Raw genomic sequence first — 91,851 nt, forward strand, 5'->3', positions numbered from 1 at the left:
CGGCACGTCTTCTCGCGAACGACCCTCCCCCCGGCGACTACCATCACACCTGGCCCGGCGGTCATCACCATCACCCCTGGCCGGGCGGTCACCAACCCTGGCCGGGCGGTCACCAGCCCTGGCCCGGTGGTCACCCCCACCCCTGGCCCGGAGGTCATCAGCCCTGGCCCGGTGGTCACCAGCCCTGGCCCGGTCATCACCACCATCACCCCTGGCCCGGCGGCCACCACCATTGGCCGTACGGCCACCACTAGGGTCCCCTCCCGGCTGTGCCCTCGCGGTGCCGTCCACGGCGTACGCCGCCGAAGCCCACGCGGACCGGTGACGTGCCGGCGTCCGGGAACGCCACCGGCCCGGCGGGGAGCGGGCGTCCGCCCGGCGGGCGTCAGGGGCTCGTGAGGATGACGAGCCGCTGGGTCGCCCGGGTCATGGCGACGTAGCGGTCGACCGCTCCCTCGACGCCCTCGCCGAACGCCTCCGGGTCGACGAGGACGACCAGGTCGAACTCCAGCCCCTTCGCCAGCTCCGGGGTGAGCGACCGGACGCGGGACGTCCCCCGGAACGTGGGATCGCCGATGACGCAGGCGATCCCGTCGGCGTGCGCGGCGAGCCAGGTGTCGAGGATCGAGTTCAGCTCCGAGACGGTCCCGCGCACGACGGGGGCGTCGCCGCCGCGGATGGACGTCGGCACGTTGGCGTCCGGGAGCACGGCCCGGATGACCGGCTCGGCCTCCGCCATGATCTCTCCCGGCGTCCGGTAGTTGACGCTCAGGGAGGCCAGGTCGATCCGGTCGAGCCCGATCCGCTCCAGCCGTTCCCGCCACGACTCGGTGAACCCGTGCCTGGCCTGGGCGCGGTCCCCGACGATGGTGAAGCTCCTGGACGGGCAGCGCAGCAGCAGCATCTGCCACTCCGCGTCGGTCAGTTCCTGGGCCTCGTCCACGACGATGTGCGCGAACGGGCCGGCGAGCAGGTCCGGTTCGGCGCCGGGCACCACGGTCTCGTCGACCAGGGCGTCCCTCATGTCCTGTCCGCGCAGCATCGTCACCGCGCCCTCACCGTCGTCGTCGGCCTCCAGCAGGGCGTCGACGACCGTGGCCATGCGCTCGCGTTCGGCCGCGACAGCGGCCTCGTGGCGGCGCCTGCGCCGTGAGGCCTCCGGGTCGCCGAGCCGCTGCCGCGCCGCGTCCAGGAGCGGCAGGTCCGACACCGTCCAGGCCTGGGCGTTCTCGCGCCGCAGCCGCCGGACCTCGTCGGGGCCGAGCCAGGGGGCGCACATCCGCAGGTAGGCGGGCACCGACCACAGGTCCCCGACGAGGTCGGCCGCCTCGATCAGCGGCCACGCGCGGTTGAAGACGGTGAGCAGCTCCCTGTTGCGCAGCAGCGACCTGCGGAGCAGGTGAGCCGGGACCTCCTCGTCGCCGTGCCGGTCCGTCAGGATCGTGAGCAACTCCTCCCAGATCCGGTCGCGCGCCTCGTTGTGCGGCGTACCGGGTTCCGCCGCCTCGAAAGCCTCGGCCCAGTCGCCTGCGCTCAGCCGGATGTCGGACCAGTCGGTCGTAACCGTCATCCCCTCGGCGGGCGGGTTCTCGTAGAACCTGACGGCCGGCTCGATCGCCCGTACCAGGTCCGCGGACGACTTCAGGCGGGCCACCTCAGGATCGGCCTCGGTCGTCGCCTCGGCCCCCTCGGCGAGGAGGTCGCGCAGGGTGCAGGTCCGTACGCCCTCCTCCCCGAGGCTGGGCAGGACGTCGGCGACGTAGGCCAGGTAGGGCTGGTGCGGGCCGACGAACAGCACGCCGCCCCGGTGGTGACCGAGGCGGGGGTCGGAGTAGAGGAGGTAGGCCGAGCGGTGCAGGGCGACGACGGTCTTCCCCGTCCCCGGGCCGCCGTCGACGACGAGGGCGCCGCGGGATCCGGCGCGGATGATGGCGTCCTGGTCGGCCTGGATGGTGCCGAGGACGTCCCGCATCCGGGGCGAGCGGTCGGCGCCCAGGCTGGCGATGAAGGCGGACTGGTCGTCGAGCGCGGCGTGCCCCTCGAACCCGTCCGCGCCGAACACCTCGTCCCAGTAGTCGCTGATCCGGCCGCGGGTCCAGCGGTACCTGCGGCGGCTCGCCAGGCCCATCGGGTTGGCGTGGGTGGCTCCGAAGAACGGCTCGGCCGCGGGGGAGCGCCAGTCGAGCAGCAGCCGGCGGCCCGCGCTGTCGGTGAGGCCGAGCCGTCCGATGTACACGGGCTCGGGGTCGTCCGCGCCGACCATGTGCCCGAGGCACAGGTCCAGGCCGAAGCGGCGCAGGGCGCGCAGGCGGGCGGTGAGCCGGTGGACCTCCAGGTCCCGGTCCAGCACCTGCCGGCCCTTGCCGCCGGGCGCCCTGCGCTCGGCGTCGAGGCGGCCGGACAGGTCGGTGATCGACTGTTCGAGGCTTTCGGCGATGGCCGCGAAGTGCCGCTCGTCACCGGCGATCAGCGCCGGGCCGGCCTTGGGGGAGAGGTGGTCGGGAAGGTCAAACGCGCTGGTGGTCAGCGGGTTCACGTCATCGGCTCCGATCTGAGGTCGCGTGCGACCGTCGTGCGTGGCAGGGGGCCGGACCGGCGTGACGAACCCGGCGGCCGTGCCGGGCCGCGCTCCGCCCTCGTGGCCGCCGCCGGTCCGGGTCGCCGGGGCTTGCGGGCTCGCAGGTTCTCGGGTTCTCGCGTTCCGGGTCCTGGCTCGCCGGTCCCGCGGGGTTCACCCGGACGCGGGCGGCCTTTCCCGGCCGATCGCGCCGGGCGTCGTCGGTGACACACGCACTTCGTCTCCCCGTTTCCGCAGGTTCCGGCCCCGGCGGACGATTATGCGGTACGACCGGGGTCTTGCCGCAAGCCCCCCGGTGCGCTATACGTTAAAAGTGGAAAGGAGTGGCTAATCCCCTTTCCACTCTCCGCCCGTTGCAGATCCTCGCCGGTTGCGGACGGGCCACCTCCTCGGGAGGATCACCCGTGATCCTTGAGCCCGTACGTGCCCCGCGGCGTCACTCGTACTGCTCGTCGGGGGCCTCGACCCTGGTGAGGCTCTTGCCGGTGAGCTGGGGGTAGATGACACCGGTGGTCATCTTGCCGAAGGTCTGCGGGATCCAGGTGCCGGTGACCTCGACCCAGGTGTCGGCGGGCGGTGCCTGCAGTCCCCTGACCGCGACCTTCAGCGGGAACGCGTCCGCGGCGCAGCAGGCGATCTGCATGCGGGTGACGTACCACTGGCCCTTCTTCTTGGAGGGGGAGACGAAGCCGGTCAGTTTCACCTCGCGGCCGGTGAGGGATTTCTTGTCGTCGTCCCAGGCGCGGCCGATGAAGTCGCCGACGGTCATCTCCACGGCGCCGGTGCCGGGGAGCGGGGTGAAGGAGCCCAGGGTCCGGTCGCGGGGCGGCGGGGTGTCGTCGCGGGAGGCGGCGAACGAGCCCAGCGCGGGCGGCGCGATCAGGAAGATCGCGAACACCGGCAGGCACAGCAGCCACGCGACCCGGGGGCCGCCGTGCGCGTGGTCGTGCCCGTCACCACCAGTGTCGCCGTCGCTGTTCCCGGGCCCGTGCTCGCTCTCGGCGGGCCGGTCGTGCTCACGCGGGTGCTCGTACGCGGCTTCCTTCGCCGCGGTCGCCCTGGCCCGGGTCGCCTGGAAGAGCCCGATGAGCCCGAGGACCACCAGCACCGCCCCGGCGCCGATCAGGAACGGCCGGAAGCCGGGTTTGACGTAGTTGAGGTAGGTCGTGGAGAACGCCGAGATCCGCAGCACGGCGCAGCCCAGCAGGGTGAGGACGAGGTTCTGGGTCACACGGTTCATCGGGGAGCGCGGGTTCCTTCCGCCATGACGGGGCGCGAGGGGGAGAGGGGCGTCACAGCAGCAGCCGGCCGAACACGACACTCACCAGGACGGCGAGGGCGAAGGTCACCGGGACGAACCTGAGGGCGAAGGCCCTGCCGAACGTGCCGGCCTGCAGCGCGATCAGTTTCAGGTCGACCATCGGCCCGACCACCAGGAAGGCGAGCTTCGCGGTGGGGGAGAACGCGGTCATCGAGGCGGCCACGAACGCGTCGGCCTCCGAGCAGATCGAGAGCAGCACCGCCAGCAGCGCCATGACCAGGACGGCGAGCCACGGCACCTCGGCGATCGCGGTCAGCCACTCGCGGGGGACCGTGACGTTCATCGTGGCCGCGGCCAGCCCGCCGACGATGAGGAACCCGCCCGCGTGCAGCAGGTCGTGCCGCATCGCCTCGCCGAACTGCACCCACTTCGGGCCGTCGCCGTGTGGCCGGGAGGGGATCCGCAGCCAGTCGGCGCGGCCGAACCTCAGCCAGAGCCAGCCGACCAGCACCGCCACGGTCAGTGAGGCGCCGAACCTGGCCAGCACCATCAGCGGCTGCCCCGGGAAGGCGACGGCGGTCGCGACCAGCACGATCGGGTTGATCGCGGGGGAGGCGAGCAGGAACGCCAGCGCGGCGGCCGGGGCCACCCCCCTGGCCATCAGGCCCGACGCGACCGGGACGGACGCGCACTCGCACCCCGGCAGCACCGCCCCGGCCATCCCGGCGACCGGTACGGCGGCGGCCGGGTGCCTCGGCAGCGCCCTGGTCCAGAACGACGCCGGGACGAACGCCGTGATCGCCGCCGACAGCGCCACCCCGAAGACCAGGAACGGCAACGCCTGCACGCAGATCGCCACGAAGATCGTGGCCCACGTCCGCAGCGCGGGTGCCGTCAGGTGCGGCGCGAGAGCGAGGCGGCCCACCACCAGCAGGACGATGACGAGCGCGAACCCCCACGGCAGGGCGGCGCCCACCGGGCCCACCGGGCCCACCGGGCCCGCCGGGCCCGCCGAACTCGTACGTCCCCAGGAGTCAGGGGGGAACGGGCTCTCGTCGGTGGCCCACGCGTCCACGTCGCGCGGGCCGGTTCGAAGTTCGGACACGCGCTCTATCGTGGCAGACCGTCCCGGCGGGTCGAGACGGTCTGCATTGTGAGGGCGGGCATGATTTCAAGATCGACCAGAACCCCGGGAACCGCCGTTCCGGCCTGACCTGCCATGATCGGACCCGGTCGCGCCCGGTGGTCCCGGCGGGGGCACGCCCGCCGCCGACCCCATCGTGGTCGGCGGCGGTGCCGAAGACGGCGGCCGTCATGCCGGAGCGGGTCAGCGGTCGTCGTCCTGGCCGGTGTCGGCGGTGGTCGTCGTGGTGCCGTCGTCCGGGGTGTTCGGGGCGTCCGGGGGCGGGGTGTGGCCGCAGGCGGTCATGAGCGTCTGCCGCGCCGCGAAGGAGCGCTTGTCGTCGACGCGCGCCGCGTAGCCGTCGAGGCTGAACGGGCTGCCGGGACTGAACGGGTGGTGGACGGCCACGTGGGCGACCCGGTCGTAGAGCGGCTGGAGCTCACCTCGGAAGTAGGCGCCGGCCAGTTCGGCCTCGGTCACCCCCGCGTGGTCCATGAGCGCGGTGATCGCCATCTGCTGCTGGCCGTACTGGTCCTTGTCGCGGACGAGTTCCCCGCTGTCCATGAGCAGCCGGGTGAAGTGCTCGGTGAGGCCTTCGTTGAACCAGAAGCCGAAGATCTCCCGTATGGCGGGGTGGGAGAGTTTGTGGACCGTCTCGTGGTATTCGGTGCCGGCGCCGGTGCGGTCCTCCCGGATGTAGATGTGGCCGTCGATCTGGACGCCGTTCGTGGTCTTCGACATGGCGAACCCGTCGTCCGCGCGCGCGGTCTCGATCTCCTCGGGGTTCGCGGGCATCCTGTCGAGGACGAGGAGCGCGCCCAGCTGGTCCTGGGTGACGTAGTGGACGTGTTCGTCGCGGAGCCAGTCGGGTCGCGGGGGCAGGTCCACGTAGCGCCTGAACTCGGCGCGGCCGGTGAAGAAGGCCACGATCTGCTCCGCGCTCAGCCGTGCCGCCCGCGCCCTCGCGGGCTCCGGCACGGTCTGCTGTGCCTCCGTGGCCTGCTGCAGCGCTTCGGCGACCTGCGGTGGTGTCTCGACGTCCTGCAGCGGGTTGTCGTCGGACGCCTCGGACGCCTCGGACGCGTCGGGCTTGTCTGTTTTCTCTTCGGAGGTGTTCGTCTCCTCCGACGGGAGCAGGGCGTTGACGATCGTGTCGGGGACGACCACCAGCTCCTCCCCGTTCACCTCGATGACCAGGCTGAACGGGGAGTACTGCGTGGAGTCCAGCCTCCGGTTCAAGAGCTCGATCTTCGGATAGGTTCCCGGCTGGACGGTGATGAGCCGGGTGCCGCCGAGCCTGCGCTGGTTCATCGCGGACCTGGGGACCGCGAACAACTGGAAGGGAAGCTCCACCATTGTCAGCTTCTGGAGTGGTTCGAATAACTTCGTCCAGAATCCCATGAGCTCCGCGTCGTACTCCTTGTCGTTCGCGTCTATCGCGCGCAGTGTCGTCTGGTACGTCTCCTCGACGAGGGCGTCCCGGCCGATGAGGTACTCGTTGTCGGACGTCGAGTCGAGTATCCAGCCGCAGGCGACCATCGGCACGCCTCTGGCGTCGCGGACGGATGTCGGCCCGCCGATCGTGTACCAGATGGAGTCGGCGAATCTCAGCGGATCCTCCCTGGCGTCGCCGAGGCCGCCGTCCTTGCTCCGGAGGTAGATGGGGGTGCCGTCGTCCGAGGCCTGGAATCTCGGGTGCAGCGTCAGCGGGACCGTCGACGCGGGGACGGCGGAGGGTGCCTGGAAGCCGGTATAGGCGGAGAAGTCGGGTTTCGCGAAGAGTTCCCGCTTGCTTGTGGCGAACTCGTCGGTCTCGTCGGTCTCCTTGATCTCCTTGGTCTCCCGCGGGCTCCCGGGCGCGGACGTCTCCGGCCGGGTTTCCCGCCGGGGCGGCCAGGCATCCCAGGACTCTCCCCGGCCGAACGCGTCCAGCTGGTCCAGGATCGCCTGCATCTCCGGGTCGGTCGTCCCGGTCGTCTCAGTCGTCTCGGCCGCCGCCTCGTCGTCGTCGAATCTCAGCGCGGCCATGTCACTCTCGATCTTGGCCCAGTCGTCCCCGCCCTCGCCCCCGCCCTCGTCCTCGGAGGAGTTCGAGGAGTCCGGGGACGAGTCGCCGGAGGAGCCGGTGCCGGTGGGGCGGGTGGACCTGCGCCGCGACGATTTTCTCTTCGAGCTTGAGCTGCTCATCGTGCCTCCTCCTGGGTGGTCGGCCGCGTCGTGCCCCCGGTGCCCGGGCGGGGACCGGAGGCCCTCCGCCCGGGGCCCCGGCGCGGGAGGGTCATCGGACGGCGGCCTGGTACGTGAGCACCAGGGTGACGTTGCCCAGGGCGCTCCGGTCGCCTTCGGCGGTGAAGGCCCAGGGGGACGGGCCGCCGCCGTTGAGGCTGAGGCCGGGGGTGGTGAGCGGGACGCCGTCGGCGAGCGGGAGCCGCCGCCCGGTCTCCAGCACCAGCCGGGCCGTGCCCTCGCCGGCGTACTCGTACCTGGCGTACAGGCCGGTGATCCGCCGGCTGCTCATCGCGGGGAAGAGGTCGGGGGAGAGCGGCAGCACGAGGGGGTCGCCGCCGTCGAGGAAGGCCGCCCACTCCTTGGGGAAGTCGCGGGCCACGTCGATGAGGTGGGCGGCCGGGTAGGGGCGGAGCATGCCCTTGACGGCCTCGGTGAACACGTCGCCGCCGTGTTCGGCGGTGTAGCGGACGGTGAGCGTCACGTCGGTCAGGGCGCGGGCCGCGGTGGCGCCCCGCGGCCCGCCGCCGAGTTCCAGCCGCCAGGTGGACACCGCGCCGGTGCCCTCGAAGGGCAGGTAGCGCTCGTCGTCGTAGCGCAGTTCGAACAGGCCGTTGTTCTCCTGCGGGTACTCGGCCTGGGACAGCGCGATCCGCTGGCCGGGGCGCCAGTCGCCGCGCAGGGTGGCGGGGGCCTCGCCCTGCGGGTCGAGCAGGTACTTGACCGCCTTGGGGTCGGCCTCCAGCACCGTCTTGCTGGTGAGCTGGGTGAGCGTGGCGTTCAGTCCGAGCGGCTCCCCCGCGGCGTCGGCGAAGGTGACCGACACGGTGCGGATCTGGCGCAGGAAGTGGCCGGGGAAGTCCCGGCCGAACAGGTCCTCGCCCAGGGTGAACTCACACCGGCCGCCGGAACGCAGCCGCAGCAGCGCCACCGGGTCCAGCTCCAGCAGGGACACCTTCTTGGTGATCTCCAGGCCGCGGGTGTTGCCGGTGGCGTGGGCCTGGCCGAGCCGCTCCAGGTCCATGCCGAGGCTCTCGGCCGCCTGCAGGCCGCTGCGCCGGCTCTCCCAGTACGCCGGGCGGATGAGCTCGGGTTCGCCGTCGCGCACACCGCGTTCGAACCGGTACGCCGCCTCGGCCGCCCGTGCCGCGTCGTAGGCCAGCTCGTAGGCCTGGAAGCACAGGCCGGACAATCGTGCCGAGAGCCAGCCGTACAGTTCGGCGCCGGTGAACTTGTCGCGCATGAACGTCGCGGCCGAGGTGTTGTGGACGATCTCCTGCTCCAGGACGCGCAGTTCCTGGCGGGCGGCCTCCAGCCGGTGGTTCGCGGCGGTGATCTGGTGGCCGATCTGGAGCATGTCGCTGCCGGCGATGGCCCGTTGCAGTCTCCAGTCCTCGACGGAGCGCTCGTGCTGGGCGCGTACGCCCAGTGCCTCGCCGATCATGCTGAGGCCCTCGGCGGAGGACTCCGCCACCTCGCCGGCCTTGTCCAGGCCCCGGCCGACCTGCTCGCCGCCCCATTCGGTGCCCAGGATGAACGGCCCGGCCTTGACCTGCGGTGCCGGGTAGGCGAACGCGGCGCCGGTCTTGAGGATGGCGGCGACGACGTGCAGGGCGGCGCCGGTGGACATCATGGCGAGCTGGCCGTGCTCCAGCGGCGACAGCCCGCCGTCGATGAGGCCGCCGTAGTGGTCGGAGCGTCCCTTCGCCGAGGCCAGGCTCTCCCGCAGCTCGGCGAGGTCCTCCTCGGCGATCCGCACCTGTGCCCGGCGGGCGGCGAGGGTGAGGCCGAGGATGGTGCCCTCCTGCCTGACCTGCAGCAGGTTCAGCTCCTCGGCGTCGCGCCGTTCCAGCACGCCCAGCAGGTCGGCGCCGAACTGGCGGACCCGGTCGGTGAGTTCCTGGGCGCGGCGCAGGGCGACGGGGAAGCGCTGCGGCGGTACCGGTACGGTCGTCGCGGCCGCGGCGGCCTCGCCGAGCGGGATGCCCGTGGCGGCGGCGCGTACCAGCCGCATCGGGTCCAGGGGCGGTTCGAACAGGGGCAGCGGCTGGCTGACGCCCAGGATGTTCAGTGAGTCGCGGATCTTGCGCAGCCGGTCGACGACCCGTTCCCAGTATTCGGCGAACAGGCTGTTGTCGGGGATGTGGAAGTAGGAGTCGGCCACGCTCGCGTGGACCTGGCCCGCCTGTTCGAGCAGGGAGCCGCCGCCGGTCAGGTGGCCGAGCAGGTCGAGGTCGCCGGGTTCCCGGTCCAGGTCGGTGAAGGTCCGTGTCTTCGGTGGCAGGGCGGTGTCCAGTCGTTCGGGGGCGTCGCCGAGCAGGTCGTAGGCGAGGATGTACAGCATCCGCGCCTCGTCGACGCTTTCCGGCGTGTACTGCCGGAACAGCATGTCGCCCCAGTCGAGCAGGTTGTCGATGTAGCCCATCACCACGGCGCGGCGGTAGGCGACCGGGCGCAGCCGGGCGATGGCGTGCGGGTCGAACGGGTCGTCGCGGTAGGCGCGCAGCAGGTCGGCCCGGCCGCCCAGGGCGCGGAGCTGTTTCTCCAGGTCGGCGAGGACGGCGGTGCGCTCGCCCAGCGCGGTCACTGCGGCGGCCTGCCCGGTGGTGAGCCCGGTGGTGGCGGCCAGCGTGGTGACGGCCGCGGCGATGGCCAGGTGGGTGTCGTCGGCGGTGACGGTGAGCAGGTCGCTCTCGCGGGGCTTGCCGTCGCCGGTGTCGGCGGCGGCGAGCCTGCGCAGCGCGGCCAGCACGTCCGGCAGCCCGGCGTCCTCGACGGTCGTGGCGGGGACGCCGAGTTCGCGCAGCACCTCCAGGTCGCGGGCGCAGCCGTCGGCGAGGGCGCGCAGGTCGGCGCCGAGGAAGGGCAGGAACCGCCAGTGGCCGCGCGGGTTCGTCGGGTCGAAGACGTACTCGTACCAGCGTTTGGCGTCCTCGAATCGCTGTGCCTCGTTGAGCGCCTGCGCGATGAGCAGCGGCGCGTGGAAGAAGATCTCCCAGTAGTAGACGCCGTTGGCGCTCTGGAAGTCCAGGTGCGCGCCGGTCGGCAGCCGCCCCTCGTCGACGGTGTCCTCGCGGACCCGGACCGCGGCGGTGGCCTCGGGGTCGGTGGTGACGGCCACCTCGTCGCTCTCCTGGGTGGCGGTGTCCAGCAGCGCGGCCACGCCGCCCGACAGCAGCCGCTGGTTGAGCGCGGCGGCGGTGCCGGTGGTGAGCCGGATGATCTCGAAGGGCAGGGAGGTGCGCTCGTAGGGGCGGGGCACGGCCGCGGTCCTGGCGCGGCGGACGTAGAAGGCGCCCGCGAACAGGAACAGGCCCTCGCCGGAGTCCATCGCGGCGTCGAACGGGGTGGGCGACTCGCGGGGCAGCCCGCCCCAGGCACCGGCGACCGGCAGGTACTCGCCGGCCTCGTCGGGTCCCCGGCCGGTCGCGGCTCGGGCGTAGGCGGCGCCGGAGAACAGGTAGACCTTGCCGGCGCGGGTGAAGGCGGTGTTGATCTCCCTGGTCAGCGGCCTGGGGTAGCCGGGGTCGACGAGGCGGCCGGGCAGGCCGTCGTCGCCGAGGGTGTAGCGGACGTACTCGGTGCCGCTGGTCAGGTACAGCTTGCCGTCGCCGGTGTAGGCCGCGCCGGCCTTGCCGGTCGAGGCGAGCAGGGTGGTGGCGCTGATCCTGTGCCGGGTGGCGGTCCCGCCGGAGGTGATCTTCCGGTAGAAGCCGCTGCCGGTGCCGCCGGCGGTGCCGTTGTCGCCGTTGTCGAAGAAGTAGGTGACGTCCTCGCGCCACGCGGCGGCGTTGACCCGGGTCTGCGGCAGGCCCGCCCGGTTGCCGGCGAGGGGTTGCGGGTACCTGCTCTGCCCCTCCAGCTCGTCGAGGACGAACCGGCGCCGCCGCTGCCCGCCCTGCCCCCTGCCGTGCCCGTTGGAGTCGGTCCTCCAGGTGTAGCGGGCGTAGAAGTCACCGGCGAAGGCGAAGGCGAAGTGGCCGTTGACCAGCACCGCGTCCAGCGGCTTGAAGGTGCCCGGCAGGTTCTCGAAGACCGACAGGTCCTCCAGCCGGTGGTCGGCCGGGGCCTCCGGAGGGTTCTTGGCCGCCCCGGCGGCGATGTCCTCGGACGTCATGTAGCGTCCCAGGCCGTAGGAGAGGAAGTACTCGACGCCGTCGGGGGTGGTGAAGGCGACGTCCACCTTCGTCCACGGCGGGAGGCCGTCCCTGTTGGTCTTGATGTTCTTCGGGTAGCCCTCGTCGACGACCTGGAAGGGGACGCCGGTGAAGCGGACGTAGCGCTGCCCGGAGAAGACGAAGGTGTGCGGGCCGCGGGTGAGCACCGTGTCGACCTTGTCGGCCCTGGGCAGGACCGTGGGGACCAGTCCCCATCGGGAGGCGGTGGCCAGCCGCCCGCTCAGCGCGCCCGCGGGTGTTCCCGCCGGTGCCCCGTCCGGGACCTTGCCCGGCACCGACTCCGCGTACTGGCCGGTGGTGTTGTCGAAGAAGTAGCGGGCGCCGCCGGGCAGCTCGACCGCGGCGTCCACCTGCGCCCACGGGGGCAGGCCGTCGTCGTTGCCCTCCAGCGGCAGCAGGCCGGCGGAGTCGTCCGGGCCCGTGTCGGCCGGGCGGCACAGGAAGCTGCCGCCCTTGACGTCCACGCTGAACCAAGAGCCGGACTCGGCGGCGACCGGGGTGTCGAACCGGACGACGTCGACCGGTCTCACCGGGTCGACGAAGACCTCGGCGACCCGTCCGGCCGCCGCGGCGAGGGCCTGGGCGACCTTGTCGTCGGTCTCGCCCGCGACCCACGCCCCGGCCAGCACCTCCAGGACGGGGCCGTGGAAGATCCCGAAGGGCAGGCCGGAGATGCCGGGGATGTCGGCCAGGGCGCGCTCGGTGAGGTCCTCGGCGACGAGTTCGGGGCTGAGGGAGAACATCAGGCCGGTGCGCCGCACGGTCGGGTCGCGCGGCTTGCCGTCCTTGTCCGGCGGGTTCGGCGTGGTGACGGTGTAGGCGCAGGCGACCACGACGGAGGTGCGGTCCTCGCCGTCGGCGACCGGCTGGATGACCAGGGTGACGCCGTCGAGGGTGCCGCTGCGCGGGGCGCCGACGCCGAGTGTCTGGGCCGCCACCCACTCCTTGTTCAGGTTCTCGAACGAGTAGAAGATCTTGATCTGCCGGGTCGGCGGCTTGCCGCTGACCTGCTGGCCGTCGCCCTTGGACTCGGCGACCACGGTGGTCGTCGCCGCGTCGTCGGCGACGGGTTCCACGGCCGCCCAGAACACGAACATCCGGCCGAAGGCGTGCACCGGGTGCACCTGGTCGGCGTCGATCTGCAGGCCGACCTTCTGCCACGGCTCCCAGGACGCCGACAGCCGGTCGCGGCTGGCGAACTCGGCCCGGCGGTGGTAGTAGCGGCGCGGGTCGGTCTTGGTGCGCCCGAACAGCGCCAGCCGGTACGGGCCGTCGGCCGCCCGGTCCTTGGTGTAGACGTATCCGCCCGCGATGGTGAGGCGGGAGACCTCGGTGTACTCGTCGAGGTAGCGCTTGTAGGCGTGCTCCACCGTCGCGGCGGTGATCTCGTTCTGCAGCAGGTCGCCCTCCAGCGCGCGGAAGGCCGGGGTGCGGTCGGCGCGCAGCTCGGGCCGGAGGTAGTTCTCCGGGTAGAGGAAGACCTTGCGGTTGGCCTCCCACAGCCGGTAACCGCGCATCCACTGCCACCACTCGCGGATCCGGCGGCGGACCTCCTCGGCGGGCTCGACGACCCCGGCGGACCCGTTCGCCACCGCGATCGCGGGGGTCTCCAGGCTGAGCAGATAGCGGTGCACGTAGAGCTGGACGGCGGCGATCGCCTCCCGGACCCGGGAGGTGGTGCCGCGGGGACCCATCTCGACGTCGATCAGGAGCCGGTCGAACAGGTCCCTGGGGGTGCGCAGCCCGTCGCCGGGGCCGCGGGCGAGCACGGCCGCGACCAGCGCGTCGCGCCGCAGCACGTTCAGCTCGTCGTGCAGGACGCGCCGCAGCGCCGGCCGGTCCGCCGGGTCGCCGCGGCCGATCAGCAGCTCCCGCAACGCCTCGGCGGCGGCGTCCAGCGCCTGGTCGCCACCGTCGGCGTACAGGCGGGACCACACGTCGGCGTGCAGCGCGGACGGTACGGTGCCCAGCCGGGCGGTGAACGCGAACAGGCCGGCGATCCGGATCAGGAACTCCAGCTCGAACAGCGACTCGTCGGCCGCGCCGTCGGTCAGCAGGCCGACCCGCCGCCGGCACCACCGGATCTCGTCGGCGTCCCAGCCGAACAGACCGGCCAGGTAGCGGTAGGGGTCCTCGACGGCGGCCTCGCCGGGCAGCAGGAAGGCGGCCAGGTCACCGGGGTGGGCGCGGGCCAGCTCGGCGAACCGGGCGATCGTCCGCACGTCGCTCAGCCGGAAGTCGGCCGTGCCGGACCAGCGGTGCCGCCACGGCTGCGGGTAGGTCCGGTCGGGGGTGTCGTAGCGGTCGCCGGAGTAGCGGACGTGCTCGGTGTCCCGGCACAGGTAGGCGCGGCCCTCGAAGGAGAACGCGGCGTCGGGCCCGGCGTCGAACGCCTCGGGCAGGTTGCCCCAGTCGCCGGCCACCGGCCGAGGGTAGCCGTCCTCGACGGTCTTCAGCCGGGTCATCCGGTAGCGGGCGTACTGGCCGCCGCAGAAGACGTACAGGTCGCCGTCGCGGGAGGTGAACGCGGCCTCCACGCTCGCCCCGGGGCGGCGGAAGGCGTTGTCCACCACGCCCCAGGCGCCGGCGATCGGCGCCTCGCTCACCTGGCCGTCGTGGACGCGCAGGTAGCGGGGTCCGGCGAACAGGTACACGGCGCCGTCGGCGTCCTGGAAGGCCGCGTCGATCGCGTCGCGGAAGGATTCGGGCAGCTCGGCGATGCCCAGCTCGGCCGGCAGCGCCTCGGCGATGCTCCGGGGGTGGCCCTCGTCGACCTGGTCGTAGCCGCCGGTGCCGGTGTAGCGCACGTACTGGTCGCCGGAGAACAGCAGGGTGCGCGGGCCGCCCTCCCCTCCGGCGGCCCCGCCGATCACGAGGGCGGCGTCGACCCGCCGCCGCTCGGCGACGGTGTTGCGGACCCGGGCCAGCGCCGTCTGGTCGAAGCGCGCGCTCAGGCCGCGCGACAGCACGTGGCAGACGGTGCCCGACAGGATCCGCACGGTGCGCCCGCTCCCGGTCACGGCGTCGATCATGGAGCGCCCGCTGGTCTCCAGCCGGTCGGCGAGATCCTCGTCGAAGGAGACCGGCAGGCCGGTGAACGCCTCCTCGGCGCGCAGGTTGCCGGCGATCGGCCTGGGGTAGCCGGGGTCGGCGTGCCGGTAGGAGGTGCCGGTGTAGCGGACGTACTGGTCGCCGGAGAACAGGTAGGTGACCCGGCTCCCGTCGGCGGAGGTGTCGGCGAACGCGGCGTCGACGACGTCGTCGCCGGTGCCCAGGAAGTTGTTGCGGGTCCGGCCCCAGGCGTCCCTGATCGGCCGCCGCGCGGCCAGGGTGCCGTCGTGGCGGGCGAACTCGCCGGGGAAGAAGAAGTACGTGGCGCCGTCGCGGCCGACGAACGCGCTGGTGAGGCCGTCGGCCTTGGCCAGCCCGCGCCAGGCGCGCTCCAGCGGGCGCGGCTGCGACCAGGCCCCGGCCGGTGCGGTCACCGGCCCGCCGGTCGTCGCACCGGCGGGGGCGGCCGGGTCCCGGCGCACGTACAGGCCGTCGAACAGCAGCAGCGTGCTCTCGCCGACGGACAGCACGGCGTCCGGCACGGTGAAACCGGCGGGGAGGTGCTCCTCGGGCACGCCCCAGAACCCGGCGTCGGCGATCCGCGGCACCCCGCCCTGCGGCGCCCGGGTGTAGTCGCGGCCGGTGTAGGTGACGTAGCGCATCGTGCCGTCGGGCCGGGGCGGCTCGAACAGGTAGGTGGTGGCGTCCCGCACGTAGGCGAGCGTCACCCGGGTCAGCCCGCCCCAGTGCGCCGCGATCGGCAGCGGCGCGCCCTCGACGTCGGCGTCCATCGCGGCGGCGCCGTCGTAGGCCACGAACTGGTCGCCGCTGAACAGGTACGTCCTGCCGTCGGTGCCGACGAACGCGGCGTCCACCGCGTTGTCGTGGTAGACGTTGTTGCGCGACCGGCCCCACTCCTCGGCCAGCGGGTAGGCCCGCCCCAGCCGGGCGTCGAAGCAGGACGCGCCCTTGAACAGGTAGGTGTTGCCGTCGGCGCCGTGCAGCACGGCGTCCAGGTCGGCTCGGAACTCCGGCGGCACCGCGCGCGGGAACCTCGGCCGGGCCCGTCGCGGCGCGACGGCCTCGCGTTCCGGCTGGCCGTGCAGGTACCAGCCGTCGCCGTGCTCGGCGAGCGGGGAGCCGTCCTGCTCGAACGCGCAGCCGACCGGCTCGGCGAGGGCGTCGCCGTAGCGGCGGTAGGCGCTCTGGGAGATCGCCTGGCATTGCCCGCCGCCGAACAGGTACACGGTGCCCAGGTCGGCGAACGCGGCGTCCAGGGCGGCCGGCGCCTCCTTGAGACCGGCCAGCCGGGGCTCGCGCGGCAGCGCGGCCAGGACCTGCGGGTAGCCGAGGTCGGGAGTGGACAGGTCGGTGCCGGTGTAGCGGACGTACTGGTTGCCGGAGAACAGGTAGGTGCGGGTGCGCACGACGCCGTCGGCGCCGGTGTCGTCGGCCACGAGGGTCGCGTCGACGCGCCCGGTGCGGGCGATGGCGTTGACGACGTTGCCCCAGAAGCGGGTGATCGTCGCCGGGTGGCGGTCGTCGATCCGGGTGTGGTCGCCGGTCGAGCAGCGCACGTAGCGGGTGCCGGAGAACAGGTAGGTGCGGCCGTCCTTGCCGAGCAGGGCCGCGTCGACCCGGTCGAAGGGCAGGTCGTCCCAGCGGCGGCGCAGCGGCTGAGGCTCCGACCACCAGCGGTGCTTGTTGTCGAAGGTGGCGTAGTGGTCGCCGGAGAACAGGTACATCAAGCCGTCGCGGCCGGTGAACGCGGCGTCCACCCGGGTGAACGGGGCGTCGGCCAGCGCGTCGGGCAGGTTCCACCGGCCGGCGGCGAGCGCCTGCGGGTGGGCGGCGTCGGGGACGGTGTAGTCCCTGGTCGAGTAGCGCACGTGGAAGGAGGCGTCCGCTTCCTCGCCCCCGGCGGCGTAGCGCACCTCGATCCGCTCCCCGAAGGCCCGCCTGCCGGTGACGGGGTCCACGGCGGCCGGGTCGGCGGCGCGGCGCAGCGCCAGCCGGATCCCGTGGTCGGCGGTGAGATGCCACTCGGGGCCGGTCCCGGACACGGGCGCGTCCTCGGCGGCGGCGATGCCGTGCTCCAGCAGCAGCCGGCGCACCGGGTGCGGCAGCCGGCCGGCGTCCAGGTCGGCGGCGTGCTCCAGCGGGAGGGTGGTGATCAGCCCGGCCGTGCCGAACAGGTGGGTGGCGCCTCCCAGGGTGAACGCGGCGTCCACCCGCAGCAGCCCGCCCCAGTCGTCGGCGACGCGCCGGGGGTAGCCGGGGTCCACCGTCGAGTAGTCGGCGCCGGAGTAGCGCAGGTAGCGGTCGCCGGAGAACAGGTAGGTGCGGCCGTCCAGGCCGACGAAGGCCGCGTCGACCGTGCCGCCGGGCAGGGCGGCGCCGAGGGTCCCCCAGCGCTGCGCGGTGGGCGCGATGTCCGGCCCGTCCGGGCGCAGCGCGACGGTCCTGCCGTTCTTGAACAGGTGCAGCACCCCGGCGGTGTCGCGGAACGCCGCCTCCAGCCCGCCGGTGAACTCGGCGGGGGCCTCCGGCAGGAACGCCTCGATCAGCTGCGGGAAGCCCGCGTCGGCCCGAGGCTCGCCGCCCCCGACGGTGCCCTCGGCGTCGCCCCCGACGGTGCCCTCGACGTCGCCCGAGTAGCGGAACACCTGGTCGCCGGAGAAGATCAGGTAGGCGGCGCCGTCGGCGCAGGCGGCGTCGATCCGGCCGGTCTCGGCGAACGCGTTGCGGATCCGCCCCCAGACCTCGGCGACCGGCCGCTCGGCGGCGATGCCGTCCAGGGGGCCGTCGGCGGCGTCCGAGGCGCCCTCCACGGCCAGGAACCGGTCGCCGGAGAACAGGTAGGTGGTGTCGTCGGTGCCACGGAAGGCGGCGTCCAGCGAGCGGCGGAAGCGCTCGGGCAGCTCGGCGCCGTGCAGGCCAGGTTGACTGTGCTGGCTGTGCTGGTCACGGTGCCCGTGCTGCCTGTCCTGCCACCATCCGGCGATCCGGCGGGGGTGGCCGGGGTCGACGTGCTCGCGCCCGGTCCCGGAGTAGCGCACGTACTGGTCGCCGCAGAACAGGTAGACCCGGCCCTCCTCGTCGGTGAACGCCGCGTCGATCGCCGCGGGGGCGTCGAAGGAGTTCTCGACCACGCCCCACTCCCGCTGGTCCGGGGCCCACCGGGCGCCGCCGCGCTGCCGGGTGAAGGTGCGCGCCACGCCGCCGGTGTCACGGCCGATGATCCAGTCGGTGCCGGTGACGTCGCTGAACGCGGCGTCGACGCCGGCGAGGTCGGCGAAGCGGGCCGACAGCGTGGCCAGCGGCACCGCCTCCTCGCCGGTACGGACGTAGCCGGGCCCGTACACCCAGCACTCCCGGTCCAGGAACAGGTAGACGTTGCCGTCGGAGCTCTCCAGCAGGGCGTCGATCCGGTCGACGCCGCGAGGCGCGGCCAGCGGCTCGGGGAACTTGCCGGCCAGGTCCTGGTCGCGGAAGGCGAGGACGATCTGATCGGCGTCCAGGCCGAACTTCCCGGCGAGCAGGGCGACGGCCCGGATCCGCCGCAGGGCGGCGCGCGAGTCCGGGGGCAGGTCGGCGCCGCGTCCGGCCCCGGCCAGCGCGGGGGCGGCCAGCAGCTCCACCGCCGCGCCCGCCCCGCCGGTGACCGCCGCGCAGGCCGCCGCCGTGACCGGCGCGCTCGCCCCCAGCTCGTCCTGGAGCACGGCCAGCAGCGCCGCGCCCTGCCGGGCGGCCAGCGCCTCCAGCCTGGCGGTGATCTCGGCGATCGCCGCGTTCGTCCGCACCGCGACGGCGTGCAGCAGGAAGAAGACGTCCTTGGCGAAGTCCTCCAGGCCGGGCAGGACGAAGTCCAGCGCGTTGTACACCTCGGCGAAGTAGCCGAGCCGGTGTTCGGGAACGCCCAGCTCCGGGGTGAGGTGCCCGGCGTTGACCAGCCTGGCCACGAGCTGGGCCCGCTCGCCCGGGTCGAAGCCGAACTCGGCCGAGGCCGCCGGGTCGACCCGGTAGGGGCGGTGGTCGGCCAGGGCGGTGGCGATCCGCTGGAAGATCGCGGAGTTCTCGGCCGCGGTGAACCCGGCCAGCTCCAGCCGGTTCGCCGGGTCGGCGAAGAACGCCTTGCTGCCCTGCAGGACCCGGTCGTCGGCCAGGTGGGCGCCGTCCAGCAGGTCGGCGGCCCGCTGCGCGGCGGCCGGGTCGGTGATGTCCAGGAAGTCCGCCGGGGTGACGGCGAGGAGTTCGGCGCGGGCCCTGGTGAGCCGGCCGCGCAGCAGGTCAAGGACGTGCCGGCGGTGGGGGTAGAACTCCAGGGCCAGCGCGAGCTCGCCGAGACCGGGGTCGAGCAGCGCCGCCGGGTCGGCGAAGAAGCCGCCGGCGTCGAGGTGGCCGTTGAAGCGCAGGCTCTCGACCAGGGCGGTGACCTGCCGTGGTGACAGCGGCAGCGCGGCCAGGACCGCCGGGTCGAAGGCGACGGCGCCGCCGGTGAACCGGGCGGCCAGCTCGCCCAGGCGGGCGTGCACGGCGGCCGCGACGCCGCTCAGGTCGGCGTTCACCGTGAACGCGGCGCGGTTGTGCGGGAGGGCGAAGAAGCCGGGCCGCAGCACGGTCCCCGCGTCGTCGAGGTGGCCGTTGAAGATCAGGTTGTCGTACAGCTCGGCGCGCCCGGCGTCGTCCAGGTCCGCCAGCTTCGCCAGGTCGGAGGGGAAGAAGACGGCCGGGTCCGGCAGCTGCTGTCCGGGGCCGGGCACCGGGCACAGGTCGCGCAGCAGGCCGAACAGCGCGTCGCGGTACCCGCCGAAGTCACGGGCCAGCCGCAGCCTCGCGGGCGTGTCCGGCAGCCGGTCCGCGACCAGGGCGCCGCCCGGCTCCAGATGTCCGGCGATGACCAGGTTGGTGTAGACTTTGACGGCGAGGCGGTCGCCGAGCCCGATCCCCTCCAGGTCGCCGCCCACCACCATGTCCAGCTCGGTGAGGGCGTTGTAGGCGGCGGCCGCGGCGTGGGCGGCCTCGACGCGCAGCAGCCGGGCGTCGCGGCGCGAGACCACGCCGTCCGGGTGGGCGACGGCGATGTCGTGGATCACCGCGGCGGCGCGCGGCCCGAACCGGGGGGAGACGAACAGGCCGGGGGAGGGGGCGAGCTCCTCGAAGCGGCGGCGCAGCTCCGCCAGCAGGGCCGCGTCGGCGTCCGGCTCCTCCCAGCCGCCCGGGACGGCCTGCCCGTTCAGCCCGGCCCGCGCACCGGGCCCGCCGCGCCCACCGGCTTCGGCCCGTGCCGCCGCGGCGCCCAGCACCGTGGCCAGCTCCCGGCCGGTCAGGTCGGCCGACCGCATCCACGGCACCACGGCCAGCAGGGTCTGCGCCAGCCACAGGCCTGAGGCGACGTCCCCGCCGGCCAGGACCGCGTGGTGGTCGCCGGTGCCCGCCCCGGTGTCGATCAGCAGCGGGAAGGTGGTGTGCCGCCGCAGCGCCGGGTCGCTCTCCAGGGCGTCGAGCACGTCGAGCAGTTCCTCGGCCGAGACGCCGAGCGCCGCGGAGAACCGGTGGATCCGGTGCAGCAGCGACAGCTCGGCCGGGCCGGTCGCGCGGTCGAACGGGAGCGGCTGCGCCGTGTCGTCCGGGGTGGACCGTTCCCGGAAGCGGGTGACGAGGGCGGCCAGCTCGTCCTCGGTCAGGGACAGCGCCGCGGTGACCCGCCGCCGGTAGTCCCTGTTGCGGGTGGCGAGGACGTCGCCCGCGCAGGCGAGCACCGGCCGGCCGGCGTAGCCGTGCGGCACCCGCGCCGATCCGAGGATCACCGGGGCGCCGGCCGTGGCGAAGGGCACGTTGAAGACCCGGTCGAACAGGTCGCGCGGCGTCTCGCCGTCGCCCGCGCCGAGCGTGTTCATCGGGGCGACCAGGCTGACGGCGACGTCGATCGGCACGTCCAGGCCGCGGTGCAGGTGGAGCAGTACGGCGAGGTGGCGCAGCGCGCGGGCGTCGATCCGGTTGCCGCAGCAGTCGCGCAGCACCAGGTCCAGGTCGGTGAGGGTCAGGCCGGTGCGGCGGGCCAGCCGGACGAACCGGGAGACGCGGTCGAACCAGGCCGCCGGGATCGGTTCGCCGTCGTCGTAGGGGTCGGCGGGGTCGTCGGCGCAGACGAGCCGCTCCTCCCCGGGGTCCAGGACGACCACCGGGCCGCCGTGGTGGACGAAGAGCGCGGACGCGGCCGAGCGTTCCGGTGGCGTCCCGCCGGTCGAGGCCGCGCCGAGGCCGCCGTACAGCAGTTCCCGCAGCTCGGCGCCGGTGAGCGACGCGGCCTGCCGGAACCGGGGGACCGCCTCCAGGGTGCGCAGGTTCTCCTCGGCGTCGGCGTCCAGCCCCCAGTGCTCGCGCAGGACGGGGCCGTCGCCGAGCGGGGTGGTGAGCACCTTGACGTCGTCGGGGGTGAGCCCCAGGTACTCGCGGGCGACGACGTCGGGGGCGGGGGTGTCGGCGAGGTGGCGGTAGAGCTCGGCGGGCTCGACCTGCAGGTGGTGCAGCAGCCGGCGCAGCCGTTCGTGCCGCAGCGAGAACGGCATGGTGAACGGGTGCCGCAGCGCCCGCAGCACCTGGTCGGCGCCGACCGTCCGGCCCCGGGTCAGCTCCTGTTCCAGGACCTCGTTGACCACGTCGAGGTAGGGCAGCTCGGTGTAGGTGTTCGCGCCGTCCAGTGGAACGTTCCCGATGGCGGGGCGCCGGGAGAGGAGGTCGCCGAGCAGCCCGGCCGGGGCGTCGTTGCCGAGGAGCTGGATCAGTTCGGCGAGGTAGGCGGCGGGGGAGTACACGGAACGGGACTCGTCCTGCTCGCGGAAGTCGAGTTCGCCGAACAACTGCTCGTAGCTCGGGAGAGAGTCGGCCGGCTGCATAAATCCTCCTGGGCGGGCCGCGGGGGCGCGGGCGTGCGCAATTCACATGGGCATGGAGCGGGCAGGGAATTGCCTGACGTTTCGGGCAGGACGTATCGGCGCGCCGTCCTTGAGGGTGCTGCCGCCAGTCCCCCGTGGGGCGAAAAACCGCAGCCGACCTCGGATCCCCGAGCGAAAGATCATGCATGCGTAAGCTAAGCGGACGAATAGTATCAACCTCATACGAGGTTGGCCATAGCCTCTCAACTGGGCGGTCTAATCGGGTTGGTCAATAACCGCCAATTGCACCCTCTGGGTAAAAGCCGCTTTTCGGACAACCCTTTTGATTAGGCGAATACCGGGCGAATACCGCTTTCGCCTCACCTGGCGGTGGCGTCGAGCACGGCTTTGAGAGACGCCTCCAGGATGTCCACACCGGCGTGCAGCTCGTCGTCGCCGATCGTGAGAGGCGGGGCGACACGGAAGATGCCCCCCATCCCGGGCAGCTGGACGATGTTCATGTGCAGGCCCCGTTCGAGACAGGCCGAGGTGATCGCGTTGCCCAGCGCGTCGGCGGGCACCTTGCCCCTCTTGTCCTTGACGAGCTCGACCCCCTGCAGCAGGCCACGGCCGCGGACGTCGCCGACGACCTCGTAGGTGTCGCGAAGCGCGAGCAGCCGGTCGGTGAGCTGGGCGCCCAGCCGCGCGGCGCGCTCCGTGAGGTTCTCGCGGGCGATGACGTCGAGGACCGTCAGCGCGACGGAGGCCGCCAGGGGGTCGGAGACGTGGGTGGTGTAGAAGAGGAAACCCCGCTCGTGGCAGACCCGCTCGATCTCGGCGGTCGTGACGACGGCCGCCACGGGCAGCCCGGCTCCCAGGGTCTTCGACAGCGTCAGGATGTCGGGCGCGACCCCGTCGCGCTCGAACGCGTACATCGTCCCGGTGCGGCCGAGACCGGTCTGCGCCTCGTCCAGGATGAGCAGCATCCCGCGCTCGGCGCACATCTCCTTGAGGCGGCGCAGATAGCCGGGCGGCAGGTCGATGATCCCGCCCGAGGACAGGACGGGCTCGACGAGGCAGGCGGCGAGACTTCCGGCGGACTGCCGGTCGACCAGGGCGAAGCCGTAGGCGAGCTCGGCCTCCCAGTCGTGGGAGCCGTCGGAGGCCCGGAACGGCGAACGGTAGGCGTTCGGCGTGGGCAGCGCGAGGTTTCCCGGCATCGGGGGACCGTAGCCGTGCCGCCCGGCGGAGAAGGTCGCGGCGGCGGCCCCCTGGGTCATGCCGTGCCAGGAGCGGTCGAAGGAGACGATCTCGAAGCGGCCGGTGGAGAGCTTGGCCATCTTGATCGCGGCCTCGTTCGCCTCGGCTCCCGTGGTGAGCAGCAGCATCTTGGCGAGCGCCGGGGGCAGGGTCGCGGTGAGCCTGCGGGCGAGCTCCAGCACCGGGGTGCTGAGCATGCCGCTGAAGAGGTGGTCCAGCGAGGCGACCGCGGCCGAGACCGTCGCCACGATGTCCGGGTGCGAGTGGCCGAGGATGGAGCTCATCTGCCCCGAGGTGAAGTCGAGGATCGGCGTGCCCCGGCGGTCGAAGACGTACGAGCCCGCGGCGCGTTCGATGACCCGGGGGGTGAAGCCGGCTCCGTAGCGGATCAGGAGGCGGTCCGCATCGTCCCAGAACGTCGTGTCCATCGCCAGCCCTCTCGCCGCGTCCGGCAGGACACCGGATGTCCTGCCCGATGCCATCCTCCATCGGCGGCAAAGCTCGTAACAAGCAAACGAATACGCCTCACCGTTCGGTGTTGCCTTATCTTTGGCGCCATGCTCAACCCGCAACGTCTCGCGATCCTGCGCGCGGTCCTGGCCGCCGGGTCGATCAACAGGGCGGCACGCAACCTCGGCTACTCGCCCGCGACGATCAGCCAGCACATGACCACCCTGGCGCGGGAGACCGGGCTGGTCCTCTTCGAGAAGCAGGGGCGCGGCATCAGCCCCACCGACGCCGCGCGGCACCTGGCGGACCAGGCCCAGTCGCTCCTCGCCGACTTCGGGCGCCTGGAGCGCGTCGTCGCGGACCTGCGGGGCGGCCAGGCGCAGCACCTGGCGATCGCCTGCTTCGCCTCGGCGGCCGAGCGGTGGATCCCGGAGGTCGTGCGGACCGTCCGCCGGCACCAGCCGAACCTCACCGTCGAGATCAGCCTCAACGAGCCCGTCGACGGGCGCGGCCGCCGGCGGCCGGACCTCGACATCCGGACCGAGCCCGCGGGCGGGGCCGGGGTCCACCTCGACGGCTACCGGCGTCACGAGCTCACCGTCGAGGAGCTCGTCGCCGTGCTGCCCGCCGCCCACCCCCTCGCCGAGGCCCCCGAGCTCGCCCTCAGGGACCTCGAAGCGGAGCCCTGGATCGATCACGACATCTACGACAGCCCGATCGGGCAGATCATCGTGACCGCCTGCCGGGCCGCCGGCTTCACGCCGCGCCACGCCGCCCGCCTGGACGACCACCGGGCGGCGCTGCGGCTGGTGGCGGCGGGCGTCGGCGTCACCGTCCTGCCGCGCCTGGCCGTCGCGGAGCTCCCCGGCGGGGTCGTCGCCAGGCCCCTGGTCCGCCCCGCCGTCCTGCGGCGCGTCGTCGTGCACGCCCGCCAGGACCGGCGCCGCGGCGACCTCATCGCCCGCGCGGTGGCACAGCTTCGCGCCGGCGCCCGCGAGCGGGAACCCGCCTAGCCCGTACGCGGTGACCGGTCGCGGGCGTCCGGTCGGTTCACCAGCACGATCTTCTCGCGGGCGTGGCGGGTCTCGCTCAGCTCGTGCGCGGCCGCGGCCTGGGCGAGCGGGAACGCCGCCGCGACCGGCACCCGCAGCCGGCCGTCCGGCTGCCCCTCTCCAGGGGCCGACCCCGCTCTCCGCACGTGATTGATCTCCGGCCGGGGAGATCGCCCTCACCGTCGGGCGACCGCGGCTTCGCCTCTCACTCGCCTCAGGTGGGCATCCGCCTGCCCAGGGCGGTCTCGTAGGCGCGCATCGTCCGCACGATCGTGGCGCGTTCGGCCGGGGTGAGGTCGGCCAGGACCTCGGCCCACGCCAGCGCGCTGCCCGACAGCCACTCGCGGATCGGCTCGGCGTAGCGCGGTGCGATCGCGACGACCCGCCGCCGCCGGTCGGCGTCGTCCTCCTGCCGCGTCAGGACGCCGCGACGGGACAGGTCGCCCACCATGAGGCTGACGGTCGTCGGAGCGACCTCCAGCCGCTCCGCCAGCCCGCTCACGGTGAGAGAGCCGTCGTACTGCAGGTAGGCGAGCAGCGACAGGTGGCGGGGCGCGAGATCGAGCGTCCGCAGCGGCTCGGGGACGGGCAGCCGCTTGGCCCGCCCGACGAGCCTGGGCATCAGCAGCAGCATCGACCGCACCGCCTGCTGGGACGTCATGCCGTCCGCGTCGTTGACCATCTGGCGCCTCACCTATTACCTTTGAACATAAAGCTAATTTGGGAACAAACGAGAGGTCCACGATGCCACATCTGACCGTCCGGGTCCTGGAGCCGCAGCTCGAAGGCAACGAACCGGCCCTCATCGCCGCGCTGACCGACGCGGTGGCCGGCGTGTACGGCGAGTGGGCGCGCGACGTCGCGGTCGTCCACCTCGAAGGCGTGCCCGCCGGACGCTGGGGCCTGCGGGGCGAGCCGGTCGACGAGGCCCCGCCCGCGATCCTGTTCGGTATCCGCGAAGCCGCGTTCGCCCGCCCCGACAGCGGCGAGATCATCGCCAGGCTCGTACGAACCGTCACCGACGCCACCGCCGGTGTCCTCGGGGCGCACCTGCGTGACACCATCTCGGTCGAGCTCGTCGCGACCCCGGCCGGCCGCACCGCGATCGGAGGTGTGATCGTCGACGGCTGACCCCGCCCCCGCCCATCGGGGAACCCGGCACTTTTAAAAGGGGTGACGGCCGGCGTCGCCCACCGGCAGGGGCAGGCCGGCCGCTCCGGCAAGGAACCCGGCGTCTCTCAGGGGGTGACCGGGGGATCGCCGACGTCGGCCGATCCCGGCCGGTCCAGCCCGGCGGCCAGGTCGGCGATCGCCTGGTCGATCTCCTGGCGCAGGAGGTCCATGGGCGGCGTCTCGTCGAGGCCGCCGGCGTGCTGGAGCCACCGGCCCAGGACCACGCGGAGCGCCGTCAGCGCCGTCGCCGCGCACAGTGCCGGATAGATCCCGCTCGGCGCGGGCGCGGCGCCGGACCGGAGGCGTTCGGCGATGGCCTCGGCGAGCGCCTTCTCCTGGGAGGCCAGCAGGGCCAGCTGGTGGGGCAGCAGCGACGGCGTCCTGGAGATGAGCCGGGTCGCCCTGACGTAGTCACGGCTGGTCTCGTCGTCCTGGTCGACGACGGCGAGCGCCGCCTGGCGAAGCGCCCACAGCACCGACTCGGTCCGGGGCCGGGCGCGGAACTCGGCGGTGAACGCCTCGGCCCCGGCCGCCACCACTGCGACCACCGCCTCCTCCTTGCTGGAGAAGTAGTTGAAGAAGGTCCGCAGCGCGATGTCGGCCTCGGTGGCGATCTGCTCGACGGTGATGTTCTCCACGCCGTGACGCAGCCCCAGACGCAGCGCCGCCTCCCGTACGGCGGCCCGGGTGGCCAGCTTCTTGCGCTCGCGGCGCCCCGTCACTACCCCGGCACCGGTCACGACCCCGGCCCCGGCCCCCTTCCCGGCCCCGGCCCCGGTCCCGGTGGCCGTACCGGTGGTGGTGCCGGGTTCGGCGCGCGCCGGGGTGAGCGGCGCCTCAGGGCGGACCATGGTGTCCCCTTTCGCGGGTTCGGGCGTTGCCGGACGGCCCGGCGGCCCCGGTCGGACCCGGCCGGACCGGGCCCGGCCGGGACGTGGTGAACCCAGTCTGGGGCAGAGCCTGTCAGGCCCAGGTGACGGGCAGGGAATGCACGCCGAAGATGAGCATCTCGTTGCGCAGCGGCACCTGCTCGGCGGGTACGGCCAGGCGCAGGTTCGGCATCCTGGTGATCAGCTCGCCCAGGCCGACCTTCATCTCCGCGCGGGCGAGCTGCTGGCCCAGGCACTGGTGGATGCCGTGCCCGAAGGCCAGGTGCGCGGCGCGGGGCCGCCGCACGTCGAGCCGGTCGGGATCGTCCCAGTGGCGGGAGTCGCGGTTGGCCTCGGGCGTGGCGATGATCACCGTGGCGCCCGCGGGGATCTTCACGTCGCCGAGCGTGACGTCCTCGACGGCCACCCGGCTGACGCCCAGCTGGATGATGGACAGGTACCGCAGCAGCTCCTCGATCGCGTTGTCCATCAGCGCCGGGTCGGCGCGCAGCGCGGCGAGCTGCTCTGGATGCTCCAGCAGCGCGAAGGTGCCCAGGCCCAGCATGTTGGCGGTGGTCTCGTGCCCGGCGCCGAGCAGCACCAGCGCCATGTCGGTCAGCTGGGCGTCGGTCAGCGGCGGGTCGGCGTCGTGGACGAGCCCGGACAGGATGTCGTCGGCCGGTTCGGCCCGCTTGGCCGCCACCAGCTCCTGGATGAAACCGTACAGCTCCAGCCCCGAGCGGATCCGCTCCTCCTCGGGGGTGGTGGAGTTCAGCGCGATGGCGGTGCGTTCCTGGAACTCGGCCCGGTCGGCGTAGTCGACGCCGAGCAGCTCGCAGATCGCCAGCGAGGGGATCGGCAGCGCGTAGGCCGGTACGAGGTCGGCCTCGGTTCCGGCCGCCCGCATGGCCTCGATGCGCTCCACGGCGATCTCCCGCAGGCGTGATTCGAGCGCCTTCATCCGCCGTACGGTGAACTGGCCGGTCAGCAGCCGCCGCAGGCGCGTGTGCTCCGGCGGGTCCATGAAGACGAACATCCCGTCGGCGCGGCTCTCCACCTCAGGCGTGAGACCGGCCGCCTCCTGGCCGCCCTGTGCCGCGGCGGCCAGTCGCTCGGCCTCGTGCGGCTGCGGGCTGGTGACGTCGGGATAGCGCACCCGGTCGGCGCTGAAGCGCGCGTCGGCCAGGACGGCGCGGGCCTCCCGCAGGCCGGTGACCAGCCAGGTGGGGGCGCCGTTGAGGAGCCTGAGCGGCTGGATCGCTCCCCGGTCACGCCGCTCCCGCAGCCCGGACGGCGGGTCGAACGGGCAACCGCTCCGTTCCACCAGGTCCGCCGGAAGCATCCTGCGCATCTCCGTCGGGGATTTCGCCACCGGCTCGGCCCGGGTCCCGCTCTGCTCGCCGAGAGTCGTCATCACCACATCCTCTTCCTGGGCGGCGGGCTGCGCCGCCCATCACTGGTGGGGTTCGCCGCCACCCTACACACAGAACATGCACGACGAGCATCAATGCACGACGTGCATTTTTTTGGCCGGGAGGTCAGCGCCGATCAGCCTCGTGACCGCCAAGGCCGGGGCGACCGGCTCGGGGACGCGTTCGAGGACGGCACCACGGTTCGGCACAATGACTGATGTGCGAGTTGAACTGCTTGGTCCGTTCGAGGTCCGTAACCACGACGGGGCCGTGGTGGAGGTTCCCGGGGCCCGGCTGCGCGCGCTGCTGGCCGCGCTCGCCCTCGAACCGGGCCGTGGCGTCACGCGCGGGAGGCTGGTGGACTGGATCTGGGGACGACGGCCGCCCGCGGACGAGGCGAACGCCCTGCAGGCGCTGGTGTCCCGGCTGCGCAGGGTGCTGCCGGACGGTGTGATCGAGGCCGACTCCGGCGGATACCGGCTGGCCGTGCCTCCCGACGCCGTGGACGTGCACCGCTTCGAGCGGCTGATCGGCCAGGCCCGCGCCGCCGAGCCCGCGGCGCGGGCGGACCTGTTGCGCTCGGCCCTGGCCCTGTGGCGGGGCACGGCCATGGCCGACATCGCGCTGCGCGACAGCAACGTGTTCGACGCCGCGGTCGCGCGCCTGGACGAACTCCACGTCGCCGCGCTCGGGGATCGGGTGGACGCCGACATCCGCCTCGGCCGTGGCGCGGAGCTGATCTCCGAGCTGACCGGGCTGGTCGCCGCCCACCCGCTGCGGGAGGGATTCGTGGCGGCCCTGATGCGAGCGCTCGCCGAGGCGGGGCGCGGCAACGAGGCGCTGACCGTGTACCAGCGGACGCGCGAGCGGCTCGCCGAGGAGCTGGGCGCCGATCCGTCGGCCGAGCTGTCCGCGCTGCACACCGCGTTGCTGCGCGGCGAGCTGGGCGAGCGGGCGGAGAGCCGCAGGACGAACCTGCGCGCCGAACTGACGAGTTTCGTCGGCAAGGACGACGACGTCTCCGCGGTCGCCGCCCTGTCCGTCGGGCACCGGCTGGTCACCTTGACGGGGGCGGGGGGCTCCGGCAAGACGAGACTGGCCACGGAGACCGGGCGGACGATGCTCGCCGAGCTGCCGGACGGGGCGTGGCTGGTCGAGCTGGCCTCGGTACGGGCGGGCGGCGAGCTGGCGCAGGCCGCCCTCACCGCGATCGGCCTGCGTGACCAGGCGCTGCTCGGTGGCGCGCGAGGCGGGGAGCCGATGGACCGGCTCGTCGCCGCGGTCCGGGGGCGCACGATCCTGCTGATCCTGGACAACTGCGAGCACGTGATCGAGGAGGCCGCGGCCTTCGCGGACCGGCTGCTGGGGGAGTGCCGGAGCCTGCGGATCCTGGCCACGAGCAGGGAGCCGCTCGGTATCACCGGGGAGGTGCTGTGGCAGGTCGAGCCGCTCGCGCTGCCCGCGCGGGGGGCGGACCCCGCCGAGGCCGGATCCTCGCCCGCGGTGCGGCTGCTGCGGGACCGCGCGGACCTGGTGCGCAAGGACATCGGCTCCGACGCGCCCACCCTGTCGGCCATGGCGCGGATCTGCCGGGCGCTCGACGGGATGCCGCTGGCGATCGAGCTGGCCGCGGCGAGGCTGCGCACCATGTCCGTCGATCAGCTGGCCCGCCGGCTCGACGACCGGTTCCGGCTGCTGACCGGCGGCAGCCGTACGGCGCTTCCCCGGCACAAGACGCTGCGCGCGGTCGTGGACTGGAGCTGGGACCTGCTGACCGAGGCCGAGCGCGGCGTGCTGCGGCGGCTCTCGGTGTTCTCCGGCGGGGCGAGCCTGGAGGCGGCCGAACGGGTGTGCGGGGACGAGGCGTCCACCGGGGAGCGGACGCTCGACGTGCTGACCGCGCTGATCGAGAAGTCGCTGCTGCTCGCCGACGGGGAGGGCACGCCGCGCTACCGGATGCTCGACACCATCAGGGAGTACGCGGCGCAACGGCTCGCCGAGGCCGGGGAGACCGAGCCGGCGCGCCGGGCGCACCTCGCCTACTTCACCGAGCTGGCCGAGACGGCCGACCCGCACCTGCGCCGGGCCGGGCAACTGGAGTGGCTGTCCACGCTCGACGCCGAGAAGGACAACATCAGTGTGGGCCTGCGCGGGGCGATCGCCGAGGGGTGGGCGCAGGAGGCGATGCGGCTGGTCGCGGCCGCGGGCTGGTACTGGTATCTCAGCGGCTACCGGGCCGAGGGCACCACGTTGAGCATCGCGGCGGCCTCGCTGCGAGGTGAGGTGTCCGACGAGGTGCGGGCGACGGCGTACACCATCGTGGCGATCTTCGTGACCTCCGGGGTCGGCGACCAGTACCAGGCGCGGGAGTGGATCCACGAGGCGCACCGGCTCGCCCGGCGCGGCGGGTATCGCAACCCGCTGCTCGGGTTCGTCGAGCCGCTGGAGCGGATGCTGCGGGATCCGGACGACTTCCTGCCCGCGTTCGAACCGCTCATCGCCGACGACGACCCGTGGGTGCGCGCGCAGGCCAGGCTCTCCCGCGGCCGGTTGCGGCTCACGCTCGGCAGCGACGAGACCGACGTGGACGTCGACATCGAGATCGCCCTCGCCGAGTTCCGCACGCTGGGCGACCGGTGGGGGATCTCGACGGCGCTGACCTTCCTGGCCGACCGGCTCGCCACGCGCGGCGAGCTCGCACGCGCGTGCGAGCACTACGAGGAGGCGGTCGCGGCGCTGACCGAGGTGGGCGCGACCGAGGACGTGGTCGGCCTGCGGGCGCGGCAGGCCCAGCTGTACTGGCTGCTCGGCGACGAGCGGTCCAGCGCGTCCGCCATGGCCGAGGCGCAGCGGTGCGCGGGCGGGATCACCTGGCCGGACGCGCTCGCCGAGCTGACGCTCTCGAAGGCGCAGCTGGCGCGCTGGCGCGGCGAGCCGGACGAGGCGCGCCGGTACCTGACCACGACGTGGACGGAACTCGGCGACTCCGTCCAGGCCAGGGCCCTGGACCTGTACGGCTACCTCACCGAGGACCTCGACGAGGCCCGCGCGCACCGGACCGAGGCGTTCCACACGGTCGTGGAGTACGCGTATCCGCCGCTGATCGCCGAGGTGCTGATCGGGATCGCGGACCTCGCGCTGCGCCGGGGACAGTACGAGCGGGCCGCGCTGCTGCTCGCGGCGAGCGACGACGTGCGCGGCACCCCGGATCGTTCGCAGCCGGACGCCTCCAGGATCGCCGCGGAGGCGCGGGAGCGCCTCGGGGAGACCGCGTTCGCCGAGGCGACCCGTACCGACCGGCGGCGGGACTGGCGCGAGCTGGCGGAGATCACGCTCGCCTCGTGAGCCTCGTGAGCCTCGTGAGCCTCGTGAGCCTCGTGCGCGTCGTGAGCCTCGTGAGCCTCGTGCGCGTCGTGAGCCTTGTGCGAGTTGTGAGCGCCCACGGGTAGCCGGTCTCGTGGCCCTCCCGGCGCCGTCGGGCCCGGGCGGGGCGAAGATCGTGCCGGTCGGGACGTCCGGACCGATCACCGGCGTCGCCCGTCGGCCTCACGGCTCTTGCGGGGTTCCGGTTCGCCGGTTGTGGTGGTCCAGCAGCCTGGACAGCAGCCCGGTCAGCTGCCGCCGTTCCTCGGGGGCCAGCGGGGCGAGCAGTTCGTCCTGGCATTCGGCCAGCCTTTTCTCAAGTCGCCGCAGTTGCCTCTCGCCCGCCGGGGTCAGCGAGATGATGTTGCGCCGCCGGTCGGCGGGGTCCGGGGCGCGCTCGACCAGCCCGCGCCCGGCGAGTTCGTTGACCGTCGCGACCATGTCGCTGAGGTGGATGCCACCACGGCGGCCCAGCGCGGCCTGGCTGGCCGGGCCGGACTCCTCCAGCGTCGCCAGCAGGCGGTAGTGGTAGCCGCGGGCGTCGACGGACGAGAACCCGTCACCCACCAGGCGGTGCGCGTGGCCGGCGGTCTGGCCGAGCAGCCAGCTGGGCAGGCCCTCCCACGGGGCGGGCGTCTCCTCGGACAGGCTCTCCATGTGGGCGAGTCTAGCGAGTCGTTCGGTGCACTAATGAATGTGTTATCGTTCGCGGAGTAAACGTTAGATGGCCGAACATTTAGTCGGCGAATCAATCCCCCGGAGCCGAGATCATGATCAAGCCGTTTCGCATCGACATCCCCCAGGCCGACCTCGACGACCTGGCCGACCGGCTCTCCCGCACCCGCTGGCCCAACGAGGTCGCCGACGCCGGTTGGGACTACGGCTTCCCGCTGGCACGGCTCAAGGAGCTCGCCGAACACTGGCGCACCGGCTACGACTGGCGTGAGCACGAGGCCGGGCTCAACGAGCTTCCGCACTTCATCACCGAGATCGAGGGGCAGAACATCCACTTCGTCCACGTCCGCTCCTCGAACCCGGACGCGCTCGCGCTGATCCTCACCCACGGCTGGCCCGGCTCGTTCCTGGAGTTCCTCGACGTGATCGAGCCGCTGTCGCGCGACTTCCACCTGGTGATCCCGTCCATCCCGGGATACGGCTTCTCCGGGCCGACCCACGAGCGCGGCTGGGACCTCGTCCGGGTCGCGCGGGCCTGGGCCGAGCTGATGAGCCGTCTCGGGTACGAGCGCTACGGCGCGCAGGGCGGCGACTTCGGCTCGGGCATCTCGCTGGCGCTCGGCGCCGTGGCCCCCGGGCGGGTCGTCGGGGTGCACGTCAACTACCTGCCGACCCGGCCGGTCCCGGACGCCGGCATCGAACTGTCGGAAACGGACGAGGCCCGGCTGGAAAAGGTCAGGCGGCTGATGGCGAACCGCCCGCCGTACCAGGCTCTGCAGGCCCTCACCCCGCAGACCGTCGGCTACGCGCTGACCGACTCGCCGGTCGGCCAGCTGGTCTGGATCGCCGAGCGTTTCGCGGAGTGGACCGACCCTCGCTCGCCGATCGGCGACGAGCGCATGCTCACCGACATCTCGCTGTACTGGCTGACCGCCACCGCGGCCTCCTCGGCGCGGCTGCACCACGACGTCCCGCGGGGGAGCGCGCCGTGCCCGGTACCGGTCGGGGTGGCGGTGTTCGCGTACGACATCACGCAGCCGGTGCGACCGCTGGCCGAGCGGCTGTACGACGTCAGGCACTGGTCGGAGTTCGATCGCGGCGGGCACTTCGCCGCGATGGAGGTGCCGGAACTGCTCGCCGAGGACGTCCGGGACTTCTTCCTCGCCCGCCTGGAGCAGGACCACCGGGACGCCGCCCGCTAGCCGCGGGTCGAACAACCCAAAACGGACTTATGCTGACTAGTCCTAATAAATCTACTTTGTAAAGGCGCTCGGTCGAGTTCAAGATCATTTACAATGGACTGAAGACTCATCACCCACAAACAGGGAGCCAGCCTGACATCGGGTTGTAAGGCTTCGAGATGACGTCGATCGAGCGGACCGCGTGTCCGCGGTCCGACTGGTTATCTCCCTACGAGGTCAGGCCGCGCGGACGCGGCGGATGTGGCGGGCGTAGCGGGGGCGGCCGATGACGTGCCAGACGCCGCGTACGGGTGCGGGGAGGCCGGACAGGAGTGTGGCGCGCTCGGCCGGGTTCGCGTCCTCCAGGACGAGGCCGAAGAGCGTGAGCAGGGTGAGTTTGGGGGTGTGGGCCACCAGGTGGTCGCCCAGGGAGGCCCATTCCCTTTCGGTGATGTGCTTGGCCGCGAGCGGGAGAAGGGTGGACTCCTCGTCGTCGAGGTGTTCGAGCAGGACCGCCCGGTGATCGGTGAGGATCGCCACGAGGGTGTCGCGCTCGTCGGCTCCGGCGGTGGCCTCCCAGGCCGGGACGGCGGTGTCCAGGCTGGTCAGCGTGGCCGCGATGTGCTCGTGCTGGGCCTCCATGCGCAGGATGATGTCCGTTTCCAGGTCGACCCTGGACAGGAGTGGCGGCCACAGCAGCTCGTCCTCGCCCTCGTGGTGGTTCTTCAGCCCCGTCCGGTAGACGCGGAAGTGGTCGGCGATCACCTTGGCGCGAGCGGTGTCGCCGGGGGTGACCGCGGCGACGAGTTCCGTCAGCAGCCGCGACTCGCGGCGGAGGGCGCGGTGGACGATCTCCATGTCCTGGGTGTCGACGCTCATCTGTTCCCGCCTTTCGTCCGTTCGATGTGCTCAAGCCTGCTCGCGGGGTTTGGAAGGCGCTTGGAGTCGGCTTGGAGGGCGCGCGTGGGGTGGGCGCGCGTACGATGTGTCCCGTCATGGTGTTGATCCGGGTGTTGGGCTCGTTCGCGGCCGAGGCCGGTGGCGAGCCCGTTCCCCTCGGCGGGCCGAGGCAGCGCGGCGTGCTGGCCCTGCTGGTGGTGGCGCGAGGGCAGGTCGTGTCGGTCGACCGGATGGTCGAGGATCTCTGGCGCGGCGAGCCGCCGTCGCGTGCCCTGGCGTCGTTGCAGGCGTACGTGTCGAATCTGCGCCGTCTGCTGGAGCCCGGCCGTCCGCCGCGGACCCCGGCCCGTCTGCTGGTGAGCGCGTCGCCGGGCTACGCGCTGCGGTTGCCGCCGGGGGCGGTGGACGCGTGGCGCTTCGAGGAGCTGCTCGACGAGGCCCGTACGCTCGCCGATCCCCGTGTCGTCCGCGCCCGGTTGGACGAGGCGCTGGCGCTGTGGCGCGGGCCCGCGTTCGCCGAGGTCGCCGACGAGCCGTGGGCCGTGGCCGAGACCGTTCGGTTGAACGAGTTGCGCCTGGTCGCCCGCGAACGGCATGTCGCGGCGGGGCTGCGGCTCGGTGATCCCGCGGTGGTGGTGCCCGAGGCGGAGGGCCTCACTCGTGACGATCCTCTGCGCGAGGAGGGTTGGCGCATGTACGCCCTCGCGTTGTGGAGCAGTGGCCGCCAGGCCGACGCGCTGGCCGCGCTTCGTCGTGCTCGCGTGACTTTCGCCGACGAGCTGGGTCTCGATCCGGGTCCGGATCTGGTGGCTTTGGAGGAGGCGATCCTCGCCCGGCGCGTGGACGTCCTGCGTGCGGCGGTTCCTCGGCCTCCCGCGGACACGCTCCGGCGCCGGGCGTTCGCGCCGTCCGCGCCGTCCGTGAACGACGGGTCCGGTGTGGCGACGTTCGTGGGGCGGGAGGGTGAGCTCGCGGCGTTGATGGCGGTCGCCGGGGAGGCCGCGGTCGATGGGGCGCGTGTCGCGCTCGTCACCGGTGAGGCGGGGCTCGGCAAGTCGACGTTGCTGGAGCGTCTCGGTGGGCGGCTCGGACAGGCCGGGTGGCTGGTGGTCGCCGGGCGTTGTCCCGAGGTGGATGGCGCGCCGCCCGCGTGGGCGTGGGTCGAGGCGTTGCGGGAGGTGGCCGTGAGCGTTCCCGCGGGGGAGTTCGCGGTCGATCTGGCGCCGTTGCTCTCCGATTCCGTGCCGGTGGGCGGTGACGCGGCGGCCGGGCGGTTCCGGTTGCGGCAGGCCGTGTGGGACTGGCTCGTGGTGGCGGCTGCCGACCGGCCGGTCGCCGTCGTCCTGGATGATCTGCACTGGGCGGATGCCGCCACGCTGGAGCTGCTCGGTGGTGGTGTCGGTGTGCGGGCTCCGATCCTGGTCGTCGCGGCGTACCGTGCGGAGGAGAGTGAGCGTCTCACCGAGACGCTCGGGGGCCTCGCCCGTGCTGTGCCGTTCCGGCTGGATTTGCCCGGGTTGAAGGGCGACGCCGTCGCGGAGCTCGTGCGTGCCGAGTGTGAGGCCGACGAAGCGACCGTGGCCGGGATCGCCGAGCGGACCGGTGGTAATCCGTTCTATGTGCGGGAGAGCGCGCGGCTGCTGACCGGTGAGGGTGCGCTGGTCGCGCTCTCCGAGGTTCCCGAGGGTGTGCGGGACGTGTTGCGGCGTCGGCTGGCGAGGCTGCCCGAGAGCGGTGTGTCCGTTCTGCGGCTGGCGGCGGTGGCCGGCAGGGAAAGTGCGGTGGATGTGCTCGTGCGGGCCGCCGATGCCGACGAGGAGGGCGTGCTGGACGCGCTGGAGGCGGGTGTCATCGCCGGTTTGCTCGATGAGCCCGGGCCCGGGCGTGTCCGGTTTGTCCACGCGTTGGTCAGGGACACGCTGGTCGCCGACGTCACCCGGTTGCGGGCCGCCAGGATGCATGCCCGGATCGCCGCCGCTCTGGAAGGCTCCGGTGATGTCGTGGCGCTGGCTCATCACCATGCGCGAGCGGGATCGCCGAAGGCCGTCGGTTATTGCGTACGGGCCGCCGAGCTGGCCGAGGCGCGCTACGCCCATGACGTGGCGGTCGCCCTTCTCGCGGACGCGGTGGCCAATTCCAGTGATCCGGACGAGCGTGTCGGCCTGCTCGGCAGGCTGTTGCGGGCGCAGATTAGGGCCGGGGCCGTCGCCGCGGCCAGGCATACGCGCGAGCGGGCCGTGGAGTACGCCGAGTCGGTCGGCCGTGACGATCTGATGATCGCGGCGTTCACCGCCTGGACCGAGTCCACCCCCTGGCAGGCTCGTACGTACGGCACGGTCGACCGTCCTGTCGTCGATCGCCTCAGCCGGTTGCTCAAGCGGGCCGGTCTCGCCCCTGACGTGCGCTCTCGTCTCCTCACCGCGTACGCCGACGAGCTGGTGGGTGAGGATGATCCGACGGTCATGGCCGCGGCGCGGGAAGCGCTCGATCTCGCCGTCGATCCTCGCCTCCGGGCCGCGGCGCTTCTGGTTCTCGCCCGTGACCCCGGGCGGGGGGAGTACGCCCGTGAGCTGGTGGAGATCGGCGTCGAGCACGATCTGCCCGTCTATCGTGTGACCGGGTTGCTCAATCAGGCCGCGAACGCCGCCGTGGTCAACGACCCGGCGACCATGCGTCGTGTGACCGGGGAGGCGCTGGATCTCGCCCGCGCCTACCGGATGCCGGCGGCGATCAGTGCCGCCGAGATCGCGCTGGCGACCCTGGCGCTCATCGAGGGCCGGTTCGCCGACACGGAGCTCCTCTACGTCGAGGCCGCCGCGCGCATGGAACGCGCCGGATCGGTGCACACCGGTTTCGTCCGTCTGGCGCTGGCGGCGATCTGGCTGAACGACGGCACGCTCGGCGATCACCTGGACGATGTGCGTTCTCTGCGTGAGGCGTTCGGCCCGATGGTCGCCGACCTGCTCGCGCTCGCCCTCCATGCCGCCGGGCGCGGCGACGAGGCGCGCCGGGTTCGTATGTCACCGGGTCCGATCCGGGCTGACTTCTTCTTCACCTTCCTGACGAGTCTGCGCGCGATGGCGATCGTCGCGTTGAACGACCGTGACGCCGCGGAGGGGGTCTACGCGGATCTGCTTCCGCATCGTGAAGGTCCTCCGGCCGGTGCGGAGAGCCTGTCGCTGGCGCTGCGTCCGGTCGCCCACACGCTCGGCGAGCTCGCCCTTCTTCTCGGTCGTGACGACGAGGCGGCGGCCCACTTCGCCCGGGCCGCGGTGATCGCCGACCGGTGGAGCGCCCCTCACTGGTCCTCTGAGGCCCGGACGCGTGCTGGTCTCCGTGTTTCGCCCCCGGGGGAAGGCTGAGAGCGAGAGGGGCGTTGGGGTGCCGCCGTGGGCACCGGCCCGTCCCGGACGGCGGGTCGTGTCGAGCTGTCCGGGGCGCGGCGTGGTTCGGGGGTGGAGATCGTGCAGGAGCGCAGTTCGGGGACCCGCCATGCGATCGCGGCGACGGCCGTGGTGGTCAGCAGTCCTCCGGCGCAGATCACTGTTCGGGGTTCGAGGAGTGACGCGGTGGTTCCGTGCAGCGGGTTGGCGAGCCGCGGTCCGCCGATGAGGACGAGGGTGAGCGCGCCTTGGACCCGGCCGCGCATGGCGTCGTCGTTGAGGGCTTGTCGGGATCGCGGCCAGGCTGAACGACCCGCTCACCGCGTACACCACCGACGCCATCCACAACCGCCGGAACGCTCCGATCGGCAGCAGCTCCCGCGCCACTCCTCCTCGTCCCGGCCACGACGGCCGGTGCCAACGATGCTGGGGCTTCACCCGGGGGGAAGGTCAACAAGTGGAAGGACGAGGGCTCTCCGCCGAAGCCGCGGCCGTCGAAGCCGCGGGCGCCGGTTGTCGTCATTTCGAGCACCGGGAATCACCCGCCCGTCCGCCTCCGGCGGTTCTGCCGGAGGCGGTGAGGTCGCGTCACGCGACGGCGGTTCCCTCAAGTTCGACGGTCAGGTCGGGGATCGCCAGCCGTGTCACCCCGAGCATCGTGGTGGACGGTACCGCTCCGGCGGCGCCCAGCCGCGCCGCCAGCAGGCCGTAGTGCTCGAAGAGCCGGTCGACGTCGGTGGTGTAGACGTTGAGCCGGACGAGGTTCGTGAGGGACATGCCGGCCTCGCCGAGCACGGCCTCCAGGTTGTCGAGGCTGAGCGCCAGCTGGGCGGCCATGTCACCGGCGTGCTGGGGCTTGCCGTCGCCGCTCATCGCGGTCTGGCCGGCGCAGTAGAGGGTCCGGGTGTGCCCGGAGACGATCTCGCCCTGGTTGTATCCCATCTCCACCGACCACGCCCACGGGTTGACCGCCGTTCGCTCCATTGCCATATCAGTTCCATTCGATTGGTCGACATCACGTACGTCGATCGGTTCGGTAGCCACCGTCTTTCCGGTGATGTTGATCAGCCTTCCGGAAAATCACGACATCCTGTGTCGTGTATTTCTGTAGAGTTTTCGCGTGCGTGCCGACCGGTTGGTCTCGCTGGTGTTGCTGCTGCGGCAGTACGGCCGGCTGTCGGCGGCGGCGCTCGCCCGTGAGCTGGAGGTGTCCACCCGCACCGTGCTGCGCGACGTCGAGGCGCTGTCCGCGTCCGGTGTCCCGGTCTACGCCGAGCGTGGCCGGCACGGCGGTTTCGCGTTGTTGCCGGGTTTCCGGACCGAGCTCACCGGGCTGAACCACGACGAGGCCCTCGCCCTGCTGGTCGCCGGATCGCGGCGCGGCGCGCAGGCGTTCGGCCTTGGTTCGGCGCTCGCCTCGGCGATGCTCAAGGTGGTCGACGCGCTTCCCGAGAGCTATCGGGGCACCGCGGCGGGCGCGGCCGGGCGATTGCTCATCGACCCGGAGAGCGATCTTCTGTCGCGTCGGCTGGTCGACGAGGAGGTGCCCGACGCCGTGGTGGCCGAGGTCCTGCGCGCGGTGTTCGCCGGGCACAGGCTGCGCATCCATTACGCGGCCGTGGACCAGGCCCCGAGGTGGCGGACGGTGGACCCGATCGGCCTGGTCACCGTACGCGACCGGGGTTATCTGCTGGCCGCGAGGTCCGGCGAGGACCGCACCTACCGGTTGTCCCGGGTCCTGGCCGCCGAGGAGCTCGCCGAACCCGCGCGGCGGCCGGACCGGGTCGATCTTGACCGGGTCTGGCGGGAACGCAGCACGCGGTTCCGGACCGGCGGTGACCAGGTCAGCGTGCTGGTACGGGTGGATCCGGCGGGGCGGGAGGTTCTGGTGGGCACCGCGCTGGCCGTTCACGCGGAGGAGGCCGACCCGGACGGCTGGCTGCGGCTGGAGGTGACCTTCCAGGATCCGAGGCACGCCGAGTGGGCGTTGTGGCAACTCGCCACGAACGCGGAGGCCCTGTCCCCGCAGTGGTTGCGCGACTCCCTGCGTGACCGCGCCGCCGCGATCGCCGTCCGCTACGGGGTGTCGTCCTGAGAGGTGCCCGCCCGCGGAAAAGGGTTGGACGGGGTGATGTCCGGGCTTGTAGCTTGCGGTTGACCGTGACGCGGCCCGAGGAGGTGAGTCCCATGAACGCTGTATCGATGTGGGTGCTCCCCCTTGCCGTCACGGCCGGGCGATTGACGTAGGTGTCGCCGGGAGCGCCTTGACAACAGGGCACTCCCGAAGGGCAACACCTATGCGTTCTCAGCAGTTCACCGCCGAGCGGCCGTCGGACGACGGGGCCGAGCGTGACTCCACGGCGGGCGACGTCCCCGAGCTCCGGTCGTCGGCCTCCGGCGCCGATCGCGCGCCCCTCGTCTTCGATGTGATCATTGCCGGGTGCGGGCCGGCCGGTGCGATGCTCGCCGCCGAGCTGCGGCTGCACGATGTGCGGGTTCTCGTTCTGGAGAAGGAGACCGAGCCCGCGTCGTTCGTCCGCATAGTCGGCCTGCATATTCGCAGTCTTGAGCTGATGGCGATGCGCGGGCTGCTGGACCGCGTTCTCCCGCACGGAAGACGGCGTCCGGCCGGCGGTTTCTTCGCCGCCATACCCAAACCCGCGCCCGAGGGCCTGGATTCCGCGTACGCCTATCTGCTGGGTATTCCGCAGCCGGTCATCGTCCGCCTGCTCGAAGAGCACGCGGTCGAGCTGGGTGCGCGGGTCCGGCGCGGTTGCGCGGTGGCCGGTTTCGAGCAGGACGGCGAGGGGGTGACCGTCGAGCTGGCCGACGGGGAACGGCTGCGTTCGCGCTACCTCGTCGGCTGCGACGGCGCGCGCAGTACGGTGCGCAAACTGCTCGGCGTCGGTTTCCCCGGCGAGCCCTCGCGTACCGAGACGCTGATGGGCGAGATGAGAGCGGAGGCGCCGCAGGAGGAGATCGCCGCCAAGGTGGCCGGAGTCGGCGAGAGCCATCGGCCGTTCTGGCTCCGGCCCTTCGGCGAAGGGGTCTACAGCGTCGTGGTCCCCGCCGGGGGGGTCGCTGACCGCGCGGAACCGCCCACCCTTGAGGATTTCAAGCAACGGTTGCGCGCCATCGCCGGAACCGACTTCGGTGTGCACTCCCCGCGCTGGTTGTCCCGTTTCGGGGATGCCACCCGGCTGGCCGAACGGTATAGGGCCGGGCGGGTGCTGCTGGCCGGCGACGCGGCGCACATTCATCCGCCCATCGGCGGGCAGGGCCTCAACCTGGGCGTTCAGGACGCGTTCAACCTCGGCTGGAAACTGGCCGCGCAGATCCGCGGCTGGGCGCCGGAGACACTGCTGGACACCTACGAGGCCGAACGTCATCCGGTCGCCGAGGAGGTGCTGGACAACACCCGCGCCCAGACGGAGCTGCTGTCCGCCGAACCGGGTCCGCGGGCCGTGCGCAGGCTGCTCACCGAGCTGATGGACTTCGGCGAGGTGAACCGACGCCTGATCGAGAAGATCACCGCGATCGGCATCCGCTACGACTTCGGCGAGGGCCCCGACCTGCTCGGCCGCCGCCTGCCCGACATCGACGTGAGACAGGGCCGCCTCTACGGCCTGTTGCATCGCGGTCGTGGCCTGGTGCTGGACCGTACCGGACGCCTGGCCGTCGGCGGCTGGTCGGACCGGGTCGATCACCTCGTGGATCCCGGCGCGGAACTGGATGTCCCGGGTGTCCTGCTGCGCCCTGACGGCCATGTCGCCTGGATCGGCGACGACCAGCGGGGCCTGGACGACCACCTGTTCCGCTGGTTCGGCGAGCCCGCCGGCTGATCTCGCCCGAGTGACGTCCGCACTCCCGGACGCGCGTCGTCAGCGGTCGCCGCCGCCGTACCGTCGTGCCGAGCATCGGCGGTGGCGCGTCCGCGTCGTCCGTGCCACACTCACTGTTATAGAACTCATAAAAGAGTTATAGAACGATCGGAGTGTGGCATGCGAGACGTGTCGACGTGGCGTGAGCCGGTCCCGCCGCAGGGGACGATGGGTGAGCCCCTGGCGCGGGGCCGGTTCGGCGCGTACGGCGGGCGGTACGCGCCGGAGTCCCTGGTGGAGGCGTGCCGGGAGGTGGACGAGGCGTTCCGGGAGGCCTGGGCGGATCCGGGGTTCCGTGGCGCCCTGGCGCGGCTGCTCGCCGTGCACGCCGGTCGGCCGACCCCGCTCACCCCGGCCGACCGGCTGTCGGAGGCGCTGGGCGTGCGGCTGTACCTCAAGCGCGAGGATCTCACCCACACCGGCTCCCACAAGATCAACAATGTGCTGGGCCAGGCCCTGCTGGCCACCCGGATGGGCCGGCGCAGGCTGATCGCCGAGACGGGAGCGGGCCAGCACGGGGTGGCCACCGCGACCGCCGCCGCGCTGCTCGGCCTGGAGGCCACGGTGTTCATGGGCGAGCGCGACATCGAGCGCCAGGCGCCGAACGTCTTCCGGATGCGCATGCTGGGCGCCGAGGTGGTCCCGGTGACCACGGGCAGCCGTACCCTCAAGGACGCGACCAGCGAGGCCATGCGGCACTGGGTGGGCGTGACCGGAGACTCCCACTACTGCGTCGGCTCGGTCGTCGGGCCGGATCCGTACCCGTGGATGGTCAGGGAGTTCCAGCGGGTCATCGGCGAGGAGGCCCGCTGGCAGTGCGCCGTCGAGCTGCGGACCGGCGTCCCGGACCACGTGGTCACGTGCGTCGGCGGCGGCTCCAACGCGGCCGGCACGTTCGCCGGATTCGCCGACACCCCGGCGCGCCTGGTCGGTGTCGAGGCGGAGGGCGGCGCCGGGGTGGCCCGCGGCCGGCTCGGCGTCCTGCACGGCTGCCGCTCGCTGTTCCTGCAGGACGACGACGGGCAGATCACCCCGGCGCGCTCCATCGCCGCCGGGCTCGACTACCCGGGAGTCGGCCCGGAGCACGCCCACCTGCGCGACCTGGGCCGGGCCCGCTACGTCACGGTGACCGACGACGAGGCGGTCGGCGCGGCGGTACGGCTGGCGCGCACCGAGGGCATCGTCCCGGCGCTCGAATCGGCGCACGCGCTCGCCTGGGTGATCCGCGAGGCGGGCGGCGACCTGCCCGCGGGATCGACGGTGCTGATGACGTTGTCCGGCCGGGGCGACAAGGACGTCCCGACCCTGAAGGAGCTGCTGTGACGAACCCCACCCTGGCCGCGGGCGCGGTCGAGGCCCGTCTGCGTGCCCGCCGCGACACCGGCCGCGGCCTGCTCATGCCGTACGTCACCGGGGGCATCACGCCCGGCTGGACGGACTACCTGAGGGCGTTCGCCGCCGCCGGGGCGGACGCGATCGAGGTCGGCCTGCCCTTCTCCGACCCCACGCTGGACGGCGTCACCATCCAGCGGGCCGGCGAGGTGGCGCTGGCCCGGGGGGCGAGCACCCGCCGGATCCTCGCCGACCTGTCCGGCGTGCCGGACCTGGGCGTGCCGCTGGTCGTCAGCACCTACTACAACCTGGTGCTGCACGACGGCCCCGGGGCGTTCTGCGCCGCGCTGAGCCGGGCCGGCGTCGGCGGCCTGATCGTGCCCGACCTGCCGATGCACGAGGCGGGCGAGCTGACGGAGGTGGCCGCCGCCGCCGGGATCGAGCCGGCCCTGCTGGCGTCGCCGTCGACGCCGCCGCCCCGGCTGGCGGAGATCGCGCGCCGCAGCCGCGGATTCGTCTACGCGGTGTCGCTGATGGGCACCACCGGTGAGCGGGCCGCCCTCGCCGCCTCGGCGGCGGAGCTCACCGGGCGGATCAGGCGCGTCACCGACCGGCCGGTCTTGCTAGGATTTGGCATCTCCACCCCGGACCAGGCACGCGAGGCCCGCCGGCACGCCGACGGCGTGGTGGTCGGCGCCGCGGTCATGCGGCGGGTGCTCGACGGGGCCGGTCCGGACGACCTGCGGGCCTTCCTCGCGACCCTGCGCCAGGCCCTCGACCAGGAGATCGACCAGGAGTGTGACCGACCACGATGACCCTCGACGCCGGGCACGAGGCGAGATACCGCGCCATCGCCGCCGACCTCGCCGCGAAGATCCGGTCGGGGCACTACGCCCCCGGTGAGGCGCTGCCGCCGCAACGGGAGCTGAGCGCCTCCTACGGGGTGACCCTCATGACGCTCCGCCAGGCGTTGCGGGAGCTCAGCGACGAGAGACTGATCGTGCAGCAGCCCGGCAAGGGCACGTTCGTCGCCCCGCCCCACCTGGCGTACCAGCTCGACTCGCTCCGCAGTCTCGTCGACGACCTGCGCAAACAGGGCCACGACGTGCGTACCTCGGTGGCCGGCCGGGCGGTGCGCCGGGCACCCGCCCGGATCGCCGCCGAGCTGCGGCTGCGTCCCGGCGACACCGCCCTGCGGCTGGAGCGGGTCCGCGAGTTCTCGGGGCGTCCCGCCGTGCACCAGGTGTCCTGGGTCCGGCGGCCGGTGGCCGACCGGATCCGCGACCGCGACTTCGCCGCCGTGTCCCTCTACACGGCCCTCGCCGACGCGGGAGTGACGGTCGCCCGGGCGTCGGAGGTGGTACGGCCCGGTTCGCTCGACCCCGCCGCCGCCCGTCACCTCGGCGAGCCGCAGGGCAGCCCGGTGCTCGTCAGCACCCGGATCACCTACGCGCTCGACGCCACCCCCGTGGTGTCCGACCATGCCACCATCCTCGGCAGCATGATGGAGATCCGCACCGACCGCGCCGCCACCGGCCTGTCCCTCACCTGGGGCGCCACCAGCTGAGACCCCGTGCGCGGCCGTTCACCAGTGGCGCGCAAGTCCGTCCGGCTATCCATGGGGGTGTGTGGATCAGAAGGAAAAAGGCCGCGCGCACCGTGCTCGCGGGTCGCGTCCTCGCCGCCCCGGGCGCCGGCGAACCGCCGCCGGGGACGCTTTCGTGAGCCGGTACGCCGGCGGCGGGAATCCGCACGATCCGGCCCTGTCGCGCGTCCCGGTCGACGCCGAGGGACTGGCCGGCCTGGTACGCACCCGGTACACCGGTGATCACGGGCTCCGGCGGATCCGCGACCTGGCCGCCCTGCTGGCCGAGAAGCGGCCGGTCCACCGGCTGCTGCCGCTGCTGGAACGCCTCCCGGCCGAGCCCGGCGGGTGGGCGGAGCTGGTCGCCTGCCTGACGCAGGAACTGGTGGTACGCCGCGTCGACCTGACCCGGGTGCCCTCGGCGGTGCGCTGCGCGGCCACCCTGCGAGAGCTGCGCCATCCCCTCGCGGAACTGCCCCTCAAACGCTCCCGGGGAGAACGCCGGGTAGGCCCCTGCGACTTCCCCTGGAGGGTCCAAAGCGGTTTCCACGTGCCGGAACCTCCGCCGATCGCGCTCCGGGAAGGCGAGGGGGGCGGTCGGGAGTGCGCCTCCTCGTGGGACGCCCGGCAGGCGAGGACACCGGTGTGCGCGCCGAGGGTCGTGAGCACCGGGCGGGACGAGCGGCTCATCACCTCCGCCGTACGGCACTGGAGCAGCGCCTCACTGGCGGTGATCGTCGAACCTCCCCGGCGTTTCGATCCCCGCGAGGTGGCGTCGTCGCGGGTGAACGCGTTCCTGCCGGAGTCCCTCGGAGCCGGGGGCGTGCTGAACGGCCGGCTGGAAAGCCTGGACACCGTGGTGGGCGAGCTGTTCACCGCGGCTTACTGCGACTCGCTCTTCTCCACGGGGTCGCGCGGCGGATACGGCAGGGTGAGGGCGTGGCGGTCGATCGCGGGCCTCGTGCGTGCCCCCGCCGGCGCGTCCGTGCACCGGGTCAATGAACTCGCCGCCCGGTGGACGTGGATGGCGTTCAGGCTCACCAGACGGGAACCGTACTGGGTGGACCAGGAAATCGCGATCGGCGCGCTCAGCCCACGCGGGAACGCGCTGGGCCTGCTGATCTCCCACGACACCGACTGACACCCCGCGAAAGGTCTCACAGGTCTCACGGTCTCAGAGGTCTCAGAGGTCTCAGAGGTCTCAGAGGTCTCACGGTCTCACGAGGGCTCACAGGTCGAGGACGAGGTCCTCGCGGGGCTGTGAGCAGCAGATCAGCGCGTTGCCGTCGGCGGGGGCGTCCACCGGCTCCGGAGAGTAGCCGATCGTGCCGGACAGCAGGCCGCTCTCGCAGGTGTGGCAGACCCCCGTGCGGCACGACCAGCGGGTCGGCACGTCGCACGCCTCCGCGAGTTCGAGCAGGCTCTCGTAGGCGGGGTCCCAGGGGATGGTGAGGCCGCTGCGCGCGAACGTGACGGCGGGCCCGGCTCCCGGCGCGCCGGCGGGCGGGTGCGGGGGGCGGGCGGGCGCCGGGGTCACTCCCGGTGTCAGCCCCGCCTGCGCGCCGAAGACCTCCGTGTGGACGCTCGCGGGGGCGAGTCCGGAGGCGGCGAGGGCGGGCGGCAGGTCGCGCATGAAGGCGGGAGGACCGCACAGGTAGGCGTCGGCGGCGGGCGGGACGCCGAGGCGGGCGAGCAGGCCGGCCGACAGCCGTCCCGCCGTGTCGTAGTCGGCTCCCTGGCGGTCGCCGGGCGCGGGATGGCTGTAGCAGACGTGCTCGTGCGCGTTGGGAAGCAGCGCGAGAAGGCCGCGGCTCTCCGCGGCGAACGGGTGTTCCGTGCCGTCGCGCGTGCCGTACAGCCACCACACCTCGCGGGCCGAGCGGGCGGCGGCGAGGGCGTGCAGCATGGCCAGGACGGGGGTCGCGCCGATGCCCGCCGAGAGCAGCAGGACCGGGGCGTCGCCCTCCTCCAGGGTGAACGTGCCACGCGGCGCCGCCACCTCGAGAAGGTCGCCGACGCGCAGGTGGGTGCGGAGAAAGGTGCTGGCGACACCCCTGGGCTCCTGCTTGACGCTGATCCGGTAGCGGCCGGCGCCGGGAGGGCCGGACAGCGAGTAGCCGCGGACGACCGGCGGGCCGCCGCCGTCGGGGCGCAGCCGTACGGTGAGGAACTGGCCCGGCAGGGCGGCGGGCAGCGGCTCCCCGTCGGCGGCCTCCAGGGTCAGGGAGAACACGCCGCGGCTCTCGGCGTCGATCCGGGTGATCCGCAGCGGCCGGAACCCCGGCCAGGCGGGCGGCGGCCCGGCCGCGGCGGGTGTCAGCCCCGGGTTCCCCGCCGGCCCGTTCTGCGCGCCCCCGTCGTCGGGCCGGTCGAGCAGGGCGCGCAGGGACGCCCGCCAGCCTTCGCTCAGTGCGGGGATGCGCAGTGCCCGCTCCAGCCGGTCACGGGGGTGTCCCGGCAGGTAGAGCAGGGCGTCGATCTCCGCGACGGACATCGCCTCGGGGCCGGAGGCGACCTTGACGATCTCGTCACCCGCCTCCACCCGCCCTTCGGTGATCACCCGGAGGTAGAACCCGGGACGCCGGTGGGACACCAGCAGGGCCGCCATCCGGGGCTCGTCCATCCGCAGGCCCACCCGGTAGCAGGTGACCCGGGGCTGGGTGACCTCGAACACCGCCTCCCCGACGCGGTAGCGGTCGCCGACGCACACCTCGTCGTCGGGCAGCCCGTCGACCGTGAAGTTCTCCCCGAACTGCCCGTAGACGAAGTCGTCGCGGCCGAATTCCCGCTGCCAGTGCCGGTAGGAGTCGATCTGGTAGACCAGCACCGCGCGATGCTCGCCGCCGTGCCCCCTGAGGTCTCCCTGGCCGTCCCCGTCGACGTTCAGGCGGCGCACCGTGCGCGGCCCGGTCACGGACCGCTTCCACACCCCGGTGCGCACCGTCGTGCCGTGCCACGGGACGTCCTCGGGCAGGCCGACGTTGATCGACAAGAGCGTCGCCACGTGTCTTCCCCCCCGTCACGAGGCATCCGACTTCTCTGCAGGATACCTCGTTCTCGCAGGTCAGCCTGGGTCTGGTAACCCGGCCCCCGGTGGGGGGTGCGCTTCGCCCGATCGTGACGGCGAAGGCGGGCACGACGGAGCTTCCGTGACGCTCGCGTCACCCGGGAACCCGGGGAACGACTCCAGCGTGCCAGGGGGTTCGCGAAATGGACGCCGCGTGCAATAACCGGGACAATGATCCGGTTGGCGCGGTGCGCGGCCGGAGGGGGTGGGGCGTGCTTCGTGCTTCGTGCCGACCCGCACGGTGGATCACTCCGAGGTCCGCCCGACGCTGCCCGAGGCGGTGAACGCGCTACGAGGGCACCCGCCGCGCCCTCTTCTCCCCGAGAAGATCAGGCCGTCCCCGGAGCCGACACCGCCGCCGACCCCGATTCCCCGCTGAACACCGCCGTCCTGGTTTCCGATCCTCCCGCCCCGTCCCCGCCCTCTGTCGCCGAAGGCCTCCACATGACCTCTGCCGTCCAGCTCGACCGCCACCCCGACCCCACCCTGCCCGACACGCTGATCGTGACGCTGGGCGGTGAGCTGGATTACACCAACACCACCCCTCTCCACCACCAGGTCCTGGGCCTGCTGGAGGGCGACTACCGCCACCTGGTGCTGGACGTGGGCGGCCTGACCTTCTGCGACTCCACCGGCATCAGGATCTTCCTGGCCCTGCGCACCCTGATCACCGACCGCGGCGGTCTCATCGTGCTGAGCGATCTGTCCCCTCAGCTGAGGCGGGTCTTCGAGATGACCGGGCTGGCCCAGCACTTCACCCTGCGGCCCAGCCGCGCCGACGCCCTGGTCCTGCTGCGTACCTCGTCGGCTCCCTCCTAGAAGAGGAGCCTCACCCATCCAGGCCGGCCCTCGACAGGCTCAGCGCGGCCGCCCCCGTTTACTCCGGCACCTGCACTACCACGCCGGGCAGGCCGGGCTGGCCGGCGCCCGCCGCGACGACCTGATGTCGGCCGCCAGCGAGGCCGTCGTCAACGTAATCGCTTCTCAAGGCGCCGACGATTGTCGAGCCGTCTCTGGGGGATGGGGAGGCGATGTTCGAAGGCTTCGAGGAAACCCTGGTCCAGGCCGGGGAAGCGTCCGTGTTCGTCCGCCACGGCGGGCAGGGGCCGGCGGTGTTGCTGCTGCACGGTCATCCCCGCACCTCCGCGACCTGGCATCGCGTCGCACCCGCCTTGGTCGAGCGCGGCTTCACGGTCGTCTGCCCCGACCTGCGGGGATACGGCCGCTCGCGCGGCCCGGCACCCGCCGCCGACCACTCCGCGCACTCCAAACGCGCCGTCGCGAACGACATGGCGGCGGTGATGGATTCTCTGGGACACTCCCGGTTCGCTCTGGCCGGACACGACCGGGGAGGCGCCGTGGCGTTCCGCCTCGCCCTGGACCACCCCGACGCGGTCTCTCGCGTGGCGTTCCTGGACTGCCTGCCCATCAGCGAGCATCTGTCGCGCATCACCACGAGGTTCGCGACCCAGTGGTGGCACTGGTTCTTCTTCGCCCAAGCCGACATCCCCGAACGTGTCATCAACGCCGACCCCGACAGCTGGTACCGCGGCGACCCGCGGAGCATGGGCCAGGAGAATCACGACGAGTTCCGCGAGGCCACCAGGAATCCCGACGTGGTACGGGCCATGCTGGAGGACTACCGGGCCGGCCTCACCGTCGACCTGCGCCACGAGGAGACCGACCGGGCCGCCGGCGTGCGACTGCGCTGCCCCGCCCTGGCCCTGTGGTCACTGCGCGACGACCTCGAAGACCTCTACGGCGACCCGCTGAAGATCTGGGAGCACTGGGCCGGCGACCTACGCGGCCACGGGATCGACTCCGGCCACCACATGGCCGAACAGGCCCCGGACGCGCTCACCGCGGCCCTGGGCGACTTCTTCCACGACTGATCCACGACTGACCCGGGACGGGACCGTCCGGCGGTGGCCGGCGGTGGCCGGCATGGTCGAAAGACGCCGGTGCCCAGGGGGGCAGGCTCAGCGAAGCGGGGAGGAGTCGAGATCTGGACCGTGAAGCCGTGAAACCGTGAAGGAGGAGACGGGGGTTGAGCAGCAACCGGACCGTCAGTGGCGTTAGCAAGCCGTTGAGACGCGCGTTACCGCCACTGGTGGTTCGGATGCGGGTGGCGTCGTCCGAGCAGGGATCTTGTAACGGTTTGATCGCTCCAGGTGGTCGGTCTGCTGGTTGGTCCTACTTTGCGGGTTACGCCTGTGGAGTTCTTGACTGATGATAAAGCGGCTGCGTACGGGTCTTACTCCGACCTGGTCTTCGGTCTCCTGGAGCTGCTGGGCATCTCCTACCGGCCTGCCCTCGCCGACCTCCCGGACCAGAAAGGCTGGCGGATCGACGCCTCCGCCGACTACGGGCCCTTGAACACCTTCGCCCGAGGCAAGATCGACCTGTGGAAGATCCGCCGGAACTGGGAGGACATCCTCCGCGTGGTCGCCTCGATCTACACCGGCACCGTGCGCGCCTACGACGTCGTCACCATACTCCAGCGCGATGGCCACCCCACCGCGCTCGGCGAGGCCATCGCCTCCTACGGCCGGATCTTCAAGACCCTGCACATTCTCCAGTTCATCGACGTGGATGAGACCTACCGCCGCGACATCAAGGACATCCGCAACCTCCAGGAGAACCGCCACTCCCTCGCCCGCAAGATCTGCCACGGCAAGAAGGGGGGAACTCTACCACCGCTATGAGCGCGGACTGGAAAACCAGCTCGGCGCCCTCGGCTTGGTTCTCAACTGCGCCACGCTCTGGACGACCGTCTACCTCGACGCCGCCGTCCGCCGGCTCAAAGCCCAGGGCTACCCCGTCCGGGACGGGGACATGGCCCGGCTCTCACCGTTCGTCCACTCCCACCTCGGCGTCCACGGCACCTACACCTTCGCCCTGCCTGACCTGGCCCCCGTCGCCATCCGCGACCTGCGCGACCCCGACGCGGGCGAGGACGATGAGATCTGACGATCTCGACCCCCTGTGGCCGGGGTCAGCCGGCCGGGGCGCTTCGGTCGGGCAGGAGATCGGACAGCGCGGTTCGGATGGCGGCCGCGCGGTAGGCCGGGGCGCCGTGCTCACGGGGCCGGTCTCCCATCGGCTCCCAGCACGAGGCGCAGCGCACGAACGCCACCTCTTGCGCCATCGCCGGGTCGGTGTCGGCCACGGCCGCCTGCACGTCCGTGGACGGGTCGGCGGTGTTGACGAGCGCGATGACGACCGGGCCGGTGAAGACCACGTGCATGAACGAGCTGCGGCACCCCGGGCACACCGCGCCGCGCGATCCGGCCGGTCGGCGCTCGCCGAGCAGGGTCTCCTCGGCGTGGCGCCGCTGCTCGGCTTCCTGGGCGGCCAGGTGGGCGTTCCAGACCTCGATCGCCGCGACGGGCAGCAGGGCCGCGGCGGCGCAGCAGCACCGGCTCGCCCGCCCCGGCCCGCTCGACGAGCTCGCGGCGATCACCCACGCGGACGTGGTGGACCTGGCCGCCCTGGACGACTTCCTCACCGGCTGGTGGCGCATCGCGGCGCGTGCGGTCGCCGACCCCGACGACTGGCAGCGCATGCACGCCGAGGCCGGGCAGAGCCGACAGGCGTAGCCTCAGATCGGCCCGGTCCGGCGTTGGTAAATGGTGAGCAGGGTGCTGTCGCCGTACACCGTCGCTTCGCTGAGCGTCCACGTGGTCTTGTCCGGCGTCTGTGCCCAGAGCTGGCGGCCGTGGCCGAGGACGAGCGGTGAGACCATGAGGTGGATCTCATCGATGAGGTCGAGGGTGAGGAGGCTCTGGGCGAGTTGGATGCTTCCGGCCACGGAGATCTCACCGTCGACCTCTTGCTTGAGCCGGGTCACGTCCTGTGCCAAGTCGCCGCTCAGCACGGTCGTGCCTGCCCACTCGGGGTTGGTGAGGGTGTGGGAGACGACGTATTTGGGCATGGTGTTGTACTTGTCGGCAAGCTCGCCCTCGTATTGGGGCCAGGCTGCGGCGAAGCCCTCGTAGGTCTTGCGTCCTAGCAGGAGCGCCGCGGCCTGGAGCGATTCGGTCTCTTTGTACCGTTCGCCGTCGGGTCCGCGGTCGAACTCGAAGCTCCAGTTCTGGTACTTGAAGTCCTCTCCGCCGGGTGCTTCCACAACGCCGTCGATGGAGATGAACTCGGTGAGCACGATCTTCCCCATGTCAGTCCTCCTTGATGAATGCGCGCAGCGCGGCGGCCAGCACGTCGGCGGTGGTCGAGTGCTGCTCACCGGATACCGGCGCGAGGGTAGAGGTGGGCAGGTGCGCGGCGATGGCGCGGGAGCCTGCGGCCAGGGCCGGCCAGGTGTCGATCCCGTGCATGATCAGGACCGGAATGTCGAGGTGATTCCACAGCTCGGGGCGCAGCGGCTTGCCGGAGAGGGTGTCGCCGACCTGACGGGCGTCGTAGGCGATCGTGGGGGCGATGGCCTCGAGTCCTGCCCAGAAGTCCTGCTCGCGCATCTCGGCGACTGCCTCTTCGGGCATCATGACTGCGGCGGTCATGAACAGGGCGACCGCATCTCCCGGTCTGCCGTCGGCGATGGCCGCGTCGAGGCGCTCGACGTAGTCGTCGGGCAGCGGGGGGCGGGCGTCGTCGACGGCCGCGTTCGGCTCGAACAGCGCAAGACGCGCGATCGGCACACCGTCTTGGGCGGCGTTGAGCGCGAGATTGGCGCCGGAGGACCAGCCGAACACAGTCGCCGGGCGCCCCTGGCCGGCCTGCTCGATGATCGCCTCAAGGTCTTCGAACTCGCGCTCGACGACGTAGGGCGGGGTGTCGGTGCTCTCGCCGCGACCGCGCCGGTCGTAGTTGATGACCAGGAATTCATCGGCGAGCAGTTTCGCCGTCTCCTGGTTCACTGGGTTCGTAGCGCGATAGGCGGTCGCGCCGTCGATGATGACGATCGGGTCGCCGGCGCCCCACGCCGTGTAGGCGATGGTGGTGCCGTCGGCAGAGGTGACGATGCCTTCTGGCATTGGAGTGGCCTTTTCGTTGTGTGCGCGGTGACGGTCACCGCTTGCACACGACGCTATGAGCCGGCCGGATTCTCCGGCTTGTACAGAAGCGACAATGAATCGGCAGTGGAGTCTGGCTGCCGCAGTTGCGTGGCAGTTCGGCCGATGAACCGTTGCAGGGAGCGGGCCAGGTGCGGCTGGTCGTAGTAGCCGAGCCGGTGCACGAGATCCAGGGCGGGGACCCCCGCCCCGAGCAGCACCGCAGCCTCCCGCGCCCGTTCGATCTGGCGGATCGCGCCCTGGGTGAGTCCGGTGGCCGCGGCCACGCGGCGCTGCACTGTCCGCGATCCGACCCGTGCGGCGCCGCCCCACACCACCTCGTCCACGAGCGGGTCGCGGACCAGAACGCCGGCGCGCACGAGCTTCTCCACGAGCAGCTCCGCGTCGTCGAAGTCGGGGATCTGCCACTCCTCGTCGCGCAGGAGGAACGTACGTTCGGTCACGTGCGGACTGCCACAGCCACTGTCGACGAGCGCGCCGATCGGGAGATGGGGCATCGAGGTGCCATGCGCGAAGATGATCCCGAATGACTCCGAGTCGCTCATCGTCTCGGCACTCGATGCTGTCGTCTCCGGTCCGCGCACGGCGGCGTGCATGACGCCTTGCTGCTCCCAGAAGACCAGTTCCCAGGTCGACGTGGCGATCGAGGTCATCCGGCCCACCCCGGAGGTGCGGCCGCGCCAGACCCGTGCCACGTAGGGCGAGTCCGACCCGCGATGGTCACTCTCGATCGGCATGGTCCACCCCCTGACTGATCGCCGTGCGCATGTGGTCAAGACCATCTACGCGAAGCGTGCGCCTTTGCCACCGTCGACAGTGAGCACCGTGCCCGTCCTGTTCAAGGTCGATCCTGCGTCACGCGGTGGGCATGACAACGGCGACCAGCATCTTGATGAGGACGTCGAGGATGGCGCAGAACTCAGACAAGGCCCTGTCGACGACGCGATTGGCGCGACGGTGCTTATCGTCTCATACGGCAAGAGCGAGCAGCGCAGTTGCGATCAGCAACCCGCTGAGCGTCGCATCCACGATCACCGCGACCACTGCGATCGAGCCGAGGACGATCATGGTGATGGCCACGGTGAGGTCGCCGGTGATGACGCCGGCCCTCACCCAGATGGGCGTCCCGACCACCGCGGCCCGGGGCGCCACACTCCGCCAGCACCTTCAAGACAGCCCCACACCCATCGTCGCCGACGCCCTCGGCTTCCACCCGTCACCGCGGTCAAGTCGCCGCCGAGACCGGAACCACCTACAGCCGCTACGCCCCAGGCGACCACACACGGTCACCGCGACCGCTACCCAAGGGACGAAAGTTGAATACGCGACCTCACCAGTCCCAGACCCCGACTCCTGGCAACAAGGTATGGGAATCCGGGTGCTTGCCCGTACTAAGGCCCGGCATGCCGTCAAAGCCCGACCTCGTCTGAGGCCGGGCCCCTGGTCACTGCTTGGTGGGCGCAGCTCGCCGGGCATATGGTTTGTCTTGCCACATGTCGGACAAAAGTCCGGACTTGAGCCGGGGGCAGATCATCGACGCGACAGGCGGCCCGACTCCACGGGGTGGCGGGAGGAAAACGAACGGGAACGCGCGAACGCGCTGGCCGCGCTGGAGCAGGTACGAGCAGAGGCCGCCCAGCGCCTGGAGACCGCGCGCACCGAGGCTCAGCGGCGCATCGACACCGCCGAGTAGGAACTCACCGAGGCGATCGCCGAGATCGAACGGGTCCGCCAGGAAGTGACCGCGTTGCTGGCTCATGCCCAACGCCAGGCCTCCGAACGCCTGGATGCCGTTCAGGCGCGCCTTCACAATTCCCCTGATTTTTAGCCGCCGACCACGCGGCCAGCGGCCGTTGCGTCGGTGCTTGAGCTTGTGATCCGGGGCGAGGGCCTTGCCCGCCCCTTCCCCGGCGCCGCCCTCCAGGTGAAGCCATTTCAAGCCATCACGAATTCACGCGGTGATCAACAAGTGGGGCCAACTGGAACTGCCCTGATCACGCCCAGTCAGCGGCGACCCGCATCCGAACCGTCAGTGGCGGTAACGCGCGCCGCGGGGACTCGCTAATGCCACTGACGGTTCGGTTGCTGCTCAACCCCCGAGACACCGTGACGAGCCAGTTCACGCAGTGGACGCTCGACGTGCACGACAGCCGGAAGATGGCGGCGTTCTGACCGGCGGCGCTGGGTTACGAGGACATCGAGGGGGTGCCCGGCCCGGAGCACGTCTCCTGGATCGGCCCCGACCCATCCGGCCTGGCGAACGGCCCGGTGTCAGGGGCCTCACCGATCAGAAATCCTCCGCCACGTCGTCAGTTCTGTCACCCCTCTCGCACCGGTGGAAGGATTGACGACCATGACCAACGCCAGACTGCTGGGCGCCGACGAGGCCGCGTTCATCGCGGCGGTCCGCGCGGAGGACACCGCGCGGTTCGTGCTCCTGACCGAGCGCCACCGGCGTGAGCTGCAGGTGCACTGCTACCGGATGCTCGCGAACTACGAGGACGCCCAGGACATGACGCAGGAGACGTTCCTGCGAGCGTGGAACAAGCGGGAGTCGTTCAAGGGCCACGCGACCCTGCGGACCTGGCTGTACCGAATCGCGACGAACGCCTGCCTCGACTTCCTGGAGAAGCGCAACGACCGCACACCCGTACCGTGCGAGCTGCCGGACCCCGGCTCCGAGGTGCTGTACCTGCAGCCCTACCCCGACCGGATGCTCCCCGAGGACCCGCAGGAATCGGTGGTGGTGCGGGAGACGATCGAGCTGGCGTTCATCGTCGCCGTCCAGCACCTGCCGCCGCGGCAGCGGGCGGCGTTCATCCTGCGCGACGTCCTCGGCTGGCCGGCGTCGAAAGCCGCCGACGCCCTCGAACTGACCGTCGCATCGGTGACCAGCGCACTGCAGCGGGCCCGTGTGACGATGCGCGAGCGGCTGCCCGGCCGCCGCCTGGACTGGCGGAGCCCCGCCATCCACGAGCTGTCGAATGACGAGCGCGGTGTGGTGAAGTCGTACATCGAGGCCCATGAGCGCAACGACCTCGACGGGCTGATGTCCCTGCTGCGCGACGACCTGCGCTTCGCGATGCTGCCCGAGCCGGGAACCTCGGTCATCACGGCCAAGGACGCGGTGGACGGCTGGGTCTCCGGTGGGCTCTTCCAGCGCGGCCACGACGACTGGCGCTGTACCACCACGACGGTCAACCGCATGCCTGCCGCCGTGCTGTACCTCCGCACCCCCGACGACCCGGAGTACCGGCTGTTCACCATCGCGGTCCTGCACATCGTCGACGGGAAGATCGCCGAGCTCACCGGATTCGACGCCGCCGACAAACCCTGGCTGGGCCTGCCCCCGACACTGTGATCAGAGGAGTCCCCGTCGCCCGAAGAACCCGAAGAACATCGTCACGATCGACGACAGCGCCAGGCCGGTCGCCCCCACCCGGCCGGACCACCACTGGAACAGCTCGTCGCTCGGTACGCTCCAGCCAAGGTCGTCGCCGGGCGCGGCGATGTAGCCGTCCAGGCTCAGGCTCATGCCGAAGATCAGTTTCCGCATCGTGTCAGCCTCTCGTGGGTCGATCTCACACGTACAGACGGGCGCGGCGCGGAAACCTAATCGGTGCGCGATCTGCGTCCGCAGGTAGTCCTCGCGTTCCGGGCTCGGCACGACGTGTTCGGCTGGACTCGAGAGGTCAGTGGAGTCGAGGAGAGGGCCCAGGAACGAGTCCCCTCTGCTCCGGGAACTCATGGGAAGTCATCGGGCGTTCTGCGGGTCGACCTGTGCGGTGCCGCCGGCGCGGCACCAAAATATCAGTCCTTACTTATATAAGTGCAGGCCGGTACGATCTCCATCGTGCACGCGTTCGACATCCTTGGCGACTCCGTGCGCCGGCGCGTTCTGGAGCTGCTCGCCGACGGTGAGCAGACCTCCGGGGCGATCACGGACGTCATCCGGTGGGATCAACTGGGATCAACGCCTCGACGCCCTGGGGACCGAGCCGGTCCGGGGCAAGGCGCACGCCTTGCCCCGGACCGGTGGGGAACCCACCCGGTAGGCCGGGTCCGGCACCGATACGGGCAGAACCGATCCACCACCGACAGAGGCGTGACATGAAAGACGTACTGGACGAGCTGGCCGCCGCACACCGGGCGATGGGCAACAGCACGGTGCCCGCCGGCGAGGCGTACACCGTGGAGCTGCGGCGTCGATACGACGCGGAGATCGACGACGTCTGGGACGCCATCACCGGACCCGAGCGGCTGCGCCGCTGGTTGAAGCCGGTCACCGGGGACCTTCGGCTTGGCGGGAAGTTCGAGTTGGACGGTGGTGAGCACGGCGACGTCCTCCGGTGCGAGCCGCCGCGTCTGCTCAAGGTGTCCTGGCTCTACGGGCCGGACGCCGACGCCTGGCCCGGCACGAGCGAGGTGGAAGTGCGCCTGGTCCCGGGCCCCGCCGGCGACACGGAGCTTGAGCTGGTCCACGCGGCGTTCATCGGGGAGCCCTCCTTCCCCACCTACGGCCCAGGCGCCGGCGGCGTCGGCTGGGACCTGGCTCTGCTCACCCTGGCCCGGCTCCTGGCCGATGGTGAGATCGCCGGCCACGAGGAGTTCGAGAAGTCGCCCGAAGGACGCGAGTTCAGCCGGCGCAGCGCCGCAGCCTGGGGCCAGGCGCATCTGGCCGCCGGTGGCGAACCGGAGCACGTCGCGGCCGCGGTCGAGGCCACCACCAAGTTCTACGCACCCGACCCGGCCTGACGTTCCTGCCGCGGCGGGCTGACCGGCGCCCTCGGCGCTCGCACCCACGGTGAGAATGGCGAATCGCCAGGCGGAGGGCCGTCCCCACACCTAGAAGGAAGAGGCGGAAGATCGAGTGCACCGAGACCATCACACGCCGGGAACCGGCAGACCTGCGCGAGATCCCGAAAACGAGCGTCGTTCACTTCGACCGCGAGATCGCCGGCGAGGGCATGTGGAGCGCCGTGCGCGACCGGCTGACCGAAGCCGGCCCGGAAACGACGCTCTGGGAGAGCGAGAGCGAATACCGGTTCAGCGGCTTTCTGATGAAGCCGGTGGGATTTCTGGTGCCCGGCGCCTTCCGAAAGCAGTCGCGACAGCATATGCGGGACTTCAAGACGTTCGCCGAGCGGGGGAAGGACGTCCGCGAAGCGACGGGCTGATCTGCCGTAACCGGTGGGTGTCGATCCAGCCGGTCAGCTCCTCCAGGGCGGCCGCGTTCAGGTGGCACGGCCGGCGTCGGGCGTCGCGGCTGCGGGCGATCAACCCGGCCGTATCCAGCCCCTCTCCCGCCAGGGGCGCGCCTGGATCGCCGCCTGTCTTGGCCGAGGATGCCGGGGATGATGCCGTCGGCGCGGACGATCTCGCCCTCGCGGATGGTCATCCAGGGGATGGAAGGTTCCAGGTAATCGGACGCCCTAATAAACCGGTCAGTACGGGAGGTTTCCCCTAGGGAACATGTATGACATATCACCGTAACGGATGATCTATAGCGTCACGCGCAATACCGGGTTCCTCAAGGAGCACGTGGTGCGCAAAGTCCTCATCTCCCTCATCTCCCTCTCCCTCACCCTCGTCGCCGTACAACCCCAGCAGGCCAACGCCAAGGTCGAACTCGACCTTGAGACGTTGACCGGCGCCGAGGCCGTCTCCCTCATGGCCGCCGGCAAGCTGACCTCGGTCGACCTGACCAAGGCGTACATCGACCGGATCACCGCGCTGAACAAGCGCGGGCCAGGCCTGAACGCCGTCACGGACCTCAACCCCAACGCGTTGAAGGAGGCCGAGGCGTACGACCGCCTGCGTAAGAAGGGCAAGTCGCTCGGCCCGGCCATGGGGCTGCCGATCCTGCTCAAGGACTTGATCGACGTCGAGGGCATGCCCACGACGGCGAACAACTGGTCGCTGCGCCAGTCCTTCCCGGCCTCCGACGCCGGCATCACCAAGAAGCTGAAGGAACGCGGCGTCGTGATCCTCGGCAAGGTGGGGCTGTCGGAGTACGCCAACAGCTTCGGCTCGCAGCCCTCCGGGTTCGGCAACTACGGCGGCCAGGTCGTCAACGGCATCGACGCCGACCAGAACCCCTCCGGGTCGTCGTCGGGAACCGGCGCGGCCATGGCCGCGGCGCTGTCGACGCTGGGCATCGGGACCGAGACCTCCGGTTCCATCATCTCGCCGTCCAACGCGCAGTCGCTCGTGGGTCTGCGGCCGACCGTGGGCCTCGTGCCCGGTTACGGCATCGCGCCCATCTCGGCCTCGCAGGACATCGCCGGCCCGATGGTCCGCACGGTCTCCGACGCCGCGCTCACACTGGCCTCGATCGCCGGGCCCGACCCGGTGGCCGACGCCGGGTACAAGGCCGTGTTCGGTGACGACTACATCGCCAAGGGCATCATCCCGCCGCTCCCCGCGACGCTGCCCGACTACACCAAGGCCATCGATCTCGGCTTCGTGCGCGGCAAGAAGATCGGGTACAACGGCACCCTCACCGAGGGCAGCCCGCTCAAGATCGCGTACGACGCCCTGACCGCCGCCGGCGCCGTCCTGGTGCCCCGCCCGCAGGCGACGATCCCCTCGCTGCCCGCGCTGCCCAGCGGCTACGAGCAGCACAAGAGCATCGACTCCTACTACGAGCGGCTCGGCCCGCAGGCGCCGATCAACTCGCTGGTCGAAGAGGTGCAGGTCAACCAGGCCGAAGCTCATCAGGCGCTCAAGTTCGGCAACGTCAACCACCTGAACTCGTCGCAGGCGGACGTGACCCCGGGTGGGGCCAACGAGCAGGCGTACCGGACGAACCTCGCGATCCGTAAGGCCGCCTGGCACAAGGCCATCGACGACATGGTGACGTACACCAACTCGGACCCGGCGCAGCCGGCCGACCCGGTGATCGCCATCCTGGGCGGCGCGCCGAGTGCCCCGCAGGCCGGTTACCCGTCAATCACGATCCCGATGGGCTACACCGCGACCCAGCGGCGCGCCCAGAACGTGCAGGTCCACGGCAACGCCTACAGCGAGTTCGACCTGCTCGGCGTCGCCTACGTCATCGAGCAGGCCACCAAGCTGCGCCGGCCGGCCAGCCTCGTGAACCCGAGCATGTACCGCTGCGCGAAGACGACCCCGGCTCCGCCGTTCGCCGGGCGCGGCGCCTGCAACCCCGACTACGACGCCGTCCTCAAGGTGACCGGCTACGACTCCCGGCCGCTCGGTTTCTCGCTGGAGACCGAGACGGCGCAGAGCCTGATCCGGAAGCTGAACAAGGACGAGGTCTCGGCCGAGGAGCTCACCCGCGCCTACCTCGACCGCATCGCGCTGACCAACGCCGAGGGCCCGGCCACCCAGGCCGTCCGCGAGATCAACGCCGACGCGATCAAGGAAGCCCGCAAGCTCGACCAGGAGCGGTGGAAGTACCGCACCGGCGAGCCCGCCGGCCCGAACGACACGCGCCCGCCGCGTCCCGCCCTCTGGGGCCTGCCGGTGCTGGTCAACGACACCATCGACGCCAAGTCGCTGTCGACCACGGGCGGCTCGATCGCCCTCCAGGGTCTCAAGCCGGCCAATGACTCCGCCCTCGTGGCGAAGCTGAAGGCCGCCGGTGCGATCGTGCTCGGCAAGACCAACGTCACCGAGCTGAACGGCGTCTTCGACGCCAACCTGCCGAAGGGCTACTCCTCGCTCGGCGGCCAGGTCCTGCTCCCGAACGACACCGACAAGACCCCGGCGGGTTCGTCGGCCGGCGCCGCGGCGGCCACCGCCTCGGGTCTGGCCGCGATCACGATCGGCATGGAGACCTCACCCGACTCGGCGCAGCTCCTCGCCCCGGCCGACGCGGCCGGTGTGGTGGGCCTCAAGCCGACCGTCGGACTGGTCAGCACGACCGGTGTGCTCCCTGTGGCCAAGTCGCAGGACGCCCCCGGCCCGATCACCCGCAGCGTCGGCGACGCCGCGACGATCCTCACCGTGATCGCCGACCCGGCGAGCCCGGTCGACTACACGAAGGACCTCAAGGCCGACGCCCTCACGGGCAAGAAGATCGCCGTGGTGTCCAGCACGAGCGCCCCCTACCAGGAGGCGATCGCCAAGCTCCAGGGCCTCGGCGCGACCGTCACCCAGGTCCCGATCGCCACACCGGCCGCGACCGACAGCGTCGTCGCCACCGAGTTCAAGCGTGACCTGAACGCCTACCTCGGCGCGGCCAAGCCCGGCACGACGCTGCAGAGCATCATCGACTACAACGACGCCAACCCGGTCGAGGGCCTGAAGTACCAGCAGGGTCAACTGCTGGCCGCCCAGGCGATCGACCTGTCCGACCCCGCGACGAACGCCAAGTACACGGCCGACCTGGAGGCCGGCAAGGCCGCCAGCAAGGCCGTCCTGGACAGCGTCCTGAGCGGGTACGACCTGATCCTGGTCCCGAGCGGCAGCAACGTGATCGGCTACGCCGACCGCGCCGGCTACCCCGCGCTCACCATCCCCGCCGGGTATGGCGCGCAGCAGAGCTCGTCGGGCCGCAACCCCATCGGTGTGACGCTGATCGGCGGCGCCTTCTCGGAGGCGAAGCTGCTGGCCGGCGGCTACGCGCTGGAGCAGGCGATCGACGACCGCCTCGCCCCCAGCTACACCAACCCCAGCATGTGGCGCTGCGTCCCGGAGAGCACCTTCTTCACGGGCGAGTTCTGCCTGCCGGGCGACCGCCTGGCCCCTCGTTACAAGGGCTGACCACTGGTTGAGGAGAAGGGCCCGCGGTCTCCCCGCGGGCCCTTTTCTCGTCGCGGGTGTACGACCTGAGCTGCCCGTCCACCGCCTGGCCTGGTCCGGGGTCGGCGCTCCGCGTGGAGGGGTTCGACCTGGTGGGAGCCGGTAGCGCGGTTGACATCCAGCGGCAAGCCGGCGAGGCCGTCGCGCGGGCAGGATTCCTGCCCCGTGAGCCGGGGGAGGTGCGGTGTCGGGAGGGGCGTTCTCCGATATCGACGGTCGCCGCGACGGAAGCGGGTGAGCGTCTCAGGGACGCTCACAGAAGTCTTCGCGATGCGCGGTGTGACGTGTTGGTCACGCAGGTGAACGGCTATCTTCCGCCGTCGGCAGCGCGCGCTCTTTCGTGGTCATCTGTGATCATCTGTTCCGCGTGGGCTTCGCCCTGGGCGAAGGCCTGGCCCAGCTGGTAAGCGGGGGAGCGCTCCAGGGCACCGCGGGCCAGGTCGTAGCGGCGGGTGGTGCGCGGGTCGGCGTGGCCGAGCAGGTCCTGCACGATGTGCAGGGCCATGCCCTGGCCGAGCAGGTAGGTGGCGATGGAGTGGCGCAGGGAGTGCGGGGAGAGCTGGTCCCAGGTCGGCACCTTCGCTTTGCGGGCGATCTCGCGGAGCTTGCGGAAGATGGCGGGCTGGTCCAGCGGGCGGCCGGTGTCGGTGCGAAACAGCGGGCCCTGCTCGGGGCCGCGCAGTTCGAGGTAGCGCTCCAGGGCGGCGCCGGCATACGGCGGGATCGCCGCGCGGAGCGTCGTGCCTTGCCGCCCCTTGACCGGTAGGTCGATGACCCGGTGGCCGGCGTCGTAGCCGAGGGAGGAGAGCTGGGCGTCGACGATGCCGCCGACCCGGCAGGCGGTGACCACGAACAGGCAGAGCATCGCGTAGGCTCGCGCGCTGTCGCGGACCCGGGAGGGGGCGGCCCGGCCCAGCTCGTGGGCGGCGGCGATCGCGTTGGCCTGGGTGCGGGCCCAGGCGAGCATCCGGTCCAGGTCGGCTTTGGCCAGGCCGCGGGTCTTGGAGCGTGCGGGAGGGTGGGCGCGTTCCATGTCGGTGAAGGGGTTACCGGTGGCGACGCCCGCGCGCATCAGGTAGCGGTACCAGGAGGAGGCCGCGGAGATGCGCCGCTCGCGGGTCGCCGGAGCCAGGGCCGCCTCGCGCAGCGCGGCGCCGTACAGGTCGGCCTCCAGTGGCGCGACGTCCATCTCGTCCAGGCCACGGACCTCCAGGTAGGCCAGCCACCATGACAGGTCTTGGGAGTAGCCGCGTCGGGTGCGCGGGGAGCTGCGCTTCTCGCTGGACAGCCAGGCCGCGGTGGCGGGCAGCGCGCGGGGCTCCAGCCCGGTGACGCGCATCCGGTCGGCCAGCTCGTACTCGTCGCGGGCCGGCGGCGTGCCGCGCAGCACGATGCCGGGTGCGCGAACGGCCGCTACCGCCCCGGGAGAGGCGTTGTCGATCGTGGTGAGGGTCACGGAGTGATCTTACATGATAAGAGACATTGGCATGTAAGATCGTTTAGATGGCGCGAACCGATTTCCGGAAATGATTAACGTTTTTCGTTTCCGGAAAAGGGGGAAGTGGTACGGTGATCGTCATGACCTCGTCACCGGACTCCGCCCCTGCGGCGCCGTCCCCCCCTCCAGGCGTCACCGAAGCCGAGCGGCTCACCTGCCGGCACTGCGGCGACTCCTTCGCCCGGCCCAATCCCACCGGCCGTGCAAACTGTCATGAAGTTGTCCTGGCGTAATGCCAGTTGATGTCAGTGGGTTTGCCACTTCGTGTCAGTAAGATCGCTAAGATTCACCTGGATTGGTCGGCAAGGATGCCGAGCCGCAAGTAGTTTTCCCAGCTAGGGCGCCCTCTTCTCTCGTAAGCCCGTCATTTTGACGTGAGCCTGCCGGTGTATGCACACCGCGCTTTTTCTTTCGTGAGCAGCGTCCCATACGGCCTATTGAGGAGCCTTCAGCGTGCTCCGGTGCCGCTTTTCGAATACATCCTGCTGACGAGTCGTGTCATTTTGCCATGTGCTGATATCTCTTATTGGTGCTCTGACCTTAGGTTTTGCCATGAGCTGCCAGTACTGTTGTCATTTAGATGTCAGTAGCGCATTTTGGGTGGCTCTCCTTCGTGTCTGGGGGCGAATCCGAGATTGACATTGCGCACGGCGCTGCCGCGCCAGCGCTCGACTCTGTTGTCAGCGGAACTCGCTGTCGCAGAGCTGGTGGTGGCCCTGAACGGGGCAGAAAACGGTGTTGAGAGAGACGTTTTCCGGCATCGGTGACGACTGCGACCGGCGGTGTGGGTGTCTCAAGGATGTTCAGGAGCGTTCTTGCGGCGCGCGGTGGCGCTTGAGCTTTCAGTGGGTGCGTCTCGCAGGATCGGCTGGAGGGCGAGGAAGCGGTCGATCGTCTGCTGGGCGGCCTCTTCGCGCTGCTCGGCGGTGCGGGCGCGGTGTTCGGCCTGTTCTAGCGCCTGCTGTAGCGCCTGTAGGCGGGCGTCGGCCACTGCGGTCGCGGTCCGTGCCTCGTCGCGCTGTGCCCGGGTTCGTTGCAGGTCGTCGCGTTCGGTGGTGAGTTCCTCTCTCAGTTGGGTGATGTGCGTGGTGAGTTCCTCGCGCACCCGGCTGGTCTCGGCGCGGGCTGTGTCGGTGTTCTGTTGTGCCTTGCGCTGGGCGGTCTCGGCGCGCTCGGCTCGGTCACTGGCGGCTTTCAGGTCGGCGCGAGCCTGGTCGAGGTCGGCGGTGCGGTCGGCCAGTGCGTTGTTCAGGGTGGCGACCTGACGGTCGTGCTCGTCGGCCGCGGCGGCGGCCTGTCGGTGTGCGGCATCCAGGGCCCCTTGCAGGGCGTCGCGTTCGGAGGTGGTGCGCCGGACGTCGCGTTCCAAGGTCGTGGCGCGTTCTGTGGCGGTGGTGGCGGTTTGCTGGGCGTGGGCGCGTTCGGCTTCGTGTTCGCCGGCCGCGCGCCAGGCCGCGCGTTCGGAGTCTTCGGCGCGTTGTTGTGCCGCGGTGGCCTGCTGGACGGCTTTTTCTCCTGCGGTGATCGCCGTCTGGGCCTTGTGGTGGGCGTCGGTGGCGCGCTGTTCGGCGGCCGCGGCGGCGGCGCGGGCCTCTTCGGCGGCTTGTTCGGCGGTGTCGATCTGGGTGAGTGCGCCGGTGGTTGCGGTGCTGAGTGCTTCGGTGAGGGCGGTCAGCTGGGCGCTCCAGTGTTCGCCCGCGGCCAGCAGGTCGCCGCTTAGTGCGCCGGTGCGCCGTAGTGCTTCGGTGATGACCGGGGTGTGGGTGGCGGTGCGGGCGCGGTGTGCGGCGGCGCGGCAGGCGTCTCCGCAGTACAGGGCTGGGCGGCCGCTGCGGCGGCCGGTGCGGCTTGGCGGCTCCAGTCGGTTGGTGCATCCCGATCGGGCGCACGTTCGCCCGGTGTTGTCGTCGCTCATGTCGGGGTTCACGTAGGGCTCGGGTGCGTCGGGCGGGCTGTCGATCATTCCGCAAGGCTAGCAGCGTACCGTTCGCGAACGATTGGTTTTCGTACGCAACAAAACGAAATATTGAGGGGTGGTGGAGTTTGAGCCTGACCCGCGATAATCTTGCTTATCGCGGGTCAGAACGGCCCTCAAAACGACGCCTCCGGAGGCTGCCGAATGACGCATAACGGGCACCGCGAGGAGCCGATCACCGGGCAGATCGTTCGCATGGAGGACGGGAACCCAGTGGCCCCGGCCGCAACCGGTGAAAGGCGGTACACCGCGGCGGACTACGCGCTCAGCGACCAAGCCCGGGCCCGCATCGCCGACGGCGTGCCCGCCAACACCCGGCGCGCGTATGAGCGCCAATGGGCCGATTTCTCCACCTGGTGCACCGAACACGGCCGGGTGGAGCTGCCCGCCACCGACCACACGCTGGCTGAGTACGTGGAGACGTTGTGCGCGGCCGAGCGGGCTCCAGCCACTATCGAGCAGGCCATCGCCTGCGTGCGTTCCATGCACCGTCTGGCCGGCTACACCAACCAGCCCCTCACCGACGCCGCCCGGCTGGCGCTGCGTGCCTACAAGCGCGCCCGCGCCGAGGCCGGCACCCGCGGCCAGCGCGAAGCCCCGCCGGTGGGCATCGACGCGCTGCGCGCCATGGTCAGCGCCTGCGACCTGAGCACCCGCATCGGCCTGCGCGACCGACTTTTGCTGGTGCTGGGCCTGGCTCTGATGGGCCGCCGCTCCGAACTCGTCGCTTTGACCTGCGACGACGTCCGCGAAGCTCCCGATGGATTAGAGATCAGGATCCGCACCTCCAAAACCGACAAGGACAGCCGGGGCGAGACCATCGCCATCCCACGCGGCAGCCATCCCCTGACCGATCCGGTGACTGTTTGGAGGGAGTGGGTCGCCGTGCTCGGCGAGGCTGGGGAGACCTCCGGGCGGTTGTTGCGCCGCATTGACCGCCACGGCAACCTCGGACCTCGCCTCGGCGCCGACGCCGTGAACGTCATCGTCCGCGACCTCGCCGTCCGTGCCGCAGTCCCCGGCGCGGACACCTTCACCGCGCACAGCCTGCGCGCGGGTGGGGCCACCGTCGCCTACGCCGCAGGGGTTCCCGTCTCCGTCATCGCCAAGCACGGCCGCTGGGCCCCGGCCTCCCCGGTCGTGCTGCGCTACATCCGCGCCGTCGACCGCTGGCGCGACAACGCCATGCGCAACGTCGGCCTCTAAGAAGAGGGCAAGCTCAATCGCTCTTCCGTACCGGCGCTGATGAAGCGCGGACCGCGCTTCTCGGCAGATCGAAGCTGTTGGCCGCCGTTGGAAGACCCTGTTGACCTGGGACGACAGCACTACTTTGCGGCTGGGCGTAGCTTTAGGAGTTCTCATGCGGGGGTTGGAGCCGAGTGCTTTGACGCTCAGGTCGGGGTCTGAGGAACATCGGAACCGGATCGTGCGCTAAGCCATCTCAGAGCAGGTCAGCGCTGTACAGCTCCTCCCTGGACCCCTTGGAGAGCAGCTAGCCGCAGATACTCCCGGATTTACTGCGGCAGAACCCGAACGGCCCCCACAATGACCTGGAGACCACGTTTTCGCGATCATGGTCGAGGTGTACGCATTTACTGCGGCAGCGCTCAGGCCGCCGGAAGGAAACCGATGATCGACTCTGCGGCTGAGATCATCCCGCTACGCGGCGACGCCCCCGCCACCTACGCCGGTGCCATCGACGCCTACCTGAGGGCCGCCGGAATCGGCGCCTCCTCCCGGCGCATCTACCGAATCTCTCTGGCCACCTGGGCATGGCTCGCCCACGGAACCCAGCCCCCGATCGGCAAACAACGGCGCGGCGCGACGGTCCCCGAACTCTTCCTGGCCGACCTCGGCCATCCCGCCGCAGCGGCGAGAATCGCCGCCGCCTTCGCTGAACGGGCCACCCTCGCCGACGCCGACACCGTCAACCGGGAACTGTCGGTGCTGCGCGCCGCCATCGCCTGGTGGCGCGCACGGGGCTGGCTCGCGGCCGAACCCACCGCGGGGCTGGAACGCCGGCCTGCGCCACCGGACCGCACCCGGGCACTGACCCGCGACCAGATCGCCGCATTGTTCGAGCTGAAGACCGGCCTTCGGGAGAAAACCCTCTGACCTGCGCCTTGCCCCTTTGACGCTTATCTTGTCTGCCCCCCCGGAGCGGGCAACGTAGTGGCGCTTCGGCTCGGCCGTGAGGCGGGGTCGGTGGCGGCCTCCGCGGAGATAGCGCTGGCTTACCGAAAGTGGTTTGCTCGCGCGGGCGGCCGAGCATGCGGACGCGTTCGTGGACTTGGTCGGCGCCGAGGCCGACGTCACTGCTTGGCGTCGGCACCTACTCGCCGCGGGGGGCGTCGCCGGCGACGGTGAACCAGGCATTGGCCGCGATGACGCTGCTGTATGAACACGACCCCGCACTGCGCCTGGCGGTCAAGCGCGCCCGGGTGCCCAAGCCTGGAACTCCGGATGCGTTGTCGCAGGCGCAGGAGAACGCGGTACGCCGCGCCGCCGACCGCCGCCGACCGCCGCGGACCCCGCGACGCCGCCCTCATCGCCCTGCCGAGGGCCGGAGCCCGCACTGAGGAATGTTGCCACACTCCCGCCGCGCAGACACGCGCGAACGTCATGGAGGCATCCGAGGAGGAGCCGAACAAGCCCTAAGAAAATGATTTGTCCCGGAGCCTATTTTCCCACTTTGAGCTTCGCTAAAAATTCATATCAGACGCGACATCCATCGCCTAGCAAATTCTGTTGATATTGATTCATTTATTTCAGGCGAAGATGCTTCAGAGAAAAACTCAAAGAGATGTTCGTCGATTTGCACATCATCTCTCATTTCTAACGCATCTGCCCATTCCGTTAGTGTGGCTGCGGGAATTTGACCAGATAGGTAGGAATCGAGAATCCTTGCCACGTCCTCGGCTTCGACAGACTCGAGGGGGGCGTCAATATCCCACGAATACTTACGCAGCTTATCGACAAGATCAGACACTGGTCGTCGCAGCTCGATTAGTTCTCTGAGCAGGCGACGACGATCTTCTTTCGCTTCTTCAAACTTCACATCTTGTCCTTGATGTGAACCACACTTCCGTCGGGAGCGATAGTAACCTTCTGAACCGACAGTGAGGTGATCTCAGCGACTTTCATTTCAGGTAGCCGTGTTCGAAATGAGTGAGAACGAGTGCGGCTTTGACGATGTCGCCGATTCTGCTGGGGCTGGCGGTGATGCGCTGGAGGGTGCGCCAGCGTTGGGTGAGCAGGGCGAAGCCGCGTTCTCCCAGGCAGCGCAGGGCGCGCAAGAGCGCGTTGCGGGTGCGGGTGTCGAGGTCGAGGGGCCGACCGTCGGAGGGTTGTTTGACCGGGGTGAGAATGCCGATGCCGGCGCCGTCGTAGCCCGAATCGGCCAGGGTGGGCAGGCCGTCGGCGGCGGCTTTGTACAGCGCCCCCAGGACGTGTGTGCGGGCGGCGGTCAGGTCGTGCACCGATCCGGGCTCGACGGTCGACACCCACAGTGGCAGGCCGCAGGGCGCGGACAGGGCTTGGATGTTGCCGCCGTGGTGGCGGGTCTTTCCGGAGTACCACAGGTCGATGGGTTCACCTTTGACGCTGATGGTCTTCTCGGCGCAGCGGTCGGTGGTGATGATGGTGCCGTCCAAGATCAGGTGGGTGAGGTCGGCGTCGGTGGCGCGCCGCAGGGCGTGGTGCAGGTCGGGCGCCTTCTCGGCCAGGACGTCGATGACCTCGTCGATGTAGCGGTAGGCGGTGGCGCGGGAGATGCCGTGGTCGCGGCCGAGGGCGGCCCGGTCGGTGCGGTCGCGAAACCAGCGCAACCCCATTACGGCCTGTTCAAAGCAGGTCAGGGCCCGAGAACCCGAGCGGGTGCCCAGTCGGCGGCGCTCGGCCGACAGCAGCAGGGAGAGATGGCAAACCAGCTCCCGAGAGACGTCGAGCGTGGCACGATAGGTGATCACGTGGGGCTTTCTGGCTGAAGAAGACTTGTGGTGAGACCTCTTCTACCGAAAGCTCCACGCCTATTTCAGGGGCATCGCGATCCATCCCGATTCATGTCTTCCGACGTCGTTTTGAAGGCATCGAAACGCAACTGCCCTTATTGATCTTGCTGAGATCACCTCAGTGTCTTCCCGTTGACATCAACGATCTTGCGATAAATCGCGTACGACCCTGGCATCCTTCCGGGCACTCGAACTTCGAACTTGACGTTACCTGTATCGTATTGAGTAATTTTAATGTCGTCTTTGTATTTTGTCAGCTTACCCGCAAACCGCTTATGATTCTTAGCTTGCGCCTCGGTTAGAGCGCGAGAGGGGGCGCGCGAGCACCGGCGCGGACGCCGAAGCCGACGGCTCCGGTGTGCTCGCGGGGGTCGGTGTGGCCGTCGCGGACGGTGTCTCCGATGTCGCGGGGGCGGTCATGGTGAAGGGGATCTCCCCCTCGATCGGGTGGCCGTCGGAGGAGACCACCCGCCAGGCGATCACGTACCTGCCCGACGGCAGCGGCCCGGGAACCTCGGAGGTGACCGTGTCGCCGGTCGCCTTGGCTTTGCCGATATCGACGATCACATCGTCCGTCGTGCGCAGCGCGAGTGCGGGGAAGCGGATCCGGGAGCTGAACTCCAGTCTGATCCGCTCGACGGCGGAGACCTTGGCGTCCTTGGCCGGGGAACTGCTCTTGAGGCGGTCGTGGGCGAGCGCCGCGGGTGTGCCGAGCAGGACGAACAGGGCGCGGCACAGCGCGGTGACAGCGGTCGTGCGGACAGATCGTGGCAGGGACGCCATCGTGGGCTCCAGAAAGAACCTTTCGCCGTGCCCTTGGTACGGACCGGCGAGAACGGAGGAGACGCCTCCGGCGGAAAAGAAGAAGGAGGGCGTCGTGGTCGCGAGGGGCACGCCGCCCGCCGGACCCTTCCTCCGGGTCCCTCAGCCGGCGTGACGCGCCACGGGCGGACCGCGCCGCCGCAGCACCGGCAGGATCTCCCAGCCACCGTACGGCCGCACCTCGGCCGCGGGAACGGCCCGCCACACCGGCGAAGCCACCTCGACGGGGGCGGCGAACAACAGCCGGATCGACGGCCGCGGCCCGCCGTACAGGCGGATCATCAACCACAGCGCGCTCTCGCCGCGGTGCAGCCACCACCCGGTGCCCAGCGCCACCACCAGGTGGGCCACCGTCATGCCCAGCCCGGAGGAGTGACCGTGCTCGGCCGAGGACATCGCGTGCGGCGCGGACGCGGCGCGGCTGAACAGCTCGTGCAACACGATCTGCGCGCCGGTGGTCGCGGCCAGCACGACCTCCACCCCACGCTCGCGCCCGTTCAGCGCGTACGCCACACAGAAGGCGACCAGCGCGCCCAGAACGGCCAGACGCGGCGGGATCAGACCACCCCCGGCCAGGGCATGGCCGCCCGCGGAGACCACGAGGCACATCGTCGCGAAGACGACGGCTCGCGGCACACGCAGCGCCGACGCCACAGGGGTCACGAACGACATCCTGTCAGGCGGGTGGCCCGCCGAGAAGACCGGGATCATGGATCATGTCGTCGGCCGTCACGGCCGGGGTCGCCCGCCTCATGTCCGGAGATACGCGCGGGGTGGTCTCACGGTTCATCCGGTGGGCGGCTCGTGTCCCCTACCGGCCGTCGCGCGAATCCGGGCCCGGTCGAGGCGCGGGCCGATCTCGGACGACATCCGGTCCACCGTCGCGGCGAGGGTCGCGGCCATGCCCGGATGGCCGGCGTCACCGTAGCCGTGGCAGTGACCGGCCATCGCCGAAGCCAGGGTGCGGACGCCTCTCGAACCCTCGACGAGGGTGTCTCGCTCATGCGGCAAATCAGTCGCTGTCGCGGGGAACCGGTCACGCGATGCCACCGACTACCTGGTGGGTGGGCGATCGATCGCCCACCTTGTCGACGGCTATCACCTGCCCGGAGTGTTCGTGTCAAGATTGCGCCTCTTCACCATCCTCGTCGCCTCGATCACGCTGATCAGTGCGTGCGCCTCCGGCGTCTCCGACACCGATGAGAAAGCCCCCGCCGCCCCGGTGTTACGCGTCGGCCTGAGCGAGGAGTCCGGCGCCCTGGACCCGCACGCCTTCACCGGCAACTTCCTGCTGCTCGACGCGATCTACGAGCCGCTCGTCACCTACACCAAGGGCGGCAAGCTGGAACCGGGCCTCGCGGAGTCGTGGACCGTCGCCAAGGACGGCCGGCAGGTCACCTTCGACCTGCGCGACGGCGTCCGCTTCACCGACGGGACACCGCTCGACGCCGCCGCCGTCAAGTGGAACTTCGACCGGTGGGTGGGCAACAAGAAGTTCACCTTCTTCCGGGCCTCGCAGATCATCTCCGCCGTGGACACCCCCGACGCCGACACCGTCCGGCTGACGCTGTCGGAGCCGTACGAGCCGCTGCTGCAGGAGATGTCGATCGTGCGGCCGGTGCGGCTGCTCAGCCCGAAGTCCGCCGCCGCCGGAGGCGCGTTCGCCACCCCCATCGGCACCGGACCGTGGAAGCTGGTGTCGAACTCCGCCACCGGTGCGGCGCTGGCCCGCAACGACGGCTACTGGGGGACCAAGCCTCAGCTGGAGCGGCTTGAGTTCAAGGTCATCCCCGATTCCCAGGCGCGCGTCGACGCGCTCGCCAACGGCGAGATCGACCTCATCGGTGGCTCCTACCTCGCCCCGATCACCCCGTTGGAGGCCAGGTCGCTGAGCGAGCGCGGCGACGTCACGCTGCTCACCGGCGCCTCGGACGTCTCGATCATGCTCGGGTTCAACCCCGAGGGGCCGGCCGGTGACCGGGCCGTCCGCGAGGCGGTGCGCCAGGCCATCGACACCACCTCCCTGGTCGGCGCGCTGTTCCAAAGCTACGGCGAGCCCGCACGGCGGGTGTTCCCGCCGGGCGTGCCCGACTCCGGCACCGACCTGCCGCTCTACTTCGACCAGGCGGGCGCTCGCGCCACCCTGGCCGCCGCCGGATACACGCTCGACGGCGATAGCCGGGTCAAGGACGGCAAGAGGCTCTCCCTCAAACTGCTCCTCCCCGCCAAGCCGGCCGCGGGGCAACTCGACCCGCGCACGATGGCCGAGGCGATCGCCGCGGCCCTCAAGGAGGTCGGGATCGCCGTCGAGATCTCCCCGGTCGACGCCGCCGCGTACTACGACGAGCGGGCCGAGGGCACCTACGACCTGACCTTCTTCGAGGGCCTCGGCGCTCCGTACGACCCCTCCAGCTCGATCGTGTCGCTGTTCACCTCCGGCGCGCGCGCCCCGCTGTGGGCGACCCCGGCCACCGAGAAGGCGGTCGACAAGGCGCTGTTCGCCCGCGACTCCACCGCCCGTGCCGCGGCCTACCAGGAGCTCTACGACGCGGTGGCCGCCGACGCGGGCTTCGTGCCGCTGGCCTACCGGCCGCGGATCTGGGCTGTGCGCGCCGCGGTGAAGGGCTTCACGATGCCGCCCACCGACGTCGATCTGGAGCTCACCGGAGTCACCGTCGAATGAGGTCACCCGGCCGGCTGGCCACCGTGGGCGGTTACCTCGCGCGCTGGGCCGTTGACGTCTTCGGCGTGCTGCTGGCGATGTCGCTCGGCGTCTTCGCGCTGGTGCTGCTCGCGCGCGGTGACGCCGCGGCGGTGCTGGCGGCGACCCGGGCGGGCCGGCCGGCCACGCCCGAGCAGATCGAGGCCGTCCGCGTCGAGCTCGGCCTCGACGATCCCGCCCCGGTGCGCTACCTGCGCTGGCTCGCCGACGCGTGCACCGGCGACTTCGGGCTGTCGCTGCGGACGAACACGCCCGTCGGGCCCGAGGTCGCCGACCGGCTGGGCGTCACGCTGGGGCTGGTGGCCGGCTCCACGGTGGTCGCCCTGGTGATCGGGGTGAGTGTCGGCGTCGCTGGGGCGGTACTGCGGCGTGGCGTGCTGCGCGGGACCCTGCGGATCGCGGCCCTGCTCCTCACCTCGGTGCCGGCGTTCTGGCTGAGCTACCTGCTGGTGCTGGTTCTGGCCCTGCGGCTGCGCGTGGTGCCGACGTCGGGGATGGCGGGTCCCTCGACGTGGCTGATGCCGATGGCGGTACTCGGGCTGCCGGTCGCTGGCGTGCTCAGCCGGGTGGTGGCCGTCACGCTGCGCGAGGCCCTGGACCGGCCCTACGTGCGCGCGGCGCAGGCCAGGGGCAGCGGGCCGCTGTCGATCGTGTTGCGTGACGGCCTGCCCAACGCCGCCGGGCCGATCCTGTCGGTCGCCGGGTTCGGCATCGGGAGCCTGCTGGTGGGTGCCGTCGTGGTGGAGCAGATCTTCGGCTGGCCCGGTATCGGGGCCTACTACGTACAGGCGGCCGGGGCCCGGGACGTCCCGGCGCTGCAGGCCGGCACGCTCGTCATGGGAGGCGGCTTCATCCTGGCCAACCGCTGCGCCGATGTCCTGCAGGGACTCATCGACCCCCGCTCCCGGCGAGACCGGAACGTCCGTTCCGCCTCCTCCGGGAAGGGGCCCTCCGGCTGGGGTACGCCGCTCTGGGACCGGGCCGGCGGATTCACCACCCGGCTGCGGCGGGGGGCGAGGTGACTGGCCGGGCGTGGACGCGTACGGGACTGGTCGCGCTGCCCCTGGTCCTCTTCGCGATCGCGGGGGTGCTGGCGCCGGTCATCGCCCCAGCCGATCCCACCGCCACCGATCTGGCAGCCGGGCTGCTGCCGCCGTCGCCGGAGCACCCGCTCGGCACCGACCAGCTCGGCCGCGACCAGCTCAGCCGGATGCTGTACGGGGCGCGGATCTCGCTCACGGTCACCGCGGCCGTGCTGGCGCTCTCGCTGACGGCCGGCACGGCCGTCGGTGCCGTCGCAGGTTACCTGGGCGGATGGGTCGACCGGGCCGTCTCCCGGGTGATCGACGTGGTCGTGTCGCTGCCCGGGATGCTGGTGGCGCTCGCGGTGATCGGGGTGCGCGGACCCGGTGTGGAGAACCTCGTCCTGGCGCTCTCGCTGTGGTCGTGGGCGCCGTACGCCCGGATCGCGCGCGCCCGCGTCGCCGGCATGCGAAGCAGCCCCCATCTGGACGCCCTGCGTCTGCTGGGTGCGGGCCGTGGGCGCATCATCGGCCGCCACCTGCTTCCCCCGGCGCTGGCGCCCTGCCTGGTCTACGCCAGCACGGACGTCGGCATGATCGTCCTCAGTGTCGCCACGCTGAGTTTCCTCGGCCTGGGCGTCGCCCCGCCGCACGCCGAATGGGGCCAGATGCTCATCGAGGGGCGGCCGTTCCTGGCCTCAGCATGGTGGCTGGCCTACCCGCCCGGCATCGCCATCACCGCCGTGGTGTTCGCCGGAAACCTGCTCGGTGAGCGGCTGGCGGCCGGCGAGGAACGGCCGTCGATCCTGCGCCTGGTCCGCCCGCGGCGGATCCGCTCGGCACGGACACGCCCCGAGCAGGGCCCGCAGCCCGCCCGCGTGGTCGTCACGGAGCGACCCGCGGCGCCCACCCCGCCAGACGCGGCGCAGGAAGATTCTGCCGAGAACGACGCGGTGCTGCGCGTTCGGGACCTGTCCGTCTCCTACCCCGGCGGCGGCGACGGCCGCCGTCGCGTCGTCGCCGGGATGTCCTACGAGGTACGGCGCGGGCAGGTCCTCGCCCTCGTCGGCGAGAGCGGAAGCGGTAAGACCACGGCCGCGCTGGCCCCGTTCGGCCTGCTGGACCCGAACGCGGTGGTTACCGGCTCGGCGCTGCTGGGCACCGGTGCCGGGGCCCGGCAACTGGCGGATCTCTCCCCGGGAGAGCGGCGCCGGATCAACGGGCGCCGCGTGGGCGTCGTCTTCCAGGACAGCGGCGCCGCCCTCAACCCGTTGCGGACGATCGGCGCGCACGTCGACGAGGCGGTCCGCAACGCGGGCCGGGGCGGCCGGCGCGCCGCGACCCGCCGGGTCACCGAGGAACTGCTGCGCCTGGCCGGCCTGCCGGACCCCGCCGAGGTCGCCCGTGAGTTCCCTCATCAGCTGTCCGGCGGGATGCGCCAGCGGGTACAGATCGCCATCGCCCTCGCCGGTGAGCCGGAGCTGCTCGTCGCCGACGAACCCACCTCGGCTCTCGACGTGACCGTGCAGGCGCGGCTGCTCGCGCTGCTGGCGCGTCTACGTGACGAACTGTCCATGTCCATGGTCATCGTCAGCCACGACCTGGCGGTGGTGGCGCGCCTGGCCGACAGCGTGGCCGTCGTCTACGGCGGCCGGATCGTGGAGTCGGGTTCGCTCACCACGGTGGTCACCGATCCCGACCACCCCTACACCCGTGGCCTGCTGGACGCCGTACCGCGCCCCGGGGCGGCACCGGGCACCCGGTTTCGCACCATGCCCGGCCGGGCGGGCGCCGGTCCCGACGACGCCGAGGGCTGCGGGTTCGCACCCCGATGCCCGCTCGCGGCGGCGGCCTGCGTGTCCGGGCCGCCGCCCCTGGAGACGCTGGAGGCGCTGGTCTTGAGAACGCCGGTCCGCGCCGACGCACACCGGTCGGCCTGCCTACGCCACCCCAGCCGCCCCGCGACCACAGAAGGGAAGGGGACCGGCCTGTGCTGGAGATCGTCGGAGTGAGCGCCGGTTACGGCGGGGGCCGCGGCGGCCGAGACGTCACGGCGGTGATCGAGGACGTCACGATGCGCGTGGCGGCGGGCGAGATCGTCGGGCTGGCCGGTGAGTCGGGGTGCGGCAAGACGACGCTGGCGCGGGTCGTGACCGGGCTGCACCGGCCCAGCGCCGGGGTGGTGCGCGTCGCCGGGGTGGACGTGCACGCGCTCCGGGGCCGGGCCCTGCGGGCCCATCGGCGGCAGGTCCAGATGGTGTTCCAGGACCCCTACCTCACGCTCAGCCCACGGCATACGGTACGACAAGCCCTCACCGAGCCGCTGCTCGTCCACCGGATCGGCGATTCCCGGGCCCGGTCCGCGCGGGTGGGCGAACTGCTGGACCTCGTCGGGCTCGACCCCCAGGTCGGCGATCGCCGTCCCGGGCAGCTGTCGGGAGGCCAGCAGCAGCGCGTGGCGATCGCGCGGGCGCTGGCTCTGGAGCCACGCCTGCTGATCTGCGACGAGCCGGTCACCGCGCTCGACGTGTCGATCCAGGCGACGGTGCTCAACCTGCTCTGCGACCTGCGTGACCGGCTCGAGTTCGGCTGCCTGTTCATCAGTCACGACCTCGCCGTCCTGTCCCAGCTCGCGGACCGGATCGCCGTCATGAAAGGAGGCCGGATCGTCGAGCAGGGCCCGACCGGGGACCTCATCACCCACCCCCGCCATCCCTACACCCGCACTCTGCTCGCGGCCACCCCCACCATGGACATCGCGACGAGCACCGATGCTCCCGAGGGCTGATCCTCGGGTGTCCCCGGCCGAGATGACACCCGGCGGTAACGTGTTCCCTCGTGAGGGGAACCTTCCGGCCTGTCCGGCCGACATGCCGAGCATGACCGTCACACGTCCGGAGACGCTCTCCTCCGGTCTCGCGCTTTCCTCCCGCGAAGAGGTGCGACCGGCATGACATCCACCGGACGGGAGACATCGGGCGCCCCCGCGCGATCCGGTGTCCGATCGTTCACCGGCACACAGCTCGCCCTGCTCGGCAGTGGGTTCCTCGTCAATCTCGTCAGCTTTTCCGTGTACCCGTACCTGGCGGTTCTGCTGCGCGACCGGATGGCACTGGGCATGGACCAGGTGGGCGTCGTTCTCGGGGTGGCGACGTTCGTGCAGTTCGCCGGAGGGGTGCCGGGTGCGGCCCTCGCCGAGCGGATCGGGCTCCAGCGATCCCTGGTGATCGCGATGGTCCTGCAGACCGTCGGATCGCTGGGGTTCCTCGTCGGTGGGGCCTGGCCGGAGGTGACGGTCGCCGCGCTGTTCCTGCGGTCGGCGGCCACCGGGCTCTACTCGCCCAGCGTCCGGGGTTACACGGTGCACGGTGCGAGCCCGGACGACCGGCCGAGGCTGATGTCGGCGAGCTACGCCACGGGCAACGTCGGCATCGCGGTCGGGCCGGTGGTGGGGTCGCTGTTCATCCACGACCCGGGCGGGATGTTCGTCGCCGCCGCGGTGCTGCACGCGGTGATGGCGATCGGGCACGCCTTCCTGCCCCGGGAGAGAAGAGACGAGCGCGAGGTGATCGAGCCACTGCGCCGGGCACTGCGCGGCCTGGCGGTGCTGCCGTTCGCCGTGACCGCCCTGACCCTCTACCTGTACATGCACTTCTACCAGTTCCTGTCCTCCTACGCCGAGGGCAGGCTGCCCACCGTCTTCTACGGATCGGCGATGATGGGCTACTCGCTGATGCTGGCCGTGCTGCAGCCCCTCCTGACCCGACGGGTCGAACGGATGCGCTACGCGCACGCGATGGCGGTCGGTTTCGGGTGTCTGGCCGTCGGCATGATCGCCTTCACCGGCGGGAACGCGATCATGGTCGCCGCCGGGATCCTCGTTCTTGGCGTCGGCAACTCGGTGCTCTTCCTCAAGAACTCCCTTGAGATGCTCAGCCGTACGAAGCGGTCGCCGACGGTCGTCTTCGGGCACCAGCGGCTGGCCGAAGGGATCGGCGCGTCCTTGAGCGGCCTCGTCGGCGGCGGCCTCTACCATCTGTTCGAGACCGCCGGGCACCTGCCCGGATTCTGGCTGGCCATCGCCGCCCAGTGCCTGCTGCTGCCGGTGATCGTGCTGCTCGCGGGCCGCCGAGGCGTCCTCGCCTGACAACGTCGGGGGCGACGCCCGATGCGGGCGTTCACCGCTGCGATCGGCCTCGAAGTCGCTCCGCCCGGAGAAAGGGAAGATCACGATAATGAAGGTGTTCCAGATCGGCGCAGCCGGAGGCGTGGGCCGCCGGCTCGCCCGCCAGCTCACCGCCCGCGGTGAGCTGGTCACCGGCATGCACCGTGACCCCGCGCAAGCCGAGACCGTGCGCGCGGCCGGTGCGACGCCGCTGGCAGGTGACCTCGTCGGCGACTCGGTGCAGGAGCTGGCACGCGGGCTCGGCGGGCATGACGCCGTGGTGTTCTCCGCCGGAGCCCACGGCACCGGCCCGGACATGACCACCGCGATTGACGGCAGGGGCCTGGAGAAGGCCGCGGACGCCGCCGCCCGGGCCGGAGTGCCGCGGTTCGTGCTCGTCTCGGCGTTCCCCGAGGCCGGGCGCGGCCCCCAGAGCACGGAGGGCTTCGAGCACTACATGAGGGTGAAGAAGAGCGCCGACGTCTACCTCGCCCGCACCGATCTCGACTGGCTCATCGTCCGGCCGGGGACTCTCCTGGACGAGCCGGGAACCGGCCGTGTCACCGCCGGCCTCGCGATCGAGTACGGAGGCGTGCCGCGCGATGACGTCGCGGCGTTCATCGACGCCGCCCTGCACGAGCCGGCACTGAGCCGCACGATCGTCGAACTCACCGCCGGCCAGACCCCCGTCGTCGACGCGGTCGCCAGGCTTGTGACCTCATCGACGGGCCGTCGCCCCTCCTGAACCCCGATCACACGGCAGAAGAGGGCGGTAACCGGAACGATGGGCTCCGTGGCGGACCCGGCACGGCCCGTGATCCGCGCTGGGCAGCGGCACCCACGCCTCGCCAGAGCGGGGCGCGGCTAGGGTCGCGGTATGCGCATCGTGTCGTTGTTGCCCGCCGCCACCGACATCGTGGCGGTGCTCGGGCTGGGCGCTGACCTGGTCGGACGCACCCATGAGTGTGACTGGCCGCCCGAGGTGGTGGAGGGTGTGCCGGTGGTCACGGCGGCGGAGTTCGCCGCGGACCGGATGAGCAGCAGGGAGATCTCCGACGCGGTGGGCGGCGCCGCCCACCGGGGCTCGTCGCTGTACACCCTCGACATCGAACGGCTGGCGGCCCTGGCCCCCGACGTGGTGCTGACACAGGACCTGTGCGAGGTGTGCGCGGTCTCCTACACGGGGGTGTCGCGGGCGGTGCGGCTGCTCGACTCCGGTCCGCGGGTGATCAGCCTGGAACCGCGCACACTTCCCGACGTGCTGCGCTGCATCGAGCACCTCGGTGAGGCGCTCGGGGTGGCGCACGTGGCGTCGCGGCGGGTCGCCGAGCTGGAGGAGCGGCTCGCGGCGGTGCGGTCGGCGGTCGCGGACCGGCCGAGGCCGCGGGTGGCGGCGATCGAGTGGCTGGACCCGCTGTGGCCCGCCGGTCACTGGGTTCCCGAGCAGATCCGGGCTGCGGGCGGTGAGCCGCTGCTGGCCGAGGCGGGCGAGCACACCACCGCCATCGACTGGGAGAGGCTGCGAGCCTCCCGGCCCGAGGTGGTGCTGCTGATGCCCTGCGGCTTTCCGCCCGATCGGACGCGAGCGGAGTGGCCTTCGCTGACCCGCCTTCCGGGCTGGGCCGACCTGCCGGCGGTCCGCGCGGGCCAGGTGTGGGTGCTGGACGGCCCGGCGTACTTCAACAGGCCCGGACCGCGCGTGGTGCGGGGCGTGGAGGTCCTCGCCCAGGTGCTCCACGGGGTGCCCGCCAGCGCTCCTGTCGAACGTGAGGAGGCGCACCGGGTCTGACGGGTGGTGCGGCCTTTGTCGTTGATGGGTGATGTGCGAGCATGGTCGGCGTAGGCGAGCGCGGACTGAGGAAGCCGGTGTGAATCCGGCGCGGTCCCGCCACTGTGATCGGCGAGCGAATCCCCACCACGCCACTGCCCCTCCCCGGGGTGGGAAGGCGGGGACGAGCCTCGACCCGAGAGCCAGGAGACTCACGCGGTCGCCTCCTCGATGAACTGGGGCGGATTTCCCCGGGGAGGAGCTGGGCTCTCGTGCCCGTCGAGCCGGTGGCCGCGCCGAGAAGCCCTGTGGCATTCCCTCTTTCAGATCCGCCCCGTTGTGCAGATTCCGTGAGAGGAACACGTCATGACGGGCAGACGCCCCATTCCCCTGCTGCTCGCCCTCCTGGTGTCCGGAGTGCTGGCCGCCTGCGGCGGCACCCCCGCTGAGAACATCCCGGCCGCCGCTCCGGCGGCCTCCGCGCCCGCGGGCTTCCCGCTCACCCTCGACAACTGCGGCGAGAAAAACACCTACGAGCGGCCACCGCGACGGGCGATCTCCATGAACCAGCACGCCACCGAGGTGATGCTGGCACTCGGCCTGGAGAAGTCGATGATCGGCACCGCCTACCTCGACGACAAGGTGCTACCGGAGTACAAGGCGGCCTACGACGCCATCAAGGTCGTCTCGAAGGAGTACCCGGCGTACGAGGCCCTCCTGGCGGAGGAACCCGACTTCGTCTACGGCGGCTTCGCCAGCACCTTCGACGAGAAGGAGGGCCGCAGCCGGGACGCCCTGCACAAGGCGGGCATCAAGACGTACCTGAACGTCGAGGAGTGCGCCAAGGGCGCGGTGTCGGTGGACCTGGTCGACACCGAGATCCGCAACGTCGCGAAGATCTTCGGCGTCTCCGGCCGGGCCGAACCGTTGATCACCACATTGCGGGCGACCCTCGACGGTGTGAAGACCAAGGTCGGCGACGCCGCCCCGGTCAAGTTGTTCGTCTACGACAGCGGCGACAAGACCGCCTTCACCGCCGGCGGCAAGGGCGTCGGCAACGAGATCATCAAGCTGGCCGGAGCCGAGAACGTGTTCGCCGACGTCGACAAGGTGTGGGGGGACGTGTCGTTCGAACAGGTCGCCGAGCGCGCGCCCGACTGGATCGTCATCTACGACTACGGCGACCAGCCGGTGGCCGACAAGGAGAGGTTCCTGCTGGCCAACCCGGCACTGAAGGACGTACCGGCCATCAAGAACAAGCGGTTCGCGGTGCTGCCTTTGTCGTCGGTGGTACTCGGCGTGCGGGCGCCGGGGGCCGTCGAGGCGCTGGCCCGGCAGCTGCACGCCGACCGGTTCCGGTGAGCGAGGCGATCGCGGGCGCCGTGCTTCCAGCGCGGCGCCCGGGACTGCCGTACCCGGTCGTGATCGGCCTGCTCGTGCTCCTGCTCGGCGGGGCGGTCACCGCGGCCGTCGCGGCCGGGTCGGTGGCCCTGCCGGCCGGGCAGGTGTGGGGCATCCTGCTCCACCACCTCCACCCCGCCCTGGCCGAACCGACCTGGACACCCGTGCGCGAGACCATCGTGATGGACGTACGGCTGCCGCGCGTCGTCCTGGCGGGGGTGATCGGCGCGGGCCTGTCGGTCTGCGGCATGGCCCTGCAGGCGCTGGTGCGCAACCCATTGGCCGATCCGATGCTGCTCGGGGTCTCCTCCGGCGCCAGTGTCGGGGCGGTCACCGTGGTGGTGTTCGGCCTGAGCGTGTTCGGCGCCTTCAGCCTGCCGATCGCGGCCTTCCTCGGGGCGCTGGCCGCGCTGGTGGCGGTCTACTTCCTGGCCCGCTCGGGCGGGCGCATGACGACGGTGCGGCTGGTGCTGGCCGGGGTGGCCACGGCCGAGGTGCTCTCAGCCGTGGCCAGCTTCCTGGTGGTGACCTCCAACGACCCGCACAAGACGCAGGCGGCGGTGCGCTGGATGCTGGGCGGCCTGGCCGGGACCACCTGGACGGTGGTGGGGATCCCGGCGGTGGCCGTCCTGGTGGGCACCGCCGCGCTGATCGGGGTGTCGCGGCCGCTGAACCTGCTGCTGGCAGGGGAGGAGGCCGCGGCCTCGCTCGGGCTGGACGTGCACCGCTTCCGGGCGGCGCTGTTCGTGCTGGTCGCCATGATGATCGGCACGATCGTCGCGGTCAGCGGGACCATCGGCTTCGTAGGGCTGATCATGCCGCACGTCGTGCGGCTGCTGATCGGCGCCGACCACCGCCGGGCCCTCCCGGCGACGGCGCTGCTCGGCGCGGCCTTCCTCATCGCGGCCGACCTGGCCGCCCGCACCCTGATCGCGCCGGAGGAGATCCCGGTGGGCATCATCACCGCCCTGGTCGGCGGGCCGTTCTTCCTGTGGCTGATGCGGAGGCGCTCCACATGACACTGACCATGGAAGAGGTGTCGGTCCGCGTCGGCGACCGCGACCTGGTCCGCGAGGTCTCGCTGGAGGTCGCCGACGGGGAGGTGCTGGCCCTGGTCGGACCCAACGGGGCGGGCAAGTCGACGCTGCTGCGTACCCTCTACCGGGCGCGCAGGCCGACCGGCGGCCGGGTGCTGCTGGACGGCGAGGACGTGTGGCGCATGCCCGCGGGCCGGCTGGCCCGCCGCCTGGCCGCGGTCCTGCAGGAGAGCGGCGGCGACTTCGAGCTGTCGGTGTACGACGTCGTCGCCATGGGCCGCACCCCGCACAAACGGGCCTTCGACGGCGACAACGCGGAGGACAAGGCGATCATCGCCGACGCGCTGGGACGGCTGGATGTGGCCGATCTGGCGTACGCGCCCTTCGACCGGCTCTCAGGCGGGGAGAAGCAACGGGTGCTGATCGCGCGGGCGCTGGCCCAGCGACCGGCCACGATGGTGCTGGACGAGCCGACCAACCACCTGGACCTGCGCCACCAGCTCGACGCGCTGAACCTGGTGCGCGACCTCGGCGTCACCGCGGTGGTCGCCCTGCACGACCTCAACATGGCCGCCGCCTTCTGCGACCGCGTCTGCGTCATGGACGCCGGCCGCGTCGTCGCGCTCGGCACCCCCGCCGACGTACTGACCCCCGCCCTGCTCGCCGAGGTCTACCGGGTCGACGCCGACGTGGCGCTCCACCCCGAGACAGGGGTGCCACAGGTGAGCCTCCGAACCGGAGGGAGCCGCCCCACGAACTGAATCCCTCTTTGCATGAAAAGCCGGATCCGCCATCCGGCTTGTTCACCGTGCGCCTTTCACGAATGGAGCTTCGGTACAAATGGAATCGGCATCGACCGAATCGATTCTGACGGCCCTCGGAACGGTCGCCGGATTCGGCTCGTTCTTTTCCCTGCACATCGGCGGCGATGCGGCCGGGTGGCACGACGTGAAATCCGACTACGAACGCGGTTTCACCGACCTGGTGGAGGCGACGGCCACACGATACGGCACCCGCGAACTGCGCATCGGCGCCTCGATCGCCCAGCTCGGCCACGCCGCGCGGCTCTGGTCGCCGCTGCTGGGCACCGTGCTCACCCATCAGGTGGTGCCCGACCTGACCCGCCTGGACCGCGCCGACGACGGCCCGCGCCTGCGCCTGCCCGCCCCGGTGGGATGGCGCTACGAATCACCGGATCAGCTCTACGAGCTGGTGATTCGCCATCACCTGGAACCACTGGCCGCGGGCCTGCGGGTGAAGGTCGCCCCCGGCCTGCTGTACGGCAACGCCGCCTCCGCCCTGGCCGAGGCCGGCCGCGCGATAGCGGCCGTCCGCCCGGACCTGACCGAGCCCGCCACCCACCTGGTCGCCGACCTGCTGACCCGCGGCCACCTCGCGGGAAAGGGAACGCTCATCTCCCCTGAACTGGCCTTCCGGCGCACCACGTGCTGCCTTTATTACCGGGTGCCGGACGGTTCCAAATGCGACGACTGCTCATTGGCGAAGAAATGAATTCTTGAATTCACCGCGATCCCATGCCTATGGTGTTGCGTGTAGTTCGCACGTGCAAATCACCTGCAGAAGGAGGAAGCGCATGGCACACCACGGATTCGCCGAGCCCGAGGGCCCGCAGGACTGCCTGAAGTCCCACACCCCGGCGGTGGACTCGCCGTTCGAGTGGCGTCAGGACGACGACGAGTAGATCGCCCAGGCCGGGGCCCCTCGCCGGGCCCCGGCCCCGCCCCGGCAAGAGGAGCACTCGTGATCGCACAGGTCCGCCGCGACGCGCCCGGCGACCCCGTCGTGCCCAGCCTGATCTCCTACTCCGCCTTCCCCGACGAGGGCACGGAGGTGACCGGCGGCGCGGCCCTCGGCGACGAGGAGGCGGCGCGGGCCGCCGCGCTCGGGGAAGCGATCGAACGCCACTGCGCCAACCAGGTGCCCGCCGGGCTGCGCCGGGCCGCCTACCGCGACCTGGCCGAACCCGCCGCCGACCCGCGCGCGTTCGCCCTCTACTCGGCCGACCAGTACCGGGCGCGCGGGTTCCCGTTCGTCGCGATGACCCCCGAGCTGGAGATCGCCTGGGCACCCGCCGAGGACCTGGTCGCCGCGGAGCGGGTCCTGGTGCCCGCCTCGCTGGTGTACGTGAACTACTTCACCGGCCCCCGCCGCGCCGAGCCGCTCACCAACTACCCGATCCTCGCCGGGACCGCCGCCGCCACGACCCCGCAGCGGGCCAGGCAAGCGGCGCTGCGCGAGGTCCTCGAACGCGACGCCGTGACCACGTGGTGGGCGGGCACCACCCCGGCCTCACCGCTGCCCAGGCCCGCGAGCGGCCCGCTGGCCACGGCGCTGGCCCAGGCCGAGGAGTCGGGGCTGACGGTGTCGCTGCTGCGAGTGCCCTCGACGTTCGACGCGACCGTGGCGGCGGTGTTCGTCGAGGACCGCGCCCACCGCGTCGTGGGGTTCGGCAGCGCCTGCCGGGCAGACGAGCAACAGGCCGCGGCCAAGGCCTTCACCGAGGCCGTCGGCACCTACGAGACCGGCCGCGTCCTGCTGCGCCGCGACATCGCACAACCGCCCTACCTGCGGCGGCGCGCCGACCGGCGCTACCTCGACGCCCTGACGCGCGGCTGGCGCGACGTCAACGACGTCCGCCTGCACGTCCAGGTCTACCTCGACGAACGCCTCCAGGGCGACGCCCTGGACCGATTGCGCCTCCCCGGCGGACCATCGCTGCCGCCGGAGACCACCGGGCCGCTGCGCTCACTCACCGAGCGGGGTTTTCGCGCCTACGCGGCCGACCTGACCACCCCGGACGCCCAGAACGCCGGGCTGCACGTCGCCCGGGTGCTGGTGCCCGGCCTGTACTGCGACGCCCCGGCGGCCTTCCCTTTCCTCGGCGGGACCCGGCTGCCCGCCTCATCGGACCTCGTACGGCAACCCCTGCCGTTCGCCTGACCTCGAACCTGACCCCGAAGGAGAACGCATGCGGCTCGGACTGGCCATGGGCTACGGCGGCGAACCCATGCGGGAGGTGCTCCCGGTGATCAAACGCGCCGAGAGCATCGGCGTCGACTCGGTGTGGAGCGTCGAGGAGTACGGCCCCGACGCCGTCAGCGTGCTCGGATACCTGGCCGCCGTGACCGACCGCATCGAGCTGGGCACCGCGATCATGCAGATCCCGGCCCGCACCCCCGCCGCCACCGCGATGACCGCGATGACCCTTGACGTCCTGTCCGACGGCCGCTTCCAGCTCGGGCTGGGACTGTCGGTGCCGTGGATCGTGGAGGGCTGGCACGGCCTGCCGTACGAGCGCCCGCTGCGCCGCACCCGCGAGTACGTCGAGATCGTGCGCCGGGCCATCGCCCACGAGGACCGGGTGCACTACGAGGGCGAGCTGTACACGCTGCCCTACACCGGCCCCGGGTCGACCGGCCGAGCCCGCGCGATCCGCTCGGAGATGACCCCGCTGCGACCCCGCATCCCCATCTACCTGGCCGCCATCGGCCCCGGCAACCTCGCACTCACCGGCGAAATCGCCGACGGCTGGCTGTCGGGCATGTACGCCCCCGAGCACGAGACCGCCATCCTCGCCCCCCTCGACGAAGGACTGGCGCGCGCCGGACGGCGACCGGCCGACGTGAAGATCTGCCCCATCCTCTACGTCGCCCACGCCCCCACGATCGCCAAGGGCCGCGAAAAGCTCCGCCCCCTGTACGCCCACCTCATCGGCGCCTCCTCCCCGGGCGTGCGCAACACCTACGCCGACGTGGTCGTCCAGATGGGCTACGAGGGCCCCGCCCACGACATCCGCAAGCACTTCACCGACGGCGACCGGGCCGCCGCCGTCAAAGCCGTCCCCGACCGGCTACTGGAGGAGGTGGCCCTGCTCGGCCCCATCGAGGCGATGACCGAACGGCTCGCGGTGTGGCGCGCCTCCCGGGTGGACACCGTCATCCTGCTCGACCGCGACACCGCCCTGCTGGAAGCGGCGCGGGCCGTCCTGTGAGACGCCTGTGGGCACTGACCGTACCCCTGCTCGTGGCCGGGCTCACCCAGATCATCGTCAACATCGTCGACACGATCATGCTGGCCCGCCACTCCACCACGGCCCTGGGCGCCTTCGCCCTGGCCGCCCCCGTCTACCTGATCGCCCTGGTCATCGTGCGCGGCTGGGCGACCGCCGTACAGATCAAGGTCGCCCAGGCCCACGGGGCGGGCGAGCCGGGCGCGGTGATCCAGGCGGTGCGGGTGGGCCTGGCCACCTCGGCCCTGGCCGGCCTCGCCATCGGCATCGCGTTGTACGCCGTCGCCGAGCCGGTGCTCGCCCTGCTGGGGGCACCGGCCGAGCTGATCGGCCCCGGCGGCGGCTACCTGCGGATCCTGGCCTTCGCGGTGCCGTTCGCCGCCGCGTCGTTCACCCTGCAGAGCGCCTGCTCGGGCGTCGGGGTGACCCGCGCCGCCATGTACAACGCCCTGGTGGTCAACGCGGTGAACCTGCCGCTGGGCCTGCTGCTGATCTTCAACGCCGGGCTCGGCATCGAAGGCGCCGCCTTCGCCACCCTGGCCGCCACGGCCGCCGGAACCGCCGTCCTGCTCGGCTACGCCCGTGCCAGGCTGCCTCAGGTCCCCGGCGACGGCCGGCCCGTGGCCGGGAGGCTGTGGGCCCTCGGCTGGCCGGAGATGAGCGCGATGGGCGTCGGCTACCTCAACGAGGCGCTGATCGCGGGCTTCGCGGCCCGGATGGGCACCCCCGAGCTGGCCGCCTACCGGATAACCGACAACCTGCTGCTTATCGTCTTCACCGTGATGGCCTCGGCGTCCTCCTCCATCGCCATCCTCGTCGGACACGAGGCCGGCGCCGGGCACCGAGCCGCCGCCGAACGGTGGCGCAGCATCGGGACCCGGTTACTGCTCATCGTGTATGCGGTCCCGGCCGCTCTCGTCCTGCTCGGCGGAACGGCCCTGCTGGGGTTGTTCACCGCTTCGGCCGAGGTCGTCGCGCTGGCCTGGCAGGTGGTGCCCCTGGCACTGCTCAGCATGGCGCCGATGGTGTGGGCGATGGCGCACGGCAGCTTCCTGCGCGCCCACGGCGACACCCGGTCGGTGATGGTCGCGAACGTCGTCGGCGACTACCTGGTCCTGATCCCGCTGAGCTGGCTCCTCGGGCTGACCTTCGGCCTCGGCCTGCCCGGGATCTACGTGGCGTGGACCGCCTTCACCGTCATGCTGGCCCTGCTGCTGTGGATCCGCGCCCGCCGCACGATGTCCCCGGCCGCTCAGGGAGGATCTGTGGAAGTAGCGAGATGAGCAGGCCCGCGAACCGGTGCGGGTGTTTCTCATCCCAGGGCGGCTCGAAGAACGTCGGGCGCCTCGGCCAGGGAGGGGCCGTACCAGGTCAGGTGCCGGCCGCTGACCAGCGCGGCGGGCGTGGCGGGGAAGAAGCCGGGGCCGTCCTCGGCGGTGAAGCGGTAGGGCTCGTCGGGCAGGACGACGAGGTCGGCGCCCGCCGCCAGCAGGTCGGACAGGGGAATCCTCGGATAGCGCTCGGGGTGGTCGGCGTAGAGGTTGCGGATGCCGAGCCGCAGCAGGAGGTCACCGGCGAAGGTGTCGCGCCCGAGGACCATCCAGGGTTTGCGCCAGATGGGGATCACCGCCCGCCGCACCCCGGTGACCGGCGGGGCCGACCAGGCCCGTTCCACGGCGGCGAGCCAGTCCGGCTCGGGCAGGCCGCAGGCGAGCGTGAGCGTCCGGCGCAGCGAGGTGAAGGCCTCCTCCAGTGTGCGGATCCTCGTCACCCAAACCGCCAGCCCAGCCGACCGCAGCGCCTCCAGGTCGGCCGGGCGGTTCTCCTCCTCGTTGGCCAGCACCAGGTCCGGCCCGAGGGCGATGATCGCGGCCAGGTCGGGGTTCTTGGTGCCGCCGATCTGCCGCACCGTCAGCCCCGCCGGGTGGGTGCACCAGTCGGTCGCGCCGACCAGCAGGTTCGGCGCGGTCTCGGCGAGCGACTCGGTGAGGGAGGGGACGAGCGACACCACACGATGCACCGCACCACGCGTCCCGACGGGAGTGCCGAGGTCGTCGAGCATCATCAATGTCCTCCCTGACGAGATCGATCATTTGACGGCCCCTGCGAATGATACGGACGCGTGAAGAAGGAGTAGCCCTCTGCCGTCATCGGCTCGCGGAGGACCGCCCGCACCACCGGTTACAGAGAAAGGTTCAGTGATCTTCGCTACGGCCCGGCAAGCAACGGGCCTCCAGCGACGCAACCTCCAGTACCGCAGGGAGCGCGTGCTCATTGAGCGGGCCTGCGAACTCGGTTGACTCACTGCTCCAGAGGTTCACGTTGAACTCCATTGGCTGGTCCGGGATCGGTGTCGGTCCCCACAGGAGACGTTCGTGGACGGTGACCCCGTCAACGTGCCATCGAATGTATTCGGGCCGCCACTCGATTTCGTAGTGGTGGAATGCCGCGGACGCATCGAAGCCGAGGTCGATGAGGACCGGTGTTCCCCGGTACCCATACTCCAGTTTCGTGCCCGCGATTCCTGGGTTGTAGAAGACGTTGATGAGCATGCGAGTGGTGTCTCGGCCGAGGAACTCGATGTCGATCTCCTGGCGAGGGCCGTTGCGATGGAGGAACAAGCCCGATACCAAGCCAGAGCCGGAGGGAACCCGCAGATCTGCCGCGAACGTGCCGTAGGTGAAAGAGGGGCGGCTTGCGATTGCGGCTCCGGTGAGCTCTCGTACCTTGTTCGCTTCGCGGCGGAGCGTGAGTGAAGCAGGGCCTTCGTGCTGCAGCGTGACGTTGTCGGGGCGGAAGAGGGCTCTGTTGCTGGGGAAGGTGTCGTCGCGGAGATACCATTCGTCGTCGAGACGGGAGTGCACACTCAACGCGATCGCCACACCACCGCCGTCTGCGCCACCACCTTCGGACGTGCTGCCATCACGAGGAGGCGGCGATGACTCGAACGAGACACCCGACCACGCCTTGCGATCAACGATCCAGGGGGAGGCATCCCAAGCCAGAGGTTGTTCCAAAAGAGTCATGTCCTCGATCGAGCGAGTTCCGATCGCGACGCGTCGCTGCCCTTTCTCCTGCTGGTGAGGCCAAGGATGGGTCGGGTAGTCGCACCCGAGAAACCGGGCGAGCCGTTCCCACGGGTCCGGCTCGTCGACCGGGAGCACGAGGCGGTGATGCTGCGGAATACCGGGCACCTCGGTCAGAGCGTCCGCCGTCGTGCTGGTTTTACCTGTCGTGACGATGAGACGAGCCGACGCCTTTGAGGCGATGCGTTCAACCTCGCCCATACCTAGCGATCCGATGTTCACGTAGGCGTCGAACATCCGACGTCGGCTGCCACGAAGGAGTGCATCAAGCTCGCCCGGGGGCAGGTCGGTGAGGTCACTGACGCAGCGGAATCCAAGGACTGACAGAGCCTCCGCCACCGTGGACAAGCCCGTACCGGGCGCGCCAACGACCACGATCGGACCCCTCGTGGGCCGACGCGGGGCGAGCTGAGGAAATTCGCGCCGGATCGCGCCTACTTTCGCCAGGATCGGCAGGACTGAGTAGGAGTTACTTGACTTGATATCCGGGCGCTGCTCGATGACGGGCCGCCCCGTCATCCGGACCGAGAGCCGATCGAACTGCAGGTTGATCCACAGGTCGATCGGACCGTGGGCTGGAAGCAGGCTGAGGAGTTTTTCTGCCCCCTTGCGGGAGAGCACGTAGCCAGATAGTTGCCATAGCCCCCTGGTTGGGTGCCGGAGCGCAGGGCGGGTGCGGCTGCGCACTTCTTCATCGCCTGTCTCCTGGTAGGAGAGATAGAGAAGGTCGACGGCATCCTCGACGCCTCGGTTCGATCGCAGTTCGCTCCACGCGCGGTTCAGCGCGGGCGCGCACGTTCGTGTGACGTATGCATCGTCCTCAAGCACGAGGGTGAAAGGTGCGTTGCTGGCGGCGATCAGCCTCCACACCTCGATGTGGGAGAGCGCCACCGCGATCTCTTGCGGCGTCATGGTAATCCGCGTCGCTCGGGCGTCGTCGTCGATGTCGAGCCTAGGGTGTGGATCGACAAAGAGCTGCTCGGCCAATGTATACGTCGGCTCGAGGAGGTTAGCCGGGGGTGGGCCCGCGAGATAGCGGGCATCGATCGCTGAGAACCGTCTTGTGATTGTGCTGAGTGAGCGGCCTTCCCCGTCCCTCAGCCGTCTGAGTTCGCGGTTCAGTGCGATCCAACGCTCCTGAGCGCGATCAAGGTTGATGACATAGATACGTTCGATCACCATGTTGTCGTCGCTCGCTGAGAACGCGATTGACCGGCGCCGAGTGAGAATTCGCCTGGTCCGGTAGAGGGCATGAGCTCGCAACGTGGAACGCAGGCCAGAAAGGGAGGTGATGTTCATACTAGAGAGAAGTCGCCAGTCGTCGTTCAGGGAGGAAATACGGCGATAAAGGCCAAAAAGGCCCGGTTTGGAATCGTGAGCAGGAACGTCACCTGTCCTGACGCCACAGGCGCCAGTTCCGCTCGTCGTCGCGGTAACTGAGCGGCCACCGGCTCATGGCAATGGTGTCCCACGTGCAAAGGATCTCGACGTCGATCGGCTGCCCGAGCCGTTCCTGTGAGAGGGCGTAGCGCGCAAGCGCCACCGTGAGGTTGCCCGGTCCTGTCATCGACTGGATGTCGATCGGCCCGCCGGGATGATCGAGGATCGCCACCGTGCTTGCCTCGAGTGCCGCCAGAACGACCGGATGGTGGTCCGGTGCGATGATCGGGGTGTTGTTGACGTAGTGGATCCGTGTGTCGGAGTCACTGTCGGTCGACATCGCGCTGCGCGGGTCAACCATGGCATCGGTCGCGATGTCGTAGCACAGCGCCTGAAGTCGCAGCCGGGAGTCCCGAAAGAGCGGTGTCCAGTCGGTGCCCTGGTAGGCGTCGTCCGCGTCGACGTAGAAGCCGCCGTTGTCGGCCAGGTAACACAGCCGGAAGTAGTCGCTGCGCATAGCCGGGTGCGGGCAGGCATCAAAGGCCGCCACGTGCGCGTCGTCGTACGTGGCCTCGATGAACGAGCGCGCCGACGCGTCGCCGTACACATCCCGGCGAAACCCTTGACTCTCCAGCGCCGTCCAGCTCGCCATGCACTCCAACACGTCGGCCGGGATCCTTGCAGGGTCGTCCCAGAACTGGACAATCACACGAGGGAGCGGAGTGGTCAGAGCCGATCCAGAAGGATTCGAAAGCATGCGAGTCAGGTGGCGAAGGTAGCGGGACCTGTGCACGTGGTCACCGACGATATCCTCCACACCGGCGTCGCACCCGAAGATCGCTTCCGGCCGAACGTCGTGGTCACGTGGGCCATATGGTGCGGGTATGGTCATCGGCGCCCTTCTCAAGCGGCGTTATCGTGGGCCGATTCAAAGCCCTGTGCGGCGGTCCCTGAAGTGTTTCAGGGGTTATGGGGCGCGTTGTTAGAGTCTAAGCCACTTACGGGCGACCAGAACGTCGTCCGTGACTTGATGGTGAAGACCGACTGGGAACCCTGCCGGTGGGGACGAACGGCACCGCCTTCACAGAACGGTGATGAGCCGCGCCGGTCGGCGCCGCGAAGGGAAAGACGGCCGGTGGTCAGGTCGTTAAGTTTTCAAATGCCCGGTAGGACTCGGTGCCGGTTTCGATGATGGCGCCGTTGAAGGTGAGCCGGTCGACGATCGCGGCGCAAGGTCTTGGTCCATCCATCTGGGGCTGGCACATGTTCGTTCTCGTTGGAGGCGATGGCGACACTTGCTTTCTCTTCACGTTCAGTGAGGACCTGGAAGAGCAGGTCAGCGCCTCGTTTGTCGAGTTCCATGTAGCCGAGTTCGTCGATGCAGAGAAGGTCGACGCGTCTGTAGCGGGCGATGGTCTTGTTGAGGACGAGTTCGTTGACGAGCTTGGCCGCCAAAACGTATTTGACCCGGTAGCCAGCCATGGCTGCTGCGGCGCCTAGGGCGATGAGCAGGTGGGACTTGCCGGTGCCCGAGTCGCCGATGAGGCAGAGCGGGTGACCGTTCTTGACCCAGTCGCCTTTGGCGAGGGTGTGGATGACGGCGGGATTGATGCCGGGGTTGGCGGAGAAGTCGAAGTCGGTCAGCCACTTCTCGCGCGGGAACCCGGCGGCGCTGGCGGTCTTCGCATTCGGCCATGAGGAGCTCGGCCAGGAAGCCGCGGTAGGTGAGCTGCTCGCGGTCGGCGGCATCGGAGATCGCGGCGAACTGATTGCGCAAGGTCGGCAGCCGGAGCATCCGGCAGGCCTGGTCGATGGCGGCGTCGGCGGCGGGTTCGGTCAGTCCTCGTTGGGGTTTGAAGGGGCGCTCCCCCTTGAATGTGGACACCTTGGAGACTGGATCTTGAGGTCCAGGGGAAGAGATGTTCCTGATGGTGATGAAGAACTACCCGTCCGAGTTCAAGTCCGACGCGGTGGCGTTGGTGCTGTCGAGGCCGGACCGGACGATCACGTCGATCGCGCGGGATCTGGGGGTCAGCCGCGAGACGCTGCGGGTGTGGGTACGCGCTGCGCAGGCTCGAGGTGAAGGCGGGCAACGAGCGGCAGGCGGGGTCGGGAGCGGCAAAGGCACCTCGGCCGGGCCCCTATCCTCGGACGACGTGCTGGAAGAGGAGAACAAGCAGCTCAAGGCGCGGATCCGTGAGCTGGAGCAAGAGCGCGACATCCTGCGTAAGGCGGCCAAGCTTTTCGCGGGCGAGACG

69 protein-coding genes, 1 pseudogene and 1 riboswitch (1 of these 71 only partly in view) are annotated in these 91,851 nt (G+C 71.2%); of the genes and pseudogenes, 38 read left to right on the forward strand and 32 right to left on the reverse strand.

Annotated elements, in window-relative coordinates:
- Window positions 1–254, forward strand: partial view of a hypothetical protein gene (locus tag ACSC1Q_RS34760; protein ID WP_436762958.1) — the 3' portion only. 112 nt of this gene lie to the left of the window's left edge; 254 of the gene's 366 nt are visible here — the last part of the coding sequence; its start codon lies off the left edge, out of view; its stop codon occupies window positions 252–254.
- A gap of 131 nt (window positions 255–385) precedes the next feature.
- On the opposite strand, the gene helR is transcribed toward ACSC1Q_RS34760, so the two are convergent.
- From helR to ACSC1Q_RS34790, 6 genes are all read right to left on the reverse strand, one after another.
- The gene (helR, locus tag ACSC1Q_RS34765; protein ID WP_436762959.1) at window positions 386–2,536 is read right to left on the reverse strand and encodes an RNA polymerase recycling motor ATPase HelR; all 2,151 of its coding nucleotides are present in this window, start codon (window positions 2,534–2,536) and stop codon (window positions 386–388) included.
- 478 nt (window positions 2,537–3,014) lie between these two features.
- Window positions 3,015–3,818: a TIGR03943 family putative permease subunit gene (locus ACSC1Q_RS34770; protein WP_436762960.1), complete on the reverse strand. Its 804-nt coding sequence runs from the start codon at window positions 3,816–3,818 to the stop codon at window positions 3,015–3,017.
- Between the two features lie 52 nt (window positions 3,819–3,870).
- Window positions 3,871–4,944, reverse strand: coding sequence for a permease (locus ACSC1Q_RS34775; protein WP_436762961.1), 1,074 nt, complete (start codon window positions 4,942–4,944; stop codon window positions 3,871–3,873).
- 222 nt (window positions 4,945–5,166) lie between these two features.
- The gene (locus ACSC1Q_RS34780) at window positions 5,167–7,149 is read right to left on the reverse strand and encodes a hypothetical protein (protein WP_436762962.1); all 1,983 of its coding nucleotides are present in this window, start codon (window positions 7,147–7,149) and stop codon (window positions 5,167–5,169) included.
- A 91-nt stretch (window positions 7,150–7,240) separates the two neighbouring features.
- Complete coding sequence (locus ACSC1Q_RS34785; RefSeq protein WP_436762963.1) at window positions 7,241–21,316, reverse strand: hemopexin repeat-containing protein; 14,076 nt, start codon at window positions 21,314–21,316, stop codon at window positions 7,241–7,243.
- A gap of 359 nt (window positions 21,317–21,675) precedes the next feature.
- Window positions 21,676–23,037 carry an aspartate aminotransferase family protein gene (locus tag ACSC1Q_RS34790; RefSeq protein WP_436762964.1) on the reverse strand — a complete coding sequence of 454 codons (1,362 nt, stop codon included), beginning with the start codon at window positions 23,035–23,037 and terminating at the stop codon, window positions 21,676–21,678.
- A 75-nt stretch (window positions 23,038–23,112) separates the two neighbouring features.
- Here ACSC1Q_RS34790 and ACSC1Q_RS34795 point away from each other — a divergent pair, with 75 nt between their 5' ends.
- Window positions 23,113–24,018, forward strand: a complete 906-nt coding sequence (locus ACSC1Q_RS34795) for a LysR family transcriptional regulator (RefSeq protein ID WP_436762965.1) — start codon at window positions 23,113–23,115, stop codon at window positions 24,016–24,018.
- On the opposite strand, the pseudogene ACSC1Q_RS34800 reads toward ACSC1Q_RS34795, so the two are convergent.
- Together ACSC1Q_RS34800 and ACSC1Q_RS34805 are read right to left on the reverse strand one after the other, a co-directional pair.
- Window positions 24,015–24,164, reverse strand: a pseudogene (locus tag ACSC1Q_RS34800) (zinc-binding dehydrogenase); the annotation flags it as partial. The gene ACSC1Q_RS34795 and the pseudogene ACSC1Q_RS34800 sit on opposite strands and share 4 nt — an antisense overlap.
- Before the next feature lie 107 nt (window positions 24,165–24,271).
- A complete protein-coding gene (locus ACSC1Q_RS34805) occupies window positions 24,272–24,751 on the reverse strand; it encodes a MarR family winged helix-turn-helix transcriptional regulator (protein WP_436762966.1) in 480 nt (159 codons plus the stop codon).
- 50 nt (window positions 24,752–24,801) lie between these two features.
- On the opposite strand from ACSC1Q_RS34805, the gene ACSC1Q_RS34810 reads away from it, so the two are divergent.
- Complete coding sequence (locus ACSC1Q_RS34810; RefSeq protein ID WP_436762967.1) at window positions 24,802–25,188, forward strand: tautomerase family protein; 387 nt, start codon at window positions 24,802–24,804, stop codon at window positions 25,186–25,188.
- A 107-nt stretch (window positions 25,189–25,295) separates the two neighbouring features.
- On the opposite strand, the gene ACSC1Q_RS34815 is transcribed toward ACSC1Q_RS34810, so the two are convergent.
- Together ACSC1Q_RS34815 and ACSC1Q_RS34820 are read right to left on the reverse strand one after the other, a co-directional pair.
- Window positions 25,296–26,081, reverse strand: a complete 786-nt coding sequence (locus ACSC1Q_RS34815; RefSeq protein ID WP_436762968.1) for a TetR/AcrR family transcriptional regulator — start codon at window positions 26,079–26,081, stop codon at window positions 25,296–25,298.
- 112 nt (window positions 26,082–26,193) lie between these two features.
- Window positions 26,194–27,513 (reverse strand): cytochrome P450, encoded by a 1,320-nt coding sequence (locus ACSC1Q_RS34820; RefSeq protein ID WP_436762969.1) that lies wholly within the window; start codon window positions 27,511–27,513, stop codon window positions 26,194–26,196.
- Between the two features lie 217 nt (window positions 27,514–27,730).
- Here ACSC1Q_RS34820 and ACSC1Q_RS34825 point away from each other — a divergent pair, with 217 nt between their 5' ends.
- Window positions 27,731–30,856, forward strand: coding sequence for an AfsR/SARP family transcriptional regulator (locus tag ACSC1Q_RS34825; RefSeq protein ID WP_495573950.1), 3,126 nt, complete (start codon window positions 27,731–27,733; stop codon window positions 30,854–30,856).
- Between the two features lie 201 nt (window positions 30,857–31,057).
- Here the strand turns inward: ACSC1Q_RS34825 and ACSC1Q_RS34830 are convergent, their stop codons facing one another.
- Window positions 31,058–31,531 (reverse strand): MarR family winged helix-turn-helix transcriptional regulator, encoded by a 474-nt coding sequence (locus ACSC1Q_RS34830; protein ID WP_436762971.1) that lies wholly within the window; start codon window positions 31,529–31,531, stop codon window positions 31,058–31,060.
- A 113-nt stretch (window positions 31,532–31,644) separates the two neighbouring features.
- Here ACSC1Q_RS34830 and ACSC1Q_RS34835 point away from each other — a divergent pair, with 113 nt between their 5' ends.
- Entirely contained in the window at window positions 31,645–32,751 is a 1,107-nt protein-coding gene (locus tag ACSC1Q_RS34835; RefSeq protein ID WP_436762972.1) for an epoxide hydrolase family protein, read from the forward strand.
- 216 nt (window positions 32,752–32,967) lie between these two features.
- Here the strand turns inward: ACSC1Q_RS34835 and ACSC1Q_RS34840 are convergent, their stop codons facing one another.
- Window positions 32,968–33,609: a hemerythrin domain-containing protein gene (locus tag ACSC1Q_RS34840; protein WP_436762973.1), complete on the reverse strand. Its 642-nt coding sequence runs from the start codon at window positions 33,607–33,609 to the stop codon at window positions 32,968–32,970.
- A 116-nt stretch (window positions 33,610–33,725) separates the two neighbouring features.
- Between ACSC1Q_RS34840 and ACSC1Q_RS34845 the strand changes: the two genes are divergently transcribed.
- A complete protein-coding gene (locus ACSC1Q_RS34845) occupies window positions 33,726–36,992 on the forward strand; it encodes an ATP-binding protein (RefSeq protein ID WP_436762974.1) in 3,267 nt (1,088 codons plus the stop codon).
- Window positions 36,993–37,601: 609 nt separating this feature from the next.
- Here ACSC1Q_RS34845 and ACSC1Q_RS34850 read toward each other — a convergent pair.
- On the reverse strand, window positions 37,602–37,997 hold the full coding sequence (locus tag ACSC1Q_RS34850) for a RidA family protein (RefSeq protein WP_436763025.1): 396 nt from the start codon (window positions 37,995–37,997) through the stop codon (window positions 37,602–37,604).
- 136 nt (window positions 37,998–38,133) lie between these two features.
- Here ACSC1Q_RS34850 and ACSC1Q_RS34855 point away from each other — a divergent pair, with 136 nt between their 5' ends.
- The 6 genes from ACSC1Q_RS34855 to ACSC1Q_RS34880 all read left to right on the forward strand — a co-directional run bounded on the left by ACSC1Q_RS34855 (window position 38,134) and on the right by ACSC1Q_RS34880 (window position 44,952).
- Window positions 38,134–39,108: a helix-turn-helix transcriptional regulator gene (locus ACSC1Q_RS34855; protein ID WP_436762975.1), complete on the forward strand. Its 975-nt coding sequence runs from the start codon at window positions 38,134–38,136 to the stop codon at window positions 39,106–39,108.
- Window positions 39,109–39,310: 202 nt separating this feature from the next.
- Window positions 39,311–40,855 carry a rifampin monooxygenase gene (rox, locus tag ACSC1Q_RS34860; protein WP_436762976.1) on the forward strand — a complete coding sequence of 515 codons (1,545 nt, stop codon included), beginning with the start codon at window positions 39,311–39,313 and terminating at the stop codon, window positions 40,853–40,855.
- 159 nt (window positions 40,856–41,014) lie between these two features.
- Complete coding sequence (gene trpB / locus ACSC1Q_RS34865) at window positions 41,015–42,217, forward strand: tryptophan synthase subunit beta (RefSeq protein ID WP_436762977.1); 1,203 nt, start codon at window positions 41,015–41,017, stop codon at window positions 42,215–42,217.
- On the forward strand, window positions 42,214–43,041 hold the full coding sequence (trpA, locus tag ACSC1Q_RS34870; protein WP_436762978.1) for a tryptophan synthase subunit alpha: 828 nt from the start codon (window positions 42,214–42,216) through the stop codon (window positions 43,039–43,041). Before trpB ends, trpA begins: the two co-directional genes overlap by 4 nt.
- The gene (locus tag ACSC1Q_RS34875) at window positions 43,038–43,793 is read left to right on the forward strand and encodes a GntR family transcriptional regulator (protein WP_436762979.1); all 756 of its coding nucleotides are present in this window, start codon (window positions 43,038–43,040) and stop codon (window positions 43,791–43,793) included. Before trpA ends, ACSC1Q_RS34875 begins: the two co-directional genes overlap by 4 nt.
- A gap of 154 nt (window positions 43,794–43,947) precedes the next feature.
- Window positions 43,948–44,952, forward strand: coding sequence for a DUF6183 family protein (locus tag ACSC1Q_RS34880; protein ID WP_436762980.1), 1,005 nt, complete (start codon window positions 43,948–43,950; stop codon window positions 44,950–44,952).
- Window positions 44,953–45,039: 87 nt separating this feature from the next.
- Here ACSC1Q_RS34880 and ACSC1Q_RS34885 read toward each other — a convergent pair whose 3' ends face one another.
- Window positions 45,040–46,815, reverse strand: coding sequence for an MOSC domain-containing protein (locus ACSC1Q_RS34885; protein ID WP_436762981.1), 1,776 nt, complete (start codon window positions 46,813–46,815; stop codon window positions 45,040–45,042).
- A gap of 507 nt (window positions 46,816–47,322) precedes the next feature.
- Between ACSC1Q_RS34885 and ACSC1Q_RS34890 the strand changes: the two genes are divergently transcribed.
- From ACSC1Q_RS34890 to ACSC1Q_RS34905, 4 genes are all read left to right on the forward strand, one after another.
- Complete coding sequence (locus ACSC1Q_RS34890) at window positions 47,323–47,697, forward strand: STAS domain-containing protein (RefSeq protein ID WP_436762982.1); 375 nt, start codon at window positions 47,323–47,325, stop codon at window positions 47,695–47,697.
- A gap of 212 nt (window positions 47,698–47,909) precedes the next feature.
- Window positions 47,910–48,770, forward strand: a complete 861-nt coding sequence (locus ACSC1Q_RS34895; RefSeq protein WP_436762983.1) for an alpha/beta fold hydrolase — start codon at window positions 47,910–47,912, stop codon at window positions 48,768–48,770.
- Between the two features lie 330 nt (window positions 48,771–49,100).
- The gene (locus tag ACSC1Q_RS34900; RefSeq protein WP_436762984.1) at window positions 49,101–49,583 is read left to right on the forward strand and encodes a Tn3 family transposase; all 483 of its coding nucleotides are present in this window, start codon (window positions 49,101–49,103) and stop codon (window positions 49,581–49,583) included.
- On the forward strand, window positions 49,471–49,848 hold the full coding sequence (locus ACSC1Q_RS34905; RefSeq protein ID WP_436762985.1) for a Tn3 family transposase: 378 nt from the start codon (window positions 49,471–49,473) through the stop codon (window positions 49,846–49,848). Before ACSC1Q_RS34900 ends, ACSC1Q_RS34905 begins: the two co-directional genes overlap by 113 nt.
- 25 nt (window positions 49,849–49,873) lie before the next feature.
- Here ACSC1Q_RS34905 and ACSC1Q_RS34910 read toward each other — a convergent pair whose 3' ends face one another.
- Complete coding sequence (locus tag ACSC1Q_RS34910) at window positions 49,874–50,125, reverse strand: hypothetical protein (RefSeq protein ID WP_436762986.1); 252 nt, start codon at window positions 50,123–50,125, stop codon at window positions 49,874–49,876.
- Here ACSC1Q_RS34910 and ACSC1Q_RS34915 point away from each other — a divergent pair.
- Complete coding sequence (locus ACSC1Q_RS34915) at window positions 50,124–50,477, forward strand: hypothetical protein (RefSeq protein WP_436762987.1); 354 nt, start codon at window positions 50,124–50,126, stop codon at window positions 50,475–50,477. The two genes, ACSC1Q_RS34910 and ACSC1Q_RS34915, sit on opposite strands and share 2 nt — an antisense overlap.
- A 2-nt stretch (window positions 50,478–50,479) precedes the next feature.
- Here ACSC1Q_RS34915 and ACSC1Q_RS34920 read toward each other — a convergent pair whose 3' ends face one another.
- The 5 genes from ACSC1Q_RS34920 to ACSC1Q_RS34940 all read right to left on the reverse strand — a co-directional run bounded on the left by ACSC1Q_RS34920 (window position 50,480) and on the right by ACSC1Q_RS34940 (window position 53,847).
- Window positions 50,480–51,052 carry a dihydrofolate reductase family protein gene (locus ACSC1Q_RS34920; RefSeq protein WP_436762988.1) on the reverse strand — a complete coding sequence of 191 codons (573 nt, stop codon included), beginning with the start codon at window positions 51,050–51,052 and terminating at the stop codon, window positions 50,480–50,482.
- 1 nt (window position 51,053) lies between these two features.
- Window positions 51,054–51,869: an alpha/beta fold hydrolase gene (locus ACSC1Q_RS34925; protein WP_436762989.1), complete on the reverse strand. Its 816-nt coding sequence runs from the start codon at window positions 51,867–51,869 to the stop codon at window positions 51,054–51,056.
- Between the two features lie 53 nt (window positions 51,870–51,922).
- On the reverse strand, window positions 51,923–52,645 hold the full coding sequence (locus ACSC1Q_RS34930) for an AraC family transcriptional regulator (protein WP_436762990.1): 723 nt from the start codon (window positions 52,643–52,645) through the stop codon (window positions 51,923–51,925).
- 232 nt (window positions 52,646–52,877) lie between these two features.
- Entirely contained in the window at window positions 52,878–53,060 is a 183-nt protein-coding gene (locus ACSC1Q_RS34935; RefSeq protein WP_436762991.1) for a hypothetical protein, read from the reverse strand.
- Between the two features lie 292 nt (window positions 53,061–53,352).
- Window positions 53,353–53,847, reverse strand: a complete 495-nt coding sequence (locus tag ACSC1Q_RS34940) for a hypothetical protein (RefSeq protein WP_436762992.1) — start codon at window positions 53,845–53,847, stop codon at window positions 53,353–53,355.
- Window positions 53,848–54,261: 414 nt separating this feature from the next.
- Here ACSC1Q_RS34940 and ACSC1Q_RS34945 point away from each other — a divergent pair, with 414 nt between their 5' ends.
- On the forward strand, window positions 54,262–55,269 hold the full coding sequence (locus tag ACSC1Q_RS34945) for an RNA polymerase subunit sigma-70 (RefSeq protein WP_436762993.1): 1,008 nt from the start codon (window positions 54,262–54,264) through the stop codon (window positions 55,267–55,269).
- On the opposite strand, the gene ACSC1Q_RS34950 is transcribed toward ACSC1Q_RS34945, so the two are convergent.
- Window positions 55,270–55,464, reverse strand: a complete 195-nt coding sequence (locus ACSC1Q_RS34950) for a dihydrofolate reductase family protein (protein ID WP_436762994.1) — start codon at window positions 55,462–55,464, stop codon at window positions 55,270–55,272.
- 554 nt (window positions 55,465–56,018) lie between these two features.
- Here ACSC1Q_RS34950 and ACSC1Q_RS34955 point away from each other — a divergent pair.
- The 3 genes from ACSC1Q_RS34955 (at window position 56,019) to ACSC1Q_RS34965 (ending at window position 60,638) form a co-directional block, all read left to right on the forward strand.
- On the forward strand, window positions 56,019–56,663 hold the full coding sequence (locus ACSC1Q_RS34955) for an SRPBCC domain-containing protein (RefSeq protein ID WP_436762995.1): 645 nt from the start codon (window positions 56,019–56,021) through the stop codon (window positions 56,661–56,663).
- 224 nt (window positions 56,664–56,887) lie between these two features.
- The gene (locus ACSC1Q_RS34960; RefSeq protein WP_436762996.1) at window positions 56,888–57,085 is read left to right on the forward strand and encodes an SRPBCC family protein; all 198 of its coding nucleotides are present in this window, start codon (window positions 56,888–56,890) and stop codon (window positions 57,083–57,085) included.
- 367 nt (window positions 57,086–57,452) lie between these two features.
- Window positions 57,453–60,638, forward strand: coding sequence for an amidase family protein (locus tag ACSC1Q_RS34965; protein ID WP_436762997.1), 3,186 nt, complete (start codon window positions 57,453–57,455; stop codon window positions 60,636–60,638).
- Window positions 60,639–60,984: 346 nt separating this feature from the next.
- Here ACSC1Q_RS34965 and ACSC1Q_RS34970 read toward each other — a convergent pair whose 3' ends face one another.
- Together ACSC1Q_RS34970 and ACSC1Q_RS34975 are read right to left on the reverse strand one after the other, a co-directional pair.
- Window positions 60,985–62,133: a tyrosine-type recombinase/integrase gene (locus tag ACSC1Q_RS34970; protein ID WP_436762998.1), complete on the reverse strand. Its 1,149-nt coding sequence runs from the start codon at window positions 62,131–62,133 to the stop codon at window positions 60,985–60,987.
- An 835-nt stretch (window positions 62,134–62,968) separates the two neighbouring features.
- Window positions 62,969–64,138 (reverse strand): coiled-coil domain-containing protein, encoded by a 1,170-nt coding sequence (locus ACSC1Q_RS34975; protein ID WP_436762999.1) that lies wholly within the window; start codon window positions 64,136–64,138, stop codon window positions 62,969–62,971.
- A gap of 156 nt (window positions 64,139–64,294) precedes the next feature.
- On the opposite strand from ACSC1Q_RS34975, the gene ACSC1Q_RS34980 reads away from it, so the two are divergent.
- Both ACSC1Q_RS34980 and ACSC1Q_RS34985 read left to right on the forward strand, forming a co-directional pair.
- Window positions 64,295–65,356, forward strand: a complete 1,062-nt coding sequence (locus ACSC1Q_RS34980) for a tyrosine-type recombinase/integrase (RefSeq protein WP_436763000.1) — start codon at window positions 64,295–64,297, stop codon at window positions 65,354–65,356.
- A 423-nt stretch (window positions 65,357–65,779) separates the two neighbouring features.
- Window positions 65,780–66,265, forward strand: a complete 486-nt coding sequence (locus ACSC1Q_RS34985; RefSeq protein ID WP_436763001.1) for a hypothetical protein — start codon at window positions 65,780–65,782, stop codon at window positions 66,263–66,265.
- 595 nt (window positions 66,266–66,860) lie between these two features.
- Here ACSC1Q_RS34985 and ACSC1Q_RS34990 read toward each other — a convergent pair.
- The 5 genes from ACSC1Q_RS34990 to ACSC1Q_RS35010 form a co-directional block, all read right to left on the reverse strand.
- Window positions 66,861–67,208, reverse strand: coding sequence for a hypothetical protein (locus ACSC1Q_RS34990; RefSeq protein WP_436763002.1), 348 nt, complete (start codon window positions 67,206–67,208; stop codon window positions 66,861–66,863).
- Between the two features lie 82 nt (window positions 67,209–67,290).
- On the reverse strand, window positions 67,291–68,118 hold the full coding sequence (locus ACSC1Q_RS34995; protein WP_436763003.1) for a transposase family protein: 828 nt from the start codon (window positions 68,116–68,118) through the stop codon (window positions 67,291–67,293).
- Between the two features lie 324 nt (window positions 68,119–68,442).
- Window positions 68,443–68,943, reverse strand: a complete 501-nt coding sequence (locus tag ACSC1Q_RS35000; RefSeq protein WP_436763004.1) for a copper resistance CopC family protein — start codon at window positions 68,941–68,943, stop codon at window positions 68,443–68,445.
- A gap of 141 nt (window positions 68,944–69,084) precedes the next feature.
- Entirely contained in the window at window positions 69,085–69,645 is a 561-nt protein-coding gene (locus ACSC1Q_RS35005; RefSeq protein ID WP_436763005.1) for a hypothetical protein, read from the reverse strand.
- Window positions 69,646–69,768: 123 nt separating this feature from the next.
- Window positions 69,769–69,993 carry a hypothetical protein gene (locus tag ACSC1Q_RS35010; protein WP_436763006.1) on the reverse strand — a complete coding sequence of 75 codons (225 nt, stop codon included), beginning with the start codon at window positions 69,991–69,993 and terminating at the stop codon, window positions 69,769–69,771.
- Between the two features lie 106 nt (window positions 69,994–70,099).
- Here ACSC1Q_RS35010 and ACSC1Q_RS35015 point away from each other — a divergent pair, with 106 nt between their 5' ends.
- From ACSC1Q_RS35015 to ACSC1Q_RS35080, 14 genes are all read left to right on the forward strand, one after another.
- Entirely contained in the window at window positions 70,100–71,665 is a 1,566-nt protein-coding gene (locus ACSC1Q_RS35015) for an ABC transporter substrate-binding protein (protein WP_436763007.1), read from the forward strand.
- The gene (locus ACSC1Q_RS35020) at window positions 71,662–72,726 is read left to right on the forward strand and encodes an ABC transporter permease (protein WP_436763008.1); all 1,065 of its coding nucleotides are present in this window, start codon (window positions 71,662–71,664) and stop codon (window positions 72,724–72,726) included. Before ACSC1Q_RS35015 ends, ACSC1Q_RS35020 begins: the two co-directional genes overlap by 4 nt.
- Window positions 72,723–74,738, forward strand: coding sequence for a dipeptide/oligopeptide/nickel ABC transporter permease/ATP-binding protein (locus tag ACSC1Q_RS35025; protein WP_436763009.1), 2,016 nt, complete (start codon window positions 72,723–72,725; stop codon window positions 74,736–74,738). Before ACSC1Q_RS35020 ends, ACSC1Q_RS35025 begins: the two co-directional genes overlap by 4 nt.
- Window positions 74,717–75,514 (forward strand): ATP-binding cassette domain-containing protein, encoded by a 798-nt coding sequence (locus tag ACSC1Q_RS35030; RefSeq protein ID WP_436763010.1) that lies wholly within the window; start codon window positions 74,717–74,719, stop codon window positions 75,512–75,514. Before ACSC1Q_RS35025 ends, ACSC1Q_RS35030 begins: the two co-directional genes overlap by 22 nt.
- 162 nt (window positions 75,515–75,676) lie before the next feature.
- Entirely contained in the window at window positions 75,677–76,873 is a 1,197-nt protein-coding gene (locus tag ACSC1Q_RS35035) for an MFS transporter (protein ID WP_436763011.1), read from the forward strand.
- Window positions 76,874–76,961: 88 nt separating this feature from the next.
- Window positions 76,962–77,636 (forward strand): NAD(P)H-binding protein, encoded by a 675-nt coding sequence (locus tag ACSC1Q_RS35040; protein ID WP_436763012.1) that lies wholly within the window; start codon window positions 76,962–76,964, stop codon window positions 77,634–77,636.
- A gap of 132 nt (window positions 77,637–77,768) precedes the next feature.
- On the forward strand, window positions 77,769–78,680 hold the full coding sequence (locus tag ACSC1Q_RS35045; protein WP_436763013.1) for a cobalamin-binding protein: 912 nt from the start codon (window positions 77,769–77,771) through the stop codon (window positions 78,678–78,680).
- A 14-nt stretch (window positions 78,681–78,694) separates the two neighbouring features.
- A riboswitch (cobalamin riboswitch) is annotated at window positions 78,695–78,893 on the forward strand.
- 132 nt (window positions 78,894–79,025) lie between these two features.
- Window positions 79,026–80,021, forward strand: coding sequence for an ABC transporter substrate-binding protein (locus ACSC1Q_RS35050; protein ID WP_436763014.1), 996 nt, complete (start codon window positions 79,026–79,028; stop codon window positions 80,019–80,021).
- Window positions 80,018–81,079 (forward strand): FecCD family ABC transporter permease, encoded by a 1,062-nt coding sequence (locus ACSC1Q_RS35055; protein WP_436763015.1) that lies wholly within the window; start codon window positions 80,018–80,020, stop codon window positions 81,077–81,079. Before ACSC1Q_RS35050 ends, ACSC1Q_RS35055 begins: the two co-directional genes overlap by 4 nt.
- Entirely contained in the window at window positions 81,076–81,858 is a 783-nt protein-coding gene (locus ACSC1Q_RS35060) for an ABC transporter ATP-binding protein (protein ID WP_436763016.1), read from the forward strand. The genes ACSC1Q_RS35055 and ACSC1Q_RS35060 overlap by 4 nt, the downstream gene beginning before the upstream one ends.
- Window positions 81,859–82,045: 187 nt before the next feature.
- Complete coding sequence (locus tag ACSC1Q_RS35065) at window positions 82,046–82,609, forward strand: (2Fe-2S)-binding protein (RefSeq protein WP_436763017.1); 564 nt, start codon at window positions 82,046–82,048, stop codon at window positions 82,607–82,609.
- A 249-nt stretch (window positions 82,610–82,858) separates the two neighbouring features.
- Complete coding sequence (locus ACSC1Q_RS35070) at window positions 82,859–84,058, forward strand: YcaO-like family protein (protein WP_436763018.1); 1,200 nt, start codon at window positions 82,859–82,861, stop codon at window positions 84,056–84,058.
- A 28-nt stretch (window positions 84,059–84,086) separates the two neighbouring features.
- A complete protein-coding gene (locus tag ACSC1Q_RS35075; RefSeq protein WP_436763019.1) occupies window positions 84,087–85,109 on the forward strand; it encodes an LLM class flavin-dependent oxidoreductase in 1,023 nt (340 codons plus the stop codon).
- Window positions 85,106–86,410, forward strand: a complete 1,305-nt coding sequence (locus tag ACSC1Q_RS35080; RefSeq protein ID WP_436763020.1) for an MATE family efflux transporter — start codon at window positions 85,106–85,108, stop codon at window positions 86,408–86,410. Before ACSC1Q_RS35075 ends, ACSC1Q_RS35080 begins: the two co-directional genes overlap by 4 nt.
- 29 nt (window positions 86,411–86,439) lie before the next feature.
- Here ACSC1Q_RS35080 and ACSC1Q_RS35085 read toward each other — a convergent pair whose 3' ends face one another.
- The 4 genes from ACSC1Q_RS35085 to ACSC1Q_RS35100 form a co-directional block, all read right to left on the reverse strand.
- Entirely contained in the window at window positions 86,440–87,189 is a 750-nt protein-coding gene (locus tag ACSC1Q_RS35085) for a helical backbone metal receptor (RefSeq protein ID WP_436763026.1), read from the reverse strand.
- A 133-nt stretch (window positions 87,190–87,322) separates the two neighbouring features.
- Window positions 87,323–89,395, reverse strand: coding sequence for a family 16 glycosylhydrolase (locus ACSC1Q_RS35090; protein WP_436763021.1), 2,073 nt, complete (start codon window positions 89,393–89,395; stop codon window positions 87,323–87,325).
- 205 nt (window positions 89,396–89,600) lie between these two features.
- Window positions 89,601–90,302 (reverse strand): glycosyltransferase, encoded by a 702-nt coding sequence (locus ACSC1Q_RS35095; RefSeq protein WP_436763022.1) that lies wholly within the window; start codon window positions 90,300–90,302, stop codon window positions 89,601–89,603.
- Window positions 90,303–90,748: 446 nt separating this feature from the next.
- Complete coding sequence (locus ACSC1Q_RS35100; RefSeq protein WP_436763023.1) at window positions 90,749–91,342, reverse strand: ATP-binding protein; 594 nt, start codon at window positions 91,340–91,342, stop codon at window positions 90,749–90,751.
- A 170-nt stretch (window positions 91,343–91,512) separates the two neighbouring features.
- Between ACSC1Q_RS35100 and ACSC1Q_RS35105 the strand changes: the two genes are divergently transcribed.
- Window positions 91,513–91,851: transposase (locus ACSC1Q_RS35105; protein WP_436763024.1), on the forward strand; the 339-nt coding region annotated here is incomplete at its 3' end.

The sequence above is a fragment of the Streptosporangium heterodermiicola genome (assembly GCF_051390675.1).
In the GTDB taxonomy this organism is placed as follows: Bacteria; Actinomycetota; Actinomycetes; order Streptosporangiales; family Streptosporangiaceae; genus Streptosporangium.

Coding starts and splice junctions, on each gene's coding strand:
- ACSC1Q_RS34770 (WP_436762960.1), bottom strand. CDS start 3,818: ATGAACCGTGTGACCCAGAACCTCGTCCTCACCCTGCTGGGCTGCGCC.
- ACSC1Q_RS34780 (WP_436762962.1), bottom strand. CDS start 7,149: ATGAGCAGCTCAAGCTCGAAGAGAAAATCGTCGCGGCGCAGGTCCACC.
- ACSC1Q_RS34785 (WP_436762963.1), bottom strand. CDS start 21,316: ATGCAGCCGGCCGACTCTCTCCCGAGCTACGAGCAGTTGTTCGGCGAA.
- ACSC1Q_RS34790 (WP_436762964.1), bottom strand. CDS start 23,037: ATGGCATCGGGCAGGACATCCGGTGTCCTGCCGGACGCGGCGAGAGGG.
- ACSC1Q_RS34795 (WP_436762965.1), top strand. CDS start 23,113: ATGCTCAACCCGCAACGTCTCGCGATCCTGCGCGCGGTCCTGGCCGCC.
- ACSC1Q_RS34810 (WP_436762967.1), top strand. CDS start 24,802: ATGCCACATCTGACCGTCCGGGTCCTGGAGCCGCAGCTCGAAGGCAAC.
- ACSC1Q_RS34815 (WP_436762968.1), bottom strand. CDS start 26,081: ATGGTCCGCCCTGAGGCGCCGCTCACCCCGGCGCGCGCCGAACCCGGC.
- ACSC1Q_RS34820 (WP_436762969.1), bottom strand. CDS start 27,513: ATGACGACTCTCGGCGAGCAGAGCGGGACCCGGGCCGAGCCGGTGGCG.
- ACSC1Q_RS34830 (WP_436762971.1), bottom strand. CDS start 31,531: ATGGAGAGCCTGTCCGAGGAGACGCCCGCCCCGTGGGAGGGCCTGCCC.
- ACSC1Q_RS34835 (WP_436762972.1), top strand. CDS start 31,645: ATGATCAAGCCGTTTCGCATCGACATCCCCCAGGCCGACCTCGACGAC.
- ACSC1Q_RS34840 (WP_436762973.1), bottom strand. CDS start 33,609: ATGAGCGTCGACACCCAGGACATGGAGATCGTCCACCGCGCCCTCCGC.
- ACSC1Q_RS34845 (WP_436762974.1), top strand. CDS start 33,726: ATGGTGTTGATCCGGGTGTTGGGCTCGTTCGCGGCCGAGGCCGGTGGC.
- ACSC1Q_RS34850 (WP_436763025.1), bottom strand. CDS start 37,997: ATGGAGCGAACGGCGGTCAACCCGTGGGCGTGGTCGGTGGAGATGGGA.
- rox (WP_436762976.1), top strand. CDS start 39,311: ATGCGTTCTCAGCAGTTCACCGCCGAGCGGCCGTCGGACGACGGGGCC.
- trpB (WP_436762977.1), top strand. CDS start 41,015: ATGCGAGACGTGTCGACGTGGCGTGAGCCGGTCCCGCCGCAGGGGACG.
- ACSC1Q_RS34875 (WP_436762979.1), top strand. CDS start 43,038: ATGACCCTCGACGCCGGGCACGAGGCGAGATACCGCGCCATCGCCGCC.
- ACSC1Q_RS34890 (WP_436762982.1), top strand. CDS start 47,323: ATGACCTCTGCCGTCCAGCTCGACCGCCACCCCGACCCCACCCTGCCC.
- ACSC1Q_RS34895 (WP_436762983.1), top strand. CDS start 47,910: ATGTTCGAAGGCTTCGAGGAAACCCTGGTCCAGGCCGGGGAAGCGTCC.
- ACSC1Q_RS34905 (WP_436762985.1), top strand. CDS start 49,471: ATGAGACCTACCGCCGCGACATCAAGGACATCCGCAACCTCCAGGAGA.
- ACSC1Q_RS34915 (WP_436762987.1), top strand. CDS start 50,124: ATGAACGAGCTGCGGCACCCCGGGCACACCGCGCCGCGCGATCCGGCC.
- ACSC1Q_RS34910 (WP_436762986.1), bottom strand. CDS start 50,125: ATGCACGTGGTCTTCACCGGCCCGGTCGTCATCGCGCTCGTCAACACC.
- ACSC1Q_RS34920 (WP_436762988.1), bottom strand. CDS start 51,052: ATGGGGAAGATCGTGCTCACCGAGTTCATCTCCATCGACGGCGTTGTG.
- ACSC1Q_RS34925 (WP_436762989.1), bottom strand. CDS start 51,869: ATGCCAGAAGGCATCGTCACCTCTGCCGACGGCACCACCATCGCCTAC.
- ACSC1Q_RS34930 (WP_436762990.1), bottom strand. CDS start 52,645: ATGCCGATCGAGAGTGACCATCGCGGGTCGGACTCGCCCTACGTGGCA.
- ACSC1Q_RS34945 (WP_436762993.1), top strand. CDS start 54,262: ATGACCAACGCCAGACTGCTGGGCGCCGACGAGGCCGCGTTCATCGCG.
- ACSC1Q_RS34950 (WP_436762994.1), bottom strand. CDS start 55,464: ATGCGGAAACTGATCTTCGGCATGAGCCTGAGCCTGGACGGCTACATC.
- ACSC1Q_RS34955 (WP_436762995.1), top strand. CDS start 56,019: ATGAAAGACGTACTGGACGAGCTGGCCGCCGCACACCGGGCGATGGGC.
- ACSC1Q_RS34975 (WP_436762999.1), bottom strand. CDS start 64,138: ATGATCGACAGCCCGCCCGACGCACCCGAGCCCTACGTGAACCCCGAC.
- ACSC1Q_RS34980 (WP_436763000.1), top strand. CDS start 64,295: ATGACGCATAACGGGCACCGCGAGGAGCCGATCACCGGGCAGATCGTT.
- ACSC1Q_RS34985 (WP_436763001.1), top strand. CDS start 65,780: ATGATCGACTCTGCGGCTGAGATCATCCCGCTACGCGGCGACGCCCCC.
- ACSC1Q_RS35000 (WP_436763004.1), bottom strand. CDS start 68,943: ATGGCGTCCCTGCCACGATCTGTCCGCACGACCGCTGTCACCGCGCTG.
- ACSC1Q_RS35020 (WP_436763008.1), top strand. CDS start 71,662: ATGAGGTCACCCGGCCGGCTGGCCACCGTGGGCGGTTACCTCGCGCGC.
- ACSC1Q_RS35035 (WP_436763011.1), top strand. CDS start 75,677: ATGACATCCACCGGACGGGAGACATCGGGCGCCCCCGCGCGATCCGGT.
- ACSC1Q_RS35040 (WP_436763012.1), top strand. CDS start 76,962: ATGAAGGTGTTCCAGATCGGCGCAGCCGGAGGCGTGGGCCGCCGGCTC.
- ACSC1Q_RS35045 (WP_436763013.1), top strand. CDS start 77,769: ATGCGCATCGTGTCGTTGTTGCCCGCCGCCACCGACATCGTGGCGGTG.
- ACSC1Q_RS35050 (WP_436763014.1), top strand. CDS start 79,026: ATGACGGGCAGACGCCCCATTCCCCTGCTGCTCGCCCTCCTGGTGTCC.
- ACSC1Q_RS35060 (WP_436763016.1), top strand. CDS start 81,076: ATGACACTGACCATGGAAGAGGTGTCGGTCCGCGTCGGCGACCGCGAC.
- ACSC1Q_RS35075 (WP_436763019.1), top strand. CDS start 84,087: ATGCGGCTCGGACTGGCCATGGGCTACGGCGGCGAACCCATGCGGGAG.
- ACSC1Q_RS35085 (WP_436763026.1), bottom strand. CDS start 87,189: ATGCTCGACGACCTCGGCACTCCCGTCGGGACGCGTGGTGCGGTGCAT.
- ACSC1Q_RS35090 (WP_436763021.1), bottom strand. CDS start 89,395: ATGGTGATCGAACGTATCTATGTCATCAACCTTGATCGCGCTCAGGAG.
- ACSC1Q_RS35100 (WP_436763023.1), bottom strand. CDS start 91,342: ATGCCGCCGACCGCGAGCAGCTCACCTACCGCGGCTTCCTGGCCGAGC.